108 protein-coding genes, 2 tRNA genes, 1 pseudogene and 1 riboswitch (2 of these 112 only partly in view) are annotated in these 112,163 nt (G+C 62.1%); of the genes and pseudogenes, 51 read left to right on the forward strand and 60 right to left on the reverse strand.

Annotated features, from left to right (window positions below; genetic code table 11):
* Both J7U39_RS17230 and J7U39_RS17235 read right to left on the reverse strand, forming a co-directional pair.
* Nucleotides 1–505 carry the start of an acetyl-CoA C-acetyltransferase gene (locus J7U39_RS17230; protein WP_210629294.1) on the reverse strand. Its footprint begins 704 nt before the window's first position, so the window shows 505 of its 1,209 coding nt (coding positions 1–505); its start codon is at nt 503–505; its stop codon lies beyond the left edge, outside the window.
* A 171-nt stretch (nt 506–676) separates the two neighbouring features.
* A complete protein-coding gene (locus J7U39_RS17235) occupies nt 677–2,473 on the reverse strand; it encodes an acyl-CoA dehydrogenase C-terminal domain-containing protein (protein ID WP_210629295.1) in 1,797 nt (598 codons plus the stop codon).
* Nucleotides 2,474–2,713: 240 nt separating this feature from the next.
* Here J7U39_RS17235 and J7U39_RS17240 point away from each other — a divergent pair, with 240 nt between their 5' ends.
* From J7U39_RS17240 to J7U39_RS17255, 4 genes are all read left to right on the forward strand, one after another.
* The gene (locus J7U39_RS17240; RefSeq protein ID WP_210629296.1) at nt 2,714–3,397 is read left to right on the forward strand and encodes a DNA-3-methyladenine glycosylase I; all 684 of its coding nucleotides are present in this window, start codon (nt 2,714–2,716) and stop codon (nt 3,395–3,397) included.
* A gap of 338 nt (nt 3,398–3,735) precedes the next feature.
* Nucleotides 3,736–7,488 (forward strand): peptidoglycan-binding protein, encoded by a 3,753-nt coding sequence (locus J7U39_RS17245; RefSeq protein WP_210629297.1) that lies wholly within the window; start codon nt 3,736–3,738, stop codon nt 7,486–7,488.
* Between the two features lie 314 nt (nt 7,489–7,802).
* Nucleotides 7,803–8,726, forward strand: a complete 924-nt coding sequence (locus J7U39_RS17250) for a sulfite exporter TauE/SafE family protein (RefSeq protein WP_210629298.1) — start codon at nt 7,803–7,805, stop codon at nt 8,724–8,726.
* Nucleotides 8,726–9,526 carry a TIGR02186 family protein gene (locus tag J7U39_RS17255; RefSeq protein ID WP_210629299.1) on the forward strand — a complete coding sequence of 267 codons (801 nt, stop codon included), beginning with the start codon at nt 8,726–8,728 and terminating at the stop codon, nt 9,524–9,526. Before J7U39_RS17250 ends, J7U39_RS17255 begins: the two co-directional genes overlap by 1 nt.
* 35 nt (nt 9,527–9,561) lie before the next feature.
* Here the strand turns inward: J7U39_RS17255 and J7U39_RS17260 are convergent, their stop codons facing one another.
* Entirely contained in the window at nt 9,562–9,849 is a 288-nt protein-coding gene (locus tag J7U39_RS17260) for a YciI family protein (protein ID WP_210629300.1), read from the reverse strand.
* A gap of 12 nt (nt 9,850–9,861) precedes the next feature.
* Nucleotides 9,862–10,470 carry a TetR/AcrR family transcriptional regulator gene (locus tag J7U39_RS17265; RefSeq protein WP_210629301.1) on the reverse strand — a complete coding sequence of 203 codons (609 nt, stop codon included), beginning with the start codon at nt 10,468–10,470 and terminating at the stop codon, nt 9,862–9,864.
* Between the two features lie 194 nt (nt 10,471–10,664).
* On the opposite strand from J7U39_RS17265, the gene J7U39_RS17270 reads away from it, so the two are divergent.
* The gene (locus J7U39_RS17270; protein WP_210629302.1) at nt 10,665–11,222 is read left to right on the forward strand and encodes a dihydrofolate reductase family protein; all 558 of its coding nucleotides are present in this window, start codon (nt 10,665–10,667) and stop codon (nt 11,220–11,222) included.
* A 287-nt stretch (nt 11,223–11,509) separates the two neighbouring features.
* On the forward strand, nt 11,510–12,091 hold the full coding sequence (locus J7U39_RS17275) for a transglycosylase SLT domain-containing protein (protein ID WP_210629303.1): 582 nt from the start codon (nt 11,510–11,512) through the stop codon (nt 12,089–12,091).
* A 38-nt stretch (nt 12,092–12,129) separates the two neighbouring features.
* Here the strand turns inward: J7U39_RS17275 and pdeM are convergent, their stop codons facing one another.
* From pdeM to J7U39_RS17290, 3 genes are read right to left on the reverse strand one after another with little or no spacing between them, the layout of a single operon-like run.
* Nucleotides 12,130–12,855, reverse strand: a complete 726-nt coding sequence (gene pdeM / locus J7U39_RS17280) for a ligase-associated DNA damage response endonuclease PdeM (protein WP_210631697.1) — start codon at nt 12,853–12,855, stop codon at nt 12,130–12,132.
* A gap of 23 nt (nt 12,856–12,878) precedes the next feature.
* Complete coding sequence (locus J7U39_RS17285) at nt 12,879–15,398, reverse strand: ligase-associated DNA damage response DEXH box helicase (protein WP_210629304.1); 2,520 nt, start codon at nt 15,396–15,398, stop codon at nt 12,879–12,881.
* Between the two features lie 49 nt (nt 15,399–15,447).
* On the reverse strand, nt 15,448–16,080 hold the full coding sequence (locus J7U39_RS17290) for a YitT family protein (protein ID WP_210629305.1): 633 nt from the start codon (nt 16,078–16,080) through the stop codon (nt 15,448–15,450).
* 126 nt (nt 16,081–16,206) lie between these two features.
* Here J7U39_RS17290 and J7U39_RS17295 point away from each other — a divergent pair, with 126 nt between their 5' ends.
* Both J7U39_RS17295 and J7U39_RS17300 read left to right on the forward strand, forming a co-directional pair.
* Nucleotides 16,207–16,707, forward strand: coding sequence for an Rrf2 family transcriptional regulator (locus J7U39_RS17295; RefSeq protein WP_210629306.1), 501 nt, complete (start codon nt 16,207–16,209; stop codon nt 16,705–16,707).
* A 21-nt stretch (nt 16,708–16,728) separates the two neighbouring features.
* Nucleotides 16,729–17,190 (forward strand): carboxymuconolactone decarboxylase family protein, encoded by a 462-nt coding sequence (locus tag J7U39_RS17300; RefSeq protein WP_210629307.1) that lies wholly within the window; start codon nt 16,729–16,731, stop codon nt 17,188–17,190.
* A gap of 51 nt (nt 17,191–17,241) precedes the next feature.
* On the opposite strand, the gene J7U39_RS17305 is transcribed toward J7U39_RS17300, so the two are convergent.
* The 3 genes from J7U39_RS17305 to J7U39_RS17315 form a co-directional block, all read right to left on the reverse strand.
* Nucleotides 17,242–17,409 (reverse strand): hypothetical protein, encoded by a 168-nt coding sequence (locus J7U39_RS17305; RefSeq protein WP_210631717.1) that lies wholly within the window; start codon nt 17,407–17,409, stop codon nt 17,242–17,244.
* A 305-nt stretch (nt 17,410–17,714) separates the two neighbouring features.
* A complete protein-coding gene (locus J7U39_RS17310; protein WP_210629308.1) occupies nt 17,715–18,350 on the reverse strand; it encodes a YitT family protein in 636 nt (211 codons plus the stop codon).
* A gap of 210 nt (nt 18,351–18,560) precedes the next feature.
* Nucleotides 18,561–19,493: a methyltransferase gene (locus tag J7U39_RS17315; RefSeq protein WP_210629309.1), complete on the reverse strand. Its 933-nt coding sequence runs from the start codon at nt 19,491–19,493 to the stop codon at nt 18,561–18,563.
* Between the two features lie 143 nt (nt 19,494–19,636).
* Between J7U39_RS17315 and J7U39_RS17320 the strand changes: the two genes are divergently transcribed.
* From J7U39_RS17320 to J7U39_RS17330, 3 genes are read left to right on the forward strand one after another with little or no spacing between them, the layout of a single operon-like run.
* Nucleotides 19,637–19,903 carry a DUF6460 domain-containing protein gene (locus J7U39_RS17320; RefSeq protein ID WP_064800579.1) on the forward strand — a complete coding sequence of 89 codons (267 nt, stop codon included), beginning with the start codon at nt 19,637–19,639 and terminating at the stop codon, nt 19,901–19,903.
* 2 nt (nt 19,904–19,905) lie between these two features.
* Nucleotides 19,906–20,421, forward strand: a complete 516-nt coding sequence (locus J7U39_RS17325; protein ID WP_210629310.1) for a CAP domain-containing protein — start codon at nt 19,906–19,908, stop codon at nt 20,419–20,421.
* 8 nt (nt 20,422–20,429) lie between these two features.
* Nucleotides 20,430–21,773, forward strand: coding sequence for an MATE family efflux transporter (locus tag J7U39_RS17330; RefSeq protein ID WP_210629311.1), 1,344 nt, complete (start codon nt 20,430–20,432; stop codon nt 21,771–21,773).
* Here J7U39_RS17330 and J7U39_RS17335 read toward each other — a convergent pair.
* Nucleotides 21,749–22,837: a quinone-dependent dihydroorotate dehydrogenase gene (locus tag J7U39_RS17335; RefSeq protein ID WP_210629312.1), complete on the reverse strand. Its 1,089-nt coding sequence runs from the start codon at nt 22,835–22,837 to the stop codon at nt 21,749–21,751. The genes J7U39_RS17330 and J7U39_RS17335 overlap by 25 nt on opposite strands.
* On the reverse strand, nt 22,834–23,187 hold the full coding sequence (locus J7U39_RS17340; RefSeq protein ID WP_210629313.1) for a DUF952 domain-containing protein: 354 nt from the start codon (nt 23,185–23,187) through the stop codon (nt 22,834–22,836). The genes J7U39_RS17335 and J7U39_RS17340 overlap by 4 nt, the downstream gene beginning before the upstream one ends.
* Before the next feature lie 120 nt (nt 23,188–23,307).
* Here J7U39_RS17340 and J7U39_RS17345 point away from each other — a divergent pair, with 120 nt between their 5' ends.
* The 5 genes from J7U39_RS17345 to J7U39_RS17365 all read left to right on the forward strand — a co-directional run bounded on the left by J7U39_RS17345 (nt 23,308) and on the right by J7U39_RS17365 (nt 26,660).
* Nucleotides 23,308–23,706, forward strand: a complete 399-nt coding sequence (locus J7U39_RS17345; RefSeq protein ID WP_210629314.1) for a hypothetical protein — start codon at nt 23,308–23,310, stop codon at nt 23,704–23,706.
* 89 nt (nt 23,707–23,795) lie between these two features.
* Nucleotides 23,796–24,443: a response regulator transcription factor gene (locus J7U39_RS17350; RefSeq protein ID WP_210629315.1), complete on the forward strand. Its 648-nt coding sequence runs from the start codon at nt 23,796–23,798 to the stop codon at nt 24,441–24,443.
* Between the two features lie 327 nt (nt 24,444–24,770).
* Nucleotides 24,771–25,442, forward strand: a complete 672-nt coding sequence (locus J7U39_RS17355) for a helix-turn-helix transcriptional regulator (protein WP_210629316.1) — start codon at nt 24,771–24,773, stop codon at nt 25,440–25,442.
* An 11-nt stretch (nt 25,443–25,453) separates the two neighbouring features.
* Nucleotides 25,454–26,158 carry a thermonuclease family protein gene (locus J7U39_RS17360; RefSeq protein WP_210629317.1) on the forward strand — a complete coding sequence of 235 codons (705 nt, stop codon included), beginning with the start codon at nt 25,454–25,456 and terminating at the stop codon, nt 26,156–26,158.
* 88 nt (nt 26,159–26,246) lie between these two features.
* Complete coding sequence (locus tag J7U39_RS17365; protein WP_210629318.1) at nt 26,247–26,660, forward strand: tellurite resistance TerB family protein; 414 nt, start codon at nt 26,247–26,249, stop codon at nt 26,658–26,660.
* Between the two features lie 9 nt (nt 26,661–26,669).
* Here the strand turns inward: J7U39_RS17365 and J7U39_RS17370 are convergent, their stop codons facing one another.
* Nucleotides 26,670–27,545, reverse strand: coding sequence for a transporter substrate-binding domain-containing protein (locus tag J7U39_RS17370; protein ID WP_210629319.1), 876 nt, complete (start codon nt 27,543–27,545; stop codon nt 26,670–26,672).
* Nucleotides 27,546–27,880: 335 nt separating this feature from the next.
* On the opposite strand from J7U39_RS17370, the gene J7U39_RS17375 reads away from it, so the two are divergent.
* Nucleotides 27,881–29,899: a methyl-accepting chemotaxis protein gene (locus J7U39_RS17375; protein WP_210629320.1), complete on the forward strand. Its 2,019-nt coding sequence runs from the start codon at nt 27,881–27,883 to the stop codon at nt 29,897–29,899.
* Between the two features lie 206 nt (nt 29,900–30,105).
* On the opposite strand, the pseudogene J7U39_RS17380 reads toward J7U39_RS17375, so the two are convergent.
* Nucleotides 30,106–30,177, reverse strand: a pseudogene (locus J7U39_RS17380) (VOC family protein); the annotation flags it as partial.
* Between the two features lie 69 nt (nt 30,178–30,246).
* Here J7U39_RS17380 and J7U39_RS17385 point away from each other — a divergent pair.
* A complete protein-coding gene (locus J7U39_RS17385; protein ID WP_210629321.1) occupies nt 30,247–30,525 on the forward strand; it encodes a hypothetical protein in 279 nt (92 codons plus the stop codon).
* Nucleotides 30,526–30,549: 24 nt separating this feature from the next.
* Here the strand turns inward: J7U39_RS17385 and J7U39_RS17390 are convergent.
* Both J7U39_RS17390 and J7U39_RS17395 read right to left on the reverse strand, forming a co-directional pair.
* Nucleotides 30,550–30,623, reverse strand: a tRNA-Gly gene (locus tag J7U39_RS17390).
* Nucleotides 30,624–30,684: 61 nt separating this feature from the next.
* On the reverse strand, nt 30,685–31,776 hold the full coding sequence (locus J7U39_RS17395; RefSeq protein ID WP_020920313.1) for a 2'-deoxycytidine 5'-triphosphate deaminase: 1,092 nt from the start codon (nt 31,774–31,776) through the stop codon (nt 30,685–30,687).
* A 77-nt stretch (nt 31,777–31,853) separates the two neighbouring features.
* Nucleotides 31,854–31,932, forward strand: a riboswitch (SAM riboswitch).
* A gap of 44 nt (nt 31,933–31,976) precedes the next feature.
* Between J7U39_RS17395 and J7U39_RS17400 the strand changes: the two genes are divergently transcribed.
* Both J7U39_RS17400 and apaG read left to right on the forward strand, forming a co-directional pair.
* Entirely contained in the window at nt 31,977–33,161 is a 1,185-nt protein-coding gene (locus tag J7U39_RS17400; RefSeq protein WP_210629322.1) for an O-succinylhomoserine sulfhydrylase, read from the forward strand.
* A gap of 223 nt (nt 33,162–33,384) precedes the next feature.
* Complete coding sequence (apaG, locus tag J7U39_RS17405; RefSeq protein WP_009988717.1) at nt 33,385–33,777, forward strand: Co2+/Mg2+ efflux protein ApaG; 393 nt, start codon at nt 33,385–33,387, stop codon at nt 33,775–33,777.
* Between the two features lie 184 nt (nt 33,778–33,961).
* Here apaG and J7U39_RS17410 read toward each other — a convergent pair whose 3' ends face one another.
* From J7U39_RS17410 to J7U39_RS17420, 3 genes are all read right to left on the reverse strand, one after another.
* Nucleotides 33,962–34,954, reverse strand: a complete 993-nt coding sequence (locus tag J7U39_RS17410) for an Hsp33 family molecular chaperone (RefSeq protein ID WP_210629323.1) — start codon at nt 34,952–34,954, stop codon at nt 33,962–33,964.
* Between the two features lie 93 nt (nt 34,955–35,047).
* Nucleotides 35,048–35,962, reverse strand: a complete 915-nt coding sequence (gene argF / locus J7U39_RS17415) for an ornithine carbamoyltransferase (RefSeq protein ID WP_210629324.1) — start codon at nt 35,960–35,962, stop codon at nt 35,048–35,050.
* Between the two features lie 37 nt (nt 35,963–35,999).
* Nucleotides 36,000–37,199, reverse strand: coding sequence for an aspartate aminotransferase family protein (locus J7U39_RS17420; protein ID WP_210629325.1), 1,200 nt, complete (start codon nt 37,197–37,199; stop codon nt 36,000–36,002).
* Between the two features lie 423 nt (nt 37,200–37,622).
* On the opposite strand from J7U39_RS17420, the gene J7U39_RS17425 reads away from it, so the two are divergent.
* A complete protein-coding gene (locus J7U39_RS17425; RefSeq protein WP_210629326.1) occupies nt 37,623–38,156 on the forward strand; it encodes a GcrA family cell cycle regulator in 534 nt (177 codons plus the stop codon).
* A gap of 291 nt (nt 38,157–38,447) precedes the next feature.
* Here J7U39_RS17425 and phoB read toward each other — a convergent pair whose 3' ends face one another.
* The 7 genes from phoB to phoR form a co-directional block, all read right to left on the reverse strand.
* The gene (gene phoB, locus J7U39_RS17430) at nt 38,448–39,131 is read right to left on the reverse strand and encodes a phosphate regulon transcriptional regulator PhoB (RefSeq protein ID WP_004672768.1); all 684 of its coding nucleotides are present in this window, start codon (nt 39,129–39,131) and stop codon (nt 38,448–38,450) included.
* Between the two features lie 160 nt (nt 39,132–39,291).
* Nucleotides 39,292–40,005, reverse strand: coding sequence for a phosphate signaling complex protein PhoU (phoU, locus tag J7U39_RS17435; RefSeq protein WP_004672769.1), 714 nt, complete (start codon nt 40,003–40,005; stop codon nt 39,292–39,294).
* A gap of 42 nt (nt 40,006–40,047) precedes the next feature.
* The gene (gene pstB, locus J7U39_RS17440; protein ID WP_085776826.1) at nt 40,048–40,863 is read right to left on the reverse strand and encodes a phosphate ABC transporter ATP-binding protein PstB; all 816 of its coding nucleotides are present in this window, start codon (nt 40,861–40,863) and stop codon (nt 40,048–40,050) included.
* Nucleotides 40,864–40,878: 15 nt separating this feature from the next.
* Nucleotides 40,879–42,201: a phosphate ABC transporter permease PstA gene (gene pstA, locus J7U39_RS17445; RefSeq protein WP_210629327.1), complete on the reverse strand. Its 1,323-nt coding sequence runs from the start codon at nt 42,199–42,201 to the stop codon at nt 40,879–40,881.
* Nucleotides 42,198–43,679 (reverse strand): phosphate ABC transporter permease subunit PstC, encoded by a 1,482-nt coding sequence (gene pstC / locus J7U39_RS17450; RefSeq protein WP_210629328.1) that lies wholly within the window; start codon nt 43,677–43,679, stop codon nt 42,198–42,200. The genes pstA and pstC overlap by 4 nt, the downstream gene beginning before the upstream one ends.
* Before the next feature lie 167 nt (nt 43,680–43,846).
* Nucleotides 43,847–44,881, reverse strand: coding sequence for a substrate-binding domain-containing protein (locus J7U39_RS17455; protein ID WP_210629329.1), 1,035 nt, complete (start codon nt 44,879–44,881; stop codon nt 43,847–43,849).
* A gap of 346 nt (nt 44,882–45,227) precedes the next feature.
* The gene (gene phoR / locus J7U39_RS17460; protein WP_210631698.1) at nt 45,228–46,448 is read right to left on the reverse strand and encodes a phosphate regulon sensor histidine kinase PhoR; all 1,221 of its coding nucleotides are present in this window, start codon (nt 46,446–46,448) and stop codon (nt 45,228–45,230) included.
* Nucleotides 46,449–46,686: 238 nt separating this feature from the next.
* Between phoR and ppk2 the strand changes: the two genes are divergently transcribed.
* The gene (ppk2, locus tag J7U39_RS17465; protein WP_210629330.1) at nt 46,687–47,568 is read left to right on the forward strand and encodes a polyphosphate kinase 2; all 882 of its coding nucleotides are present in this window, start codon (nt 46,687–46,689) and stop codon (nt 47,566–47,568) included.
* 13 nt (nt 47,569–47,581) lie between these two features.
* On the opposite strand, the gene J7U39_RS17470 is transcribed toward ppk2, so the two are convergent.
* Entirely contained in the window at nt 47,582–48,781 is a 1,200-nt protein-coding gene (locus J7U39_RS17470) for a regulator (RefSeq protein ID WP_210629331.1), read from the reverse strand.
* Between the two features lie 283 nt (nt 48,782–49,064).
* On the opposite strand from J7U39_RS17470, the gene J7U39_RS17475 reads away from it, so the two are divergent.
* A complete protein-coding gene (locus tag J7U39_RS17475; protein ID WP_210629332.1) occupies nt 49,065–50,024 on the forward strand; it encodes a nitronate monooxygenase family protein in 960 nt (319 codons plus the stop codon).
* A 118-nt stretch (nt 50,025–50,142) separates the two neighbouring features.
* Nucleotides 50,143–50,218: transfer RNA gene (locus J7U39_RS17480), tRNA-Thr, on the forward strand.
* Between the two features lie 91 nt (nt 50,219–50,309).
* Here the strand turns inward: J7U39_RS17480 and J7U39_RS17485 are convergent.
* The 9 genes from J7U39_RS17485 to J7U39_RS17525 all read right to left on the reverse strand — a co-directional run bounded on the left by J7U39_RS17485 (nt 50,310) and on the right by J7U39_RS17525 (nt 55,712).
* On the reverse strand, nt 50,310–50,648 hold the full coding sequence (locus J7U39_RS17485; RefSeq protein ID WP_210629333.1) for a hypothetical protein: 339 nt from the start codon (nt 50,646–50,648) through the stop codon (nt 50,310–50,312).
* A 261-nt stretch (nt 50,649–50,909) separates the two neighbouring features.
* Entirely contained in the window at nt 50,910–52,019 is a 1,110-nt protein-coding gene (locus J7U39_RS17490; protein WP_210629334.1) for a hypothetical protein, read from the reverse strand.
* A gap of 48 nt (nt 52,020–52,067) precedes the next feature.
* Complete coding sequence (locus J7U39_RS17495; RefSeq protein ID WP_210629335.1) at nt 52,068–52,262, reverse strand: hypothetical protein; 195 nt, start codon at nt 52,260–52,262, stop codon at nt 52,068–52,070.
* Nucleotides 52,255–52,539 (reverse strand): hypothetical protein, encoded by a 285-nt coding sequence (locus tag J7U39_RS17500; protein WP_210629336.1) that lies wholly within the window; start codon nt 52,537–52,539, stop codon nt 52,255–52,257. The genes J7U39_RS17495 and J7U39_RS17500 overlap by 8 nt, the downstream gene beginning before the upstream one ends.
* 172 nt (nt 52,540–52,711) lie before the next feature.
* On the reverse strand, nt 52,712–52,990 hold the full coding sequence (locus J7U39_RS17505; protein ID WP_210629337.1) for a hypothetical protein: 279 nt from the start codon (nt 52,988–52,990) through the stop codon (nt 52,712–52,714).
* A 27-nt stretch (nt 52,991–53,017) separates the two neighbouring features.
* Complete coding sequence (locus J7U39_RS17510; protein ID WP_210629338.1) at nt 53,018–53,314, reverse strand: hypothetical protein; 297 nt, start codon at nt 53,312–53,314, stop codon at nt 53,018–53,020.
* Nucleotides 53,314–54,936, reverse strand: coding sequence for an IS66 family transposase (locus J7U39_RS17515; RefSeq protein WP_210629339.1), 1,623 nt, complete (start codon nt 54,934–54,936; stop codon nt 53,314–53,316). The genes J7U39_RS17510 and J7U39_RS17515 overlap by 1 nt, the downstream gene beginning before the upstream one ends.
* A gap of 63 nt (nt 54,937–54,999) precedes the next feature.
* Nucleotides 55,000–55,347 (reverse strand): IS66 family insertion sequence element accessory protein TnpB, encoded by a 348-nt coding sequence (gene tnpB, locus J7U39_RS17520; RefSeq protein ID WP_164050677.1) that lies wholly within the window; start codon nt 55,345–55,347, stop codon nt 55,000–55,002.
* Nucleotides 55,344–55,712: a transposase gene (locus J7U39_RS17525; RefSeq protein WP_105746072.1), complete on the reverse strand. Its 369-nt coding sequence runs from the start codon at nt 55,710–55,712 to the stop codon at nt 55,344–55,346. Before J7U39_RS17525 ends, tnpB begins: the two co-directional genes overlap by 4 nt.
* Nucleotides 55,713–56,391: 679 nt before the next feature.
* On the opposite strand from J7U39_RS17525, the gene J7U39_RS17530 reads away from it, so the two are divergent.
* Nucleotides 56,392–57,375, forward strand: a complete 984-nt coding sequence (locus tag J7U39_RS17530; RefSeq protein WP_210629340.1) for a hypothetical protein — start codon at nt 56,392–56,394, stop codon at nt 57,373–57,375.
* An 81-nt stretch (nt 57,376–57,456) separates the two neighbouring features.
* Here J7U39_RS17530 and J7U39_RS17535 read toward each other — a convergent pair whose 3' ends face one another.
* The 5 genes from J7U39_RS17535 to J7U39_RS17555 all read right to left on the reverse strand — a co-directional run bounded on the left by J7U39_RS17535 (nt 57,457) and on the right by J7U39_RS17555 (nt 61,280).
* Nucleotides 57,457–57,747 carry a hypothetical protein gene (locus tag J7U39_RS17535; RefSeq protein WP_247241690.1) on the reverse strand — a complete coding sequence of 97 codons (291 nt, stop codon included), beginning with the start codon at nt 57,745–57,747 and terminating at the stop codon, nt 57,457–57,459.
* Nucleotides 57,744–58,202, reverse strand: a complete 459-nt coding sequence (locus J7U39_RS17540; RefSeq protein WP_210629342.1) for a hypothetical protein — start codon at nt 58,200–58,202, stop codon at nt 57,744–57,746. Before J7U39_RS17540 ends, J7U39_RS17535 begins: the two co-directional genes overlap by 4 nt.
* A 693-nt stretch (nt 58,203–58,895) precedes the next feature.
* Complete coding sequence (locus J7U39_RS17545; RefSeq protein WP_210629343.1) at nt 58,896–59,093, reverse strand: DNA-binding protein; 198 nt, start codon at nt 59,091–59,093, stop codon at nt 58,896–58,898.
* Between the two features lie 34 nt (nt 59,094–59,127).
* Nucleotides 59,128–59,913 (reverse strand): hypothetical protein, encoded by a 786-nt coding sequence (locus J7U39_RS17550; RefSeq protein ID WP_210629344.1) that lies wholly within the window; start codon nt 59,911–59,913, stop codon nt 59,128–59,130.
* Nucleotides 59,910–61,280 (reverse strand): integrase arm-type DNA-binding domain-containing protein, encoded by a 1,371-nt coding sequence (locus J7U39_RS17555; RefSeq protein WP_311043529.1) that lies wholly within the window; start codon nt 61,278–61,280, stop codon nt 59,910–59,912. Before J7U39_RS17555 ends, J7U39_RS17550 begins: the two co-directional genes overlap by 4 nt.
* A 332-nt stretch (nt 61,281–61,612) precedes the next feature.
* On the opposite strand from J7U39_RS17555, the gene J7U39_RS17560 reads away from it, so the two are divergent.
* Both J7U39_RS17560 and J7U39_RS17565 read left to right on the forward strand, forming a co-directional pair.
* Nucleotides 61,613–62,086 (forward strand): hypothetical protein, encoded by a 474-nt coding sequence (locus J7U39_RS17560; protein ID WP_210629345.1) that lies wholly within the window; start codon nt 61,613–61,615, stop codon nt 62,084–62,086.
* Between the two features lie 710 nt (nt 62,087–62,796).
* Nucleotides 62,797–62,991, forward strand: a complete 195-nt coding sequence (locus tag J7U39_RS17565; RefSeq protein WP_210629346.1) for a hypothetical protein — start codon at nt 62,797–62,799, stop codon at nt 62,989–62,991.
* Nucleotides 62,992–63,087: 96 nt separating this feature from the next.
* On the opposite strand, the gene J7U39_RS17570 is transcribed toward J7U39_RS17565, so the two are convergent.
* The gene (locus J7U39_RS17570) at nt 63,088–64,224 is read right to left on the reverse strand and encodes an acyltransferase (RefSeq protein ID WP_210629347.1); all 1,137 of its coding nucleotides are present in this window, start codon (nt 64,222–64,224) and stop codon (nt 63,088–63,090) included.
* A 230-nt stretch (nt 64,225–64,454) separates the two neighbouring features.
* Here J7U39_RS17570 and J7U39_RS17575 point away from each other — a divergent pair, with 230 nt between their 5' ends.
* Both J7U39_RS17575 and J7U39_RS17580 read left to right on the forward strand, forming a co-directional pair.
* Complete coding sequence (locus J7U39_RS17575) at nt 64,455–64,811, forward strand: hypothetical protein (protein ID WP_247241691.1); 357 nt, start codon at nt 64,455–64,457, stop codon at nt 64,809–64,811.
* Nucleotides 64,812–65,041: 230 nt separating this feature from the next.
* Complete coding sequence (locus J7U39_RS17580; RefSeq protein ID WP_210629349.1) at nt 65,042–66,532, forward strand: MDR family MFS transporter; 1,491 nt, start codon at nt 65,042–65,044, stop codon at nt 66,530–66,532.
* Between the two features lie 229 nt (nt 66,533–66,761).
* Here the strand turns inward: J7U39_RS17580 and J7U39_RS17585 are convergent, their stop codons facing one another.
* From J7U39_RS17585 to J7U39_RS17595, 3 genes are all read right to left on the reverse strand, one after another.
* Nucleotides 66,762–68,711: an ABC transporter ATP-binding protein/permease gene (locus tag J7U39_RS17585; RefSeq protein ID WP_210629350.1), complete on the reverse strand. Its 1,950-nt coding sequence runs from the start codon at nt 68,709–68,711 to the stop codon at nt 66,762–66,764.
* A 92-nt stretch (nt 68,712–68,803) separates the two neighbouring features.
* Nucleotides 68,804–69,928 carry a hypothetical protein gene (locus J7U39_RS17590; protein ID WP_210629351.1) on the reverse strand — a complete coding sequence of 375 codons (1,125 nt, stop codon included), beginning with the start codon at nt 69,926–69,928 and terminating at the stop codon, nt 68,804–68,806.
* Nucleotides 69,929–70,090: 162 nt separating this feature from the next.
* Nucleotides 70,091–70,990 (reverse strand): GntR family transcriptional regulator, encoded by a 900-nt coding sequence (locus J7U39_RS17595; RefSeq protein ID WP_210629352.1) that lies wholly within the window; start codon nt 70,988–70,990, stop codon nt 70,091–70,093.
* A gap of 236 nt (nt 70,991–71,226) precedes the next feature.
* Between J7U39_RS17595 and J7U39_RS17600 the strand changes: the two genes are divergently transcribed.
* The 7 genes from J7U39_RS17600 to J7U39_RS17630 all read left to right on the forward strand — a co-directional run bounded on the left by J7U39_RS17600 (nt 71,227) and on the right by J7U39_RS17630 (nt 79,442).
* The gene (locus J7U39_RS17600; protein ID WP_210629353.1) at nt 71,227–72,729 is read left to right on the forward strand and encodes an altronate dehydratase family protein; all 1,503 of its coding nucleotides are present in this window, start codon (nt 71,227–71,229) and stop codon (nt 72,727–72,729) included.
* Nucleotides 72,730–72,776: 47 nt separating this feature from the next.
* Nucleotides 72,777–73,796 (forward strand): aldo/keto reductase, encoded by a 1,020-nt coding sequence (locus J7U39_RS17605; RefSeq protein WP_210629354.1) that lies wholly within the window; start codon nt 72,777–72,779, stop codon nt 73,794–73,796.
* A gap of 10 nt (nt 73,797–73,806) precedes the next feature.
* Nucleotides 73,807–74,253, forward strand: coding sequence for an RbsD/FucU domain-containing protein (locus J7U39_RS17610; RefSeq protein ID WP_210629355.1), 447 nt, complete (start codon nt 73,807–73,809; stop codon nt 74,251–74,253).
* Between the two features lie 208 nt (nt 74,254–74,461).
* Nucleotides 74,462–75,451 (forward strand): ABC transporter substrate-binding protein, encoded by a 990-nt coding sequence (locus J7U39_RS17615; RefSeq protein WP_210629356.1) that lies wholly within the window; start codon nt 74,462–74,464, stop codon nt 75,449–75,451.
* 103 nt (nt 75,452–75,554) lie between these two features.
* On the forward strand, nt 75,555–77,108 hold the full coding sequence (locus tag J7U39_RS17620) for a sugar ABC transporter ATP-binding protein (RefSeq protein WP_210629357.1): 1,554 nt from the start codon (nt 75,555–75,557) through the stop codon (nt 77,106–77,108).
* 75 nt (nt 77,109–77,183) lie between these two features.
* Nucleotides 77,184–78,158: an ABC transporter permease gene (locus tag J7U39_RS17625; RefSeq protein WP_210629358.1), complete on the forward strand. Its 975-nt coding sequence runs from the start codon at nt 77,184–77,186 to the stop codon at nt 78,156–78,158.
* 264 nt (nt 78,159–78,422) lie between these two features.
* Nucleotides 78,423–79,442, forward strand: coding sequence for a zinc-binding alcohol dehydrogenase family protein (locus J7U39_RS17630; protein ID WP_210629359.1), 1,020 nt, complete (start codon nt 78,423–78,425; stop codon nt 79,440–79,442).
* Between the two features lie 308 nt (nt 79,443–79,750).
* On the opposite strand, the gene J7U39_RS17635 is transcribed toward J7U39_RS17630, so the two are convergent.
* The gene (locus tag J7U39_RS17635; protein WP_210629360.1) at nt 79,751–80,476 is read right to left on the reverse strand and encodes a copper homeostasis protein CutC; all 726 of its coding nucleotides are present in this window, start codon (nt 80,474–80,476) and stop codon (nt 79,751–79,753) included.
* On the reverse strand, nt 80,473–81,711 hold the full coding sequence (locus tag J7U39_RS17640) for a LysR family transcriptional regulator (protein ID WP_210629361.1): 1,239 nt from the start codon (nt 81,709–81,711) through the stop codon (nt 80,473–80,475). The genes J7U39_RS17635 and J7U39_RS17640 overlap by 4 nt, the downstream gene beginning before the upstream one ends.
* Nucleotides 81,712–82,123: 412 nt before the next feature.
* On the opposite strand from J7U39_RS17640, the gene J7U39_RS17645 reads away from it, so the two are divergent.
* The 6 genes from J7U39_RS17645 to J7U39_RS17670 all read left to right on the forward strand — a co-directional run bounded on the left by J7U39_RS17645 (nt 82,124) and on the right by J7U39_RS17670 (nt 88,919).
* On the forward strand, nt 82,124–83,032 hold the full coding sequence (locus J7U39_RS17645; protein WP_210629362.1) for an ABC transporter substrate-binding protein: 909 nt from the start codon (nt 82,124–82,126) through the stop codon (nt 83,030–83,032).
* A gap of 71 nt (nt 83,033–83,103) precedes the next feature.
* Nucleotides 83,104–84,270, forward strand: coding sequence for an ABC transporter permease (locus tag J7U39_RS17650; protein ID WP_210629363.1), 1,167 nt, complete (start codon nt 83,104–83,106; stop codon nt 84,268–84,270).
* Nucleotides 84,267–85,211 carry an ABC transporter ATP-binding protein gene (locus tag J7U39_RS17655; protein WP_210629364.1) on the forward strand — a complete coding sequence of 315 codons (945 nt, stop codon included), beginning with the start codon at nt 84,267–84,269 and terminating at the stop codon, nt 85,209–85,211. The genes J7U39_RS17650 and J7U39_RS17655 overlap by 4 nt, the downstream gene beginning before the upstream one ends.
* A complete protein-coding gene (locus J7U39_RS17660) occupies nt 85,208–85,957 on the forward strand; it encodes an ABC transporter permease (RefSeq protein WP_210629365.1) in 750 nt (249 codons plus the stop codon). The genes J7U39_RS17655 and J7U39_RS17660 overlap by 4 nt, the downstream gene beginning before the upstream one ends.
* A 47-nt stretch (nt 85,958–86,004) precedes the next feature.
* Nucleotides 86,005–86,400, forward strand: a complete 396-nt coding sequence (locus tag J7U39_RS17665; protein WP_210629366.1) for a VOC family protein — start codon at nt 86,005–86,007, stop codon at nt 86,398–86,400.
* Nucleotides 86,401–86,465: 65 nt separating this feature from the next.
* Entirely contained in the window at nt 86,466–88,919 is a 2,454-nt protein-coding gene (locus tag J7U39_RS17670; protein WP_210629367.1) for a glycoside hydrolase family 2 protein, read from the forward strand.
* A gap of 149 nt (nt 88,920–89,068) precedes the next feature.
* On the opposite strand, the gene J7U39_RS17675 is transcribed toward J7U39_RS17670, so the two are convergent.
* Entirely contained in the window at nt 89,069–89,461 is a 393-nt protein-coding gene (locus J7U39_RS17675; protein WP_037143114.1) for a PRC-barrel domain-containing protein, read from the reverse strand.
* Between the two features lie 259 nt (nt 89,462–89,720).
* Here J7U39_RS17675 and J7U39_RS17680 point away from each other — a divergent pair, with 259 nt between their 5' ends.
* From J7U39_RS17680 to otsA, 3 genes are all read left to right on the forward strand, one after another.
* Entirely contained in the window at nt 89,721–91,421 is a 1,701-nt protein-coding gene (locus tag J7U39_RS17680; RefSeq protein ID WP_210629368.1) for a long-chain fatty acid--CoA ligase, read from the forward strand.
* Between the two features lie 136 nt (nt 91,422–91,557).
* Entirely contained in the window at nt 91,558–93,183 is a 1,626-nt protein-coding gene (gene pgi, locus J7U39_RS17685) for a glucose-6-phosphate isomerase (protein WP_210629369.1), read from the forward strand.
* 647 nt (nt 93,184–93,830) lie between these two features.
* A complete protein-coding gene (gene otsA / locus J7U39_RS17690) occupies nt 93,831–95,246 on the forward strand; it encodes an alpha,alpha-trehalose-phosphate synthase (UDP-forming) (protein WP_210629370.1) in 1,416 nt (471 codons plus the stop codon).
* Between the two features lie 178 nt (nt 95,247–95,424).
* On the opposite strand, the gene J7U39_RS17695 is transcribed toward otsA, so the two are convergent.
* The 3 genes from J7U39_RS17695 to J7U39_RS17705 form a co-directional block, all read right to left on the reverse strand.
* Nucleotides 95,425–96,351 carry a carbohydrate kinase gene (locus tag J7U39_RS17695; protein ID WP_210629371.1) on the reverse strand — a complete coding sequence of 309 codons (927 nt, stop codon included), beginning with the start codon at nt 96,349–96,351 and terminating at the stop codon, nt 95,425–95,427.
* 62 nt (nt 96,352–96,413) lie between these two features.
* Nucleotides 96,414–97,103, reverse strand: coding sequence for an orotate phosphoribosyltransferase (locus J7U39_RS17700; RefSeq protein WP_210629372.1), 690 nt, complete (start codon nt 97,101–97,103; stop codon nt 96,414–96,416).
* A 69-nt stretch (nt 97,104–97,172) separates the two neighbouring features.
* On the reverse strand, nt 97,173–97,829 hold the full coding sequence (locus J7U39_RS17705) for a TetR/AcrR family transcriptional regulator (protein WP_210629373.1): 657 nt from the start codon (nt 97,827–97,829) through the stop codon (nt 97,173–97,175).
* A 96-nt stretch (nt 97,830–97,925) separates the two neighbouring features.
* Here J7U39_RS17705 and J7U39_RS17710 point away from each other — a divergent pair, with 96 nt between their 5' ends.
* A complete protein-coding gene (locus tag J7U39_RS17710) occupies nt 97,926–98,408 on the forward strand; it encodes an anthrone oxygenase family protein (RefSeq protein ID WP_210629374.1) in 483 nt (160 codons plus the stop codon).
* A gap of 269 nt (nt 98,409–98,677) precedes the next feature.
* On the opposite strand, the gene J7U39_RS17715 is transcribed toward J7U39_RS17710, so the two are convergent.
* From J7U39_RS17715 to J7U39_RS17745, 7 genes are all read right to left on the reverse strand, one after another.
* Nucleotides 98,678–99,214, reverse strand: a complete 537-nt coding sequence (locus J7U39_RS17715) for a glyoxalase superfamily protein (RefSeq protein ID WP_210629375.1) — start codon at nt 99,212–99,214, stop codon at nt 98,678–98,680.
* Between the two features lie 187 nt (nt 99,215–99,401).
* Complete coding sequence (locus J7U39_RS17720; RefSeq protein WP_210629376.1) at nt 99,402–100,580, reverse strand: GGDEF domain-containing protein; 1,179 nt, start codon at nt 100,578–100,580, stop codon at nt 99,402–99,404.
* Nucleotides 100,581–100,763: 183 nt separating this feature from the next.
* On the reverse strand, nt 100,764–101,804 hold the full coding sequence (gene pyrC, locus J7U39_RS17725) for a dihydroorotase (RefSeq protein ID WP_210629377.1): 1,041 nt from the start codon (nt 101,802–101,804) through the stop codon (nt 100,764–100,766).
* A 159-nt stretch (nt 101,805–101,963) separates the two neighbouring features.
* Nucleotides 101,964–102,596: a nucleoside triphosphate hydrolase gene (locus J7U39_RS17730; protein ID WP_210629378.1), complete on the reverse strand. Its 633-nt coding sequence runs from the start codon at nt 102,594–102,596 to the stop codon at nt 101,964–101,966.
* Nucleotides 102,593–103,375 (reverse strand): ATP-binding cassette domain-containing protein, encoded by a 783-nt coding sequence (locus J7U39_RS17735; RefSeq protein ID WP_210631700.1) that lies wholly within the window; start codon nt 103,373–103,375, stop codon nt 102,593–102,595. The genes J7U39_RS17730 and J7U39_RS17735 overlap by 4 nt, the downstream gene beginning before the upstream one ends.
* 2 nt (nt 103,376–103,377) lie before the next feature.
* Nucleotides 103,378–104,442 carry an ABC transporter permease gene (locus J7U39_RS17740; RefSeq protein WP_210629379.1) on the reverse strand — a complete coding sequence of 355 codons (1,065 nt, stop codon included), beginning with the start codon at nt 104,440–104,442 and terminating at the stop codon, nt 103,378–103,380.
* Between the two features lie 151 nt (nt 104,443–104,593).
* Nucleotides 104,594–105,613 (reverse strand): sugar ABC transporter substrate-binding protein, encoded by a 1,020-nt coding sequence (locus J7U39_RS17745; RefSeq protein ID WP_184460047.1) that lies wholly within the window; start codon nt 105,611–105,613, stop codon nt 104,594–104,596.
* Between the two features lie 312 nt (nt 105,614–105,925).
* On the opposite strand from J7U39_RS17745, the gene J7U39_RS17750 reads away from it, so the two are divergent.
* Together J7U39_RS17750 and J7U39_RS17755 are read left to right on the forward strand one after the other, a co-directional pair.
* On the forward strand, nt 105,926–107,173 hold the full coding sequence (locus tag J7U39_RS17750) for an ROK family transcriptional regulator (protein WP_210629380.1): 1,248 nt from the start codon (nt 105,926–105,928) through the stop codon (nt 107,171–107,173).
* Nucleotides 107,157–107,630 (forward strand): RbsD/FucU domain-containing protein, encoded by a 474-nt coding sequence (locus J7U39_RS17755; protein ID WP_210629381.1) that lies wholly within the window; start codon nt 107,157–107,159, stop codon nt 107,628–107,630. The genes J7U39_RS17750 and J7U39_RS17755 overlap by 17 nt, the downstream gene beginning before the upstream one ends.
* Before the next feature lie 18 nt (nt 107,631–107,648).
* Here the strand turns inward: J7U39_RS17755 and J7U39_RS17760 are convergent, their stop codons facing one another.
* Together J7U39_RS17760 and J7U39_RS17765 are read right to left on the reverse strand one after the other, a co-directional pair.
* The gene (locus J7U39_RS17760; RefSeq protein WP_210629382.1) at nt 107,649–108,131 is read right to left on the reverse strand and encodes a RidA family protein; all 483 of its coding nucleotides are present in this window, start codon (nt 108,129–108,131) and stop codon (nt 107,649–107,651) included.
* A 92-nt stretch (nt 108,132–108,223) separates the two neighbouring features.
* Nucleotides 108,224–108,658 carry a cupin domain-containing protein gene (locus J7U39_RS17765; RefSeq protein ID WP_210629383.1) on the reverse strand — a complete coding sequence of 145 codons (435 nt, stop codon included), beginning with the start codon at nt 108,656–108,658 and terminating at the stop codon, nt 108,224–108,226.
* Between the two features lie 116 nt (nt 108,659–108,774).
* Here J7U39_RS17765 and J7U39_RS17770 point away from each other — a divergent pair, with 116 nt between their 5' ends.
* The 3 genes from J7U39_RS17770 to J7U39_RS17780 form a co-directional block, all read left to right on the forward strand.
* Nucleotides 108,775–110,307, forward strand: a complete 1,533-nt coding sequence (locus J7U39_RS17770) for a winged helix-turn-helix domain-containing protein (protein ID WP_210629384.1) — start codon at nt 108,775–108,777, stop codon at nt 110,305–110,307.
* A 90-nt stretch (nt 110,308–110,397) separates the two neighbouring features.
* On the forward strand, nt 110,398–110,754 hold the full coding sequence (locus tag J7U39_RS17775; RefSeq protein ID WP_210629385.1) for a nuclear transport factor 2 family protein: 357 nt from the start codon (nt 110,398–110,400) through the stop codon (nt 110,752–110,754).
* A gap of 384 nt (nt 110,755–111,138) precedes the next feature.
* Nucleotides 111,139–112,163, forward strand: the 5' portion of a protein-coding gene (locus J7U39_RS17780) for an EAL domain-containing protein (RefSeq protein ID WP_210629386.1). The gene runs 523 nt beyond the window's last position; 1,025 of the gene's 1,548 nt are visible here — the first part of the coding sequence; its start codon is at nt 111,139–111,141; the stop codon falls past the right edge of the window.

Here is a 112,163-nt window from a genome sequence, read left to right on the forward strand (position 1 = left end):
AGGCGTCGACATCGATCCGGCTGAAGCCATATTTGGTGGCGATGAGATCGGCCGAAACGCCCTGCGGCATGAAATAGGCCGGGAAGTTCACCGAAGGGTCCATGAACCAAGCGCCGCCGGACATGCCCAGGCCGACGCGCGACATGCTTTCGACACCGCCCGCGATGACGATGTCGTCGGCGCCCTGGGCGATCTTGCCGGCGGCGAAATTGACGGCATCGAGGCCGGAGGCGCAGAAGCGGGAGATCTGCATGCCGGGCGCGCGGGTGGAATAGCCGGCTTCGAAGGCGGCAGCCTTGGGGATGACGGCGCCGGCATCCATGACCGGATCGACGCAGCCCATGATGATGTCGTCGACGGTTGTCGTATCGAGCCCGTTGCGGTCGCGGATCGCTTCCAGCGTCTTGGCCGCGAGGCGGACGGAAGGCACCTCATGCAGGGCGCCGTCCTTCTTGCCGCGGCCGCGCGGCGTGCGGACGTGATCGTAAATGAAAACCTCGGTCATTGTCTCGTCTCCCTGGCGGCGCCGACGCGCCTTCAAAATCTGCGAAGACCAAATAGCCCTTCGTATAAACTCAGGGCGTTCGGCGCTCGAAACGATTCACCGGATCGTTTCGTCGGCTGCGCCGACCGCTTCTCACCCCAACCCTCCCCACAAGGGGGAGGGAGAACCGGCTCAAAACGCTTCCGCGGCCAACTCCATCATCGTATCGGCGCCGGCTTCGATGCGGGCCTTGCGCAGGGCGGTTTCCGGCATGATGCGTTCCATGAAGAAGCGGGCGGTCACCAGCTTGTTCTTCAGGAAATCCTCGCGGCTCGCATCGCCTGACACAAGGCCCTCCTCAGCGGCTTTCGCCATCTTCGCCCACATATAGCCGAGAACGACGAGGCCGAAGAGATGCATGTAATCGGTCGAGCCGGCGCCGGCATTGTCGGGCTTGGCCATGGCGTTCTGCATGAACCACATGGTCGCGCCCTGGACGTCGTTCAAGCCTTTCTTCAGGTGCTTGGTGAAGAACGAGAGCTTCTCGTCGCTGCGGTTCGCCTCGCAGAAATCGCCGATCTCCTTGAACAGCGCCATGGCGGCGCGGCCGCCGTTCAGAGCGAGCTTGCGGCCGACGAGATCGAGCGCCTGGATGCCGTTGGCGCCTTCGTAGATCATCGCGATGCGGGCATCGCGCACATATTGGCTCATGCCGTGTTCTTCGATATAGCCGTGGCCGCCGAACACCTGCTGGGCCATGACGGCGTGGTCGAATCCCCTGTCGGTCATCACGCCCTTGAGGATCGGGGTGACGAGGCCGAGAATGTCGTCCGCCGTCTGTCGCTCCCTCTCGTCGGTGGCGCGGTGGGCGATATCGGATTTTAGCGCGGTCCAGAGCAGGAAGGCGCGGCCAGCCTCGTTGAAAGCGCGAATGGTCATCAACGTCCGGCGGATGTCGGGATGGACGATGATCGGGTCGGCCTTCTTATCAGGCGCCTTGACGCCGGACAGCGAGCGGCCCTGGATGCGGTCACGGGCGTAGTTCGCCGCATTCTGATAGGCGATCTCCGAAATGGCGATGCCCTGCAGGCCGACCATCAGCCGGGCCTCGTTCATCATCACGAACATGGCGTTGAGGCCGCGGTTTTCGGCGCCGATCAGGAAACCGGTCGCCTCGTCGTAGTTCATGACGCAGGTGGCATTGCCGTGAATGCCCATCTTGTGCTCGATCGCGCCGCAGGTGACGGGGTTGCGGTCGCCGAGGGCGCCGTTCTTGCCGACCAGGTATTTCGGGACGATGAACAGCGAGATGCCCTTGGTGCCCTCCGGTGCGCCCTCGATGCGGGCCAGAACCAGGTGGACGATGTTGTCGGTCAGGTCGTGCTCGCCGGCGGAGATGAAGATCTTCTGGCCAGATATCTTGTAACTACCGTCCGCCTGCGCCACCGCACGGGTGCGCAGCATGCCGAGATCGGTGCCGCAATGCGGCTCGGTGAGGTTCATCGTGCCGGACCAGGAACCGTCGACCATCTTCGGCAGATATGTTTCCTTCTGTTCCTGCGTGCCATGGACGAGGATCGCGGCGATCGCCCCCTGGGTCAGGCCGGGATACATCATCAGCGACATGTTGGCGGCGGAGGTATATTCGCCGACGGCGGCATGCAGCGTATAGGGAAGCCCCTGCCCGCCGAATTCCTCCGGCACCGCAAGGCCGATCCAGCCGCCTTCACGATAGGCCTTATAGGCTTCCTTGAAGCCTTTCGGCGTCGAGACACTGGCGTCGTCCTGGCGTCTGCAGCCTTCCTGGTCGCCGGAATAATTGACCGGAAAAAGAACTTCCTCGGCCACCTTGGCCGCCTCGCCGAGGATCGCCTCGATCATATCGGGCGTCGCATCGGCAAAACCGGGAAGATTGTTGTAGCGTTCGAGGCCCAGCACGTCGTTCAGAACGAAAAGCGTATCGTTCACCGGGGCCTTGTAGACTGGCATCTCTCAAATTCCTCCCATTCAAATAACCGGATCGCGCCGGCCTTGGTCATCGTCTTACAAAATATTGACGTTTGCGTAAACGTCAAATCCTGCCTCTCGATCGCCTTTTCATGAAAAAATTGAGAGCGCGAATCCGCAAGCCGTTGATGCGGAGGCAGGAGACGTCATCTCATCTTCCTTGTCCATTGGGGAATGGCTTATAAGCGCAAGCGTCTTTCACTATGCATCAGGTGGGTCGGCATGATCAGTTTCGAGGCGATAAGGCAGCGCGCGGAAGAACGAAAAGGCGGAGCGGCAGGCCTCCAGGCCCTGCTGCAGAATTACCGGCCGGATCACGACCGGCTGCGCGCGATGCCGGACGACCGCATCCTGGCCGACATGACCCGCCGAATCTTCTACAGCGGCTTCGTGCAGAAGGTGATCGATGCGAAATGGCCAGGCTTTGAGGCGGCGTTTTGCGGCTTCGATCCTGCGGCGCTGAATATCGCGCCCGACGATTACTGGCATGAGCTGACATCGGACGCGCGGATCATCCGCAATGGCGCGAAGATCATGTCGGTTCGCGCCAATGCCGCCTTCGTCAGAGAGCTGGCGAGGGAACATGGCAGCGCCGGCGCCTTCTTCGCCGACTGGCCGCGGGAGGACCAGATCGGCCTTCTCGAGCTGTTGAGCAAACGCGGCAGCCGGCTCGGCGGCATGACCGGCCAGTATTTCCTGCGCGGCATCGGCCGCGACGGCTTCGTCGCCACGCTCGACGTGCTCGCCTGCCTGAGATCGGCCGGCGTGCCGCTCTCCTCCTCCGGCACTGCGAAGAAGGACCAGCAACTGATCCAGCAGGCCTTCAACGACTGGGCCGAGGAGACCGGGCTTTCCTTCATCCATCTCTCGCGCATCAGCGCCTATTCGATCGACGCGGCGCGCTGAAATTCCGATCGGATGATGTCCATTCGATCCGGCGAATTTCACGGCAATTGCCGTCTAAAATGGCCTTTCGGATGCAAACGTTAAAAAATTCTCATCGATCTTAACGGCTTGTTTACCACGTTTCGTGAAAGGTGCGGATTGAGCCGTAGTGATCCGCATTCCTTTTCCCCGTCTCGCGTTTCCCAAGGATGCCGCTACATCGTTCAGCGCGAGGAAAGTCTAATTGACTATCTTCTCATGGATGAAGGCGCTCCGGTCCGTGACAGGCGCGGGCCATAGACGGAAAAGCCACGGATCGAGCTCTGACGAGAGGTCGAACAGTCGAAGCGAGCAAGAAGATGAACGGATCGCGATCAAATCCTTCCCGACAGTCCGACAGGACCTCGCTCGATGCGCTGAACCGCACGATCGAAGGGCTGGAGGCGCGCATCGAAGGGCTGATGGGCAGCGGACGCGATCAGCGGCCGCGCACGCCAACGGCCGAGCGCGATCCTTATGCGGCCCCCCATGCGCCGCGGCCGGCAAGGGCGCCGCTCGAGCCGCGGCCGGATCCGCTGGCGGAAATTCGCCAGCGCCAGCGCGCATTGGAAGCGGGCCGCGAACGCTCCTATGGGCGCGAGCAGGCCGCTCAGCTGCGCGACCCCGCACCCCGCGCCGCGGCGCCACTCGCCGCCCCTGCCTTGCGCGCCGGCGACGACACGATGACCGAGATCGCCCAGGCGCTCGTCAACCTGCGCCAAGACCTGAAGCGCGACATTTCCGAGGGCGTGTCCCGCGAGATGAGCGCGCTGCGCGCCGAACTCCGCGAGATCAAGGCTACTGCCGGAGACAGCCGCTTCGCCGACGACATCCGCGCCGACATGGGCCGTCTTGCCCAGAGCATCAGCCAGTTGACCGGCCGCTCGAGCGGCCCCGAGGCCGCCGGCCTGCGGGAGGAGTTCGAGGAGCTGCGCTCGCTGATGGACGGACTGGCGCGCGAGGATTCGCTGCGCCACATGGAAAACCGCTGGGACGGCGTCGAGAGCCGGCTTGCCGCACTCGATACCGAGGGGCTGCAGGAAGAGCTCGTTTCGCTGGCCTACCGGCTCGACGATATCAAGCGCCATATCGGCGGCATGGGCGAAAGCCCGGCGGTGCGGGCACTGGAAGACAAGCTGATCGCCATCGCCACGGCGATGGAGCAGTTCGGCAACATGATCCAGCCGCATGACCGGGTCATGTCCGAGCAGTTCGCGGCCATGGACACGCGGCTCGATGAGATCAGCCGGGCGATCGCCGCCAGCGGACGCGCGGCCGCCGGCAACGATCCGACGCTGATGCAGCGGCTGGAAAGCCGCCTCTCGTCGCTCGCCGACCAGATCGACTTGATGAGCCATGACGCGGCCAGCCGCGCAAACCCGGCCGACGAGCTGGCGATGCGGCTTGAGGCGCTGACGGAGCGTGTCGAGGAGCTGACCAAGGCGGAAGCGACGTCGCGGCTCGACGAGCGCCTGGAACATCTTTCCTACCTGCTGGAGCGCACCCAGATGGCGGCCGCGCAACCCGACCTCACCGGACCGCTTTCCGACATCTCCCGCAAGATCGACGCGCTCGAGAACGGCGCCGTCAACGACGTGCTGGCTCAGCGGCTCGATTATCTCGCCCGGCGGATCGACGAGATGGCCCATCAGCAACCCGCACCTGCCGCGGCGATCGATGACAGAGTCTTCCAGCGTCTCGAAGGCCGGCTGAGCGACATCGCCGCCCGGCTGGAAGAGACCACAGCGGCGCCGCCAACCGATCCGCGGGCGCTGAAGAACCTCGAAGACCAGATCGCCAATCTTTCGGCGCTGATGAGCGAGCCGCGCGAAGGCGCCGCAATTCCGGCCGATCTCGACCGGCGCATGGGCGCGATCGAAGACTATATGGCGACAAGCGACGAATATATCATCGAGGCGGCGCGCCAGGCGGCGGAAGCCGTCGTCGAGGCCTATTCGCGCAATGGCGGCCTGCAGGGCGGCGTGCCCGCCGCCGACCTGTCGGCGCTGACGGCGCTGGCCGAGGATCTGCGCCATCTCGAGGATATCAGCCGCGACAGCGAGGAGCGCACGCACAAGACCTTCAAGGCGCTGCACGAGACGCTGGTCCATATCGCCGAGCGCCTCGACAGCATGGAAGAGCGCGGACGGCCGATCGCTCAGATGCCGGTGGCCGACGTCGATTTCGATGTCGACCCCTACGCGCTGTTGGTGACCGAAGCCGCCCAGACACCGGAGGCGGTCCTGGCGGCGAAGGCCTCTCCGGTCATCCGCACGGCAGAGGTCGCAGCCGAACCGGTCGCCCAGGCTACGGCGATGAGCGCGACGAGCGCAATCGCCATCGAAGCCGCAACGCGGCCGCCGGAGGCCCCGACGCCGGCACCGGTAAGAACCAGCCTGCTCGCCAGCCTTGGCAAGCGGCTGCGGCCCGCCAAGAAAGCCGAGACGCAGGCGAACGAGCGACCGGTGATCGACCCGGCGCCGTCGATCGATCCCGCCGACGTGGTTCCAACGGATGCCGCGAACGAACTGCTCGAGCCGGGTTCGGGCGCGCCCGACGTCAAGAAGATTCTCGAGCGGGTGCGCGCCAGCCAGAATGCCCAACGCGGCAAACCTGCCGTCGAGACCGATCGCGCCGATTACATCGCCGCTGCGCGCCGGGCGGCGCAGGCAGCCGCAATGGAAGTGGACGCCAATCCGAAGCAGGCGGCAGTCAAGGCCGAGAAGAAGGCCGCGAATGCCGACAAGGCCGGCAAGGCGGGCAAAACCAGCGCCTTTTCGCGCTACCGCCGGCCAATTCTTCTCGCCGTCGGCGCCGTGCTGCTCGCCATCATGGCCTTTCCGCTGGCCCGGACGCTGACGAGCGGCGAACCCGCACCGCAGCCGCCGGCGGAGGTCTCGGCACTGACGGGGGTGACGGACAACCCGCAGCCGGTCCTGCCTGAGGCAACACCCGCCAAGCCGGACACCGGCTCTGCCGATATGAACGCCCCTGCGACGGAGCGCGCGCCGGCCATCGATCAGGCGCAGCCGGAAAAAGCCCCGGCTGCCGCCGGCGATCATCTGACCGATGCAACCCCGCTCGACGGCGAAGGGGCTGCAACCTTGGCCCCCGCCGGCTCGTCCGCGGCTACGCAGGAAACCTCGAGCTTCACTCCGAACAGCCCGACCGCAGCGGCGGCCGCGCCGCAGGCAGCGATCGCCATCCCCGACAGCGTGCAGCCGAAATCACTTGCCGATGCGGCGCAGGGCGGCGACGCCCTGGCGCTGTTCGAGATCGGTGCGCGCTATTCGGACGGCCGCAACGGCATGGGTGTCGATCAGAAACAGGCCGCAGGCTGGTACCAGCTTTCGGCCGACAAGGGTTTTGCACCGGCGCAATACCGGCTCGGCAGCATGTATGAGAAGGGCAACGGCGTCGAACGCGACATCGCCAAGGCGAAGGGCTTCTACGAGCAGGCGGCGACCCAGGGCAATGCCAGCGCCATGCACAATCTCGCCGTTCTCTACGCCTCCGGCGCACTCGGCCAGCAGGATTATGCGACGGCGGCGTCGTGGTTCACCAAGGCCGCCAATCTCGGCATCACCGATAGCCAGTTCAACCTGGCAATCCTCTGCGCGAGGGGCAACGGCGTTCCGGCGGATCTGGAAGAATCCTACAAGTGGTTCGCGATCGCCGCCAAGGCCGGCGACAAGGATGCAGCGCAGAAGCGCGACGAAGTGGCCAACGCCATGAAGGCCGACCAGCTCGAACGGGCGCGCGCCAAGGCCGATCTCTGGAAGCCGGAACCGCTCGACCATCGCGCCAACGGCATCGACATTCCCGACGAATGGGCGGGCACGGGCATGAAGACGGCAACCGTCGACATGAAGAAGGCGATCCGCAACATCCAGGCGATCCTCAACAATAACGGCTTCGACGCCGGCGTGCCGGACGGCGAAATGGGGGCGAAAACCGTCGCCGCGATCAAGAGCTTCCAGAAGTCGATCGGCCAGGAGCCGGACGGCAAGGTGAGCGACGCGACCGTCAAGGCGCTGCTCGAACGCAACAAGCAGGTCGCCAAGGCGATCTGAGGCGCGTCGACGAAGGCCGAGCCTAAGACCCCTCGCCAGCCCCTCCCCACAAGGGGGTTAGGGAGGGTCTTCGCCGGCCCCGCGGCGCTTTGCCGCAAGCTTTTCCGAATTTTTCCAACGGTCGTCACAAAACCTGAAAAAAGCCCGATTATGGCGGACATATCGATCCGCGCATCGCCGAATCTCCTGCCATCGATCTCCATCCATCAGGGCCGATCGAAAGCCTCTGGCAACGATTTCACAGTATGGTGTGCATTCGAACGGGGACATGACAGGAACCGCCCGGCAGGAGCGGTCATCATTCGGGGTCGGTTGTGACAATCTATCTGCCAATCGCAGAATTGTCGGTGAACATCTTCATCATTCTCGGCATGGGGGCGGCCGTCGGATTCCTGTCTGGAATGTTCGGCGTCGGCGGCGGTTTTCTCATCACCCCGCTATTGATCTTCTACAACATCCCGCCTGTCGTCGCCGTCGCCACCGGTGCCAACCAGGTCGTGGCGTCGTCGATTTCGGGTGCGATCACCCATTTCCGACGCGGCACGCTCGACGTCAAGCTCGGCACGGTGCTTCTGGTCGGCGGTCTTTCAGGGGCGACCGTCGGCATCTGGATCTTCTCGCTGCTGCGCGCCATCGGCCAGCTCGATCTGATCATCTCGCTGATGTATGTCGTCTTCCTCGGCACGGTCGGCGGGTTGATGCTGCTCGAAAGCATCAATGCCATGCGCCGGGCGGCACGCAATGAGCCGCCTGTACCGCGCAAGCCGGGCCACCAGCACTGGGTGCACAAGCTGCCGCTCAAGGTGCGCTTCAAGAAATCGAAGATTTTCCTCAGCGTCATTCCGATCATTGCGCTCGGCTTTGCGATCGGTATCCTCACCTCGATCATGGGTGTCGGCGGCGGCTTCATCATGGTGCCGGCAATGATCTACCTGCTGCGCATCCCAACCAATGTCGTGGTGGGCACCTCGCTCTATCAGATCATCTTCGTGACCGCCTATACGACGATCGTGCAGGCGGCGACGAACTTCTCCGTCGACATCGTGCTTGCCTTCATCCTGATGGTGGCGGGTGTCGTCGGGGCGCAATACGGCGTGCGCGTCGGCCAGAAGCTGCGCGGCGAACAGCTGCGCGCCCTGCTCGGCCTGCTGGTGCTGGCCGTCGGCCTGCGTCTGGCGATCGCGCTGGTGGTCACGCCGGCGGACGTCTATTCGGTGGTGATGGGGACCGGCAACTGATGCGCCTGCTTGCCTCGATCCTCCTGCTCCTGTGTCTGCTGCCGGCGGTTGCCGGAGCGCAGTGGCTGCCGGGGCAGGCAACGGAAGCGGTGCGCGAGGGGCTCGAGATCGGCACATCGACCAGCGAAATCGCCATCACTTCGGATTTCCATGGCGCGGATCTGACGATCTTCGGGGCGCTCTCGAACACCGACCAGCTGCTGCTCGCCATTGGCCAGTATGACGTGGTGGTGGTGCTGGAAGGCCCGCGCGAGGACGCAACGGTGCGCAAGAAGGAACGCGTCTTCGGCATCTGGGTGAACAGGCGCTCGATGACTTTCGAGGCGGTGCCGCATTCCTATTCGATGTCGAGCTCGCGCATGATCGACGATCTGACGACGCCGCTCGAACTCACCGATCAGGGGATCGGCATCGACCACATTCCGCTGACGCCGGTCGGCTTCGTCGGCGACGGCAGCAATCTCGGCGAATTCCGTCAGGCTTTCCTCCGACTGCAGCAGGGCGGCGCGCTTTATGACCGCAACCCGAGCGGCGTGCGGTTCGTTTCATCGAACCTCTTCAAGGCGAGCCTGCGCCTGCCGGCAAATATTCCGAACGGGGTGCATACGGTGCGTGCCTATCTCTTCAAGAGCGGCAATCTCATCACCGATAAATCGCTGCCGCTGCGCGTCATCAAGACGGGCATCGAGCAGACGATCACCGATGCGGCCCATGATCAGCCGATCCTCTACGGCTTTGCGGCCGTGGCGCTCGCCGTCGTCACCGGCTGGGGGGCCAGCCTGATCTTCCGCAAGGAATGATCCGGCGCCGACGGCGAAATCATCGCGCCCTTGTCTCATGTCTTCAGGAAGGCGAGCCGCTCATCGACGCGGGCGGGGGCAATTTCCAGAATATCGGCGCTGACGACGCCTTCCGCTACAAAAGGATCCTGCCGGATCCGGGTTTCGAGTTCAGCGCGCGAGGTGTTGTGGGCGACGACCGCTCCACCTGCGTTCGGCTGAAGGCCGCCGGCGAGAAAAAAAATCCCATCGTCGAAGCCGCGTTTGAGCCAGGCATTGTGCGCCTCCATCAGAACGGGCGCTTTGGCCTTGCCATCAGAAAACTTCAGCGTAATGAAAAACATCCAAGGGCTCCTTTAGCAATGCTGTCGGGAATAGGTTTCGGGAAAGACGGGTGTTCCGGGCCGCTGCGCAGACAGCCAGGCGCGCATGTTTTCCACCTCGTTTCGAACAAAGATTTCGTCGTGATAGGCGGCCGCGAGCGTCGCAACACCTTGGCTTCGCATCAGAATGTGCATGGCAAGCGCATCGGCTTCAGCCTCGCGGCCGAATGCGCTGAATTGACGTGAGAGCCAATGGCGAAACAGATCGAAAAGTTCGGCAGCGCGGCCCTTGGCAATGTGATCGAGCTTGGCGAGTTCGCCGCAAAGCGTGCCGACCGGACAGCCATAGGCCATGATCTTCGCCTGATTGACGATGAGGAGATTGACGAAGCTGAGAATGCGCTCCTCAGGGGTCTCGGCTTTCGCTTCCCACCCATCGAGCATTGACCTGGTCTTGCGGAGGCGATGGGTGATCACCGCATCGAGAAGCTCGTCCTTCGTCTTGAAGTGATAATAAAAATTGCCTCGCGAGAGTCCGACTACTCCCGCAATGTCGGCAAAGGACGTTGCTTCGAAGCCTCTTTCATAGAAAAGCCAGTCGGCGGCTTCCACTATCTGCTGTCGGGTGGCCGCAGCGACCATTATATTCTCCCTCTATCCGCGAAGGCTACGACTCGTAGGTCATTTGACCTAGACGGTATTTGGACAATCGACCTAGAAGAGTCAAGCGCCGAGACCCTTGTCGATGGAGCCTTTCGAACCACTTGCCTTTCGCAATCAGTTGTACTATCGTGAACCAGTTGCTTATTGAAACTGGTTTTTCGAGGAGGATAAAAATGCGGAAGCTTGTCGTGTGGAACCTGATGACGCTCGATGGCTATTTCGAGGGAACGAAACCGTGGGACATCGACTTCCACAATCTCGCCTGGGGACCGGAGCTCAAGCGCTATGCCGAGCAGTTCGGCGAGGAAGGTGATCTTCTGGTCTTCGGCCGCAAGACCTATGAAGGCATGGCCGCCTACTGGCCGACCGCGGAGGACGAAGACAAGATCAAGGCCTATATGAACGGCACTCCCAAGATCGCCGTCTCTCGAACGATGACCGATCCCGGCTGGAACAATGCGCGTGTCGTCAGCGATCCTATCCCCGAGTTGAGGAGGCTGAAGCAGGAAGACGGCAAGACCATCTTCATCTTCGGCAGCGCCGTGCTTGCCGACAGCCTGCTGAAGGCCGGCCTCATCGATGAGATCAGGGTCTGCGTGGTGCCGGTCATTCTCGGCGGCGGCGATCCCCTTTTCAAAGCGAACGAGGCCCAAGTGCCGTTGAAGCTCATCGAATCCTCGACCACGCAAAGTGGCGCGGTGATCCTGCGCTACGAGCCGGTCGAGGCGTAGCGGCCCGTGGGTCTTGGCTGTCTAGTTCCTGAAAAAGACCCTTCCCCAACCCTCCCCACAAGGGGGAGGGGCTTATATGCCGCCCCCGCTGCTCTCCATATCACCCTTGCATCTGCGGAAAGGCTGACGTCTGCCCAGTTGGCGCAGCGCCTTAGCCCCTCCCCTTGTGCGGAGGGATTGGGGAGGAGTCTTCATAATGGCATCCCTTCGGAAAAGCTCGTATTCGACTAAAAACCGGTTTTTAACATTTACGAGTTAGTAATCTCTCGGAAACGAGAGGTTCTGTTATGCGTACTCGTATCGTTCTGACCGCCGTGGGTCTCGCGCTGCTTGCCGGCTGCGCGACGGCGCCGAAGCAGACGAGGAACATCTGCGCCGTCTTCGACGAGCGTGAAGGACTTTTCTCCAGCTGGCAGAGGGCGGCCGAGCGGACGGAGAAGAAATACGGCGTGCCCGTACCGATCCTGATGGCGACGATGTACACCGAATCCGGCTTCCAGCCCTATGCGCGGCCGCCGCGCACCAAGCTCTTCGGCTTCATTCCCTGGACCCGGCCGTCGACGGCCTACGGCTATTCGCAAGCGCTCGACGGGACATGGGATCACTATCAGTCGCAGACGGGGAACTGGGCGGCGCGGCGGACGAATTTTACCGACGCGATCGATTTCATCGGCTGGTATCATTACCAGAACAGCGTGGTCACCGGCATTCCACTGAACGATGCCTATAACCTCTATCTCGCCTATTATTCCGGTCCGACCGGATATAAGCGCGGTGACTGGCGCTCGAACGGGCAATTGCAGCAGACAGCGCAGAAGTTCGCACGCATGGCCGGGATGTATCAGCAACAGTTGCACGGGTGTGATTGAGTTCAAAGGCGTGCCGTGTGGCACCCTATCGACAGGCGCTACCCCCGCAAATTCCCGTAGCGGACCGAATAGATCCTGTCGCGTCCCAACAGGTGCGCGATCAGCGAAGCTTTGTCGAACAGGCCCTTCATCGCCTGATGGCCGAGGTCGAGACCACCGCTCATCACCCCGAAGGCCGGCATCAGGAGGCGGGCGCCATCGGCGGCAAAACAGGGGCGGCGGATCGATCTTTCGCGTCGGCGCACGGTCGCCGAAGGATGCAGATGGCCGGCGATCTCGCCGCTCTGTAAGCCGTTTCTCGGCTCGTGGCGGAAGGTCAGGCCGGCATAGTGCACCTCGTCGACGCAGGCGCCCGGGAGATCGACGACGCCATCGGGATCGTGATTGCCGTTGACCCAGATCCATTCGCGGCCACGCGCCATGCCGACGATCAAAGCGCGGAAATTGTCCGGCAGATGCTTCGAGCCGATGCGGTCGTGAAAATTGTCGCCGAGCGAGACGACGAGCTTCGGGTCGTAACGCGAGATGACGGCGGAAAGCACGGTCAGCGTCGCCAGCGTGTCATAGGGCGGCAGCATCATGCCGCGGCGGGCGAAGGCGGCACCCTTTTCCAGATGCAGGTCGGAGACGACAAGCAGGCCGGCATCCGGCAGATAGAGGGCGCCGAGCGGATCGCAAACGGCGGCAATACCGTTCACCGATGTCTCGATGCCCGGTATTGCGGCCAGTCCCGATATGTCGCGCGCGAGCGCCAAGCGGTTCATCACTGTCGTCGTTTCCAAATTCGTCAAGCCAGAGCTTCGGCGATCAGATCGTCGGCCGCTTCGGCGAGCAGCGCATCATGGGCCTCGCCCGGCACCGCCTCCCGTCCGATCTCCAGCATCACCGGCACGGCGAGCGGGGAAATATGGTCGAGCGGCCGGTGGGTGATGTGGCCCCTGATTCGCATCAGCATATCGCCAAGACGACTTATGTCCAAAAGTCCCGTCGCCGCATCCTGGCGCGTCGCCTGCAGCAGGATGTGATCCGGCTCATGGCTGCGCAGCACGTCGTAGATCAGATCGGCCGAGACGGTGATCTGGCGGCCGCTCTTCTCCTTGCCCGGATGGCGGCGCTCGATCAAGCCTGCAATCACGGCGCAATTGCGGAAGGTGCGCTTCAGCAGGAAGGATTCGGCGAGCCAGGCTTCGAGATCGTCGCCGAGCATATCCGCATCGAAGAGGTCGGAGAGGCTGAGCCGGCCATTGCCGATCATCAGCCCCATATCCTCCAGGCCCCAGACGGCCAGCGAATAATCGGTGGCGACGAAACCGAGCGGCTTGGCGCCCGCCCGCTCCAGCCGGCGGGTGAGCAGCATGCCGAGCGTCTGATGGGCGAGACGGCCCTCGAAGGGATAGGCGACCATATAGCCGCGGCTGCCGCGCGGAAAGGTTTCGATCAGGAACTCGTCGCGTTTCGGCAGCATCGACTTGTCGGTTTGCAGCGCCAGCCAGTCGCGCACCTGATCCGGCAGGTGGCGCCAGCGATCGGGATCGGCGATCATCGCCCGCACCTGCTCGGCGAGATAGGTCGACAGCGGAAACTTGCCGCCATTATAGGCGGGGATCTTCGGATCGAGCGAAAAGGCCTGCGAGGCCAGGCATTCGTTTTCCCGGATGCCTTCGAAACGCAGCACCTTGCCGGAGAAGACGAAGGTGTCGCCCGGCGACAATTGCTCGAGGAAATATTCCTCGACCTTGCCCAGCGTGGCGCCGCCGCGGCCGATCCGGCTGCCCTCGCCGCGCTTGACCATGCGGATGTTCAGCATCGGGCTTTCGACGATGGTGCCGAGGTTGAGGCGGTACTGCTGGGCGACGGCCGGATTGGAGACGCGCCAGCGCCCCTCCTTGGTTTTGCGGATGCGGGCGTAACGCTCGTAGGTCCGAAGCGCATAACCGCCGGTCGCGACGAAATCGACGACGCGCTCGAAGGTCTCCCAGCTGAGATCGGCATAGGGCGAGGCGCTGATGATTTCATCGTAGAGTTCCAGCATGTCGAAAGGTTCGGCGCAGGCCATGCCGAGCACGTGCTGGGCGAGCACGTCGAGCGCGCCGCGGCCGACGGGCGGCGTGTCCTGGGCGCCGATATAATTGGCGTCGAGGGCGGCCTGGCACTCCATCACCTCGAAACGGTTGGCCGGCACGAGGATCGCCTTCGAAGGCTCGTCCATGCGGTGATTGGCGCGGCCGATGCGCTGAGCAAGACGCGAGGCGCCCTTCGGCGCGCCGACATGGATGACGAGATCGACATCGCCCCAGTCGATGCCGAGATCGAGAGTTGAGGTGGCGACGACGGCGCGCAGCCGGTTTTCGGCCATCGCCGCCTCGACCTTGCGGCGCTGGGCGACATCGAGCGAGCCGTGGTGGAGGGCGATCGGCAGATTGTCGTCATTGATCGTCCAGAGTTCCTGGAACAGCATCTCGGCCTGGCTGCGGGTATTGACGAACAGCAGCGTCGTCTTGTGTTCGAGCAGCTGCTTGTAGACATCGGGAATGGCGTAACGGGCGGCATGACCGGCCCAGGGAATGCGCTCCTCGGTCGACAGGATCGAGATATCGGGTTTGGCGCCGCCTTCGACGACGACGAGACCGGCATGATGCTCCCTGCCCTCCTGCCCCCCGCCCTCCCTTTGGGCGACCAGCCATTTCTGCAGGTCCATCGGCTCGGCAACCGTCGCCGAAAGCCCGATCGTCTTCAGGTCGGGGGCAAGCCGGCGCAGGCGGGCAAGGCCGAGCGACAGCATATGGCCGCGCTTGGAGGTGACGAGCGAGTGCAGCTCGTCGAGCACGACATATTTCAGGTCCTTGAAGAAACGCTCAGCCTCGCGGTTCGCCAGAAGCAGGGCGACCTGCTCCGGCGTCGTCAGCAGAATATCCGGTGGATTGAGCTTCTGGCGCTGGCGCTTGGCAATCGGCGTATCGCCGGTGCGATTTTCTATCGTGACGGGCAGACCCATCTCTTCGACCGGCTTCATCAGGTTGCGCTCGATATCGATCGCCAGCGCCTTCAGCGGCGAGACGTAGAGCGTATGGATACCGGTGAAGGCGGAGCCGGGCGGAATTTTGCCGCGGCGGGTGAGATCGGTGAGCGAGGGCAGGAAACCGGCCAGCGTCTTGCCGGCGCCGGTCGGCGCGATCAGCAGCGTGCTCTGACCGGCCTCGGCGCGGGCGAGCAGCTCCAGCTGATGGGCGCGCGGGCGCCAGCCCTTTTCCGCAAACCAGCGGGTAAAGGCGGCAGGAAGCAAGGTGTCGGAATCGATCTGGTCCACGCCCTGAAGGTAGTGAAAATCGGGCGAAAAAGAAGAGCAGGGCCGCCGCCTACATCGCGATATAGCGGTCCTTGCGGTGATTGATGGCGAGCGTCAGGTTGAGCACGACGGCGCCCAGCACCGAGCAGGCGATGATGAAGGGGCTGGCGACGAAGAAGGAGAGCGCCAGCACGATGCCGTCGAAGCCGAGCTGGACGAGGCCAGCGCGCCAGCCGAAGCGATCCTGGATATAGAGGGCGAGAATGCCGATGCCGCCGAGGCTGGCGCGGTGGCGGAAGAGCGCCAGCATGCCGGCGGCAATGACGAGGCCGCCGAACAGCGCTCCGGCAACCGGATGGACATGCGTCACGCCGATGAATCCAGGCGCGAACTCGGACAGGACCGAGGTCAGTCCGATTGCGATGAAGGTCTTGATGGTGAAGGCCGGGCCCAGACGGCGGAAAGCGAGATAATAGAAGGGCAGGTTTACGGCAAAGAAGCAGAGACCGAAACTGATCCCGGTGGCGTAATGGGCCAGGAAGGCAAGCCCCGCGGTGCCGCCGGCCAGCAGACCGGCGCCGGAAAGCAGCGAGACGCCGAGCACGGCGAGCATGCTGCCGGCGACGATACCCTGCGCGTCGTCGAACAGCGAATGGCGATCGGCGCTGGAATTCAGAAGGCCCGTGAAGGCATTGGAGGCCATGATGTTCCCCTATCGGCTTTGCCGTTTTCTATCCGGCGCAGGGATAAAGACAAGTGCCCAGCGACGCCGTTGACAGCGCACATAATCATAGATATATTTTATCCATGATTAGTGGAGATGGCATCGATGAAAATGAGCGATGGAGTCGAGCAGGCCATTCACAGCGTCGCCATGCTCTCCGGCCTCTCCGAAGGCGGTGTGCTTTCGGCGGCTGCCCTGGCGGAATTCCACGGTGTTTCGACGAGCTACCTGCTCAAACACCTGCAAGCACTGTCGGGCGCGGGCATCCTCGATACCGTGCCGGGGCCGAAGGGCGGCTATCGGCTGGCGAAGGCGCCAGCGGACATTTCGCTGCTCGACATATTGCTTGCGGTCGAAGGGCCGGCGCCAGCCTTCCGCTGTGCCGAAATCCGCCAGCGCGGACCGAACCCGGTTTCCGAGCGCTTCTTCGCCAAGCCCTGCAACATAAGCGCCGCGATGCTCCGGGCCGAGCGGGTCTACCGGGCCGAACTCGCCAAGACCAGCATTGCCGATCTCGGCATCGAACTTGCCGCCCTCGACGACGGATCGATCGCAGCCCGGGGCTGCGCCTTCCTTGAAATCCATGAACGCAAGACGGCTCGTTGAGCCATAACATAGGAGAAAGACATGCAACCGCGTTTCAACTTCGCCAAAGCCGCTCCCGATGCTTACAAAGCAGTGGTCGCACTCGAACAACATGTCCAGTCTTCCGGGCTGGAGCGCCGCTTCATCCACCTGATCAAGCTACGCGCCTCGCAGATCAACGGCTGCGCCTACTGCGTCGACATGCATGTGAAGGAAGCCCGCCATGATGGGCTCAGCGAACAATGGATCAACCTGATGTGCGTCTGGCGGGAATCGCCGATCTATGACGCGCGCGAAAGGGCGCTGCTCGGCTGGGTCGACGCGGTGACCAATGTCGCCAAGACAGGCGCGCCGGACGCAGATTACGGGGCATTGAAGGCGCATTTCTCCGAAAAGGAGATGACCGAGATCACGGTGGCGATCGGTGCGATCAATATCTGGAACCGCCTTGCCGTCGGCTTCCGCTCGCAGCATCCCATCGACCAGGTGACGAAAGCCGCGTAAGCGATATTCACGGGAACCGACCCGAATATCTCGGGTCGGTCGATTATCTCATCATTGGTGATCGGCAGCGGCCCGCGCGACAACGGCGTCAGCGCCGTTGCCGGAGAGGTCTATGCTGTTGAATATGTCGCGGACAACCTTGGTAATTTCCTCTGCGGAAGCGCCCTTGGCGTATTCTTCCTGCATGCGGCGTCTTACGAGTTTTTCCAGATCTGACATGGTTCACCTCATCAATCCGGCGCGACAGGAGTGTCGCGCCGGGGCTGATCTGAGGCAAGTTACGATTTGTTTAGAGTGGGTTACCGATTTGTAAGGTTTGACTTTGGCCGTGGGCGCCAGGAAAGAGACCCCTCCCCAACCCCTACCACAAGGGGGAGGGGCTAAGGCGTTGCACCAACTGAGACAAACGTCAGGCTTCTGCGGCTGCAAGAGTGAAATAGAAAGCAACGAGAGCGGCATATAAGCCCCTCCCCTTGTGGGGAGGGGTTGGGGAGGGGACTTCTCTTAGGATGAGGCAGCCACCCTTACAGCGCAATATAACGATCAGCGCGGTGGTTGATGGCGACGAAGAGGTTGAGGACGATGGCGCCGAGGACCGAATAGAAGACGACGGGCGGCGTGGTGACGAAGAAGGCGGCGGCGAGCACGCACATGTCGATGGCGAGCTGGACGAGACCGGCGCGGATGCCGAAGCGTTCCTGCAGGTAGATGCCGAGAATGCCGACGCCGCCGAGGCTGGCGCGGTGGCGATAAAGCGCCAGCAGGCCGAAGCCGAGCAGCAGGCCGCCGAGAAGGGCAGCCCAGGCAGGGTGGATGCTCGAAATCGAGAGGAAGCGCGACTGCACCTCAGCCAGCACCGAGGTCAGACCGATGGCGATAAAGGTCTTGAGGGTGAAGACCAGGCCGAGGCGCTTCCAGGAGAGATAGAAGAACGGCAGGTTGAGCAGGAAGAAGGCGAGGCCAAAATTGACGCCGAAGGCATAGTGCAGGAGGAAGGCGACACCGGCGGTGCTGCCGGTGAGAAGGCCGGCGCTGGCGAGCACATAAAGGCCGAGGGCGGCAACCAGGCTGCCGGAGAAGATACCCTGCACGTCTTCGATCGGTGTATGGCGCGTCGCGCTGGTGTTCCAGACGCCAAGGGCATTGATGCGCTGTGTCATATCCCAGTCTCCATGGCAGACGAGTTCGCGAACGCCTCGGAGGAACTCCTGAAGGCGGTGAGTCTTTTCCAATGTGAAATGAGCCGGTAGGCCCTGCCTGTATCGCCGCGCTTCTGGCGGATATCATTGCAATATCAGCCTTCTGCCATTGCCATCAAGCGAAATAGGTAAGCAATGCTGACCTATCAAAAAATAGCAAGAAATGTTCGCTCACACTGCCCTGCGCGTAAGGAACAGAATGCCGGAAACCGGTTTTCCGCCATCTTTGCGAACGACCGTCCTGACGATCTTGAGGATTTCGAAGCCGTGGCGGGCAAGCAGCTGCCTCACATAGGCTTCCGAATGGGCATAACGCAGCGACGGGGCAAGATGGAAGCCGTCGCGGTCGCCCGCATCCTCGACGGAAAAGGCGAAGTCCGCACCGGCGGCGGCGAGTTCGCCGACGATCGCAAAGACGCTCTCGAGGTTGCCGAGATACATCAGCACGTCGGCTGCGGTCACGAGGTCGGCCCGCCGGCGCCCGGCATCGTCGAACAGGCAGGAGCGATCGGGCGCAAGCGACAGATCGGCCTGGGCGAGGTGATCATAGACCCGTTTGTCGGAAGCCTTGGCCAGCATGTTCTGCGACAGGTCGAAGCCTTCGAGGCGGCCGGCGAGAGCGCGGATCTCCTGGCCGAGCAGACCGGTGCCGCAACCGAGATCGACGGCGCATTCGTAACGCCTGTCGGTGGAAGAAACGAGGGCCGCCAGCTTCTGCGGGACGCTGTAATCGAGTTTGTCGACCAGGGCGGTGTCGAATCGGTCGGCATAATCGTCGAACAGGCGCTCGACATAGCGGCTCGGCGGCCGGTCAGGGATCACAGCGTCGCCGAGAAGGGCAAGCTTGAGGGTGGCGCCGAATATATCCTCGGGATCGAGGGCGAGCGTCCGGCGATAGGGCTCGATCGCGGCTGCCCCCCTGCCCGCCTTTTCCAGATAGGTGGCGAGCCGATACCAGCCGGCGGCCCAGGCAGGCGCGAGTTCGAGCGCCTGTTCCATCAGTTCGGCCGCTGCCTCCGCCTCGCCGCCTTCTTCGAGCATCCTGGCATAATCGGCGCGGCGGTCGGCGATGACATCGCCTGAGGAAAGCTGGTGGGACTGCATGACGGACCTATCGTTTCGCTGGCATTTGGCGGCGGCCACAAAAAAACTCAAGTCCTAATTCAGAGGCGAAGCGGCCAATTCCGGAAAGGGCTTGCGGGCGTTGCGCCGCGACCTTATTCCATGGGGCAAACAGGAGATGGCGCATGTCCGATCAGGTGAACAGGTTCCTCGGCGATTCGCTCGGCCGCACATTGATTAAACTCGTCGTCGTGTCGCTGATCGTCGGATTCGTCATGACTGTGTTCGGGCTGACGCCGTGGAACATCATCTATGGATTCCGCGACTTCATCCTGGAACTCTGGCACCGGGGCTTTGCAGCGCTCGGACGCGTCGGCGACTATCTCCTCCTCGGGGCAACGATCGTCATCCCGCTCTTCGTCATCCTTCGCCTTTTCAGCTATCGCCGGTAAACATGACATCGATCGATCTTTCCAGGCGCAGCCTGCTCTGCCTTTCCGGACTTGCACTCGCCGCGGTCGCCGGCTGCACCACGACGCCGAAAATTGCCGACACGCCCTCGAACGGCGAGGATGAGACGGCGAGCGTATTGCCGCTGGTCAACCAGCTGAGAGCCAAGAACGGCCTGCCACCGCTTGAGGTCGATCCGGCGGCGCAGACGGCCGCCCTTTTTCAGGCCAAGCGCATGGCGAGCGCCGGCAAGATGGCGCATCTCATGGGCATGACCGACAGTTTCGGCGCCCGCGTCAAGGCGAGCGGCGTGCGGCTGCCGGCGGCCGAGAATATCGCGTCCGGCCAGCAGAGCGTCGAAGCCGTGGTGACGGCCTGGATCAATTCGCCGCATCACCTGGAAAACATGCTCGGTCGTTATGACGGCCTCGGCGTCGCCGTCGCCCATAATACGGCTTCCAGGAACCTCCCCTATTGGGCCATGGTGCTTTCCAGCCGAGGCGATTCTGCCTCGATATGAGGCAGGTCATGGATACGTGCAGCAACAACGCCCTCGCTTTCGACGTGACGCATCGGCTGGTGCTGTCGATCGCCGTTCCGATGACACTCGGCTTCATGACGACACCGCTGCTCGGGCTGACGAGCACTGCCGTCGTTGGCCATATGGGTAACGCGGAAGCGCTGGCGGGGCTGGCGATCGGCGCGATGCTCTTCGACCTGATCCTCGGCAGTTTCAACTTTCTGCGTGCCTCGACGACGGGGCTGACGGCACAGGCCTATGGCCGGCGCGACCGGCATGAGCAGCAGGCTGTCTTCTGGCGAGCGCTTATTTCAGCCCTCGGCTGCGGGCTGGCGCTGCTCCTTCTTTCGCCGCTGCTCGAGACGGCGGGATTGCGGTTGATGGGCGCGGAAGGAGCGATCGCCGAGACGACCGGCACCTATTTTTCGATCCGCATGCTGGCGGCGCCGGCCGCACTCGCGAATTACGCCATCCTCGGCTTCGTCCTCGGGCGCGGACAGGGCAGCGTCGGGCTGGTGCTGCAGGCACTGATCAACGGCATCAATATCCTGCTTTCCATCTATCTCGGCCTGTCGCTCGGCTGGGGCGTGGCCGGGGTCGCCTGGGCAACCATGGCCGGTGAGACGGCCGGCGCGCTCGCCGGGCTTTTTATCGTGCTCCGCGGCTTTGCCAAGGCGGAGCGGCCGGCCTGGGCAGAGATCTTTTCCCGGCATCGGCTGGCGGAGCTTTTCGCCCTCAACCGCGACATCTTGATCCGCACCTTCGTGCTGATCGGCGCCTTCACGATCATGACGCGGATCGGCACCGGCTTCGGGGCGGTGACGCTGGCCGCCAATGCCGTGCTGATGAATTTCTTCCTGCTGTCCGGCTATTATCTCGACGGGCTTGCCAACGCCGCCGAGCAGATCACCGGCCGGGCCGTCGGCGCGCGCTATCGGCCGGCCTTCGAGCGCGGGCTGAAGCTCACCACCTTCTGGTCGTTCGGATTGGCGGCCCTCGTTTCCGGCTTCTTCTTTCTCGCCGGCCCCTGGCTGATCTCGGTACTGACCACCTCGCCGGAGGTGCGGCAGGCGGCCGAAACCTATCTGCCCTGGGCTGCCATTACCGGACTGACGGGGGCGCTCGCCTTCCTGATGGACGGCGTCTTCATCGGTGCGACTTGGTCGGTCGACATGCGCAACCGGATGCTGATGTCCTTTGCCGGCTACCTCGTCATGCTCGCCGTCTTCGTGCCGCTCTTCGGCAATCACGGCCTGTGGCTTGGTATGAACGCCTTCCTGCTGTTTCGTGGCTTCTTCCTCGCCATGCTGGTCAGGCCGCGGGCCGATCAGACCTTCCGCGCCGCCCAGTAATCCAGCCTGCTGTCACGCAATGTGCGGATCGAGCCCACCTTTTCGCGGTCGAGCAGCGCCGAAAGACCGCGGACGATATCGCCGGGAAGACCAGGGCCCTCATAGACCATGCAGGAATAGAGCTGGACAAGATCGGCGCCCGCCCTGATTTTCTCCAGCGCGGTTTCGGCCGAGGAGACGCCGCCGACGCCGATGATCGGCAGATCAGGGCCGACGCGCTTGCGCATTCGGGCAAGCACCGCCGTCGATTTTTCGAACAGCGGCGCGCCGGAAAGACCGCCCGCCTCCTTCGCCTGGCGCTGATCCTTGAGACCGTCGCGAGACAGCGTGGTGTTGGAGACGATCAGTCCGTCCAGCGGATGCGCGAGCGCTTCCGCCGCGATATCGTCCATGCCTTCCTCGGTCAGGTCAGGGGCGATCTTCAGGAAGACCGGGATCTTCCGGCCGGATTTCTGCGCCATTTCGTCGCGCGCCGCCAGCACGGCCGACAGCAGCGCCGCCAGGCTTTCGCGTGCCTGCAGGTCGCGCAGCCCGGGCGTATTCGGCGAGGAGATATTGGCGGTGAAATAACGCGCGACGGAATAGAAGCGGCGGATGCCGGCGACATAATCGGCGATGCGATCATCGCTGTCCTTGTTGGCGCCGATATTGACGCCGATCATGCCGCCACCCGTCAGTGCCGAGAGGCGTTCGAAAGCGGCATCATGGCCTTCATTGTTGAAGCCGAGGCGGTTGATGACGGCTTCATCCTCGACAAGGCGGAAAATGCGCGGACGCGGATTGCCGCCCTGCGGCTTCGGCGTCACCGTGCCGATCTCGGTAAAGCCGAAGCCAAGCTTCAAGAGCGCTTCGGGCACCTCGGCATTCTTGTCGTAACCGGCCGCCATGCCGAGCGGGTTTTCGAAGATGAGGCCGGCGACGGTCTGGCGCAGGCGCGGATCGGGAGCGATCCGGCAGGCGGGCACGAGACCGGACTTCAGCGCGGCGATCGACATGCCGTGCGCCGTTTCCGGGTCGAACAGGAAGAGACCCTTGCGGGCGAGGCGCTTGAAGGGATCGATCATGGCTGCAGCTCCGGGAAGATATGAACGCCGTTCTCATCGAGCGGCAGCGGCGCCTCCCAGAGCACGGCCGCCAGCGGCAGATCGGCGTAGAGATGCGGGAAGAGATCGCCGCCGCGGGAGGGTTCGAAGAGGAGCTTGTCACTGAAAGCGCGGCCATCGACGGCGACCAGCACCAGGCCGGGCTGGCCGGCAAAATGCAGGGACGCGGTCTGTTTCACCTGGTCCGCCGTAGAGAAATGGATGAAGCCGTCCTTGAGATCGACGCCGGCGCCATGAAAAACACCGCTTTGTCTGGCTTGCTGCCAAAGCGTTTCCGTCACGATCTTGTAAAGGGTCGGTGGCACGGTCATCATGGCCTCGCGATTGCTGATCCTTGGGTCATGAGCGCTTTGCCGGAAAGAGGCGGCGATGTCCACGCCCCGGCACTCAAAAAGCGGGGCCAGCCCAGGCAAAATCCGGAGGATGAGACGATGAAGATTTTGGTTCTCGCACTTGGCGCTGTTCTGCTGCCGCTCGCGGCCGCGGCGGCCGAGGCAGATGCGGGCCGGTTCCAGTTGGAGAAGAGCGGCGACCATTTCGTCCGGCTCGACCGCCAGACTGGCGCCATGTCGATCTGCCAGGACAAGGACGGCGCCCTGGTCTGCCGTATGGCGGCCGATGAGCGGGCGGCCTATGAGGATGAGCTCGACCGGCTTTCAGAACGGGTGGCCAAGCTGGAACAAAGCGGCCTCATCCAGCGGGCTTTGCCGAGCGATGCGGAAATCGACCGCTCGATCAGCATCATGGAGCGGATGATGAAGAGTTTCATGGGGATGGTGAAGGAGTTCCAGGCTGACGAAAAAGCCAATCCCCTTCCGCAGAAGACATGATCTGATATAGTCATTTCAGAATGCCTGCATGCAACGCCGAGGGGACGGCGCGCATGCGGCATGATCGGACTCTTGGGAGGGAGTTTTCGATGCAGGAACAGACCATCATCATTGCGGACGATCATCCGCTGTTTCGCGATGCGCTGCGCCAGGCGGTGATCGGCATGGAGGGACGCCAGTCGATCGTCGAAGCCGGCGATTTCGCAGCCGCACGCACCGCCGCCGGCACCCATCCAGACGCCGACCTGATGCTGCTCGATCTCGCCATGCCCGGCGTCAGCGGCTTTTCCGGCCTAATGGCGCTGCGCGCCGAATTCGCCAGCCTGCCGATCATCATCGTTTCGGCGAGCGACGACGCCACGACGATCCGCCGGGCGCTGGAACTCGGCGCTTCCGGCTTCATTTCCAAATCCTCGGGCATCGAAGACATTCGCCGCGGCATCCAGACGGTGCTTGCCGGCGATATCGCCACACCGGAAAGCTATCTCGACGGCCAGGAGCAGGATCCTGACGTCGCCGACCTGATCCGCCGCCTGCACACGCTGACGCCGCAGCAGAGCCGGGTGCTGACCATGCTGGCCGAAGGCCTGTTGAACAAGCAGATCGCCTATGAACTCGGCGTCTCCGAAGCGACGATCAAGGCGCATGTATCGGCAATCCTGCTGAAACTCGATGTCGACAGCCGCACACAGGCGGTCATCCAGCTCGGCAAGATCAATATGGCGATGGTAGCCTGAGGGTCGACCGAAACCGTCGACAGCAGGATTTTATTCCTCCTTTACCTTTACGGGCGCCGGACGGTCGGTTACTATTCCGTCCGGCTACGCTTCGGCCCGAAAATCGGAATCGATTTTCGGGCCGAAGCGTAGATTTGAAGGGTCAGAGCGTCCTTTGTGCGTCCGAACGGACGCCCGGCGCGCGCTGGAGCGGTTCAGCTTTTCACGGAAAGGCAGAGCCGCTCTAGCTTTTTGGATTTACGCAATTCCGGACGGAAAACGCTTCGCACTTTTCCTGGAATTGCTCTAAAGCGCGGCCTCTAACAGGCCGCACGGAATCGGGCGCATATGCTGTCACACAAGCAGATCTGGGAGGCGATCGACAGGCTTGCCGAACGGCACGAGCTGACGCCATCCGGTCTTGCGCGCCGCGCCGGGCTCGACCCCACCTCGTTCAACAAGTCGAAACGGCTTTCGGCCGATGGGCGGCTGCGCTGGCCGTCGACGGAATCGATCGCCAAGGTGCTCGACGCGACAGGGGCGAGCATGGAGCAGTTTTTCGCCTTCATGCAACCGGCCGCCAGTTCCGCCGGAGAGCGGATCGGCGAGCGTGCCGCCCCCCCGCCGGGCAGCGCCATTCCTCTGCTCGGCTTCGCCCAGGCCGGCGCCGGCGGCTTCTTCGACGATAGCGGCTTTCCGGCCGGTCATGGCTGGGACGTGGTGGAGTTTCCGACGAACCCGTCGCAGCGATCCGGCGTCTATGCGCTTGAGGTGCAGGGTGAAAGCATGATGCCGCTTTATCGCGACGGCGATGTGCTGATCGTCGAGCCCGGGGCGCAGGTGCGCCGCAATGACCGCGTCGTCGTGCGCACATGCGCGGGCGAGGTGATGGCCAAGGTGCTGCTGCGCCGAAGCCCGCGGTCGATCGAGCTGATGTCGCTCAATCCCGAACATCCCAACCGCACGATCGATCTCGCCGATGTCGATTGGATCGCCCGCATCATCTGGGCCAGTCAGTAGGAAGATATTCCATGCGCCCTGCCGCCGTCGTTACAGGTATCACGGGGATGGCGGTGGTGGTCGGCCTGCTGATGGCAGGCGAAGCGAGGCTTCGCGGCGGCACGGCAGGGGAAGAAACCGCAGCCGCAGAGGAAACGGCGGTCGCAGCGCCCGATGTTGCCCCCGAGACCGCCGGACCTGCGACGATATCCGACGAACGCGCCGAAATGATCGCCCGCTCGGCGGAGCCGGCGGCTCCGCCGCCTGCGGCTGATGGCGCGGCGCCCAAACCAGCCACCATCGCGCAGCAAGCGGCGCCAGTCGGCGGCGAAACGGCAGGTCCCGCCGGCAAAAAGGCGCTGGAGCTGCCGCGGCCGCTGGTCGAGAACGCGGGCAGTCTTTCCTTCGGGGAGCGACGGCTCCAGCTTGCCGGCATCGTCCCCACGCCGGCCGACAGGATATGCGGGCCGGCAGGCCGGCAATGGCCCTGCGGCATGCTGGCAAAGACGGCGCTGCGCCAGCTGTTGCGCAACCGCAGCATCACCTGCGATCTCGACACGGCCGAATGGAAGGGAACAGCGATCGCCGCCTGCCGGCTCGGCACGCAGGATCTCGGTGCATGGCTTGCCGAAACCGGCTGGGCGGAGGCAGAGGCGGGTTCGTCGCTTGCAGCCGTCGCCGAGAAGGCGAAGCAGGCGCAGAAAGGTATTTACGGCGGCGATCCGCGCCGCAAGTGACAAGCCGACCGCCGGGGCGAGATGCTGCCGATCTCTTGTAATGCCCGCCGCCAGTTCCTAATCTGGGCTGATCAACAAGGAATCAGAGATGAACAAGCCGCTTTCCGCCCATGATGCGCTGATCTACGTGATGGTGATGGCGTCGGCCGTCGACAGCACCATGAACGACAGGGAGATGGAAAGGATCGGCCAGTTGATCGGCTTCCTGCCGGTTTTCAAGGATTTCGATGACGACAAGCTCATTCCGATAGCACGCGACTGCGCCGCGCTGCTGGCCGGGCCCGAGGGCCTCGATGTCGTTCTCGAAACCGTACGAGACACCCTGCCGGCAAAACTCTACGACACGGCCTATGCGCTTGCCGTCGAAGTGGCCTCCGCCGATCTCTCGGTCAAGGCGGAGGAACTGCGGCTGCTCAGCCTGCTGCGGGACCGGCTCGGCCTCGACAAGCTCACCTGCGCGGCGATCGAGCGCAGCGCGATCGCCCGCTTCCGCAAGGGCTGAGCCCAAGTTTCAATAGAGCCCGTAAGGAAAATAGCGTAGATAGATTTCCTGAAGACGGCCGTTGCGCGACAGCGTCGCAAGCGCATGGTCGATGGCCGAAGTCAGCACACTGTCCTTCTGCCGCAGCATGATCGTCATGCCCTCGCCGAGGAATTGTTCGGAGAGGTAGGGGCCGTCGAACAGCGCGCAGCATTTGTCGGAGGCCGCCGAAGAGACCCAGAAGGAAAGCTGCAGCGCATCGGCGAAGGCGGCATCGACCTTTCGCTCCTTCAGCGCCGCAAGCAGGGCGTCCTTCGTGTCGAAAGCCTGCGCTTTCAGCGCCGGGAAAAAGGCTGCCAGCATCGCCTCGTGCACCGTGTCTTTGACGACGCCGACCGGATGGTTCGAGAGCGCGGCGGCGGTCTTTCCATCGAGCGGGGCGCCAAGATTGCGCACGAAGCGCGCCGGCAGCATCAGATATGGCCGGGAGAAGAGAAATTGCCGGCGCAGCTCCGGGGTGACCGCAAGGCCGGCGATGACGGCATCGCCCTGCGAGGCGGCGAGCGCATCCTTGAGATCGGCAAAAGGCATTGCCTGGATCTGGCACTTGTCGGAAATCTCCAGCTCGCTGCAGATTTCGCGGGCGAGATCGACGTTGAAACCGGAAAGCTTGCCGTTCTGATCGGTGAAATTAAACGGCGGGAAATCGACCGACGTCAGAAAGCGCAGGCGGACCAGCGAGGAGAGATCCGGCCTGGCGAGACGCTCGCGGGCATCGAAGAGCAACGGCAGCGAGGGCGCAGCTTGCTGGGCGAATGCCTCAAAGCTCGAAAACAGCGCTGCCAGAAACAGGCCGATCGCCAGAAAAGCCCTGAGAGTCGGGGATGCCTGCTGGAATTCAATCATGGTGATCCAGTTTCGGGGTTGGGGTCGCCGAGATGTAACAGAGTCATGGCCGGCGGGGAATATCCATGGGAGTGAGGGGAGCGGATGAGGCTCTCTTGAGCGATAGCGCGCACCTCCTGCCCTCAAAATTAGGAGTGCGCCTGCGCCTGCGCGTTAGCGCGGAATTAAAGAATATCGCCTCTATTTGTCGCGACGATACGGACCCCGCCAGCCGATTGCATGATGCATGCGTCAGTTTCCTTTCCGGCGCCGCGACACTCAGGCAGCGCTCTTTACAAATTCAATTTTCAAACACCGGACGCGCGGCGCGCCCGGCCAGATCGGGTGACATTTCCATGTTGAAGCATTTGAAAATCCGCACCAAAATCATATCGGTCGTGGCGCTGCTCGGGCTTATCACGATGGCGGGGCTTGTCTATGTCATCTCCGAATTCCGCCAGGCCGACGCCGCCTATAGTGCCTTTATCGATCATGAGGCGCAGGCATCGATGCTGAGCGCGCGCGCCAGCGCATCGGTGGTGGCCTCGGTGCTGCAGGTCACCCTGCTGGCTGACATGAAACCCGATACGCCGGCTTTCCAGACGGCGCTTGCCACACCGAGCAAGCTGCCACAGGCCCGCGACCGGATGAAACAGGCCCTCGCACTGGTCCCGAGCCGCAAGGCAGCGATCGACGAGATCGAGGCCGGCATCGATGAAATCGAAGCTCTGGCGAACAAGATCATCGAACAGAGCAGGGCCGGGGACAGCGCCGGTGCGCTCGCGAATGTCGCGCTGATCAATGCCAAGCTCGATGCGCTGACGCCGAAGATGATCGCCAACAACGATGCGATGATGGCATTGCTCAACGACGGCGGCGGCGCGCTTTCGGCGTCCGTCAACGGCCGGATCACCTTCTGTTTCGTCCTGATCGGCATCGCTGTTCTCACCGCGATCGGCTTCGCCGTCGCCGTGGCGCAAAAAGGCATTGCCGGCCCGATGACGAATCTCAGCCTGCGCATGACGCGGCTTGCCGAGGGCGACACCAACAGCGATATCAGCGGTCTCGATCGCCGCGACGAAGTCGGCCACATGGCAAAGGCGGTTTCGATCTTCCGCGACAACGCGATCGAGCGTCGTCAAATCCAGGCGCGCGCCGAGGCAGACCGCAGCGTCAGCGACGGCGAGCGCCGCGAACGCGAGGCCCAGAAAGCCCGCGAGGCAGCCGAACTCGAACGCGCCGTCGCAGCTCTTGGCGATGGCCTGCGCCGCCTTGCCGCCGGCGATCTCGCCTCTGATATCGGCGAGCCCTTCGTCGCCCATCTCGATGCGCTGCGCCAGGATTTCAACCACTCGATCGAGAAGCTCAACGAGACCATGCAGGCGGTCGGGGCCAATGCCCGGGCGATCGGCGCCGGCGCCAACGAGATTCGTTCCTCCGCCGACGAGCTTTCCCGGCGAACGGAACAGCAATCGGCCTCGGTCGAAGAAACCGCCGCGGCGCTGGAAGAGATCACCACGACGGTGCGCGACGCCGCCAAGCGCGCCGAGGAGGCGAGCCAGCTCGTCACCCGCACGCGCCTCGGCGCCGAAAGATCCGGCGAGATCGTCCGCAAGGCCGTCTCCGCCATGCATGAGATCGAAAAGTCCTCTGGCGAAATTTCCAACATCATCGGCGTCATCGACGACATCGCCTTCCAGACCAACCTCTTGGCGCTGAATGCAGGCGTCGAGGCGGCACGCGCCGGTGAGGCGGGCAAGGGTTTTGCCGTCGTCGCTCAGGAAGTGCGCGAGCTCGCCCAGCGCTCGGCCAATGCCGCCAAGGAGATCAAGTCGCTGATCACCAATTCCGGCATGCATGTGCAGACCGGCGTCACGCTGGTCGGCGAGACCGGCAAGGCGCTCGACGTGATCGTCACCGAAGTGCAGGAAATCAACCAGCACGTCCACGCGATCGCCGAAGCCTCGCGCGAGCAGTCGATCGGGCTGCAGGAGATCAATACCGCCGTCAATACCATGGATCAGGGCACGCAGCAGAATGCGGCAATGGTCGAGCAATCGACGGCCGCCAGCCACAGCCTCGCCAGCGAAGCATCGGCGCTCAACATGCTGCTCGGCCAGTTCCGTCTGACCGGCACCGGCGCCTTTGCCGCAGCAGCACCGATGACATCGTCCCGACCACCGACTGCAGCACCGCACTCCGCTGCACCGCGAGCCACGGTACGCACGGCAGCCAAGACATCGATCCGCATCGCTGGCGAAGGCACCGCCCGGCCGGCCGCCTCACCGGCGCGCGCGCTCGGCCAGACACTCGCCAACGCCTTCGGCGCAGGCAGCACGCCGAAGAGCCAGGATGGCGATTGGACGGAATTCTAAGCAGAAGCTCCGCGACCTCTAGCAAGACTGACGCCTGTGGAACTGACGCCTGCCACTCATCCGATCCCTCTCCCGCTCGCGGGGAACGTGTCCTGCGATGAGGGACGGAGAGGGTGCGGCACCTCCCCTTCTCCGCTCAGAACGCGGAGATGACCGGCAGGCGGGTAGAGGCAAGCAGCGGCCATCCTTACTTTTTGCGGGGCCGTCTAGTCCGGCCGCCAGCCGGCCTCGACAAGAATGTTTCCAGGCGCCGTGCAATAAAACGACCAGCCGCCGCGCGTTTGCGCAATGAGTTGGAGCCAATCCAGAGTAAGATTGGAACGTTCGGAGCTTTGGAGGGGATAGACATGAAATCCGCGATCATCGGCCTCATCGGCACTCTCGCTCTTGGGGGGTGCAACACCACGACATACACCGGCCCGGGGCTGGAGCCCATCCCGGGCAGCATCACCTATACCGGCCAGCCGCGCACCAAGCTCACCAAATCCCCGCCCGGATCGAGCTTCCCGCATGATTTCATCGACCAGTATGGCCAGCAGGTGGAGGAGACCTACATCATCCAGCCTGACCGAAGCCTGATCATCGCGCACCGGCGATACAAGCCGATCCGGTTTTTCCGGGACTAAGTTTCACAGCGCCACTGAGGGAAGTGGAGCGGGTGAAGGGAATCGAACCCTCGTATTCAGCTTGGGAAGCTGCTGCTCTACCATTGAGCTACACCCGCGATGCGCTGAGATTTCCAACAGATGGGGGCCGCTGTCAAGTCGCCGCCCGTCAGGCCGGCGTCAGATGCGGAAATGTTTGGAAAGCTTGAGGCCCTGGGCCTGGTAGTTGGAGCCGAGGCCGGAGCCGTAGAGGCTGGCCGGTTTTTCCTGCATGTGCTCGTAGACCAGGCGGCCAACGATCTGGCCGTCTTCGAGGATGAAGGGCACTTCGTGGCTGCGCACTTCGAGTACGGCGCGGCTGCCGCGCCCGCCTGCCGGCGCATGGCCGAAGCCCGGATCGAAGAAGCCGGCATAGTGGACACGGAATTCGCCGACCAGCGGATCGAAGGGAGTCATTTCGGCGGCATAATCCGGCGGCACATGCACGGCCTCACGCGAGACAAGGATATAGAATTCGTCGGGATCAAGGATCAGCTCGTTGCGGCCGCGGCTATAGAGCGGCTCCCAGAAATCGAAGATGTCGTGCTGATCCTTCTCGTCGACATCGACGACGGCGGTGTGGTGTTTGCCGCGATAGCCGATCAGGCCGTCCTTGTCGCCGGTGAGATCGATCGACAGCGCGATGCCGCCGCCCGACACGTTCGGCTGCTTGCTGGCAACCAGCGTCTCGCTTTCATGCAGCTTCAAAAGTTCCGGCTCGCCGAGCACGGACTGGCCGACGCGGAAGCGGATCTGCGACAGACGCGAGCCGCGGCGCACGACGATCGGGAAGGTGCGCGGGCTGATTTCGAGATAGAGCGGGCCGGAATAACCTGCCGGGATCTTGTCGAATTCCTGGGCGTAGTCGGTGATGACGCGGGTGAATATATCGAGCCTGCCGGTCGAGCTCTTCGGATTGGCCGAGGCCGACATGTCGGCCGGCAGCGCCAGGCTTTCCATCAGCGGCACGATATAGACGCAGCCGGTTTCGAGCACCGCGCCTTGGGACAGGTCGATCACGTGCAGGCTCAGCCGATCGAGCTTGTCCGAGACCAGATGCGAGGGACCGGGCATGAAGGAGGCACGCACACGAAACGCCTTGCTTCCCAAGCGCAGGTCGAGACTTGCCGGCTGGATCTGATCGCGGTCGAGCTCCCGCTCGGAGTTCAGTCGCCCCGTTTCGAACAGCGCCGCAATCGCGCGATCCGCCAGAATTCCAGTTTCGCGAGCCATCGTGCCCCATCCATCATTTTGCCGCCGACAAAACCAAACTCGGGGAATTGACGCAAGCCGCCAACAGCAGTATTGCAGAATTATCCCGTGGTGATTTGGCCGGTCGGCTTGCAGCCACGTTAAACAAGTGGCTAAAAAGACCGGGTTATGAAACCGGTCTGCTTTTGCGGCCGGTTTTTTTGTTATGTGAAGGTGATGGCATGAGCAAGACCTGGCGCCCGGCAACCCAACTCGTCCATGGCGGCACGCTGCGTTCGCAATATGGTGAAACGTCGGAAGCAATCTATCTCACCCAGGGTTTCGTCTATGACACGTCGGAAGCGGCCGAAGCCCGCTTCAAGGGCGAAACGGACGGCTTCATCTACGCCCGCTACGGCAGCCCGACGAACGACATGTTCGAAAAGCGCATGTGCGCATTGGAAGGCGCCGAAGATGCCCGCGCCACCGCCTCCGGCATGGCGGCCGTCACTGCCGCCGTCCTCTGCCAGGTCAAGGCAGGCGACCATATCGTCGCCGCCCGCGCCCTGTTCGGCTCCTGCCGCTGGGTCGTAGAAACGCTGGCGCCGAAATACGGCGTCGAGTGCACGCTGGTCGACGGCCGAGATCTCGCCAACTGGGAAAAGGCGATCCGCCCGAACACCAAGGTGTTCTTCCTGGAAAGCCCGACCAATCCGACGCTCGAAGTGGTCGATATTGCAGGCGTCGCCAGGCTCGCCAACCAGGTCGGCGCCAAGCTGATCGTCGACAACGTCTTTGCGACCCCGCTCTTCCAGAAGCCCTTGGAGCTCGGCGCCCATATCGTCGTCTATTCCGCCACCAAGCATATTGACGGCCAGGGCCGCTGTCTCGGCGGCGTGGTGCTCGCCGACAAGGCATGGATCGACGAGAACCTGCACGACTATTTCCGCCATACCGGCCCGGCCATGTCGCCGTTCAATGCCTGGACGCTCCTGAAGGGGATCGAGACGCTGCCGCTGCGCGTGCGCCAGCAGACCGAGAATGCGGCGAAGATCTCCGATTTCCTGGCCGAGCAAGGCAAGGTCGCCAAGGTGATCTATCCCGGCCGCAAGGATCATCCGCAGGCCGACATCATCGCCAAGCAGATGACCGGCGGCTCGACGCTCGTCTGCTTCGAGCTGAAGGGCGGCAAGGAGGCGGCCTTCGCATTGCAGAATGCGCTTGAGATCATCAAGATCTCCAACAATCTCGGCGACAGCAAAAGCCTGATCACCCATCCGGCAACGACCACGCACAAGAACCTGACGGAAGAGGCGCGCGCCGAACTCGGCATTTCTCCGGGTACGGTGCGGCTTTCAGCCGGCATCGAGGACACGGACGACCTGATCGAGGATTTCGCGCAGGCGCTTTCCAAGGTATCGGCTTGATCGACTGGAATAGCGGCCGGATTTCAATGTGGAGCCGGCCGCCGATCCGCGGGAACAAGGTCAGCCGCGCCGGCGTTGCGAAGTAAAATTAAGGCTGACGATTAGGCTTAATGATCGAAAACCATATGATCATCACTATTTGACCGCTGATCAACGTTCCGTTTCTTGACGGACCGGGCCTCTTATAAGATACGGGTAACATATCTTGACTATGGTGCAAGGCATGTATCGCGCCCTCACAAGAGATATCGAAGTCGTGGTCGAACCGTTCTATCTGGAGGAGCAATCCGATCCGGAGGACGACCGCTATGTCTGGGGTTACCGGATTGTCATCAGCAACAATTCCGGCGTCGCCGTTCGCCTCATCAACCGCTACTGGAACATCACCGATCAGAACGGACAGGTGGACGAAGTGACCGGCCCCGGCGTCGTCGGCGAGCAGCCGCGGCTCAGCCCCGGCGACACCTACGAATATTCCTCCGGCTGCCCGCTCGACACGCCCTCAGGCCTGATGTTCGGCCACTATCAAATGGAAACGGATGAAGGCGAGCTGTTCGACGTCGACATCCCCGCCTTCTCGCTTGACTCGCCGGGGCTGCTGCGCGTGCTGAATTGAGGGCAAGTTCCTCCCGCTCAAGAGATTGCCGAGACCCCGCCCCTCATTCGCCTGCCGGCACCTTCTCCCCGTAAACGGGGCGAAGGGACCATGCCGCGATCGATCTATCCCCACCGACCTCTCGCAGGGCACGTCCCCTCTCCCCGCGAGCGGGGAGAGGGGCAGCTCTCAATGCTAACTGAGCCTATTCCGCCAGCTGAAGCTCGGCTGCTTGGAAGCGGTAGGTGGTCGAGCAGAATTCGCAGGTGACGGATATCTCGCCGTTTTCCTGGCTGGCCTCGATCTCCTCGGCGGTGAAACCCTTCAGCACGTTGCCGATCTTTTCCCGCGAACAGCTGCAGCGGTCGAAGACGGCGCGGGGCTCGAAGACGCGCACGCCGCGCTCGTGGAACAGGCGGAACAAGAGGCGTTCGGTGCCGACCTGCGGATCGGTCAACTCGTCGGCATCGATGGTCTCGACCAGCGAGCGGGCTTCGGTCCAGGCGTCATCCTCGCCATGCGGACGGTCGCCGTTATCGCCGTCGCCGCCGTGGAGATCGGGCTGGCGCATGCGCTCCGGCGCCTCCGGCAGGAACTGGGCGACGAGGCCGCCTGCCCGCCAGCGGTGGCGCGGCTTGCCGGCATCGTCACGGTCGAAGAGTTCGGCCGCAGCCAGGCGCACCCGCGTCGGGATCTGCTCCGACTGGCGGAAATAGACGCCGGCGATCTCCTCGAGCGAGGTGCCGTCGAGCGCGACAATACCCTGATAGGGCTGGGCGAACTTGCCCTGATCGATGGTGAAGGCGAGCACGCCCTTGCCGAGCAGTTGCTCCGGCTCGGTCTCGCCTGAGGCAATCGCCTGGTCGAGCAGCGCCCGATCGAAACGGGCGTAGGCGCGCACGTTCTCCGGCGTCGAGAAATCGGCGACGAGCAGATCGACCGGGCCGTCGCCCTTGGTCTGCACGGTGAACTTGCCGTCGAACTTCAGCGAGGTGCCGAGCAGCACCGTCAGCACGACGACTTCGGCAAGCAGCCGGGCAACAGGCGCGGGATAATGATGGCGCTCGAGGATGGCATCGAGCATGGGGCCGAGCTGGACGGCGCGGCCGCGCACATCCAGACCCTCCACCTGAAAGGGGACGACATGATCATCGCCGGCGAAATCGAACTGGCCGAGGGCGGCTGCAGCTTCTGCCATGGCTTTACTCCTAGTTTCGGGAGCGGCGGCCAAAGTGTCCGGCGCTCGCGCAGTCGGGCCGCAAGCTTATGACTCGCAACATCCGATTATGGTTCAGATCGCGCCCAGGCACCAAGCAAGAATCGATTTCTGCGCATGAAGACGGTTTTCCGCTTCATCGAAGACCACGGATTGCGGGCCGTCGATCACCTCGTCCGTCACTTCCTCACCGCGATGCGCGGGCAGGCAATGCATGAACAATGCATCGCTGCCGGCCTTGGCCATCAAGGCCGCATTGACCTGATAAGGCTGGAAGACGTTGTGACCCCGGGCCCGATGTTCCTGATTCATGGAGACCCAGGTATCGGTCACCACGCAATCGACGCCTTCGACCGCACGGTCGGCATCATGGCAGAGCATGATTTCGGCGCCCTCATTGCGGGCCCAGTTCAGATAGTGATCCTTGGGCTCCGAACCAAGGGGGACGGCCATGTTCATGCGGTAGCCGAAGCGCGCCGCCCCTTCGACCAGCGAATGCAGCACATTGTTGCCGTCGCCGGTCCAGGCGATGGTCTTGCCCTTGATCGGGCCGCGATGCTCCTCGAAGGTCATGATATCGGCCATGATCTGGCAGGGATGGGTATCGTCCGTCAGCGCGTTGATGACAGGCACGGTCGCATGTTCGGCAAGCTCCAGCAGGCGCGAGTGCTCGGTGGTGCGGATCATGATCGCATCGACATAACGCGACAGCACCTTGGCGGTGTCGCCGATCGTCTCGGCGCGGCCGAGCTGCATTTCGGTGCCGGAGAGGAACAGCGTTTCGCCGCCGAGCTGGCGCATGCCCACGTCGAAAGAGACGCGGGTGCGCGTCGACGGCTTCTCGAAGATCATCGCCAGCATCTTGCCGGCGAGCGGCTTGTCGCCCTTGCCGGCCTTGAAGGCCTGCTTGCGGGCGAGCGCGTCGTTCATGATGGTTCTGAGGTCGGCCGATGTGACGGCCGAAAGATCGAGGAAATGTTTAGGAGCCATGTTCTTACCTGTCGTGCGCCCGAAGGCGGCGATCCCTTCAAGCCGTCTTCTTGATCTTGGCGGCGCGGATGCTCTCGGCGGCGCGCTCGAGGCGCACAAGCCCTTCGCGGGCTTCCTCGGCAGTGACCACCAGCGGCGGAAGAAGGCGGATGACGTTGTCGCCGGCCGGCACGCCGAGCAGATGCGCGGCGCGGATCGCCTGCAGCAATTCGGCCGAGGGAACCGCAGCCTTGACGCCGAGAAGAAGCCCTTCGCCTCGGATATCCTCGATCACATCGGGATAACGATCCTTGAGCGAGGCCAGTCCCTGGCGGAAGACGAGCGCGACGTCGCGCACATGCTCAAGGAAGCCATCGGCGAGGATGACGTCGAGCACGGCGCTGCCGACCGCCATGGCCAGCGGATTGCCGCCATAGGTCGAACCATGCGTGCCGGCCTTCATGCCGGAAGCGGCCTCGGCGGTTGCAAGGCAGGCGCCGAGCGGGAAACCGCCGCCGATGCCCTTGGCGACGGCCATGATATCAGGCGTGATGCCGGACCATTCATGGGCAAACAGCTTGCCGGTACGGCCGACGCCCGTCTGCACCTCGTCGAGGATCAGCAGCAGGCCATTTTCGTCGCAGATCCGGCGCAGCGCCTTCATGAATTCGCTGGTGGCGGCACGCACGCCGCCCTCGCCCTGCACCGGCTCGATCAGGATTGCGGCCGTCGCATCGGTAATGGCGGCACGCACGGCATCGATGTCGCCGAACGGCACCTGATCGAAACCCGGCGCCTTGGGGCCGAAACCTTCGAGATATTTCTCCTGGCCGCCGGCGGCGATCGTCGCCAGCGTGCGGCCGTGGAAAGCGCCTTCGAAGGTGATGATATGGAACCTCTCGGGATGGCCCTTGGAAAACTGATAGCGGCGCGCCGTCTTGATGGCGCATTCGAGCGCCTCGGCGCCCGAATTGGTGAAGAACACCTTGTCGGCGAAGGTGGCGTCGGTCAGGCGTTTGGCCAGGCGCTCCTGGCCGGGAATTTCATAGATATTGGAGAGGTGCCAGACCTTGTCGGCCTGCTCCTTCAGCGCCGCGACCACATGCGGGTTGCCGTGGCCGACGGAGGTGACGGCGACCCCGGCGCCGAAATCGAGATAACGCTCGCCGCTCTCGGCGATCAGCCATACGCCCTCGCCTCGCTCGAACCGCAGCGGGGCACGAGAATAGGTGTCGTAAAGCGGCGCGGCTTCAGCCATCGCGGGTCTCCCGTTCAATGTTGTCATGCGCGGATTCCGGCTAACAAAACCAGGTCCGAAAAATCAAAAATGCCGCCTTTCGGCGGCGAGCGGTACTATTTCCTTTTCGCGCTGCAATGTCAACAAAACTGCGGCCTTAGCGTATGCCGCAAGCTTGTACAGGGGCACTTTCGGCCTTCAACAGGCATTATTGCAGAAATGACACGCAGAGGCAGCAAGTTGGGGAAAAACTTGAAATTCGATTCATCCGGATTCCCGCGACTCTTGTCACGGAGTCAGCCTCACACTAGGTTAAAGTTCAATTACTAGACTGCATGCGGCGGAACTAGTCACCAAAATTGATCAAGCGTTTCTTGTTTCGGAGGCTTCCGGGACAACGGTGAGGGATTCTGCCATCACCAACGCAAAAGGTGGAGACAGGGCATGAACTGGACAGACGAGCGGGTCGAGAAACTCAAGAAGCTTTGGGCCGAAGGACTGAGCGCCAGCCAGATTGCTGCGCAGCTTGGCGGGGTCAGCCGAAACGCCGTTATCGGCAAGGTGCACAGGCTCAGCCTTCCCGGCCGCGCCAAGGCCGGCGGCACGGCCACCGCGGCGCGCACGCCGAAGCGCCAGACATCCGCGCCGCGCGCGCCGAACTACGCCTCCCGGATCGCCACCCGCACCGTGACCCGCCAGCAGGGCGCAACCCTGCTGAAGGAAGAGATCGAGATCGATACAGTCGAGGAAATGGAATATGTGCCGAAGGGCAACGTGGTGGTGCCGATTTCCCGCCGCCTCGGCCTGACGGAGCTCACCGAACGCACCTGCAAGTGGCCGGTCGGCGATCCGCTCAAGGAAGATTTCCATTTCTGCGGCTGCGAATCCCCGGACAATTCGCCCTATTGCAGCTATCATCAGAAGCTTGCCTATCAGCCGATCAACGAACGCCGCCGGGCGGCGGCGCGGGTCAGCTGAGCGGACCGGTATAGCCAGACATAAAAAACGGGCCGCCGTTTCTTATTCGAGTGGGAAGTGACCTTTGCGTTTAGCAACCCCCACACTCCGTCATGCCAGGGCTTGACGGAGGAGGTGGCGCCGGGACAAGTCGGCTTTGCAGGCGCGATGGAAAGGTGGTGCCGAGACGCATAAGCCTCGCCGGCGCAACGACGCTGGCTCCGCAGCGGCGACGATGGACGACAAGGCGGGCCTCACAAGCCGTACTGCCGTGCGTTTGGCGGGAACGCCAACCCCACACTCCCTCAGCCTTCAGGCCTCCATCGAATAACCGGCGCCGCGGACGGTGCGGATGACGTCCTGCATGTTGGAGAAATTCAGCGCCTTGCGCAGGCGGCCGACATGGACGTCGACGGTGCGTTCGTCGACATAGATGTCGTGGCCCCAGACGCCGTCCAGCAGCTGCGAACGGGAAAAGACCCGGCCCGGCGACGACATCAGGAATTCCAGCAGCCGGAATTCGGTCGGGCCGAGGCGGACTTCGCGGCTCTTGCGGTGGACACGATGGGTTTCGCGGTCGAGCTCGATATCGCCGCATTTCAGCACCGAGGACAGCACCTCGGGACGGGCCCGACGCAGCATCGCCTTGACGCGGGCGACGAGCTCGGGGGTCGAGAAGGGCTTGACGACGTAATCGTCGGCGCCGGTGGACAGTCCGCGCACACGCTCGCTCTCCTCGCCGCGCGCCGTCAGCATGATGATCGGCAGCCGCTCGGTTTCCGGCCGCATGCGCAGGCGCCGGCAGAGTTCGATGCCGGAGACGCCGGGCAGCATCCAGTCGAGGATGAGAAGGTCGGGCGTGCGCTCCTGAAGCCTGATCTCGGCCTCGTCGCCGCGCAGGATGGTATCGACCTCAAAGCCTTCCGCCTCAAGATTATAGCGAAGAAGCACGCTCAGCGCTTCCTCGTCTTCAACAACTGCCACTCTCGGGATCATGCGTGTCCGTCTCCTCGCGCACAAGCCTTAAACCGGGACGATTTAAGCAGGCGTCCTGCGCAAATTCAGAAATTGGCTGCGACCTCTTTGCGCGCCCCGAACGGGCGCGCACGCAAGTGACTGGTCCGGGCGGCTGACCCGGGCGGCTCGTTCGGAACCATTATTCCGTCGCGGCGCCGACGGTGTTGGCACTGTCATCCTTCGGACGATCGCCTTCCGGCTGGGCGCCCGTCGCCATGTAGTAAATCGTCTCGGCGATGTTGGTGGCATGGTCGCCGATGCGCTCGATGTTCTTGGCGCAAAAGAGCAGATGCGTGCAGCTCGTGATGTTGCGCGGATCTTCCATCATGTAGGTCAAGAGCTCGCGGAACAGCGAGGTGTACATCGCGTCGATCTCGTTGTCGCGTTCGCGGATGGCGGTCGCCTTGTCGGCGGCGCGTGTCGTATAGACGTCGAGCACTTCCTTGAGCTGGACGAGCGCCAGCTCGGAGAGGTGCTCGAGGCCGCGGGCGAGCTTGCGCGGCACGCCTGTGCTCTGCACGGCGATGACGCGCTTGGCGGTGTTCTTGCCGAGGTCGCCGACGCGTTCGAGATCGGCGGCGATGCGGATCGAACCCATGATCTCGCGCAGGTCCGCGGCCATCGGCTGACGGCGGGCGATGGTGACGATCGCCTTGTCGCCAATCTCGCGTTCGGTGTGATCGAGGATCACATCATCGGAAATGACCTTCTGCGCCAGCGCCGTATCGCCGTTGACCAGCGCCCGGACGGATTCCGCGACCATCTGTTCGGCCAGGCCGCCCATTTCGGAAATCCGCCTGGAGAGGAACTTCAGATCATCATCATAGGCGGAATAAATATGTGTCGATGCCATGGGCTTTGTCCTCGAATAACGGAAAGCTTCGTGTCGCCGGGATCAGCCGAAGCGACCCATGATGTAATCCTGGGTGCGCGGATCGTCGGGGTTGGTGAACATCTTGTCGGTGTCGTTCTCCTCGACGAGGTTGCCGAGGTGGAACATGGCGGTGCGCTGCGAAACACGCGCGGCCTGCTGCATGGAGTGGGTGACGATGACGATCGTGTAGTTCTCGCGCAACTCGTGGATCAGCTCCTCGACCTTGGCGGTGGCAATCGGATCAAGGGCCGAGCAGGGTTCGTCCATCAGGATGACCTCCGGGCTGACGGCGACGGCGCGGGCAATGCACAGGCGCTGCTGCTGACCGCCGGAGAGGCCGGTGCCGGATTCGTGCACGCGGTCCTTGACCTCGTTCCACAGGCCGGCGCGCTGCAGGCTGCTCTCGACGATCTGGTCGAGATCGGCCTTCGACTTGGCGAGACCGTGGATGCGCGGGCCGTAGGAGACGTTTTCGTAGATCGACTTCGGGAACGGGTTCGGCTTCTGGAAAACCATGCCGACGCGGGCGCGAAGTTCGACCACGTCGATATCCGGATCATAGATGTCGTCGCTGTCGAGCGTGATCTTGCCGGTGACGCGGCAGCCTTCGATCGTGTCGTTCATGCGGTTGAGGCTTCGCAGGAAGGTCGACTTGCCGCAGCCCGAGGGGCCGATCAGGGCGGTTACGGTGTTTTCGCGGATGTTCAGGTTCACGTCGAAAAGCGCGCGCTTCTCGCCGTAATATACGGAGACATCCTGTCCAATCATTTTATACGGGACGTTGCTCATCTTCTGATCCAGCGCCTTTTCAACTGCAGCTTCCGTCAGCATGTTCATGATGTTTAACTCCGTTTACCAGCGGCGCTCGAAGCGACGACGCAAAAGGATGGCGCCCATGTTCATGACGATCAGGAACAGGAGCAGGACGATGATGGCACCCGAAGTACGCTCCACGAAGGCACGTTCGGCCTCGTTCGCCCACATATAGACCTGCACGGGCAAGGCCGTCGAGGGCTCGAGCGGTGTCGTGGGCGCATTGGCGACGAAGGCGACCATGCCGATCAAGAGCAGCGGCGCGGTTTCGCCAAGCGCGTGCGCCAGGCCGATGATCGTGCCGGTGAGGATGCCGGGCATGGCAAGCGGCAGGACATGGTGGAACACCATCTGCATCTTCGAGGCGCCGAGGCCGAGCGCTGCGGCGCGGATCGAAGGCGGCACGGCGCGCAGAGCCGCGCGGGTGGCGATGATGATCGTCGGCAGGGTCATCAGCGTCAGCACCAGGCCACCGACCAGCGAAGCCGAGCGCGGCAGGCCGATGAAGTTGATGAAGACGGAAAGGCCGAGCAGACCGTAGACGATCGACGGGACGGCGGCGAGATTGTTGATGTTGACCTCGATCAGGTCCGTCAGCCTGTTCTTCGGCGCAAACTCCTCGAGATAGATCGAGGCGGCGACGCCGATCGGCAGCGACAGAACGAGCACGATCAGCATCAAGTAAAGCGAGCCGATGAGGGCAACGCCGAGGCCGGCGGCCTCCGGGCGGCTGGAATTGCCGTTGACGAAGAGGCCGCTGTTGAATTGCTTCTGGAGAACGCCGCCCGCCTTCATCTGGTTCATCCAGTTGACCTGCTTGTCGTTGACCTTGCGGTTCTTCTCATCGACGGAAAGATCGATCTGGCCCTTGTTGGCACTGTCAATATTGGCATCAGCGAGCAGGGTGACATTGACCGTCTTGCCGATGATCGAGGGATCGGCGACGACCAGATCGCGCAGCTGGATCGGCGCGCTCTTGGAGAGCATGGCGGTTGCATCGCGCACATCCGGACGGCTCGATGCATTGATGTTCAGCTGCTTGACGATCGCGTCGCGCAGCAGAACCGGATAGTTGGCGGCGATCAGCACCGAAGGATCGGTCGCCCGCTTGCCGTTCGGATCGATCGTCTTTTCGGCGAATTCGATCGGCAGGGTGATCGTCGTCTGCTGGAAGGCGGTGTAGCCTTTGCCGATCACCGTCCACAGCAGGACGAAGAGAAAGATGAGGCCGAAGGCAATGGCGGCGATGCCGTAGGCCTGGAACCGGCGCTCGGCGGCATAGCGGCGCTTGATGCCGATGTCACGGCGGGCAGGCGCCTTGGAAACGGTGACACCGACGGCGGGAGAAACAATGTTCGTCATTCGTACTGCTCCCGATATTTGCGCACGATGTAGAGCGCATAGATGTTGAGGCTAAGCGTGATGCAGAACAGCGTGATGCCAAGCGCAAAGGCGACCAGCGTCTGCGGCGAGGTGAACTCGAGGTCGCCTGTCAGCTGATTGACGATCTTGACGGTCACCGTGGTCATCGGCTCGAAGGGGTTGATCTGAATGCGGGCGGCAACACCTGCGGCCAGCACGACGATCATGGTTTCGCCGATGGCGCGCGAGGCGGTCATCAGCAGCGCGCCGACGATGCCGGGAAGTGCCGCCGGCAGGACCACCTTCTTGATGGTTTCGGAGCGTGTGGCGCCGAGACCGAGCGAACCGTCGCGCAGCGCCCGCGGTACGGCGGTGATGATGTCGTCCGACAGCGAGGAAACGTAGGGGATCAGCATGATGCCCATGACGATACCGGCGGTCAGAACGCTCTGTGCCTGGATGAAGTTCGAATAGTTGCCGGAGAGCAGGCCGCTGATCTGCGCGGAGAAATCGCGCAGGAAGGGGCCGACGGTGACGAGGGCGAAGAAGCCGTAGACAATCGTCGGGATGCCGGCGAGCACTTCGAGCAGCGGCTTGGAGACGCCGCGCACCTTCGGCGAGGCGTATTCGGCCATGTAGATGGCGGCGAAGAGACCGACCGGCACGGCTACCAGCATGGCGACCAGGCCGATATAAAGCGTGCCGAGCAGGAGCGGGATCAGGCCGAACTGGCCGAAGGACGAGCTGCCGGCGCCGGCAAAGCGCGGATCCCAGACAGTGCCGAAAAAGAAATCGCCGGCGGGAACGACGGCAAAGAAGCGAACCGCTTCCGACAGCATCGACAGCACGATGCCGACCGTCGTCAGGATGGCGATCGAGGAGGCGAGCAGCAGGCCCCAGAGCATGACGCGCTCGACGCGGTTGCGGGCGCGGAAGCGCGGCGCGATGGCGCGCAGCGCATAAAAGGCGCCGGCAACGGCCAGAATGAAGACGATCGCGGTCATGGCGAGGCGGCTCGTCATGCTCATGGAATTGAGCGTCTTGGCGGCCTCGACCATGTATGGCTGCGGCTGGCCGGCGAGCGGCACGCCCTTTTCGCTGAGCTTGGCCTGCAGGGCGGCCGGATCGTTTGCCACCGCGGCGGCTTCGTCCGATGTCAGCATCGTCAGGCCGCGCGCGACCGTCGCCACCATCGAATAGCTCAGATCCTGTTCGACCGCGGCCTGCGCCTTGACCTCGGCAGGGAAAGTGCCGCGCACCGAGGACTGGATGACGCCGGGGCTGACGGAGAGCCAGACGCAGAGGACGACGAGGGCGGGAAGAACCGTCCAGATCGCGGCATAGGCGCCGTAATAGGCCGGCCGGGAATGCAGTGCGGAGGACCTGCCTCCGGCAAGGGCTGCGGCACGGCCGCGCGCGACCAGATAGGCGACGGCGCCGATCGCCACAAGGCACAGAAGTATGACGGATGTGCTCATTCGTTACGTCCCCAGGCCCGTGGCCCCCAAAAAGCGCGGGCGGCTTCATCAGCCTGCCTTCGGCTTCCAATCATGGAGAAGGAATTCAACCCTGCCGCGGAAAGACCGGGACACAGGGCCATAAACGATGCCGGCGCGGGCTTTGAAGCACCGCGCCGGCAAAGTCATTACATGGACTTACCAGCTTCGACGTCCTTGCGGATCGCGTCGCGCTCGGCATCCGGAGCGGCAACGAGGCCGTATTCAGCCAGCGGGCCGTCAGGGCCGATCATCTGGTCGGATACGAAGAAGCTGACGTATTCCTTCAGGCCCGGAACGGCGCCGAGATGTGCCTTCTTGACATAGAAGAACAGCGGGCGGGAAACCGGGTAGGTGCCGTTGGCGATCGTTTCGGTGGACGGAACGATACCGTTCACGCTGGCGACCTTCAGCTTGTCGGCGTTGTTTTCATAGAAGGAAAGGCCGAATACGCCGACGCCGGTCTTGTTGGCCGCGATGCGTGCGAGGGTTTCCGGATAGTCGCCGTCGATGTCGACCGCAGCGCCGTCCTTGCGGACCGCGACGCAAGCCTTGGTCTGGGCGGCCTTGTCGGAGATTTCCTTGGCGATGACGTCGAGAGCGCCCGAAGCCTTGCAGCCGGCGGCAAGAACGTTCTGTTCGAAGACTTCGCGCGTGCCGTGCTTTTCGCCCGGGATATAGGCGGCGATGTCAACGGCCGGGAGCTTCGGATTGACTTCCGACCACTTCTTGTAGGGGTTGGCGACGAGCTTGCCGTCGACGACGACCTGGGCAGCGAGTGCCTTGTAGATGTCGGCCGGAACGTAAGCGACATCAGGGTTGGACGAGTCGGTTGCGAAGACGATGCCGTCATAACCGATCTTGACTTCCTGGACGTCGGTTACGCCGGCGGCCTTGCAGGCTTCGGCCTCGTTCTTGTTGATCGGACGCGAAGCGTTGGCGATGTCGATGGTGTCTTCGCCGACGCCCTTGCAGAATTCCTTCAGGCCAGCGCCCGTGCCGCCGGATTCGACGACCGGCGTCTTGAAGTTGGTGAAGGTCTCGCCGAAGGATTCGGCAACGATCTTGGCGTAAGGCAGGACGGTGGACGAACCAGCGATCTGGATCTGGTCGCGAGCGACGGCTGCGCCAGCGAAGGCGGCAGTTGCAGCGAGCGCGGCAACGGTGAGCTTGAAGGTGTTCATTAGAAATCTCCCGCATTGGGCTTGTGTGAGTGCGGCCTGAGAGGCCCTCGCAGTGCCTTTTTTCATCGGCGGGACTCTCTTAACGCTGTAAGCACCGTCCTTTTATGTCAAACCCGTGAAACATTTGTGACAGGTTAAATCGCTGTTTTACAACGATAAAATTTATGGATCCCGCCTGAACGTGTCGACGGATGGCAAAGTTTGGATCGCGGTTCGACCATGCATTGTAAGTTTACAACACGTGATCCGGCGGTTGCGGAAAGGCATCCTGTCTCCGTCCCACCCTCGACAGGGCACGTCCCCTCTCCCGTCATTGCGGGGAGAGGGGACCACGAGAGATTGCGCCTTAGAAGCGCACCGTAAAATCGGTGCCTTTGCCAACCTCGGACTTGACGATCAGCCGGGCGCGGTGGCGGGTGAGGATATGTTTGACGATGGCAAGGCCAAGGCCGGTGCCTTTCTTCGAGCGGCTGTCCTCGATGCTGACGCGATAGAAGCGTTCCGTCAGACGCGGCACGTGCTCGGCCGGGATGCCCGGCCCCTTGTCGACGATGCTGACCTCCACGGGGCCACCGGCGCCGTTCTTCAGCCAGACATCGACGATCTTGCCTTCCTGGCCATATTTGCAGGCATTCTCCATCAGGTTCTCGAAGACCTGGACAAGCTCGTCACGGTCCCCCAGCACCTCCACCTTGCCGTCGGGCAGATGCAGGTCGATCTCGACGCCGACATCCCTGGCGAGCGGCACCAGCGAGTCGCGGACATGGCCGAGCAGCGGCACCAGGTCGACCTTCTCATCCGGCGCGAGGTGCGATTTCAGCTCCAGGCGGGAGAGCGACAGCAGGTCATCGACCAGTCGGCTCATGCGGGTGGTCTGATCGAGCATAATGCCCAGAAACTGCGCCTGCGCCTTCTGGTCGTTCTTCGCCGGGCCCTGGATCGTCTCGATGAAGCCGCGCAGCGAGGCAAGCGGCGTGCGCAGCTCGTGGCTGGCATTGGCGACGAAATCCGATCGCATGCGGTCGATGCGGCGGACCTCCGATATATCGCGGAAGGACAGGATGAAAAACCGCTCCCGCTCTCCGTCGGCCTGGAACTCGACGGGCGCGCTGCGGACGATATAGACGCGCTCGGACGGCAGCCGCTCGGCATGCTCGATCTGGTTCGGCGCATTGGTGGCGATGGTTTCGCGCACCATGTCGAGCACGCCGGGCGAGCGCAGCCGGGCCGATATATGGGCGCCGAGCGCCACCTCGCCGAAGGCCTTTTCGGCGGCGCGGTTCTGGAACAGCACCGAGGCGTCGTGCGACAGCACCATGGCGGGAATATCGAGCCCGGCAAGCGTGGCAGCAACATCAGGCAGGCGGCTTGGCGGCGCTTGCGGCTCCGCCTCCATCGGCTCGACGGATTCCGCCTTGAGGACTGGCGCCTCGTTGAACAGCGCGGTCAAGATCATGACGAGCAGGAGAACGAGCACGACCCATTTGTTCATCCCGGCGGCAAGGGCGGCGAGCGCGCTGAGGATGGCCGCGAGCAGCACCGGCCGTTCGCGCCGGATGCGCGCCAGCAGGCTTTTTCTCCAGGGGGTTTCGTCTTGCAACTGGGCCTCGCGGCGTCGATTCGTTTCTTTATATTGAACTCTGCCTGATAGCGGCAATTCATGACAGAAGTTTTCGGCTGGCGCCGCTCAAGCGAATGACTGCCGGGCAAACGCGGGAAAAATCACCGGCCAAAAGCGAAAGATTTGATTTTCAACGGCAAATATGTTCGCCTACGGCAAGAGGACACCAGCCCAGGAGGGGCGTATGAGCGAGACTGTCGGAAGCAGGGCGGTGGAGCTTGATATCCACGGCAGGAAGTGCGTCTTCGACGTCGACGATCCGGTCCTGCCGGACTGGGTGGAGGAACACGCGCTGGAGTCCGGCGGGTTTCCCTATAAGAAGAAGCTCAACGAGGAGGACTATCTGGAGCAGCTTACAAAGCTGCAGGTGGAACTCGTCAAGGTGCAGTTCTGGCTGCAGGCGACCGGCAAACGGGTGATGGCGCTGTTCGAGGGGCGCGACGCGGCCGGTAAGGGCGGCGCCATTTCGGCCTCCTCGGCGCATATGAACCCGCGCCTTGCGCGCGCCGTCGCGCTCGCCAAGCCAACCGAGCGCGAGCAGGGGCAATGGTATTTCCAGCGTTATGTCGCGCAGTTCCCGACCGCAGGCGAATTCGTGCTGTTCGACCGCTCCTGGTACAACCGCGCCGGCGTCGAACCGGTCATGGGCTTCTGCACGCCGCAGCAATATGAAGCTTTCCTCAACCAGGCGCCGCAGCTCGAAAAGATCATTGCCCATGAGGGCATCTTCTTCTTCAAATTCTATCTCGATATCGGCCGCGAGATGCAGCTCAAGCGTTTCCACGATCGCAGGCACGATCCGCTGAAAGTCTGGAAGCTTTCATCGATGGATATCGCGGCCCTGACCAAATGGGGCGATTACAGCGAAAAGCGCGACCGCATGCTGAAGGAAACCCATACGGAATTCGCGCCATGGACCGTCATCCGCGCCAATGATAAGCGGCGTGCGCATCTGCAGCTTATCCGGCACATGCTCCACAGGATGGACTATGACGGCAAGGACAAAGCGGCGCTCGGCGAGCGCGACGAGCAGATCATCGGCTCGGGGCCCGGCTTCCTGAAATAGGTCAGTTGCCGCCTCACTGCCCCGGCAGGATGCGGATTGCGAACAGGTTGATGCCGCGCGCCTTGCCGTCGAGATCGCTGTTGATGACAAGCGTGCCGGGCGAATTCGGCGCCAGCGAGCGGTCGAATCTCACCTGCAGCAGCGCATCCGACTTTTCGCGGGTGACGCTGAAGCGATGGCGGGCGCAGTTGCCGAGCGATTGGAAATTGCATTCGACCGTAACCTGCGTCGGCTCGTCGGTGGTCGATTGCAGCGTCAGCGCGATGGTCGAGGATTTGCCGGCAAGCTGCTGCAGCGCCGAGGCGGGAACACTGACCGAGATATTGCCGTCAGCCGCACCGCTTTCGGAAATCAGCCGCACTGCCGGGCCGTCATTCTCGGTGATGTTTTCGGTGCGCGCCCGCGGGCCGCTTGTGATCTTGTCGGCCTCGTCGGGCTTGAACACCGGGATCCAATCGGCCGAAAAACTGTTCTGCGGATCGATGGTCACCGGCTGATCGGTGTGGCTGGCGGCATTGCCGGCGCTGTCGTCATTGCCGGTGAAATCCTCCGGCTGGGTGCTGGCCGGCGGATTGGCGACGCTGGTGTCGCGCTCGGCCGCCGTCAGGAGCAGGCCCGACGTATAGGCCCACCAGGCGCCGATGCCGATGAAGGCGAGCAGCACACACCAGACGAGAAGCCTCGAAAAGAACTTGCGCGGTTTGCGGCGGCCGGCCGCCCGCTCCGGACGGAAATCCATGTTGGCGGCGCGCTGGCCGCGCTGCAGCCGCTCCTCGCCGAGCGGGGCGGCGGAGAGATGATCGGCGGTGCTCGCATGCACGTCGTCAAGGCGCGACTCGTCGCCGCGGTGCATGATCACGTCCGGGCCACGGGTCTCGCCCGCCGCCACCGGGCTGTCGATCAGGCTGTCGATATCGGCCACATCCCCTCGATGAGCCGGCGGCGCCGGCATGTCGACGACCGGTGGCACCGGCACTTCAGGCGGCCGTTGACGCGGGTGAAGACGGTCGCGCTCCTCGCTTTCGATGGCGTGGATGGTGGTTTCCAGGCGATGGCGATGATGGGCGACGGCATCGGCATCGGTGATATCCTGCTTGCGCAGGCCGGCTTCCAACGCCTGGCGGGCCGACTGGTAGATCCTCGCTCGAACCTCCGGATTGTCGCGATCGGCATTTTCGAGCGCTGTTCTGATGGCCGTTTCTAATCCGCTCACGTCAAGTCCTTCACTTCGAACCCGGCATCGGACTGCCGTCCCTGCCGTTCTCTATCAAAATTCGGTAGCGGCAAGCGCGGCAAACCGCAAGCCTTGCAGCCCCGCCGGCCGCTGATCGGCGGCGATATCGCCAGCTTTCGCGGCTCCCGGGCCTTGCCCTCTTCTTTATGCGCGCCTGATATATCCGCCTGAAATCGACGAAGGCGTGGCGGCCGCTCTTTTATCAGCCTTTCTTCTCTGTTATGAGATTGACGTTTTCGTAAACGTCAATGCGCGGTGAATCATGGCCCTGCCCCCCATCCTCAAGGACAAACTCAGACTGCCGGTGATCGGCTCGCCGCTCTTCATCATCTCGCATCCGGCGCTGACCCTGGCGCAATGCAAGGCGGGCGTCGTCGGCGCCTTTCCGGCGCTGAACGCCCGGCCGGAGAGCCAGCTCGACGAATGGCTGGCCGAGATCACCGAGGAACTCGCCCGCCACGACGCCGCCCATCCGGAGCGGCCGGCCGCGCCCTTTGCCGTCAACCAGATCGTCCACATGTCGAACAAGCGGCTGGAGCACGACCTGTCGCTCTGCGTCAAATACAAGGTGCCGATCGTGATCTCCTCGCTCGGCGCCGTGCCCGAGGTCAATGCCGCCGTGCATTCCTATGGCGGCATCGTGCTGCACGACATTATCAACAACCGCCACGCCCATTCGGCGATCCGCAAGGGTGCGGACGGGCTGATCGCCGTGGCATCAGGCGCCGGCGGCCATGCCGGCACGCTGTCGCCCTTCGCCCTTGTCCAGGAAATCCGCGAGTGGTTCGACGGGCCGCTGCTGCTTGCCGGCGCGATCGCGACCGGCGGCGCGATCCTGGCCGCCGAAGCGATGGGCGCCGACATGGCCTATATCGGCTCGCCCTTCATCGCAACGCAAGAGGCGCGCGCTAGCGAGGCTTACAAGCAGGCGATCGTCGACGGCGCGGCAGCCGACATCGTCTACTCCAACTATTTCACCGGCGTGCACGGCAACTATCTCAAACCGTCGATCATCGCCGCCGGCATGGACCCCGACAACCTGCCCGTCGCCGACCCCTCGAAGATGGATTTCGAGCAGGCGACCGGCGGCGCCAAGGCCTGGAAGGACATATGGGGCAGCGGCCAGGGCATCGGCGCCGTCAAGGCGGTGGAGCCGGTGGCAGATCTCGTCGACCGGCTGGAGGCCGAATACAAGGCCGCCCGCAGGCGGCTGGCGCTCTGAGGGTCTTCCACACCCTCCTCTCTTTTTTGCCAAAGGCATGACAGGGTGCTTGAAATCTTCAGACAATGCCTGTATCAGCGCCATGCAAATCGCAGGCCGCACGCTTCGGCCGCCAAATGCCGCTTTAGCTCAGTCGGTAGAGCACATCATTCGTAATGATGGGGTCACGTGTTCGAGTCACGTAAGCGGCACCATATTTTTCAGAGGCTTAATCGCTCTTTCCCCGTTACCCGGCCACTGATCGTTCCAGCGGGGTAACACTGGGGTAACACACGGCGGGTTTTGCTACTTCTTCAAGATCCCCAGTTCTTTCACTGCGGCCGGCCCGATGGTCTCAAGATAGGTGGGAGCCATGGCACAGAACAGTTCCTTGTCCTCCCCAAAGCGGGCTTGGTTGGTCTGGTATGCGTTCGCCCACTCGTCAGCAGCCTTGTCGTCAGACCATCCCATCCTTATGGCCGCGATCTGGGCGAGAAGCTGCACCCGCGAGGCCTCGTAGCTTTGACCAATGCACACTTCGTTTGAGACATAGAGCAATGACATCCAGTCGAAGAGCTGCTGGTCCGTAGCTCTGGCCGGCAGGGCGGATGCCAGAAGTGAGCAGGCGATAAAAGCAGTGCGCATGGCGTTCTCCGAATGGATGGATGATATAAAGCCGCAGGAATGCGTGACGCTGTCGCCCGATACCGGGCGTCAACTTGGTGCCTGCGCGTGTCAGCGCTGATGTACGGGCGTTTTCTGGACGTTTAGGGACCGTATGAGGGCAATGCCGGTCGCAGGGCGCAGCACTCCGGCATATGACGCAAGTTTCTCGCGTGGAACAGAGGTCATCTCCCTTAAGGCGGAGAACGATGGGGGCGGCTTTTCCGCCCCTCACAACCGCGGTCATCCAATCACTCGGTCAACTTCGGCCATCTCGTCTGCATGCGTTCGTAGGCCCATCACGTCGCCCAGTGCAACGCAGTCCTCATGCCGGACACTGGGGTCACCGTATCCCCGGATGAGCTCACGGCGGCGCCTCTCCTCCTCGGCCGCGGCTACACCCTCAGGCGAGGACATGCGGAATGCCAAGCCCTCCTCAACTGCCCGATCGACAACGGGCTTTGGAAGAAAGTGGGCGCGTCCGCGACCGATGATCTGAGCCGGCCCGGAAGGTGAGGAAATAAAGCTCAGCGGCTTCACCACAAATGCCTCTTCCTCCGGAGGGCGGGAGTCGGAGAAAGGTGCATCCGGGAGCCTGATAATCTCGGCACCGCCCGGCATGGCCTCTGAGGCTAGGTTCTCCGCAAGTTCTTTCAACGGCCGCGAGATAAGCAACTCCGCAGCTTCGACCGCGGACAGCGGCGACGTGCGGGTGTCTGAAACCCAATCCTTTCGCACCCCCATCGCAGTGATCCGAGATAGCGCGCAGCGGTAGCCGTAGAGATCCATGGAGGTATCGAATAGGTCGGGCACCGCTTTAGCCAAGGCGTCTGCTACTACGCCAGCGACAACCTCGCGCGGGGATGCTGTGGCACGGCCTGCATCGACGCTCCCCGGCGGCCGGGTTGCGTTGTGCGCCGGCCAAAGCTTGATGTCTTCCGGCAAGACGGCGCGAAGGGCAGTAACCGTTTTCGCCAGTGCGGAGACCGCGCTGTCAATATCGTGAGCAAATTTAGTCGTCGTGATCCCGATCTTTTCGAGTTCCTGGGCACGCTTAAGCCGATCGTGCTTGTGGCGCTCGAAAGCGAGTCGTTCAGTGGCCGTGGAAATCTGCAAGTCGAGATCCTCAACCAGATCGCTGAGATCCGAGACTGAATTTTTCAGATCGCGGATCTCAACGCTTGCAGTGTCGATATCACCGCTCCGACCAAGGTTTTCCCTACGGTCAATACGCGCCTTCTCGAGCTTTGCTCCCGCGGAGGTGTGACGATCGAGAATTTCCCCGCGGCGCCCGACCAGATTGGCGATCTCAGTTTCGATGCCGGCGATAACTGTTTCCGGAGTCTTTTTCATTCTAGTCTCCTTGATGGTTAGTGGATGTGTCGCTGGCGCACGCCAGAGTTAGCGCTTGGCTACAGCAGCCTGGAAATCGGTGATCGCCGCTTTCAACACCTTGATACAGGCCTTTGCGCTTTCATCTGTTTCGAAAGCCAAATATTCTGCGAGCTTGGGCAGTTGCTTTGATTCCGGGGATTTGAGGATCTTGCGAAGGCGTTCTGCCTCAACCTTCCAGATGGCAGCTTTTACCTCAGACATCTGCGCCACCCGCCCGCTTAATCTCCGGCACAGTCGATCGCAGCTTTCCGCGGTTGGCCTTTTCTGCCGACGAAGATTTGTCGGCGGTAAACACTCCGGGGAAGTCCCGACCTAATGACGCCAGTTTGTCACCAGCCGCCAGCAGTACGAACTCGTTAACCGAGATTCCGGCCCGAGCTGCTCCATCGAACAGCGCGTCTCGAAAACCTTTCGTCACACGGCCGCCTGTCAACGACAGAGCAACGATCGTATTCTCGGATATCATGTCAGTCGTCATGGTTCCTTCCCCGCTAAGTGCAAGGGCAGGAAATCATGAATCACTGCGCAGGAGGATTGGAAACGTGCGGGGTTTTGTGACCCTGCAGAGCTGCCGGCCTGTGCGGCCGATCTCTCATGCCTACCAAGCTTGCCTTGAGGAGCATGGAAGGATCTAACTCCGACGCCCCTGGCTAGGCCGCTTGCCAGATCGCATTTATGGCGTCGATCGGCGGGTGGTCCCAGTTCGTGACCAGGCCACCATCAGCAATGATGACCGCGAGACGGTCATTTTGATCCATTGCAGACCTCACATGAGCATACACTTCTTGCGGGGTGTAGTCGGTATGGAGGTAAAATAGCGAAAACTGGAACTTATGATGTGGTCCGAGTTCCGCTATTCGGGCTTGGACGATACCGTAGTTCTGTCCCGGCGACATCAGGTCATAAGCAACAAAGAGATTGTATGCCATTTGAGATTTTCCGTAACCGCCCGATTGCTACCGCCGAGATTTTGCTTTGATGCGAGCGACGAGCAGCTCGTCGTCAACAAAGCTGTCGAGGAAGTCGTCCCATTCTTGGGGTGAGCGGCGGGCGTCTTTGAGCATCTGCTCCAATTCGTCCATGCCGTCGTCTGTCAGTGCGGTCACGGATTCGTCGTCTCCGGTGTACACGGAGATGATGCTGCCGTAGCTCAGATTATCATCGTTGGAGACGATTGCCTGAAGAAGCTCCGGGTCCTCTTCGAGAATTTCGGCAACAAATTTGATCGTACGGACGTAGGTGACTGCCGCCATCAGGCTGCCTTTGCGTCGACTGTGGTGATCGCCGACCAGTTCCACGGAAGCAGTTCGTCTAACCGATTGATCTTGTGATCGTGGATGCGATCGAGCACGTCAGCCAGATAGGCCTGCGGATCAAGTCCATTCATCTTTGCCGTCTCGATGATCGTCATGGCGCGTGCCAAGGTCTCCGCTCCCGTATCGGCTCCCGCGAAGAGCCAGTTCCGTCTTCCCACGCCTATCGGACGTAGTGCCCGCTCGGCGGCATTGTTGTCGATCGCGACGCGGCCGTCTTCGAGGAACAGACAGAGCGAAGACCATCGGCTCAATCCGTAGCGGAAAGCTGTCGCCAGATCGCTTTTGCCCGGAATGCGCGTGAGTTGAGCTTCAGCCCAGTGGCGGAATGCATCGACCTTAGGCTTGCTCTGCTTTTGACGCGCAGCAAGACGGATCTCAGCAGGCTGCCCGTTGATGCCACGCTCGATGTCGTAAAGCGCTCCGATGCGATCGAGAGCCTCTCGCGCAATCTCCGACTTGTTTGATGTCCAGATGTCGTGGAAGTCTCGTCGCCAATGAGCCCAGCAGGCGGCTTCCTTGAAGCGAGATCCTCCCTTTTCTCCAAGCGAGTATAGCTTGCCATATCCTTTGTAGCCGTCAGCCTGAAGGATGCAGCTTGATTGCTTGAGGTGGCGGTGCACGTGCTCTTCTTTCCAGTCAGGAGCAAAATAGTAGACTGCACCGGGCGGGGAAGTCCCCACCCATGGACGTTGATCGCGGACATACGTCCAGATCCTGCCCTTCTTCACACCCTTGCCCAACCCCTTGTCTCGCAGCGAGCGATCCAGCACTCGGATCGGGGTGTCGTCGGCATGAAGGAGGTCACTTGCCATAATCGCCGTTTCGATCCGCTCGATGAGAGGCTGAAGCACCTGCATGGCGCGACCACACCAATCAACCATCGTGCTGTCGGGAATGTCGGCGCCCATGCGGGCGAAGTTCTCGTTCAGCCGGTACAGTGGCAAATGGTCGTCAAACTTCGAGACCAGAATATAAGCAAGAAGGCCGGCGCCCGCCATGCTGCCCGGTATCGGGCGGCTGGGTGCTGCCACCTGTACCATTTTCTCGCAGCAGCGGCAGGACTTCTTCAGTCGAGCAACCTCGATGACTTTCATCTGCGCGGCGATCATGTCGAGGATTTCGCTGACGTCCTCACCGACAAGACGCAATTCACCTCCGCATTCCGGGCAGCAGGAGCCAGGATCGAGCTCTCGGCGCTCGCGAACCGCCTTGTCCGAGACGCGTGGGCGCCGGCGCATGATCTTTTCAGACGTATCCGCCAAGGGAACAACAGACGCCGCCTCATCAGGTTCATCGATTGGCGCCATACTGCCTTCAGCGGCGGCGATCAACAGATCCTCAAGCGCCAGTTCCAGCTGCTCGATTTCACGCTCAATCTTTTCGGAGGACTTGCCGAAGACCTGTTTCTTCAGCTTGGCAATGCGCAGCCGCAGCGTTTGGATTAACTGGTCATGCGCCTGCAATGTGGCCGACATCTTCGCGTTTTCCGCCTGCAAAGCGGCAATCATTGCCTTGAGAAAGGCTGGATCGTCCGGAAGATTTGTCGTCGCGCTAGACATGATCCTGACTACCACGAGTCAGGATAAATTTCCATAAAAACCAGTGGTTTCAGTGGGATAAAATCACCCGACACGGGCCGGTGGCGCACCCCAATCAGGACGACGCCAATCGATCCCTTCCCACAACATCGCCAGTTGGGCCGACGTCAGCCGGGCAGTCCCGTCGGATGCCGAAGGCCAAGGAAACCGCCCCTTCTGCAAGATCTTGTAATACAGGCAGAAGCCCTGGCCATCAAAATAGAGCAGCTTCAAACGATCGCCACGCTTGCCGCGAAAAGCAAAGACCGCGCCGCCAGTCGGCTTCTGACGCAAAACATTCTGCGCAAGCGCGGCAAGGCCTTCTACTCCCTTGCGCATGTCCGTGATCCCGCACGCAAGATACACCCGAACGCCGGTCCCAGGTCCAATCATGCTGCTTCCACTGCCCGGATAACCTGCGTCAGGGTGCCGGGCGCCACCGAACTCTCGAAGCGAAGTGTGCGGCCGCAGCTCAATCGTAGCTCGATCATCCCGCAGCAGCTCTCCCTGAGTTCAGGGACATCGGTCTGCACGGCATTCATATCGACTGGAATGAACAATGCATTCGCAGATGCCGACAAAAGCCCCTTCTTTTTGAGCTCGCTACGCCAGGCGTATATCTGCTGCCGCGTTAAATCGTGACGATGAGCAACCTCTGTGATCGTGGCTCCAGCAACCCCAACCGACATGACAATCGCAAGCTTGTCTTCTTCGCGCCACCGCCGTCGACGTTCCTGCCCAAGAATTTCAACGCGCATCGCAATCCTCGCCTAAGACACGTCGCTAACGACGTCGTTAAACACGTCTCTTAGGCCATCAGGGCGCTAGGCGGCAGGCGGTGCCAATCGGGCGGTTACGATTTTCCTGTACTGAGCCTTTGGACGGGTTGACGGGTCTCCACGTGCGATTAAAGTCTTAAATGCCTTCATGCTTAGCCGTCCTTGTGGCTTGGTTTGAGTTGGGGTGATGGTGCTGCAACACCATCACCCCGTAGCCTCCACGGGATTGCTGAGTCGGGCAAGCGGCATGAGCCGCAGTCCCCACAAATCACAGATTTTCCGGCGGCTTTCTACGAATCCTGAGAGTAGTTCCCAACACAGTTTCGAAAGACAACGATGAGCGAAGACCGAGTACTCGTCACTGATAGCCAAGGGAATGAAACGGTTATAGTAATCGTGGATCTGGCGAGCCGGCCTGACGTGAGTGGGGAAGGTGGGAAAACGCCGCCTGTTCCATTAACCCGGTACTTCTTAGAAGGCTTCCGCGGAACGTATGGTGAAGAACTTTTTTTGATGGATGACGGACGCCTTCGATCACAAGCATCTAGTCAAACTTATGTGTTTAAAAACGTCGGCTTTTAACACTGGGGAGCCACGACGTTTACGCTTTGCGCAGTGATCTATTGTAGTTTGAGAGCTTCTCAACCGGATTTTCACGATGTCCCTCTTAGAAGCAATCTCAAAGAACAAGGTCGCACCTATCGCAGGAATGGGTGCGCTATTATTGTTCATCTCTCTGTCTCCGCTAATGGATGAGACCATAAACGGTTTCAGAACCATCGCCGGATTTGCCGGCTTCGTTATCATCATCTCAGCCACAGCACTGGAGATGTGGTCGTATCTGGCTGGAATTAACAACAGCAAATTCTCTCGACTAGAGTTGATTCGTCTCGCACGAAAGGCAGCAAGAACCGAGTTGAGTGACCTCAGAGAGGAGGTTGAAGAAAAAGTCCAAGAACTAACCTCTCCGTTTGGTCCGGATGAACTCGAAAAGCTTAAGAATTCGGTAATCGAGAACCTCTCGGAACAAACACTCAGCAAGATTGAGGCTCACGTATCAAAAAAAGAGGCGCAGCAGGAAGTAGAAGGGCGGGACCTCCTTCTCAAGAGAGCAAAAATGTCTCTGAGAACGCGCATAAAGACAGAAATTGAGGATCTAGGCCGCAGAGCAAATCTAAATCTGATCATTGGGTCTTCGATATCATTGATAGGCATGGGCATACTGGCTTATTTTATTTACGTAACGAATGATGAGCTAAAAAGCAGCAGTGAGCTGAACGTACTTATACGCTTCCTCGCGAGACTGTCGCTTGTGATTGTCATGCAGGTATTCGCCTATTTCTTCCTGCGCTTGTATAGATATAGCATTTTCGAGATTAAATATTTCCAAAATGAATTGACGAACATTGAGCTATGGGTGCTCGCAGTTCAAGTCGCCGCTTCTGGTCAAGATAAGAAAACAAATTCCGACATTCTGAAGGACCTCACGAGAGTTGAAAGAAATTTTCGCCTAAAAAAGGGAGAGACAACGGTCGCGTTACAGCGCGAGGAATTCGAAGCGAGGTACGAGTCAGCCGTCATTGGGCAAGCCGAAAGGCTGATAGAGAAAACTGCAGCCATCTTCCGCGCTAAAGATAAATGAGTAAGTGCTAGGGTGACTTTACCGAAGTTCCAATTGTCGACCGTTTCGCTTGCTTTCACATCAGAACTCCTTGTGCCCATCTCAATACGGTGGCAGCCCTAAAAATTCGAAGTATCGCGACACGCGTGGATCCGTCCGTTTTCCATCTCGCAGCAGCTTCAACGCTACCATGTCACCGTGAACCACCATCTCAAGCGCTGGTGCTGAGATGCCCAGTGGAGACCCTGGCTTCGCTTGCCGGCCGATCCCAAACTCCTTACACCAACCGCGGAGCGTTTTCTCGTCCAGGCCAGTGTAATAAACTGCCAATTTCAGGTTGATGACCTCATCCCTTCTCATCAGGATGGGCCAATGCTCCGGATCATCATTCACGCGGTGCCTCCTTCGCGCTCGCACGCGGCGTCATAGTCCACTTGTTTATGGGCTCCGCCCAAACCCGCAAGGAGCTTAGCCCCTTGACCCATACCCTCGGCTCCGCCGACGGTGGGCACGTGCTCGCGGAGACGGACCGCTAGAGAAACAATCGATGTCCCGCCGTTACTTTGCTTTGGAAGAGGGGGATTGAGATTTTCATGATATGCGATCTGGATGCGGATCACGCGGATGAGGCTATCGGCGATCGCCTCTGCCTGATCGGCGCCAAAGAGTGGCTCCATGCGCTTCCGCGTCTGTGCCCGCAAGCTGTTGAGTCGAGCCGTGCGCTTCGGTGCATCAAGGCGCATAACCGCCCTCGCTACACCAGCCGTTGCGCCATGCGATCTGTGAAATGGAAAGGGCAAAACTTCCGCGGAAGATTTCCAATCCAGCAAAGAGAGCTGCTCAGACATTTCGGCGTTCTCCCTTAATCAAGAGGATCAACGTATGTGGGATGCGTTGAGACGACCACAGTTGCCTCCGGCTCAGGGATACGTTGAGACGACCTCGGGCGATCCGGAAGGGCCATTTTCAATACTCTAACCCGCTCTTGCCGCCGGTCGCCCCGCTCGTAATCGGCCACGACCAGGCCCAATTTCTTGAGCCTCTGAATGTCCCGTTTGGTTGATGAAATCGACCTACCGGTCCGAGATGATAGGGCGTGGTCTGTTAGTCGGCAGGTGCCATCGCGTCTTGATGTGTGAGACGCGATGCACCTCATGGTATCGTTCGACAGCTTATGGCGTGCAAGCTCCTCCCCCGCGATGTCGGTCCAGGTTGATATGTACTCCTTGGCGACTGCAGCTTTGGTAGGCCAGCGAAATGGAATAGCCCTTACATAAGGTAGTTTCCTCGGCCGGCCGGAAAAAACGAAGTGCCGTTCTGGTTCGCAGGAAACGACGAAATGCTGATGGGCCATCGCGCTCATTGAGCCTCCCTCCAGACCTTCAGCCCCCGTGACAAGGCAACCGCCTCGCAAGCCTCGACTGTCGTCAGTACGAACCTCTTCCTGGCGGCATCAACTGCGCTGCCGCCAGGGGGTCTCTGGGATTTCAACCATTTGGCCGCGGCGACAACTGCGGCAGAGTTAGCATTCGGTCCCTTGCTCATACGGCCCGCCCCGCAGCGCGATTCCGCTCCCATGCAATCAAATCATCCTCAAGAAAGAACTTTCGGCGGTTGATTTTCATCGGCTGAGGAAATGCAAGAACCTCGTTCTTCTGCCACCTGTGCAGTGTCATCTCGCTGATTTGATAGCGAGCAAGGACTTGGGGCCCGGTCAGATATTTTCGGTTGGTAGTCATCGATGCCTCCTGTGGTTCGACAAAGGCATCATTTTCATTTCGGGGAGGATTTCGACCCGCGATTGCGGTCAACTTTTGCCGCCGAACGCGGGGTTTTCTTGCGCAAAACTTTGTTTTTCTTTTGATCCCGGATTGCTGACGCGATCGTTTTCTCCGAGGCAACTTGGCCGCAGTATATTTCCCACGAGTCCCGAATTAAGCACTGAATCAGGTAGCCATCTTTGTCAGAGTGCGGGTCCGGATTATCCGACATTCGGACCGTGCGCCAATGCAAGCCAAGCGCCTCACAGCAGATCTTGAAGATGTCAAACCACAACAGGTTTCTGGCAAGCGTATCGCCCTCGGAAGTCGCCGGTCTTGTAATAGCAATACGATGCCTCAAGCCGTGAGCAATCAGCCGATGTTGCTCTTGGTAGCGCTCGAGCACCGCGATCGCATTAAGGATATCGCGCTCCTCTCGCTCAACCTCGGACAAACCGTCATCATAAATAGAAGAGGCATTGCCATCCAATGGCTCGGCGTCAGATCCGATCTGCGGGGCAACATGCTCAAGAGCCTCTAACAATATCCCTTTCGCGTCGGAAAGGATTTGTGCTCGCTTTCGCTGCATTCCTTCGGCTGCTTCGGTGATGGCGCGAACATCCTGCCGGTCCAGGGATTCAAACCGCCACAATGCGCTATCAAACCTGTTTCGAAAGAATTCGAGATCGTCATCGCGTCCTTGGCTGCGCGTCCGGAGCCCCTGGAGGATGCAATTCACCGCAATTTGGCTCCTTCCTTCCGTGTCGAGCATTTCAGTCCGCTGAGCCTGTCCCGTCATCGGCCCTTACCCTCGAATAGTGAGATGACATTGTCCGCGGGAGCATCGACAAGAGAGGCCACGTGAGCTGCCCAAGTAAACAATGCGCGCCGTTTCTCCTCTGCGTATTCGTAGCGATTATAGACTGCGGCAACACCCTTAATGGAGCCGCTCTTGTGGTTGAGAACGGCTTCTACAACATGTACGGGTTGGCCCAGTTCCGCCATGCCAGATGCGCAAGTGCGCCGGAGATCATGGAGACGCCAAGGAGCTATCTGCAGTTCGAAATCCGTCTCTCCCCGCCCCTCGGCTTCATCCCTGGCAATATCGGCCATCTTGGCATCAAGTAGCGCCTTGGATCGTGAAAACCCGCTGACGCCGGTTTTGCCTGTAGTGGTCAACACGAAATCCGCTTCACCCTTTACCCTTGGCAGGCCCTTGAGGATTTCGACCACCGCCGGCGAAAGCGGAACGACATGCGCCTTTCCATTCTTCGCCCGCTCCTTCGGGATCGTCCATGTCGACGCATCTCCACTGAGATCAAATTCTGACCACCGAGCGGACGCGACTTCATCTCTGCGCTGCCCGGTCAGGAGCAACAGTTTCACCATGGGACCGAAGGGCCAGCCGATCTTTTCGGAAGCCAGCCATACCAATCGGATTTCATCCCGGGTGAGGGTACGGTCACGGGAAACGACCTCCCCCGGAGCGGCGACATTCGCCACCGGCGAAACCGCGATGGCGTCGCGCTCAATGCACCAGTTGAAGAAGCGCCGCAGAATTGCATGGACGCGATTTGCGGAGATCGGGTGGCTTTCAGCAATCTCATCGAGGAGGTCGATGATCTCCCGCCGCGTGATGTCGGCAAGAAGTTTGTGCTGCCACCGCTTCCGCAGATAGAGATTGACGAAGCGTTCCGTTTCACGGGCCGTGGATTCACGGTTTCGCTGCTTCACATACCTCGTCAGAAATTGATCGAGTTGGACAAGTACGAGATTGGAAGGGTTTGATCGTGCTGCGGCCTCCGACAGCTTCACAGCCCCCGGATCCTTCCCCTCAGCAACGGATCGGAGCGCTGCACCGGCAAGCTCCCGCGCCTTCGCGAGCCCGAAGAGCGGATAAGTGCCGACCGTCATCTTTCGCGGGCGTCCACCAAATCGATACCTGATCGCCCACGACATCGAGCCGGATGGCTGAACGACCAAGTAGAGGCCGGGAAGCCCGCCGTCAGCGATTTCCTTGCGGGTGGCGCCGGGCTTTATTGCCTCGACTGATTTGACGGTAAGCGGCTTTGCCATTTTCTCTCGGGTAACGCCTCGGGGTAACACTGGGGTAACCGAAAGCGGTGATAGAGTGTGCTTCGTGATGATGCCATCACGATATAACATTCTGCGAAAATGGCAATAAAAACATACGGAAAGAACTGCACTGATGTGATGTCGCGTTAGGAAGCGGTGGCGATGCGCACATACTTCGTAATGATGGGGTCACGTGTTCGAGTCACGTAAGCGGCACCATTTTTCTTCCACCGCATGCTAACAGTCTCCATTATAAGCCTCTTTTAATAACCTGCGTTCACCTTCAGCTTCGCCTGGACGCTCTCCAGGCAAGCTTCAGCAGGTGGTGGGCTTCTTCTCCCAAGACGGTCGGACTGCCACTTGCGCTCGCATGAGCGACCGATGTCGATCGAGCGCGAGCAGCCCAGCAATTAGGAGGATCTATGAGGATATCGCTTCTGAGTACCGTACTTTTCACCCTTACCATGTCGCCCGCCCAAGCCAAGGATTTCCCTCTGGCCTCATGTAGCGGATGGAACGGAACGCTGGTCAGCAGGACCGGGACCGATTCGAGCACTGCGGTTATGGAAGGGAACGTCAATCAGGCCAACCTCCAGGAATATTGCGAGCGAGACCCGGGAGGCGAGACGACCGCACATGGAGGGAAATTGACTGTAGAGCAGTGCGTGGCGATGTACATGAAACAAAATGGGAAGGACACTTACCGTTCCACCGCCAATTGCCGCAAGGGCACCCTGTCCTTCTTTCCTGCTGGCGGAGAACCGCTGCGCGTCACTTTCCCATTGCCAGAGGATGCAGATGTGTCGTGCGCCTCAGGCATGCCGCCGCTGATCGAGCAGTTCACGATGCTCTGCCCTCGGGCGGCGCGAAAGTTCAAAATGATCGATGGCGAATGAAACGATGGCTGTCTCGGTACTGCCGATAAACTTCCGTCGGCCTTGAAAAACACGAGGATCTGCGTCAGACCGTGAGTAACAGCGCGAGAATTCATAGGCGAACTGCTGGGCATTATACCGAAGATAGAAGTTGCAAGCTTAGGGCGTCGCCTGTCGGCATACGTCTTAAAGATTGGCGCCAACCTGGCCGAGTGTAAAATAATCTGAATGTAGCGTTTCATTCACGCTTTCCTCCGATGCCAATTGCCCCATGGGTTTATCGCGGCTTTTTACTGGCGGAATAATATTATCTGTGTACGCTACAGTACCGGAACTGCTGTGACCGGAGGGACGTTGTTCCGCCTGGATCGCGCAGAGGGAGTCTCCTGTCTCCGCGCGCACCCCTTTGTAGCCTGCGCGATCCAACTTTTTCTCTCAGCTTCAGTCAAAACTCTGTAGATGATCTTCCCTTTAGCGCCAAAAGACACGCTTTTCTTGTACAGCTGTTCAAGTCAAACTTTGTCGGGAACTTTCGCAGGACGCTGTTGTTTTCCTGGCGGGCCGCACGCGGCAGTCTTCTGCCCTGCTACACCCCTATTGGCAGTCGTCGTGCGGTCCCACCTTCGCGCTCTTGGGTGGAGCCCCGCAGCCGTGACAAATCCATAGAGCGCTGTGAAACCAACGGCGCGTTTTCTCGTTCAATGGCGGAATGGCTGTCGGGAGAATGCTGGATGAAGCTGGTGTCGTTCCACTATGCAGGGCCGAACGAGACCCTCATCTTCATCAATCCTGAGCACGTTGTTGCCGTTCGACCGTTCCCGAACACCACACACATCTATGTTTCAGCGCTCCAAAACCATGGAGGCCCCAGTTATTATCCCGTCAGAGAGACGATCGATGACGTGGTCAAGCGACTGATCAGTTAAGCGAGCGCTAGTGCCAATGCTATTCCATGAGGTCACGGCTGGAACGGCGGGTTCCGGTCACACCCGCCGTCGCATTGCAGGCAAGGTGTCGCGGGTCTAGGTCGCCACCTGCCTCGGTTGTGTCAGACGCCTGCCGACGGTCTGACCGGGCAACTCGATAAACTTGTAGCCTACGAAGGATAGGGCATAGACGGCGGGGATGGTGACAATCAGCGTCGCCAGCCAGCGAGCGGGATTGCTGAGGTCGGTATTGCCGATCAGCCAGGCGATCACCGGCTGCATGATCAGCAGGTGAATGAGATAGGCGCCGAAGGAAAGTTCCCCGAGATTTCGAAAGAAGCTGTTGCCGAGCACCGCATTGACCGCGCGCGAATAATGGCCGGCGGAACCCGGAAACCGATCGGCATGCACCAGGACAAAGAATAGCGCCACGATCCCGACGCGCACAGTTTCGTGCAGCACAGTCACGTCACCGCCGACAGGGATGAGGACCAGCAGAGCCGAAATCGCAAAAGCCAGGTAAGCTCTGCCCTGCGACATCCATAATGCACCCGCGAGAAGCATGCCGGCGGCGAAGATGTGCATTTTCATCGGCAGAAACGACGGCATCGGGAAGCGAAAGCCCAGGTGATGGATCACCCAGGCGGCAATGACCGCCAAGCCGACGGTGACGAGCATGCCCTTCAGCCAGCCGAGCCGCCCGAGGACGATCATGATGAAGGGCAAAGCCGCATAGAATTGCATTTCCAGGCCGATGCTCCAATCGGGCAGCGCCGTGCGGAAGGCATGGGCCGGCGACAAGCCGAACAGGAAGGAGAGATGCATCAGGTAGTTGGTCAGGCCATCGTCCAGATAGCGGGATGCGGCTTGCGGCGGATTGCCGTTGAACGCATCGATGACCATCCTTGCCTGATAGATCTCGGACCCGGCGATGAGAGCAATCACCAGCATGACGTAGTAGAGCGGTGCGATGCGGAAGAAGCGACGCGCCCAGAACACCGCCCACGTCTGCGGGCTCTCCCATGGCTCCCTGCCCTTCCGCCGCTGATAGTGAAACACCATCAGGAAGCCGGAGAGCATGATGAACAGGTCGACCCCGAGCTCCGGATCTCCGATAACAGGCACCTTGAACCCCGTCAGGATGTGGGCATGGCCGATCAGCACCCATAGCGCTGCCAAACCACGCAAACCATCCAGACATTCAATGCGTCTGCCGCCTTTCATCGCGTCCATGAGATACCTCTATCCATTCGTATCCGCGGGCAGGGTTAGCATCTTCGACGGCAACCGGATAGTGTTGAGTAAATTTTTATGGGCTTCGGCACAACTTGCGCGGGTTGACAGTCGATGAAGGGCTGGCGGCGTCAGGCTGCCCATTTGCGTCCATTCGACTGCGAAATATTGGAAGGAACATGCCGCTGCCGAACCGGTTTCCCCTTGAGACAACAAGGATGGAGAAGACCATGTCCTGTAAACTCATCGCAATATCCCTCCTTTCGATCGGTCTTGCCGGCTCGGCTCTGGCCCAGACAGCCGGTGGGGCGAATTCCAGCGGGCGGCTTTCGGTGGCGCCCATTATCGGCGGCTCGGGCAATACAGGCGCGGGTTCGGCTGGTACCGGCTCCGCCGGCACGGGCTCGGCGGGCACGGGGTCCGTCGGCACCGATCCCGGCACGACAGGCAGCACCACCGGCAATGGCGGCGTCGATCTCAACAGCGGCCGCAGCACGATCAATCCGGGTGGAGTCAATCCGGACCTCCAGCAGACGCCCGGCTGCACCGACGGCAGCGGCTCGCTCAGCGAGGCATGCCAGCAGTGAGAATAGCGGGCGCCAGTCTGCCGAAAGAATGAGCCCGGTCATGATGGCGCCGGGCCTTCATTTAACTGCCGCCGCTGACGTCGCGCAAAATGACGACCGCCTAAGAGAATTGCTTTACCGGCCGGCATTCCGGTCGTACAAGAACAGCATCCCTCCGCACATGGTGATCGCCGCACCCAGCCAGCCTGCCGATATTTCCGGCGTCCGCGGAGCACCCGAAGAGGACCGTCATGTCGAATGCAGCGCACCGCTCGAACCGCGTGCTTGTCGTCGCGACCATCATGGTGGCGACATTCATGGTCGCCATCGAAGCGACGATCGTGGCGACGGCAATGCCGCGCATCGTCGGGCAGCTCGGCGGCTTTTCCTATTATAGCTGGGTATTTTCGGCCTTCCTGCTGGCGCAGTCGACGACGACGGTCATCTACGGCAAGCTCTCGGATATTTTCGGACGCAAGCCGGTGCTGATCGGCGGCATCCTGATCTTCCTCGCCGGCTCTTTGCTCTGCGGCTTTGCCTGGTCGATGATGTCGCTGGTGCTGTTCCGGCTGCTGCAGGGGCTCGGCGCCGGCGCGATCCAGCCGGTGACGATGACCATCATCGGCGATCTGTTCAAGCTCGAGGAACGCGGCCGCGTGCAGGGCGCAATGGCGACCGTCTGGGCGACATCGGCCGTCGTCGGGCCGCTAGCCGGCGGCATCATCGTCGACAATATTTCATGGGCCTGGATCTTCTGGATCAACCTGCCGATCGGCATCGTCTCGATCGTCGCCTTCATGATTTTCCTGAAGGAGGACGTCGCGCACAAGCAGGCGAGGATCGATTATCTCGGATCCGTGCTGTTTTCGATTTCGATCGTCGCCCTGCTCGTCATGCTGACGGAAACCGAAGCGAGCGCTTGGATCCTGGTGTCGCTCTTCGCCGTCTTCGTCGTCGCGGGGCTCTTCTTCCTCGCCCAGGAGAGGCGGGCGCCGGAGCCGATCATTTCGATCGCGCTCTGGAGCCGCCGGCTGATCGCGACCAGCAATGCGGCGACGCTGCTTGCCGGCATGGCGCTGATCGGGCTTTCCACTATCCTGCCGATCTACGTGCAGGGCGTGCTAGGACGCACCCCGATCGTCGCCGGCTTCACGCTGACAATGCTCATCGTCGGCTGGCCCTTGGCGGTGATGCTCTCCAGCCGCTTTTACCGGGCCTTCGGCATTCGCCGCACACTGCGCGTCGGCAGCCTGATGTTTCCGTTCGGCGCCTGCTTCCTGTTGTTCCTGACGCCCCAAAGCTCGCCGGTTCTGGCCGGCGCCGGCTCCTTCTTCATGGGCTTCGGCATGGGGCTGATCAGCCTGACGAGCATCGTGCTGGTGCAGGACAGCGTCGAATGGTCGATGCGCGGCAGCGCCACGGCCTCGATCATCTTCGCCCGCAGCCTTGGCAATACGCTCGGCGCCACCGTGCTCGGCGCCATCCTCAATGCCGGCATCAGCCATTATGCGAGCGGCGAAACGGCGGCCTCCCTTCACAAGGCACTGAACCAGCCGACCGGGCTCTCGGCGCTCGCCGACGATCCGGCGATCCGCAGCATCTTCGACGCGGCCCTGCACTGGAGCTTCTTGGGCGTGGTCGTCGTCGCGGTGCTGACCTTCTTCACCACCTGGCTGATCCCCGTCGGCCACCGCCAGGCACGCGAAGAGCCGGCGGCGGCAAGCGAGGCGGCCTCGCATTGACACGGTTGCTCCTCACGGGGAGCGCCTGGCAGTTTGTTGACAACGTTTCCTCCGTCATGCTCGGCCTTGTGCTGCCTTGTGCCGAGCATCTGAGCACCGCGATTTCACGAGAACCATTTATTGTCAGGTACTTGTTCGACGTGCTCAGATCCTCGGCACAAGGCCGAGGATGACGTCGCCGGTATCCACGTAACTACGGAAACCGCTTCGTCCTTCTCCTGAAATAGCTTTAGCGGCGGTTGTCCAAAACCCGCAGGATCAGGTTTCGTCTTCCCTTGCGCGGGACGAGATCAATATCGCTGACGAGCTTTGCGCCGCCCTCGCGCCGTTCCAAGGTGATCTTGCGGCTGTGGAAGGCTTCCAGCTCGGCGCGATGCGCAACGCTGATGATGGTTGCCGCCGGCAATTCATCGATCACCATCTCCATCATCCTGTCCTGGCTCTTCTCGTCGAGTGCCGAGGTCGCTTCGTCGAGCACGATGATATCGGGGGTATGCAGCAGCAGCCGTGCGAAGGCGAGCCGCTGCTTTTCGCCGCCGGACAGGATCTGGTCCCAGGGCGCGTCTTCCTCGATCTTCTCGCTCAGATAATCCAGCCCCACCTTGGCAAGGGCCGCCTTGATTTCCTCCGGCGTCCAGCTGTCGGCGGCGCGGGGGTAGGCCACCGCGCGGCGAAGCGTCCCGGACGGGATATAAGGCCGCTGCGGCAACATGAACAAGCGCCGGTCGCCGTGGAAATCGACGCTGCCGTGACCCCAGGGCCAAAGACCGGCAATGGCGCGCACCAGCGTACTCTTGCCCGAGCCGGATTCGCCTGCCACGAGCACCCGCTCGCCCGGTGCGATCTCGACCTGGGCTTCCTTGACCACCGCGGTGCCGTCGTCGAGAGACACCGCGAGATCGTTCAAGTTCAGGATCGCATTGCCCTTGGTTTCACCGTGCCTGATGCGTCCCAGAACGTCGCTCTGTTCGGCGCGCTCGAGGCCGTCGAGCGACATCATCAGCGAGGCGACGCGTCGGGCGCAGGCATTCCAGTCGGCAAGGCGCGGGTAGTTATCGACCAGCCAGCCGAAGGCCGTCTGAACGATGGCGAAGGCGGAGGCCGCCTGCATGACCTCGCCAAGCGTCATGCCGCCTGCGAGAAATTTTGGCGCGCACAGCAGGAGCGGCACAACAGGAGCAATCAGCATCGACCCGTGCGAGACGAAGGTCGTTCGCATGTGCTGGCGCGCAAGCAGCGCCCATTGCTTGAGCACATTGGAAAATGTCTTGTCGAGGTCGCTACGCTCCTCTTCCTCGCCGCCGAGCAATGCGATGCTCTCGCCGTTTTCGCGCACACGGGTCAGCGTGTAGCGGAGTTCGGCCTCGACCTGGTTCTTCACCTCCGAGACCTGGACGAAATGGCGGCCGATGACCGCGATCACAGTCGAGGTAATCACGGCATAGAGGACCGCGGTGACGACGAGAAAACCGGGGATGGTGATGGTCGACCCGGCGACCGGCAGCGTGAGCGCCCCGCCGATCGTCCACAGCACGACGATGAAGGTCGAGGCCGACAGAAAGGCGGCAATGACGCCGGCGACGAAATCGACCGGTGCTTCGGTCGCGATCCGCAAATCCTCCGAGAGGCGCGCCTCGGGATTCTTGTGGTCGCCGTCGATAAGGTTCAACTGATAATAACGACCGTTGGCCAGCCAGCGCGTGATCACCGCCTTCGTCAGCCAGGAGCGCCAGCGACGCTGGATCATCATGCGAACATAGACTTGTGCGGTGACGAGGGCGACGCTTCCGAGCACAAGCGGCACGAAGACGGCGCTGAGATAATAGACGGTGCCGGCGTCGTGTCGCTCTATGGCGTCGAAGATCCCGCGGTTCCAGCGATTGATCCCATATTGGAAGCCGACATTCATGCAGATCATCGTCAACAGACCGATCGAGCACGGCCAGGCGAGCTTGTCGCCACTGCTGCCCCAGTAGCGGCGGGCGCTGATCCAGAAACGCCTCAGCAAATATCGCTTGCGCGCCTGCTCGGCCTCCTCGGGCGTGAGCTTCTGACTTGGTTCAATGACATCTTGCGGCGGCTCGACCTCGACAGTCGATGCCTTCTCCTGGCGCGTCTTTTCGGCACCGTCCTGCTCGGTGCCATCGACCGATTTCGGTTTGAGTGTAACGTCGGTCATGAGCACCATAACGGCGTACAAATCAGAAGGTTTCATGGCGGTGCGGGACACGGCGTCGGCGGCGCCGAAGGGCCACTGCCTTACTGTCGCCGTTAGGTCCTGCTTGCACCCAGGACATAGCTGTCGTTCGCCGCCTTCTGGACCATTGCGATGGCGATCGGCGGAAGGATGAAACTCCAGATGCCGAGCCAGGCAATCGAGATCGGATTTCCCTGGCCTCTGTCGCGGGCCCGCTCACTCAGCAGGTCGCCAAGGGTCATGACAAGAACCGGCAATCCGAGCGGCACGAGGATGGCGATCAGCATGGCCGCAAGCGGCGTGAGCAGGCGCTGCGACCGTGCGGCGCCCGCAAGCTCCCCGTGGATGCGATAGACCCAATAGGCAAGGTAGACGAAGGCGGCCAGCGCGATGCCGAGGACCAGAAGCGCCAAAAGCAGCGCGACCGGAGAACGGGCGACCTCGAAATCACCCGCCTGCAGCAGATTGAGCCCGAGCACCGTCAGGAAAATAAGGATCAGCGGTGCGACCAGGATGATGGCGACCAAGAGGGGTGATCGCCGCCGCGGTGCAAGCGGTTTGTGCCGAGGACGCGGCGGTTCATCGAAGGCGAGGTTTCCAGCCGGCACCAGCACTATGACGGCGAGGAGCAGGCAGGCCAGAAAAGCTGAAACAACGGGCACGGCGCCGAGATCGAACCCGTACAACCACGAGGCGACGGCCGGTGCAAAGGCTGAAATCAGGATCGTCGTCGACATCAGCGTCAGGACGCAGCCGAAGTCGATCTTGCCCGGCCGCCCACCCACCAGGAATATCGCGGCCGCCAGAGGATAGACAGCCCGCATCGCACCGACCACCAGGCCGAACAAAAACAGAAATACCGGCGATGCCCAGAGCGCAGGCGTCGGCAGCAAACAGACGGCTACGACCGCGCAGACGAGAACTGGCGAAATCAAAGCCGACCGACCATGGCGGCTCGCAACGACAAAGGCCAGGAAGGCGCCGACCACCCAGCCAAGGGTGGAGCCGAAATAGAAAATGCCGATTGTCTGCGCGCTGCTTCCCGCCATCTGCGAGATCACGGGGAAGACCGTGCTCAACCCTTGTCCGGCCATCGCCACAAGAAGCGACGACAAAAAGACCGCCCAATAGCGATAGGTGCTCAAGAATTCGGCCAGCTTCCATTCGGCAGCGGTGGAGGGTGCAGAGGTGTTTTCCATTGGTGAAACTTGCTCTCCATTCATGACCATCGCTCATCGCCGACGGCGGAGATCGACCATGCGCATCAAAGAGCTATTTCAATAGCTGTAACGGAGCATTCGCATCAACCCAGACGTTTGCCGACTTGGCTGCGGCACGGCACCGGAGCAGCCCTCCTCGGCTCAGGCGTTTTCGCTCACATTCTGCGGCAGAGATTGCAGCAGGGTCTGACGGGCGGAGCGCAGGTGGACGCGGCAGGCTTTTCCGATCGCTGCCTGGTCGCCGGATTCCAGTGCGGCGATATAATCCAGATGTTCGTGGATGGCGCGTTCGTTGCGCTCGCGGGCGGCCGTCTTGTTCCACTGGTAGTGATAGTGGAAGATGATGGCGATCGCATCGTAGAAATCGGCAATGAAGCGGTTCTTCGAGGCGCGGTGGATCAACAGGTGGAAGCGCTCGTCGAGGACCGAGAAGTCCTTGAAGCGCTGGTTGATGTCGGCAAGCATGGAAAGATGCTCCTCGCGCATGGCGGCCAGATCGATCCAGGCCTGATTTTCGCGCGAAAGCCTGCCGAATTCGGCGGCGGAGTGCAGCTCGAACATTTCGCGGACATCGGCAAGCTCGAGCGCGAATTCGCGGGTGAAGCCCTTCAGCGTCCAATGGCTGTTCGGCCGCTTTTCGATCAGTCCGAAGCGGGAGAAGCGGATCAGGAATTCACGCACGCTCGTTGTGCCGGTGCCGATCTCGCGGGCAAGCTCCAGCTCGTTGATCTGCATGCCGGGTGCGGCATCGTCGGCCAGGATGCGCCGCATGAAGCTGCGCTCGATGATGTCGTGCAGCGAATCCGTCTCTTCGGAAGGAAAGAGGTCGCGGTCGGTGGGCTCGCGCAGCACGATCTTCTGACGTTTGTTCCAGCGGATGATGCCTTCATCGCTGAGGCGGGTGAGGATGGCGCGCGCGGTTGAACGGCTGACGCCGAGCTGGGCTGCGATCTCCGGTTCCGACGGCAGCGCCGTATCCGTGCGCAGGGCCGCGGCATACCTGTTGTAGGCTTCCTTGAAGACCGTATTCTGCCTTGCCATCAGATCCCCCGCTTTCCGCCCGCGTGCCGGGATTGCCGTTCCGCTTCAACAGCGAAACGGCGCCCGACCGGAGCTTGTTGAAAAAACCATTAGCGTATTTCCGATCGTCTGCGGCGCATTGCCTCCCTCGTCCACAGGATCAATATTCCCGTTGACTTGAAAATGTTTATTGTAGATAAAAAACAAAATCAATCGCATTCGCCGATGCAGCGAGCGTTTCCTTCAGGGAGAAGAGATTGGACAAACAGCCTTGGATCATCCTGTCGGCCGGCGACAATGTCGCGGTCGCAACGGCCGCCATCGCCGAAGGTTCGACGGTTGCCGGCATTGCAGCCCGCCAGAAGATCGAGCCGGGCCACAAGGTGGCGATCGCGGATATTCCGCTTGGCTCCGCCGTGGTGAAATACGGGCAGGCGATCGGCCGCACCACCGCCGAGGTCAAGGCCGGTGACCATGTGCACAGCCATAATCTGCATTTTGAAAACGACCGTCTGGCCGCCACCGCCAATTCGGCGCCGGCAGAAGCAACCGCAGAGGACAAGGCGCGCACCTTCATGGGCTATCGCCGCGCCGATGGGCGGGCGGCGACGCGCAACTATATCGGCATCATCGCCAGCGTGAACTGTTCCACCACCGTCTGCCGGGCAATCGCCGACGAGGCGAACCGGACGATCCTGCCGCATTACGACGGCATCGACGGTTTCGTGCCGATCGTGCACGACCAGGGCTGCGGCATGAGCTCGACCGGCGACGGCATGAACGTGCTGCACCGCACACTTGCCGGCTATACCAGGCATGTCAATTTCGGCGGCGTGTTGATGATCGGCCTCGGCTGTGAGGTCAACCAGCTGACGCTTTACGGCCAGAGCGGTGCGGGCGCCTCGAAGCGCCACTTCAACATTCAGGATGCCGGCGGTTCGCGCCGCGCGGTCGAGCGCGCCATGGGCGTGCTGCGCGAGATCGCCGCCGATGTCGGCAGGGAGAAGCGCATGCCGATTTCGATCGGCGAGATCATCATCGGCCTGCAATGCGGCGGCTCGGATGGCTTTTCCGGCATCACCGCCAATCCGGCGCTCGGTGTCGCCGCCGATCTGCTGGCGGCGGCCGGCGGCACGGCGATCCTGTCGGAGACCTCGGAAATCTATGGCGCCGAACATCTGCTGCGCAGCCGCGCCGTCAGCGACGAGGTGGCGCGAAAACTCGACGAGAAAATCGCCTGGTGGGAAGATTACGTCGCGCTGCACGGCGCCTCGCTCGACAACAATCCGTCGCCCGGCAACAAGCGCGGCGGGCTCACCACCATCCTGGAAAAGTCGCTCGGCGCCGTGGCCAAGGGCGGCCGCTCGCCGCTGACGGCGGTCTATGGCTATGCCGAGCGGGTGACCGCGCCCGGCCTCGTCTTCATGGACACACCCGGCTACGATCCGGTTTCAGCGACCGGACAGGTGGCGGGCGGGGCAAATATGATCGCCTTTACCACCGGCCGCGGCAGCTGCTTCGGCTGCCGGCCGGCGCCGTCGCTGAAGCTGTCCAGCAATTCGGCGCTCTATGCCTCGATGGAAGAGGACATGGACATCGATTGCGGCACGATCGCCACCGGCGACGCGACGATCAGCGGCAAGGGCCGCGAGATCTTCGATCTGATCGTCGACACGGCCTCCGGCAAGAAGACCAAGAGCGAGATCTTCGGTTACGGCGATAACGAATTCGTGCCTTGGCATCTCGGCGCTACGCTCTAGATTGCGATGCTAAGCTGTTGTTTTTAGGCAATTCCCGGGGGGGCATGATGAAGACGAGACGGATCGGCAAGACCGGGCTTGAGGTGACCGAGATCAGCTACGGTGCAGCTCCCCTGGGTGGTCTCTACCGCGACTGCCCGCGCGATCAGGCGATGGAGACGCTGCAGGCAGCCTGGGACAGCGGCATCCGCTATTTCGATGTCGCTCCCTGGTACGGCCTCGGCCTTGCGGAACGGCGCGTTGGCGATTTCCTGCGCGATCAGCCGGATGGCGCCTATGTGCTTTCCACCAAGGTCGGCCGGCTGCTGAGGCCGGTGCCGACGGGTACCGTTCCCGACTATAGCTATGTCAATCCGCTCTCCTTCGACGCCGATTACGACTATTCCTATGACGGCATCATGCGCTCGGTCGAGTTCAGCTATGCGCGCCTCGGCCTCAACCGCATCGACATTCTCTACGTGCATGATATCGGCGTCTATACGCATGGCGCGGCGAAGAACGCGGTCTACCAGAAGCAGCTTCTCGATTCCGGCATCAAGGCGCTGGACGCGCTCAAGTCATCGGGCGCCATCTCTGCCTTCGGCCTCGGCGTCAACGAGGTGCCGGTCTGCCTCGACGTCATGCGCCATGCCGATCTCGACTGCATCCTGCTTGCCGGCCGTTATACGCTGCTCGACCGTTCGGCGGTCGCCGAACTTCTGCCGCTCTGCCGGCAGAAGGGCACATCGCTCGTCGTCGGCGGCGTCTTCAACTCCGGCATCCTCGCTACAGGCCCGGTGCCGGGCTCACATTTCGACTATATGCCGGCCGATGCGGACGTTCTTGCCAAGGTCGGCGCCATGGAGGCAATCGCCAAGCGTCACGGCGTGCCGCTCGCGGCCGCCGCCATGCAATTTCCACTGCGCGACCCGATCGTCGCCTCGGTGCTGATCGGCACGGCAAAACCGTCGAGCCTGACGCGCAACATGGAGACAGTCGAGCCGCCGCTAGCCGACGAGATCTACGACGAATTCGAACCCTATACGCTCACTGCGCCGCCGCTCGGCGCCGAAGCGGTCCGGGTCTGAGGGAGACAACATGCTGAGAGGTATTCATCCGCTGCTCGGGCCCGATCTGCTTCATGCGCTGAAGACGATGGGGCATGGCGACGACATCGTCATCGCAGACGCCAATTTCCCCGCGGGCTCGATGGGCCCACCGGTCATCCGCGCCGACGGCGTCAGCGCCACCGCGATGGCCGAGGCGATCCTGACACATATGCCGCTCGACACTTTCGTACCCGAGACTGCCTGGCGGATGGAGGTAGTCGGCGACCCGCAGGCCGTGCCCGAGGTCTGCGCCGAATTTCAGGAAATCGTCGCCCAGCGCGCCGGCGAGTTTTCGATCGTGCCGGTGGAGCGTTTCGCCTTTTATGCGATGGCGCGCAAGGCCGCCTATATCGTGGCGACAACCGAATTCCGGCTGTATGGCAACCTGATTTTGAAAAAGGGCGTCGTGCATCCGCACGAGGTCGATTTCACCTGATAGCTATTTTAGGTTATCGTAGTATTGGAATAAAATCAGATGCTTGGAAGGAGTTTTCCGTAGCAAAAAAGCTGGATTGACGCCCTTGCAATTTGATTGCGCCTCGGCTAGCTTCTGTCTGCAAATGTTTTTTATCGATAAAAACCCTCCGCCAGCGTTCAGCGGTCCGGTTTATTGGAGGAGAACGCATCCTGAGAGGAGAACTTTTATGAGCATCGTGAAATCCCTGCTGTCCCGCCGCGCCTTTACCGCGCTCGCGGGTGCCGCCGTCATCGCCACAGCGATGCCGGTCACGTCCTTTGCCGCCGACGTGACGATCCCGATCATCGTCAAGGACACGACGTCCTTCTACTGGCAGATCGTTCTGGCCGGCGCCCGCAAGGCCGGCAAGGATCTCGGCGTCAACGTGCCGGAACTCGGCGCCCAGGCAGAATCCGACATCAACGGCCAGATCAGCATTCTGGAGAATGCCGTTGCCGGCAAGCCGGCCGCCATCGTCATCTCGCCGACCGAATTCAAGGCGCTCGGCAAGCCGATCGACGAAGCCGCCAAGTCGGTTCCGATCATCGGCATCGACTCCGGTGCCGACTCCAAGGCGTTCAGCTCGTTCCTGACGACCGACAACGTCCAGGGCGGCCGCATCGCCGCCGACGGTCTTGCCGCCGCCATCAAGGAGATGACCGGCAAGGAAGAAGGCGACATCGTCATCCTGACCAATCTTCCCGGCGTCGGCTCACTGGAACAGCGCCGCGAAGGCTTCCTCGATCAGATCAAGACCAAGCATCCGGGTCTGAAGGTCATCGCCGACAAGTATGGTGACGGCCAAGCAACCACCGGCCTCAACATGATGACCGACCTGATCACGGCCAACCCGAAGCTCGTCGGCGTCTTCGCCTCGAACCTAATCCTGGCGCAGGGCGTCGGCCAGGCGATCGCCGAAAACAAGCTCGGCGACAAGATCAAGGTCATCGGCTTCGACAGTGACGACAAGACGGTCGGTTTCCTCAAGGACGGTGCGATTGCCGGCCTCGTCGTTCAGGACCCCTATCGCATGGGCTATGACGGCATCAAGACCGCGCTTGCCGTCTCCAAGGGCGAAAAGGTTCCTGAGAATGTCGACACCGGCGCAAACCTCGTCACCAAGGCGAACATGGCCGATCCGAAGATCGACGCGCTCCTGAACCCGAAGATCAAGTAAGACGACAGACGGGCCGCGCCGGCTCAAAAACCGGCGCGGCCTTTTCCATCCATGGTATGGTTCAGCAGGGATGGAGCAGACGCGACAAGAGGAGGAGAGGTCCATGATCGGACTGGAAGAGGTCAGTCATCGCCACGATGACAGCGCCACGCTGAAAGAAGCCAATCGCATTCCCGCCGGATCGCCTATCCTCGAACTCAAGGGCCTGCAGAAGAATTACGGTCATGTGCAGGCGCTGAAACCGGCGACGCTGACCTTCCTGGCCGGAGAGATCCACGCCATCGTCGGCGAAAACGGCGCCGGCAAATCCACCCTGATCAAATTGCTCACCGGCGTCATCACCCGCACGGCCGGCGAGGTGCTGTGGTGCGGCCATCCCGTCGGGCTGTCGACGCCGAACGAGGCGATCGCCCGCGGCATCAATGCCGTCCACCAGGAAGTGGTGCTCTGCCCGCACCTGACGGTCGCCGCCAACCTCTTCCTCGGCGACGAGGTCAACCGCTATGGCCTGATGCGCAAGAAGCAGATGGAAAAGATGGCGCAGGCGGTACTCGACGATCTTGGCTTCGGCCTGCCGGCCGGCGCGCTTCTAAGTTCGCTGACGATCGGCCAGCAGCAGCTGGTGGCAACGGCGCGCGCGGCGATGCGCGGCACGCAATTCCTGATCTTCGACGAACCCACCGCCTATCTGACACGCCAGGAATCGGCGCAGCTGTTCAAGCTGATCCGCCGCCTGCAGGGCGAAGGCGTGACCATCGTCTATATCAGCCACCGCATGGAGGAGGTCTTCGAACTGGCCGACCGGGTCTCGGTGCTGCGCGACGGCACGCATGTCGGCACGCGGCTGATCGGCGAGACCAATGATGCCGAGCTGATCGCTTTGATGATCAACCGCTCGATCGAGCAGATCTACCACAAGGAAGAGATCGCCTTCGGCGAGACGATCGTCGAGGTCAAAGGGCTTTCGGGTCCGGGCTTCGAGGACGTGTCGCTCAGCGTCAAATCAGGACAGATCGTCGGCCTCTATGGCCTGATCGGCGCCGGACGCAGCGAATTCGCGCTGGGCCTTTATGGGCGCCAGCCGAAAAGCGCCGGCGAAATCCACTGGATGGGCAAGCGCGTCGACATCCGGAACGAACGCACGGCCATGGAGCTCGGCATTGCGCTGGCGCCGGAAAGCCGGCGCGACCAGGGGCTCTGCCTCAATCAGTCGATCGGCCTCAATATCAACCTGCCGGTCTTCGGGCGCCTCAGCCACGGGCCGGTCATCAACCATGCGCGGGAATCGGCGAATGCCGACAATCAGATCCGCAATCTCAGCATCAAGACGCCGAGCCGGCGCGTTCCGGCCTCCAGCATGTCGGGCGGTAACCAGCAGAAGATCGTCATCGGCAAGTGGCTGAGCCACGGCGCCAGGCTGTTCATCTTCGACGAACCAACCGTCGGCGTCGACGTCGGCACCAAGGCGGAAATCTACCGGCTGTTCGCCAAGCTTCTGAAGGAGGGGGCGGGCATCATCCTGATCTCCTCCTATCTGCCAGAGGTCTACGAACTGGCCGACCGGCTGCACGTCTTCCGCGGCGGCAGGATCGTCGCCAGCCATGATTTCCACGCGGCGACGCATGAAGAAGTGCTCAGCGAAGCGATCGGCGTCTGAGCACGAGACAACAAAGAGATAGAGCATTTCCGCGGTTCGGAGAAAAACGGAAAGGCTCTAAGAGGGAGAAAATTCATGACTGCCACCCCCACCGAAATCGTCGCGCCGCCGCCGCGCCGGAAAATGAATATCCTGTTCGGCCTGACGCTGATCGGGCTCTTGATCTTCCTCTGGGTCGTGCTCGGCTTCGTCACCGCCAGCTTCTGGACGCCGCTCAACATCTCGAACCTGCTGCGTCAGGGGGCGATGACGGCGATTCTGGCGCTCGGCCAGACCTTCGTCATTATCACCGCCGGCATCGACCTGTCGGTCGGCGCCATCGTCGGCTTCTGCACGGTCATCATCGCCTGGCTGCTGCAGGCCGGCGTGCCGCTCTGGGCGGCGATCGTGCTGACGCTCGCCATCGGTGTGGCGATCGGCGCCTTCCACGGCTTCGGCATCGTCCATATGGGCCTGCCGCCGTTCATCATCACGCTGGCAACGCTGACATCGCTGCGCGGCATCGGCCTGCTGATCACCAACGGTTCGACGATCAGCATCACCGACGAGAGCTTCAGCAATTTCGCCCGTGCCGATTTCCTCGGCATTCCCAGTCTGTTCTGGATGGTCATCCTGGTGGCGGTGCCTTCCTTCGTCTTCCTGCATCTCAGCCGCTGGGGCCGCTATCTCTTCGCGGTCGGCTCGAATGCGGAAGCCGCGCGCCTTTCCGGCGTCAACGTCAAGGGCATGATCTATCTCGCCTATATCCTCTCGGCCGGCTTTGCCGCCTTCGTCGGCGTGCTGCTCGCCTCGCGCATCGCGATCGGCAATGCGACGCAAGCCGACGGCTGGGAACTGCAGGCGATCGCATCCTCGGTCATCGGCGGCACCAGCCTGTTCGGCGCGGTCGGCTCCGTGCACGGCCCGCTGATCGGCGCCTTCATTCTCGCCACCATCAACAACGGCGCCAACCTTCTGAACGTCAACTCCTTCTGGCAGCGCATCATCACCGGACTGCTGATCATCGTGATCGTGTTCTTCGACCAGTTGCGCCGCCGCAAGAGCAGCTGAGCAGCGAGAGAGAGCGGCCTGCCCCTCATCCGGCTGCCGCCACCTTCTCCCCGCTCGCGGGGAGAAGGGACCAGGCCGCAACCTCTCGGTCCCTCGCCAATGTCTCGCTGGGCACGTCCCCTCGCCCCGCAAGCGGGGGTCCGCAGGACGGGTCGAGACGAGTGGCTCGACCCTGGTAAGGCTAGGGTGAGGGGCAGCTATCCGCCCGAACCGAACAGCAGTTGGCACGACACAGAGTAAAGAACGAAGAATGCGAGACCCGTCATGAAAGCAGTTGTTTGCCGCGAACCCGGCGTACTCGACATCGTCGAACGCCCATCACCTTCCGCACCGGCGCCCGGATGGGTGCGGCTGGCCGTCAGCCATGTCGGCATCTGCGGCACGGATTATCACATCTACGAGGGCAAGCACCCTTTCCTCGAATATCCCCGGGTGATGGGGCATGAGATCTCGGCGACGGTGATCGAGGCCGGCGACGGCGTGGCGCTTACGGCCGGCACGCCTGTCATCGTCAACCCCTATCTCTCCTGCGGTCAATGTGTCGCCTGCATCAAGGGCAAGCCGAACTGCTGCACCAACATCAAGGTCCTCGGCGTCCATACCGATGGCGCCTTCTGCGAGGAGATCTCCGTTCCGGCAGGCAATCTCTATCCCGCCAAGGGCCTCAGCCTCGAAGCGGCGGCGACGACGGAATTTCTGGCGATCGGCGCCCATGCGGTGCGCCGCTCGCTCGCCGGCGCCGGCGCGCGCTCGCTCGTCATCGGCGCCGGGCCGATCGGGCTCGGCGCTGCGATCTTCTCGCGCATCGCCGGCCATGACGTGACGCTGCTCGATACCAGCGCCGAACGGCTGCAGATGGCCGCCGAACGCTTCGGCTTCACCTCCGGCATCGTCGCCAACGAGGCGACGGCCGAGGCCGTCAAGGAAAAGACCAATGGCGACGGCTTCGACGTGGTCTTCGACGCCACAGGTTACGGCCCGTCGATGGAGAAAGCCTTCTCCTTCGTCGCCCACGGCGGCGCGCTGGTGCTGGTCAGCGTCGTCAAGGACGACATCCGCTTCTCCGATCCGGAGTTCCACAAGCGCGAGATGATGCTGATCGGTAGCCGCAATGCCACTCGCGCCGATTTCGAGCACGTGGCGGATTCGATCGCCAAAGGGCTGGTGCCGGTCGACAAGCTGATCACCCACCGCACGACACTCGCCGACGCGCCGCGCGATGTGGCCCGCTGGGCGCATGAGAAGAGCGGGCTGATCAAGGCGGTGATCAGGGTTGGTGGGTAGGTAGGACGTGTATCATGCGCGCGGAGTGCTGCGCGTGGATACTCGGGTCAAGCCCGAGTAGGACGGAGTATGAGGCGGCTGCAGCGAGAGGCGGGACGTCCGGAGGAATTCCAGCAAAATGCGAGCGGTTTTGGGTGGAACTCGCCTAGGCAAACACGGTAACTGCAAAAGCCACTGGGTTTGCGGTACCTGCCGCACAGGCTCCCCCACTCTCCATCGTGCTCGGGCTTGACCCGAGGACCCATGGCCGCAGGCGCTCCATTCGCGTTCCAAACTGCAACCGTTTGTCGTCAACAGTGCAGAAACCGCTAACACACCGCCGCAATCGCCCTGCTCATCTCCCTAACCGCCGCGGCATCCGTCCGGTTCGCACTTTTCGCCTCGAAACCAAAAGCCACCGCACGCGGATCGCGGCTTTCGACCGGCGAGCTGCAGGAGCCGTGGACCTCTCGGGCTCCGGTCGCACGGAGAATTTCGCCGACATTGGCAGGGCGGACGCCGCTGCCAGGCATGATCGAGATGCGGCCGGCCGCTTTCTCTGAAAGACGCTTCAGCGTATCGAGGCCGTCGGCCGCCTTCGGCGCGCAGCCGGAGGTCAGGATGCGCTCAACGCCGAGTTCGATCGCCTGTTCCAGCGCCTGATCGGCATCCGGCACCAGGTCGAAAGCGCGGTGCAGCGTCGAGCCTAGGCCGGCGGCATGCGCCTTCAGACGGTGGAGCAGCGGCAGGTCGAGCGTGCCGTCCGGGCGGTTGGCGCCGATGACGACGCCGGCGAGGCCGGCTGCGCGCACCGCGTCGATATCGAGCATCATCGCCTCCTCGTCGACGCTGTCGAAAATGAAGGGGCCGGCGTGCGGGCGGATCATGGCATAGACCGGAATCGGCGCCCGGGCGGCGATCCGCATCAGGCTCGGCAGCGGCGTCAGACCGCCGAGCTCCAGCGCCGAGCACAGCTCGATGCGGCCGGCGCCGCCTTCGATTGCGGCGGCAAGGCCCGCGGCGCTGTCGACGCAGACTTCCAGTAAAATCGTCACGCTGCCGTCTCCCTGGCCCCGTCGACCTGCTTTGTGATGGGCGCGGCAGATTCCGAGGTGATTTTGGCGGCCGCCGCGATGATCATCTCGCAGGCATCGGCAGCGGCTTTTCGATGGTTGAAGGCGACGTGATAGGACATCGGCAGATGCTCGTCGAGATCGACGATGCGCACCTTGTCGGCGATCGGCATGGCGCTGACACGGCCGAGGAAGGAGACGTAGCCGTGATTGGCGACGAGATCGACGATGACAGGCAGCGAATCCGCCGCGGTGATATCCCGGCTGCGCAAGCGCCGGTCGGGTGCGCTCGCTTCGCTGAAGGCCATGGCGGCGTGGCCGAGACCGGTGCGCGGGCTCGGCGTGCAGATCGCATGCGCGGCGACGAGTTCGGCGACTGTGGTTTGGGTGCTTTGCGGCGGCGCGATCGCCACCATGTCGGTCTGCAGCAATTCGCGATGCCGGAAATGTTCCAGGCCGAAGACCGAATCCAGGACGGCGACGTCGATGCGGCCGCTCTTCAGCGCCTCGAGCAGGTCGTCGGCGGTCATCGAGACCAGCGAAATCGCGTTGTTGCTGCGGCGCGCATTCCATTCGGAGACCAGCAGGCCCAGGCAGCGCGCCACCCAGCTTTCCGATCCCGTCGGGATGATCGAGCCGATGCGCAGCGACCGCGCGGTGCGGCGGTAGCGCTCGTCGGCGGCCGATTTCAGATCGTTCCATGCCTGGCTGATCGCCATGAAGATCTGGTAGGCGCGCCTGCCCTCCTCCGTCAGCACCGAGCCCTGCGCCTGCCGCTCGAACAGGCGGCGGCCGAGAAATCGCTCCAAATTGGCGAGCTGCAGCGAAAGCTGCGGTTGCCCCAAGTGAAGGCGGCGGGCAGCGCGGTTGATGCTGCCCTGGTCGGCCACCTCGAGAAAGCGCTCGATCGCAACCACCTTGACGGGGATGCGCGACGCCCAGGCCTCGGCCGTCCCGCTGGCGTCGTGGCCTGCAAATTTGCCGAGTTCGCCGATCGCGACGGTAATCGGCTGCAGGCCTTCGAGCAACCCGCCGGCGGCGATCAGCATCACCAGTTCGCCGGAAGCGCGTTCCGTCAGTTTCATCGCCAGTTCGGTCTCGGCATTACGGATTGCCGCAGACACGGTGGACGGCGACAGCTGGAAGCGGCGCGCGGTCTCGCGGACTGAACCTGAGGTCAGGACGTGGTGCGTTATGAACAGGGCGCCGAGATGCAAAAGGCGGGCTCCGGAAAGCGCTGGAAGAACCGGACGATATGACGTGTTCGCGAAAAAAGATATCCCTGCCCCGGGAGAGCGGGGCTATCGTCACCTTCATAACAAGGCGGGCGGCGGAATTCCCGCAAACGAGCACCGGACCATCGTGGGAACACGCAAGGGGACAAAAACAAATCGCGCCGGCCTTGGAAAAGGGAATGCATTTCCGCGCGCGGAAAGAGGTTCGCCGTCATAATCGTCGGCGCGACCGCAAATACTGGAGGGGGCTTGCATCGATTTTTCGGGCGGGCACGCTATTTCCATGACGCACGCAATTCGGATGATGGCGGCCTTACCGCCTTCGCCGGCGGATTTCCTGCGCGCAAGCCTTGCCGGCTTGGGCCTCATCACGGTGTTTAAAAGGGGATATTCAATGCTGAAGAAACTCGCACTTGCCGTTTCGCTCTCCGCCTTCGCAGCGGGCGCGGTTCAGGCCGCCGACGTCGTCGTCTCGTCGAAGATCGACACGGAAGGCACGCTGCTCGGCAACGTCATCGCACTGGCGCTCGAAGCCAACGGCATCAAGACGCAGGACCGTATCGCACTCGGCGCCACACCGGTGGTGCGCAAGGCGATCACCGCAGGCGAAATCGACATCTACCCAGAATATACCGGCAATGCCGGCTTCTTCTTCAACAAGGCCGATGACGCCGCCTGGAAGAACATCGACCAGGGTTACGAGCTGGCGAAGAAGCTCGACTACGAGGCCAACAAGATCGTCTGGCTGACGCCGTCGCCGGCTAATAACACCTGGGCGCTCGCCGTGCGCAATGACGTCGCCCAGCCGAACAAGCTGAAGAGCCTGACTGACTTCGGCAAATGGGTCGCCGGCGGCGGCGCTGCCAAGCTTGCGGCTTCCGCCGAATTCGTCAATTCGGCCGGCGCGCTGCCCGCCTTTCAGACCACCTATGGCTTCCAGCTGAAGCCCGACCAGATGGTCGTTCTTTCCGGCGGCGATACCGCGGCGACGATCAAGGCGGCGGCCGACCAGACGAACGGCGTCAACACCGCGATGGTCTACGGCACCGACGGCGCGATCGAAGCGGCCGAGCTCACCGTTCTCGAAGACGACAAGAACGTGCAGCAGGTCTATGCGCCGACCCCGATCATCCGCGAAGAGGTGCTGAAGGCCAATCCGAAGATCGAGGAAATCCTCTCGCCGATCTTCAAGAGCCTGAGCGCCGACGAGTTGCGCAAGCTCAATGCCAAGATCCAGGTGGACGGCGAGCCGGCAAAGTCTGTTGCCGAAGCCTATCTCAAGGAAAAAGGCTTCCTGAAGTAATCATTGCCGCTCCGCCCCGTCGCGGGCGGAGCCTCCCCTGACGACAGGGTCGGCCAGACAGGGTTGGATTGATGGAAGAAAGCTCAACGGTCCGCAGGCTGGATCGGCTCGGCGTGGTTCTGGTGGCGGGCGGCATTGCGGCGACGGCACTGATGCCCTTCATCTACGTCAAGGCGAACCGCATCGCCGCCGGCAAGCCGATGCTGCTGATGCAGCTTCTTCCCCAGCCCTCCGTCATCATCCTGACCGCCCTTCTCGTCCTGACCGCCCTCGCCACCTTGTTTCTCCGAAATGCCATGGCGCGGCTCGTCATTGCCACCCTTTGCCTTGCCGCACTGATCGCTGCGATCGGCCTGGTCTCGACCGCGGCGACGCCGCCCGGCAGCACGGTGGCGCGCATGACGCCCGGCGGCGGCTTTTGGGTGCTGTTCGCGGTGATCGGGCTCATCATATCGGACGCGCTGGTCAAGATCCGGCTGGCGCCCTGGATGCGGGTGGCAGCGCTTGGCGTCTACGCGGCGCTGCTCTTCGCCTTTCTCGCCTCCGGCCTGCTGGACAGCCTCTCGATCATGAAGGAATTCTCGACGCGGTCGGCACAGTTCGAGACCGAGGCATTCTCACATCTGCTGCTGGCGCTCGGCTCGCTCGTTATCGCCATCACTCTCGGCCTGCCGCTCGGCATTCTGTGCTTCTGGGTGCCGAAGCTCAGGGCCGTCGTGCTGCAGGGCCTAAGCCTGATCCAGACGATCCCGAGCCTGGCGCTCTTCGGCCTGTTGATGCTGCCGCTCGGCTATCTCGCCACCCATGTGCCGCTTGCTGCTGCCATCGGCATTCGCGGCATCGGCACGGCGCCTGCCTTGATTGCACTCGTGCTCTATTCGCTGCTGCCGATCGTCGCCAATACCGTCGTCGGCCTGCAGGGCGTCGACCCCTCGGTGCGCGATGCCGCCGCCGGCATGGGGCTGACGCGCCGGCAGATCCTCTTTGGCATCGACATGCCGCTTGCCTTTCCGGTCATCCTCACCGGCATCCGCATCGTACTGGTGCAGGCAATCGGCATGGTGACGATTGCCGCGCTGATCGGCGGCGGCGGTTTCGGCATCTTCATCTTCCAGGGGCTCGGCCAGACGGCGATGGACCTCGTCCTGCTCGGCGCCGTGCCGACCGTCTTCTTCGCCTTCTCATCGGCCGTCATCCTCGATGCGGTCATCGACAGCATCCGGGGACCTGCCGCATGAGCATGATCGAGATCAGGAACGTCACCAAACGCTATGGTGCTGCCACCGTCGTCGACAAGGTCTCGATGAACGTCGAAAAGGGCGAGATCACCGTCATCGTCGGCACGTCGGGCTCGGGCAAATCGACGCTGATGCGGATGATCAACCGGCTGGTGCCGATCAGCGAGGGCCAGATCTTCGTCAACGGCCAGAATGTGATGGATGTCGAGGTGACCGAGCTCCGCCGCCGGATCGGTTATGCGATCCAGGGGCACGGACTGTTTCCGCACCGGACCGTGGCGCAGAATATCGCCACAGTGCCGCGGCTGCTCGAATGGGATTCCAGGCGCATAGCCGCCCGCGTGGAGGAACTGCTCGGGCTTTTCAACCTCGATCCGGCCGAGTTCGCCGAGAAATATCCGCATCAGCTTTCCGGCGGCCAGCAGCAGCGCGTCGGCGTCGCCCGCGCCCTCGCCGCCGAACCGGAACTGCTGTTGATGGACGAGCCCTTCGGTGCGCTCGATCCCGTCATCCGCGGAAAGGCGCAGGATGATCTCCTGGCGATCCAGAAGCAGTTCGGCACGACCGTCATCCTCGTCACCCACGACATGGACGAGGCCTTCCATCTCGGCAACCAGATCGCCGTGATGAGCCAGGGCCGACTGTTGCAATGCTCGACTCCGGAAAAGATCCTCACCGAACCGGCCGATCCCTTCGTGCAGCAACTGACCGGCACCTCCGACCGGGCGCTGAAGCTGATGTCGCTGCTGCCGCTGAAGGAGAGCATGGAGCCGGCCAAGAGCGGCCTCGCCTATGCCCTGCCGCAGTCGCTCAGCCTTCGCGATGCGCTCGCCGAAATGATCTGGCAGGGGGTCGACGAGGCGGCGGTGCAGGATGGCGAAAAGGCGCCGGTGGGATCGATCTCGATGACAAGGCTGCTCGAACTGGGCCGCAAGGCATGAAACTCGTCGTCGCCAATCTCTTCCGGCTAACCGCACTCGGCTTGCTGCTGATCCTGCTTTTCAGGACCCAGTGGCTTTCCTTCCTGTTGACGCCGCTGACCAGCAACAATGCGCCCGCTGTCTATACGCAGAACAGCCTTGTCTCGCTGGCGCTCGGACATCTGCAACTGGTGATCGGATCGATCGTCTGCAGCGCCGTGCTCGCCGTTGCCGGCGGCATCTTCGTGACGCGGGAAAGCGGCGCGGATTTCCTGCCGCTGTCGCGCGCCATCGCCAATGCCGGCCAGACCTTCCCGCCGGTCGCCGTTCTGGCGCTCGCCGTGCCCGCCACCGGCTTCGGCGCCATGCCAACGCTGATCGCGCTCTTCCTCTACGGCCTGCTGCCGATCTTCGAAAACACCGTCGCCGGCCTGAAGCAGGTGTCGCCGCAGGTGCTCGACGCGGCCGACGGCATGGGCATGAACGGCACGCAGCGGCTCACGCGCGTCGAGCTGCCGCTTGCGCTGCCGCTGATCCTCGAAGGGCTGAAGGTCGCGACCGTGATCAATATCGGCACGGCGACGATCGGCTCGACGGTTGCCGCCAAGGGTCTCGGCGAGGTGATCATCGCCGGGCTGATATCGGACAATACCGCCTTCATCCTGCAGGGCGGGCTGATCGTCGGGCTGATGGCGGTACTGATCTATGACGCCATGGGCCTCGTCGAAGCGGCGATCACGCGAAGAATCGGCTTGCGCCCGGCGTAAGAGGACCGCTACCAAGGCTGCGGTGATCGATTGAACGGGAGGCCGCCTTGGCGAAGATGATCCACTCCATGATCCGCGTTCTCGACGAGGCGCGCTCGGTCGAGTTCTACGGCAAGGCCTTCGGTCTCTCGGTTGCCGACCGTGTCGATTTCGACACCTTCACGCTGATCTATCTGAGCAATGCCGAGACCGGCTTTGAGCTGGAGCTGACCGTCAACAAGGGCCGCACCGAACCCTATGATCTCGGCAAAGGCTATGGCCATCTCGCCGTCTCGGTCGAAGAAGTCGCCGTCGAGCGCGAGCGCATGGTGAAACTGGGGCTCAAGCCGGGCGAGCTGGTGGAGCTCAACCGCGACGGCAAGTTGTTCGGCCTGTTCTTCTTCGTCAGCGATCCCGACGGCTACAAGATCGAAGTGCTGCAGCGCCACGGCCGGTTTCTCTGACGGCGCGCGATCTTCCGATCCAACCATAATCCCACAGCTTCGAGCGGCATAACCAGGAGCCCGCCATGATCGAGAAAACCGCGCTCAATTCCGGCTGGACGCTCACCTGCAACGATACAGGAAGACCCGACCTGCCGGATGCGATGCCGGCGACGGTGCCCGGATGCGTCCATACCGACCTTCTCGCCAGCCGGCTGATCCCCGATCCCTATATCGATGTCAACGAGATCACCAATGACTGGATCGGCAGGGCGGACTGGACCTATCGCTGCCGCTTCGAGGCAACGCCCGACGATGGCAGAGTGCAGGAACTCGTCTTCGACGGGCTGGATACGATCGCGGTCATCAGCCTCAACGGCGAAGAGATCGGCCGGACATTCAACATGCACCGCACCTACCGTTTCGATGTTTCAGGTCTACTGAAGACCGGCGCCAACGAACTCTCCGTCACCTTCCGCTCCGCCTACGCCTATGGCGCTGAGATGGAAAAACATTACGGCTACCGGCCCAACAACTATCCGGGGCCGGGCAATCTGATGCGCAAGATGGCCTGCAATTTCGGCTGGGACTGGGGGCCGACGCTGGTGACGGCGGGCATCTGGAAGCCGGTGAGGCTGGAGAGCTGGGATGGGGCGCGGCTCGCCGAGACACGGGCGTCGGCCACGCTTGCCGGCGGCGACGGGCTGGTGACGGTGCATGCAAGACTGGCGCGCCACAGCAATTCCAGGCCGTTCCGGCTGGTCGCCGAGATCGGCGATGTGACGACGTCGGTTACGATCGCCGCCAGCGAAGACGAGGTTTCGTTCGAGATCACGCTGCCCTCGCCGCAGCTCTGGTGGCCACATCATCTCGGCGCCCAGCCGCTCTATCCGCTGACGCTTACGCTGATCGATGAGGCCAGCGGCGATCGGCTCGACAGCTTTGAGCGCGAGCTCGGTTTCCGTTCGCTCAGGCTCGATACCGCTGCAGATGCGTACGGTTCGGCCTTCACCTTCGTCATCAATGACGTGCCGTTGTTCATCGCCGGCGCCAACTGGATCCCCGACGATTGTTTTCCCTCGCGGGTGACGCGCGAGCGTTATGCTGCCCGGATCGAAGAGGCGAGGAGCGCCAATATTCATATGCTGCGCGTCTGGGGCGGCGGCATCTTCGAGCGCGACGAATTCTACGAAGCCTGCGACCGCATGGGCATGCTGGTCTGGCAGGATTTCCTCTTTGCCTGCGCCGCCTATCCGGAGGAGGAGCCGCTTCGAAGCGAGGTCGAGGCGGAGGTGCGCGACAATGTCGTGCGGCTGATGCCGCATGCTTCGCTGGTCCTCTGGAACGGCAATAACGAGAATATCTGGGGTTTCGACGAATGGGGCTGGCGGCCGATCGTCAAGGCGGGCGAGAGCTGGGGGCTCGGCTATTATCTCGACCTGCTGCCGAAGCTCTGCGACGAACTCGATCCCCGCCGGCCCTATTATCCCGGCAGCCCCTATTCCGGCTCGATGGAGATCGAGCCGAATGCCGACGGACATGGCTGCAAACATATCTGGGACGTCTGGAACGATGTCGGCTACGAGGTCTACCGCAACTACATCCCGCGTTTTTGCTCCGAATTCGGCTGGCAGGCGCCGGCCAATTGGGCGACGATCGAAGAGAGCGTCCACGATCAGCCGCTGACGCCGCAATCGAACGGCGTCTTCCACCACCAGAAGGCGACGCAGGGCAATGACAAGCTGATCCGCGGGTTGGCCGGCCATCTGCCGGTGCCAAGGACGATGGACGACTGGCACTTCGCCACCCAGCTCAACCAGGCGCGCGCCATCCGCTTCGGCATCGAGCACATGCGCTCGCACCGGGCAATCTGCAAGGGCGCGGTGGTCTGGCAGTTCAACGACTGCTGGCCGGTAACCTCCTGGGCCGCCCTCGATTCGGCCGGACGCCGCAAGCCGCTCTGGTTTGCGCTGAAGGCGGCCTTTGACCCGCGCCTGCTAACGATCCAGCCGCGCGACGGCGGACTGGCAGCGGTGGCGGTCAACGAGAGGACGCTGTTCTGGCGAGCCAAGATCAGCGGCAAACGCCTGAGGCTCGATGGCAGCGTGCTTGCGGAATTCGAATTCTGGCGGCTGCTCTGCGACCGCTTCGAGGCCAGGGAGTTTCCGCTGCCCGAGGAGGTCGTCAGGCCGGATTTACCGAAGGACGAGGTCGTTGTCGTCGACATGCTCGACCGGCGAGCGTTTCACTATTTCGTCGAGGATATCGACCTTGCCCTGCCGGCGCCGCGGCTGAGCGTCGATGTGACTGCGATAGAGGATGGTTACGCGGTCAAGGTGAAGGCCGAGAATTTTCTCAAGGATCTCTGCCTGATGGCGGATCGGCTGGATCCGGATGCGGTCGTCGATTCGATGCTGGTGACGCTGCTGCCGGGGGAGAGCCATGTGTTTGACGTGAGGACGGCGAAGGTGATTGAGGCTGTTGACATTGCTATCGGCACGGTGCTGCGATCGGCCAATGATCTACTCGCGGGTCGGTGAAAGCCCCTCATCCGTCCCCTCGCCCCGTTTTTACGGGGAGAGGGTTAGGGTGAGCGCCGACCCTGGCACAGGGGGCGTGGCGACGGTCACCACACACCAAAAGGCCCCGCTGCCAACGGGGCCCTTCCAGCTCGGTCCATCGAACGAGGTTACATCCAGTAGGGCGGCACGCCGTAATAATCATACACCCGGCGGCCATTGTCGTTGTACCAGGTGTCGTCATCGTCCGAATAGCTGGGTGCGCCTTCGATCTGCTCCTTGGTCAGGTCGATGCGGTAGCCGTCCAGCTGGGTGTCGTAATTCAGCTTTTCCCAAGGCAACGGATAGTGGTCATGACCAATGCCCAGGAAGCCGCCGAAGCTTAGCACGGCATAGGCGACGCGGCCGTCGCGCTTGCCGATGATCAGGCGTTCGATCGAGCCGATATGCCGGCCATCGGCGCCATAGACGCGGGTGCCTTCGACGCGGTCGCTGGCGATCAGCGAATGCGTTTCCTTGGCGTTCGGGTCACGGCGGCTGGCGTCGGTGTCCTGATTCAACATTTGAACCTCCTTTGGTGTTTCCTCATGGTTGGTATGAAAGGTCAACGCCAACGCGGACTCAAAGTTCCCTGCCTTTCCATGACCGCACCGGGCCTGATTGTTGACGTTTACGTCAAGGTTAGTATAGCTTCATTCGGCTTGAACCGTTCAGGCAATGGCATAAGCTGCCGGACTGGAAGATGGAGGATGCTTCCGGTCAATGAGAGCCGGTCGACCAGGGCTCGACCGGCGCGGCGGCCGCAAGGGAGAGAGAGACACGATGAGCAGCATTTCCGTCCATCCGAACGGAGCAAAAGCGGACAAGCCCTGGCTTGCCACCTATCCCGATATGGTTCCGGCCGAACTGCCGCCGCTGGAATATGCCTCGCTTGCCGAGCTTTTGGAAAAATCCTGCGCCCGTTACGCCGACCGGACGGTTTTTTCGAGCATGGGCAGGGCGATGAGCTACCGCGAGCTCGAAAGCCAGACGCGCAAGGTCGCCGCCTGGCTGCAGAGCATCGGCCTCGAGAAAGGCGACCGCGTCGCGGTGATGATGCCGAATGTCCTGCAGAACCCCGTCGCCACCTATGCGATCCTTCGGGCCGGCCTGGTGGTCGTCAACGTCAATCCGCTCTATACGCCGCGCGAACTCGAACACCAGCTGCGTGATTCCGGCGCCAAAGCGATCTTCGTGCTGGAGAATTTCGCCCGTACCGTCGAGCAGGTCCTCAACAAGACCGACCTGCGCCATGTCGTCGTCACCTCGCTCGGCGAAATGCTGGGGCCGAAGGGGCTGATGGTCAATTTCGTCGTGCGCAAGGTAAAGAAGCTCGTTCCCTCCTGGTCGATCCCTCAGCATAAGAGCTTCGGTCAGGTGCTCAGCGAAGGCGCAAGGAAAAGTCTCCGCCCGGTCACGCTTGCGGCCGGCGACATCGCCTTCCTGCAATATACCGGCGGCACAACGGGCATTGCCAAGGGCGCGGTGCTCACGCATCAGAACCTGCTCGCCAACAAGCTGCAGCTGTCGCTCTGGCTGCGATCGGCTTTCCAGCGCAAGAAACAACCGGAGGTGTTGAACTTCCTCTGCGCGCTGCCCCTCTACCACATCTTCGCGCTGACGGTGAATTCGCTGATGGGCATGTCGCTCGGCGCCCACAATATCCTGATCGCCAACCCGCGCGATATTCCCGGCCTCGTCAAGGAATTCGGAAGGTCGAACATTCATATCTTCCCCGGCCTTAACACGCTGTTCAACGCGCTGATGAACAACGCCGAATTCGCCAAGCTCGATTTCTCCTCTCTCATCATGTCGCTTGGCGGGGGCATGGCCGTCCAGCGCCCGGTTGCCGAACGCTGGTTGAAGATAACGGGCACGGCGGTGACAGAGGGCTACGGCCTTTCCGAGACGTCGCCTGTCGCCACCGCCAACCGCTTCGATTCGCCCGAGTTCACCGGCTCGATCGGCCTGCCGCTTCCCTCGACCGAACTCGATATCCGCGACGAGGAGGGCCGTTCGCTGCCAACAGGCGAAATCGGCGAGATCTGCATCCGCGGGCCGCAGGTGATGGCCGGCTATTGGCAGAAGCCGGAGGAAACGGCGCGGGTGATGACATCAGACGGCTATTTCCGCTCGGGCGACATGGGCTTCATGGACGAGCGCGGTTACACCAAGATCGTCGACCGCAAGAAGGACATGATCCTCGTTTCCGGCTTCAACGTCTATCCGAACGAGATCGAGGAAGTCGCCGCCATGCATGCCGGCATCCTGGAGGCGGCGGCGATCGGCGTGCCGGACGGGCATTCCGGCGAGGCGGTCAAGCTCTTCGTCGTCAGAAAGGATCCGACCCTGACGGAGGCGGAGGTGAGGGCCCATTGCATCGCCAATCTTACCAACTACAAGCGCCCGCGTTTCATCGAATTCCGCGCCGAACTGCCGAAGTCGCCTGTCGGCAAGATCCTGCGCAAGGACCTGCGCGGCTAAATTTGACGATCTGATGAAATTAAAGCCCTCCGCTCGCCGCGGATGATTTTTCATATTTGGAGCGGCGGCTGAACTTGATTTGCGCCTGAGAAAGCGAATAGTTTCCGCAACCTTTCCGCCTCAAAAGGAGCCTCCCATGAACGCCATCGTCGAACAGCTGAAAAGCACCGCTGATGCCACCAAGGCGACCGATCTCCGCGCCGCCTTCGCCGCCGATCCGCAGCGCTTTTCGCGCTTTTCCGTCTCGCTTGACGATCTGCTGATGGACTTTTCCAAGACGGCGGTGAACGACGAGATCCTCAAGCTTTTGGTCAGGCTTGCCGAAGAAGGCGGCGTCGAGAAGAAGCGCGAGGAGATGTTCTCCGGCAAGGCGATCAACTTCACCGAGGACCGCGCCGTCCTGCACACGGCGCTACGCAACCGGTCGAATACGCCTGTTCTGGTGGACGGCAAGGATGTCATGCCTGACGTCAACGCCGTGCTTGCCGCCATGGGCAAGTTTGCCGACGACATCCGCTCCGGCACGCTGAAGGGCGTCACCGGCAAGACGATCACCGACGTCATCAATATCGGCATCGGCGGCTCCGATCTTGGCCCCGTCATGGCGACGCTGGCGCTTGCCCCCTTCCATGACGGCCCGCGCGCCCATTTCGTCTCCAATATCGACGGTGCCCATATTGCCGACATCCTGAAGCTGGTGCAGCCGGAAACGACGCTGTTCATCGTCGCCTCGAAGACCTTCACGACCGTCGAGACGATGACCAATGCGCAGACGGCGCGCAATTTCATCGCGAAGGCGCTCGGCGAATCGGCCGTGCAGCACCACTTCGCCGCCGTCTCGACGGCGCTCGACAAGGTCGCCGCCTTCGGCATCGACAGCGCCCGCGTCTTCGGCTTCTGGGATTGGGTCGGCGGCCGCTACTCGATCTGGTCGGCGATCGGCCTGCCGCTGATGATCGCGATCGGGCCTGAGAATTTCGGCAAGTTCCTCGACGGCGCGCATGCGGTCGACAACCACTTCCGTAAGGCGCCGATTACCGAAAACCTGCCGATGCTGCTCGGCCTGATCGGCTTCTACCACCGCAATGTGCTGAACTATCCCACCCGCGCCATCCTGCCCTACGACCAGCGCCTGTCGCGTTTCCCGGCCTATCTGCAGCAGCTCGACATGGAATCGAACGGCAAGGGCGTCACCATCGACGGCACGCCGGTCGAGGGCAATTCCGGCCCGGTCGTCTGGGGCGAACCCGGCACCAATGGCCAGCACGCCTTCTACCAGCTCATCCATCAGGGCACGAGCATCATCCCGGCCGAATTCATGATCGCCGCCAATGCCTTCGAGTCGGAGTTGCGCCACCAACACCAGCTCTTGATCTCCAACGTGCTTGCCCAGTCTGAAGCACTGATGAAGGGCCGCACCTTCGCGGAAGCCAAGAAGCAGTTGACCGACAAGGGCATGGACGACAAGAAGGCCGATTTCATCGCGCCGCACCGCGTCTTCCAGGGCAACCGCCCGTCGATCACCTTCGTCTACGACAAGCTGACCCCCTATGCGCTCGGCCGTCTGATCGCGCTCTACGAACATCGCGTCTTCGTCGAAGGCGTGCTCTTCCGCATCAACTCCTTCGACCAGTGGGGCGTCGAACTCGGCAAGGAACTGGCAACGGGCCTGCTGCCCGTCGTCGAGGGCAAAGAGAGTGCGGCGAGCCACGATTCCTCCACCCAGGGGCTGGTTGCGGCGCTGGCGAAGCTTGCGAAGTAAGTTTCGAAAGCCGGGCTCGCCCCTCACCCTAACCCTCGGGGTCGAGCCACTGGTCTCGACCCGTCCTGCGGAGCCTCGTAACCGGGCGAGGGAGTAGGGGAACGGAGAGGTCGCGGCGTATCCTCCTCGCCGGTGAGAAGAGGGAGGCGCGAGGCTGCGGTATATATCCCTTCGCCCCGCAAGCGGGTCTGAAGGGCGGTGCCGGCGGCTGGCAAGGAGCGGAGGCCGGCTTCAGCATTACCAGGAAATTCACGCGCCCGGGGCGGATCGGACGACAGCGTCATGCGGCCGCAAATGATGACCTGATATCGGCCAGGCCAGCGCATCGGTGTCGATGGGCTGTTGGTGCGAAACCGGATTGAACGTTCCGCTAATAGAAAATTGTAGAAAGAATTCTTTCAATCCACCGTCGTCGCCCTAGATTCAAGCAAAATCTGTGCGCAGGGTACTTCCGACGACATGGCCTATCAAACCGGGGACGACACCCCGTTTCACCGTTTTCCGAAGCCTATACATGGGCCACTCGCGTCCGGACGTGTCCTTTCGATGGCGGCGCCAGCATCGGATCGTCCCTGCCCCGTCCATAAGGCTCTCCAAGGCGCCCGGCACAGAGCGTTTTCACGTTTCATCATCACTAAAGGAAGCTCATGAGCCGTCTTACCGTCGTTTCCAATCGTGTCCCCATGCCAGCCAAGGATGGCAGTGCCGCGGCCGGCGGCCTCGCGGTTGCGCTGCAGGCAGCCCTGCAGGCGCGCGGCGGCATCTGGATGGGATGGTCGGGAGAGTCGAGCGGAGAAAGGGAGCCTGGCCCGCTCTCGCTGCTGCAGAAGGGCAACATCACCTATGCGCTGACCGATCTCACCGACACCGATGTCGAGGAATATTATCGCGGCTTTGCAAACCGCGTTCTCTGGCCGATCTGTCACTACCGCCTCGACCTCGCCGAATATGGCCGGAAGGAAATGGCCGGCTATTTCCGCGTCAACCGTTTCTTCGCGCACCGGCTGGCGCCGATGATCGAGAAGGACGACATCATCTGGGTTCATGATTACCACCTGATTCCGCTGGCCGCCGAACTGCGGCAAATGGGGCTGAAGAACAGGATCGGCTTCTTCCTGCACATTCCCTGGCCGCCGGCCGATATTCTCGTCACCATGCCCGTTCATGAAGAGATCATGCGCGGCCTCTCCCATTACGATCTCGTCGGCTTCCAGACCGATTACGACCTCCAGAACTTCGCCGGTTACTTGAGACGGGAGGGCATCGGCGACGACCTCGGAAACGGGCTGTTCGATTCCCACGGGCGGATTTTCAAGGCCGGCGCCTATCCGATCGGGATCGAGACTGCTGGATTCGCCGAATTCGCCGAGAAAGCCGCAAACAATGTCATGGTGCAAAAGACCCGGCGCAGCATCGAAGGCCGGGATATGATCATCGGCGTCGACCGCCTCGATTATTCGAAGGGCATCATTCAGCGGCTGGAAGCGTTCGAACGCTTCCTGACCACCAATCCCGCCTACCAGAACAAGGTCACCTATCTGCAGGTCACGCCGAAATCGCGATCGGAGGTCCCCGAATACGAGCATATGCAGAAGATGGTCGCCGAACAGGCCGGCCGCGTGAACGGCGGCATCGGAACGGTCGACTGGGTACCGATCCGCTATGTCAACCGATCGATCAGCCGCAACGTGCTCGCCGGCCTCTACCGCCTGGCGAGGATCGGGCTGGTGACGCCGTTGCGCGACGGCATGAACCTCGTCGCCAAGGAATATGTCGCCGCCCAGGATCCGGATCGCCCGGGCGTTCTGGTGCTGTCGCGCTTCGCCGGTGCGGCACGGGAGTTGAGGGGCGCGCTGCTGGTCAATCCCTATGATGTCGAGGGCACCGCCAATGCGCTTGCCCGCGGCCTTGCCATGTCGCTCGAGGAGCGCCGCGACCGCTGGAGCATGATGATGGAACACCTGCTCTCGCACGATGTCTCACTGTGGTGCGAAACCTTCCTGCGGGATCTGGTGACCGCTCCAGAGCTTCAACCGGGGGGTGACTCCCGGATCGTTTCTTGATCGATCGGTGCCGACCGGTCCTTCGGATCCCCGACGGGAGAAGAGGGGATCGAAACGTTGCCGCATATCTCTTCTCCCCACGGGGAGAAGAGGAAATCGGAACGTCGCGGCACATTTCCTTCGCCCCGGAAGCGGGAGGAAGGTGCCGGCGGATGAGGGGCCGATGCTCGCTTAAGCCTTAAAGCCCGATCTCATGCGCCCATGGCGGATTGGCGCCGGCGCGGGAGACGGTGACGGCGGCCGCCTTGGCGCCGAGCGTCAGGGCGTTGCGCACCGCCTGTTCGTCGAGCGAGGCGACCTGTTCTTTGCTCAGCAGATTGTCCATCTTCAGCGAGGCCAGCACGCCGGCGTCGAAGGTATCGCCGGCGCCGACCGTGTCGACGACGGCAACGCGTTCACTCGGCACCGTCACCTTGCGATCCCTGGTATAGCCGGACGCGCCTTCGGCGCCCTTGGTGATGACGACGAGCTTGGCGCCGTGGGCGAGCCAATGGGCGGCGAGCGCGTCGTGGTCACCTTGGAGCCCGAACCAGTCGAGATCCTCGTCGGAAAATTTGACGATGTCGGCCTTTGCCGCCATGCGCCGGATGCGGGCCATATGCGCCGGCTTGTCCTTGATGAAGCCCGGGCGAATGTTGGGGTCGAGCGAAATCACGCGGCGGGCGGCTTCGCGGTCGAGCAAGGCTTCGTACGTTTCGCCGCAGGGGCTCGGGATCAGGCTGATCGCGCCGAAATGCAGTGCTTCGCAATCATCGTCAAGCGTCGGCAGGTCCGCCTCGGTGATCATCCGGCCGGCCGTGCCTTCGTCATAGAAGGCATAGGTCGCCTGGCCGTTGACGAGCTTGACGAAGGCGATCGTCGAGGGCCGCGGAGTGATGGCGCATGGGCTGTAATCGACGTTGCTCGCCTTCAGCGTCGCCAGCAAGATTTCGCCCATCATGTCGTCGGCAATGCCGGTGAAGAAGGCGGTGGGAATGCCGAGGCGGCCGAGCGCGATGGCGGTGTTGAAGATCGCGCCGCCGGCATAGGGCGCAAAGCCCTTTTCGCCAAGCGTCGTGTCCCTCGGCAGCATGTCAATCAGGGCTTCGCCGCAGCACAAAATCATCGGATTCCTCCCAACAGCATTTCTATCTTCATCAAGCGCTTAAGTGAGCTTTTGTCAACCGATTAGAGCGAAAGCTCACTGACTCCACCATTCCTCGCCGACCATGCCAGCGGCGCGTCGAGGAAGGCCTCGACCTCTGCAAGCGTCTTGTCGTCGAAAAGCTTCTCTGCCCTGGCAACCGCAAGGACGCTGCGCCAGGTGGCGATGTGATGCAGCCTGACCTTGCCGTCGGCAAAACGCTGGTCGCCGAAAATGCCGTAGAAGAACAGCGCGATGCCGTGATCGACAATGCCGCCGGCGGCGCGAATGGCGTCGATGAACTTGAACATGCTGCCGCCAGCCGTCGTCAGGTCCTCGATGACGAGCACGCGCGAACCGTCCGGCATATTGCCTTCGATCTGGGCATTGCGGCCATGGCCCTTCGGCTGCTTGCGGACATAGATCATCGGCAGGCCGAGGCGATCGGCGAGCAGGGCGGCGAAGGGAATGCCGGCGGTCTCGCCGCCGGCGATGCAATCGAACTGCTCAAAACCGGCATCGCGCAAGAGCGTGCTGGCGGCAAAATCCATCACCGTCGAACGGATGCGCGGGTAGGACAAGAGCTTGCGGCAATCGATATAGACCGGGCTCGCCATCCCGGAAGAGAGCTTGTAAGGCTGGGCCGCATTGAAATGCACCGCCTTGATCTCCCAGAGCATCTTGGCCACCAGTTCGGCCATCAGGGCGCGGTCGGGAAATGCGGTCTGGATCATCGGGCTCTCCATCGGTTTTGCGTCTCCGGCAATAGCAGCAAGCGCCCACCGTTTCCAGACGCAGGCGAGCTATTCCAGCAAGAGACGGCCGATATCGGGCCCTTGCATCGTCTTGAACAGGGCGATCGTTCGGGCCCCCTCCTCGGCATCCAGCGAAACGGCATAACGCACGGCGGCGGCAAGCAGCTGCATCGTCAGCCGGGCGATCGCCTGAAGTTCGCTGCGGTCCCGATCCGGCCAGAGGCGCACGAGCAGGGCGAGAAACGCCTGAGCATGGAATTCCATATCTTCGGCGTCGACCTGCTGCAGCAGCTTGTCGGTATGGGTCGCGTGCCAGATGTCGCGCATCACGGGCTCGCGGCGGAAGAAGGCGTAATATTCGTCGACGATCCTGGCGAGCGCGCCTGGCAGGGCCGCGGCGTCGACGACCTTCGCCAGTTCCGCCTCGACACAGCGCCGGCCCTCCTCGTTGAAGCGTTCGGCCAATGTCCGGATGATGGCGCTCTTGTCGGGGAAATACTGGTAGAGGGCGCCGAAGGAAAGGCCCGCCTTTTCGACGATCTCGCTCATCTTCAGGCCGTCGCTGCCATGACTTTCGATCAGTTCGGCGGCGACGGCGAGGATTTTTTCGAAACGCTCGCGGCCGCGCTGCTGGCGCGGGATGCGTCGCGGCTGGCCGCTATGGTCCTGGTGACGTCTGCGCGTTGCCGCCGGCTGCCCCGACATGTTCTCTCCTTTGCCTGTTGACAAAGAAAATAAGAGAGTTTATCCGATTTTACAAACAAGAGAGTTTCTCTTGTTTCATCAGGAAGGAGTTTCGACATGCAGATGGTCCTCATTCTTTCCCTCGTCGCCGCGGCGATCGGCAGCGGCTTGGTCGCCGGCATCTTCTTCGCCTTCTCCACCTTCATCATGACCGCCTTCTCGCGCATTCCGGCGGAACAGGGCATTGCCGCGATGAATTCGATCAACGTGACGATCGTCCGCTCGCCCTTCATGGCGCTGTTCGTACCGACGGCGATCCTCTGCCTGGTCATTGCTGTGCTGGCGCTGATCAACTGGCGCGGCGGGGCGTCCGCGCTGATGCTGGGGGGTGCAGCCCTCTATGTCTTTGCCTCCTTCCTCTCGACGATCATCTTCAACGTGCCGATGAACGACGCACTGGAAAAGGTCAGCGGCGGCGGCGCGGAAGCGGCGGCGCTTTGGACGGCCTATCTCCGGGACTGGACGTGGTGGAACCATGTACGCACCATCGCCTCGCTGCTTGCCTCGGTCGCTTTTGTGCGGGCGCTGATGATGATTTAGCAGGGGCGCAGGCCTCATCCGAGAGCCTCGAGGATGAGGGACGTTGGAGGGTGCTGCTGCCTTCCTTTCGCCTTGGAAACGGACGCTCACCCCATCCCCATTCCTGTGCTCGGGTCAAGCCCGAGGACAGGAATGAGGGTGCGGATATGGCATGACTTCGCGGCAACGGCATCGCGTGTGGTGACCGTCGCCACAGATACATTCTGCAACGGTCAGCCTTCAAACAGTTCGAGCATTCCGAAAGAGGAGTTGACCGACTGTCTCCTCGGTTATTTCTGCTCGCAAAAGACGATGCGATTACTAAAGGGATCGATGACGGTCATCTCCAGCCCCCAGGGCGCTTCCTCGACGCCGGGCTTCATATAGCGGTAATCCTTGCCGATGAGTTCGGCGTGATAGGCGCGCACATTGGCGACGCGGACGAAGGCCTTGGCGCCGGGGCTGGCGTCGCCGGAATGTTCGCTCAAGTGCAGCGCCATACCCTCACGCGACACCTGGCAATAGAGCGGGAAGTTTTCGCCGAAGCGATGTTCCCAGTCGAGCGTGAAGCCGAGGAAACCGCAATAGAATTCCATCGCCTTTTCGACCGAGAAGATACGGAAGATCGGCATCGGCGGCTCGATGCCGATGGCGGCGCGGCCTGAACCCGCCGCATCGATCTTGGCCGAGAGGATATTCCATTGCTCGAGCCCGAATTGCCGGGCGACGATTTCGAGCGTCTCGCTGTGGGTGAGAGAAATATTGCGGTCGGCAAGGGCTTGCCGCAATGTCTTTGCCATGAGCTTGGCATCGCGAAAATCGCGCATAGTGAATCCTTCCGTCGGCGGCAAACAGGACGATCAGTGCCCGCGTCTGCTGACCCGTTCGCCATCGATCGCCAAACGGCAAGGGATGTGAAGGATATCTCTGGATGCATTCACCATAACGCTGATGCGTCGCGGGCGGCTGGCCGCATCCGGCCAAGGGCGATCGTATGAGACGCGTCGTCCCGGATCAAGACGCCGTGCGCGATGCCTCGAGGGGCACCGCCTGCAGGTGGGCGGCAAGCTCGACGCGGTTGCGGCCGGCGCGCTTGGCGGCGTAAAGCGCCTTATCGGCGGCACTCAGCATGGTGTCGAAATCCAGTGGCTGCGAGCGGCCGGGCGCAACGCCGACGCTCACTGTGCATCTCAACACCTCACCGTCGATCGGAATCTCTCGCGCCTCGAAGGCCCTGCGGATCCGCTCAGCCGTCAGTTCGGCCCGGCCTGGCATGACCTGTTTCAGCACCAGCGCAAATTCTTCGCCCCCGAGCCTCGCGGCGGTATCGCCAGGGCGGCAATTGGCGGCGAGTTCCTCGGCGAAGACGGTGATCACGCGGTCGCCGCTCGCATGGCCATAGCGGTCGTTGACGGATTTGAAATGGTCGATATCGAAGACGATGATGGCGGTGGTCGATCCCATTGGGCGCGTGCCGTACTCGTCGAAGACGGCGCGGCGGTTGAGCAGGCCGGTCAGCGGATCGGTGATCGCCTCGAGGCGATGGCGGGCGGCGAGCCGCCATTGATGCAGCGCCAGCGACAGCGCGCCGATGCCGGTCATGCCGGCGATGCAGACGGCAAGGCTCAGATCCTCCGCCCAGTTGCTGGGCGCCTTGCCGAGCACCAGCTTGCCATCGGCAATCAGCACGGCGGCGCAGAGAACGAAGGAAATTGCCGTCAGCGTATAGAGCGCCGCGATGCCGAGCAGCGGCGCCGGGGCTTCGGCGCGGGCGAGCCAATATTGCCGGGCGGTGGCAAAGAGCAGCAGGGCGATGGCGAGATTGTCGGCGATGAAGGCTAAACCGTCATATCCGGAAACCATCGGCACGATCGAGAAGGTCATCGCCGCCAGGGCCCGGATGGCAGTGGCAACGATCGACAGGCGGCCGGTAAGGAACTGTTTGCCCGCGCCCCAGATGGTGGCGAAGCCGGCATGGAACAGCATGAAACTGCCAATGGCGAAACCTGTATCAGGCCTGCTCACATAGGCGCTGTAGACGAAAATGCCGCTGACGACCAGGACCAGACCGATGGTGGCGGTGAGCAGCACGGTTTCGGCCCGGCGCACCAGCCAGCTTCCCATCAATGTGACGGCAAGGCAGGCCGCGGAGACGCCGAGCGCCAGCAAAAGGGAGTTGTAGTCAAGCATCATGCTTCTTCAGTCTCCGCAGCGGTGGCGCGCCAGATAATTGGCAACGTGGGGTTCCGCGGAGAAAAATGTCTTATGCACCCGTTAACAAATGATGCATTGCACAATGAAAATGTTAGGCGTCTAACGTCTGCGCGCCACTTACATGAATATTCTATTTAAAATAGAAAAAGGCGGAAGCACCCCCTACGTCACTACCTGCCAATGCAGGGGAAACATCGGATCGAAGACCGTTACCGGGCCGGCGCCGGTTTCTATCTTGGCGGGAAAGACGACCGGCTCGGCCTGCTTCGACAGCGTGATCCGTTCCTCGTTCGGCTGAAGCCCGTACCAGGCCGGCCCGTTCAGCGAGGCGAAGGCTTCGAGCCTGTCGAGCGCACCCTCCTCCTCGAAGACATGGGCAAGGCAGCTCATCGTATTGATCGAGGTGTAGATGCCGGCGCAGCCGCAGGCGCATTCCTTCAGCGGATCGACATGCGGGGCGGAATCGGTGCCGAGGAAGAAGCGTTTGTCGCCGCTGACGGCGGCGGCGCGCAGCGCCAGCCGGTGGTTCTCGCGCTTGGCGACCGGCAGACAGTAATAATGCGGGCGGATGCCGCCGACGAGGATCGTGTTGCGGTTGATGATCAGATGGTGGGTGGTGATCGAGCCGGCGAGGTTTGATTTGGCCGCCTTGATGTAATCGATGCCGTCTGCGGTCGTCACATGCTCCATCGTCACCCTCAATTCGGGCAGGCGCCGGCGCAGCGGATCGAGCACGGTGTCGATGAAGACGGCCTCACGGTCGAAAATATCGACATCGGGCGTCGTCACCTCGCCATGGACGCAGAGCGGCAGACCGATCGCAGCCATGCGCTCCAGCACCGGCATCGCCTTCTCCATGTCACGCACGCCGCCATGCGAATTGGTGGTGGCGCCGGCGGGATAAAGCTTGACGGCGGTGATGAGGCCGCTCTTCGCACCCTCCGCCACATCGTCGGGGCTGGTGTGTTCGGTCAGATAAAGCGTCATCAGCGGCTGAAAGCGGTGGCCGTCCGGCAACGCCTTGAGGATGCGCTCGCGATAGGCCTTCGCATCCGCGGTGGTGACGACCGGCGGCACCAGATTGGGCATGATGATGGCGCGGGCGAAGGTGCGGCTCGTATCGGCGATCACGCCTTCCAGCATGGCGCCGTCGCGCAGATGCAGGTGCCAGTCGTCGGGACGGCGGATGGTGATCGATTGCATGGCAGGCCTCCGAAGCGATGCGTCTGCGGCCTGATAGCACTAAAGCGCGTCGCATTGAAATTGATTCATGCGAGGCGCTCCAACGCAATTTCCTGCATGTCGCCATCCCACCGCTGCACAAGTTCGGCCGGCATGGTCGTCAAGCCGATCGCCGCGACATTATGCCAGCGCGATCTCCAGCGTCACATCGGCCGGGCGGCGATTTTCGAGGATCAGCCGGCCGTTCGGTAGGTCGTTGCCGTAAACCTTGGCGCTGGCGGCCTCCTCATCGAGGTTGTAACCGCGCCAGCGTGCCCAGAGCCGCTCCTCGAGCACCGCGATCGGCGGCGCCAGCATGATCGAAAAATCGAAGATGCCGTCGAGCTCGGCCCATTTGCCCTGCGTGAAGAGCAGATAATTGCCCTCGACGATGATGAAACGGTCCTTGGGATCGATCGGCCGGGCCGAGGCGATGGCGAGTTCCCGGGAACGGTCGAAGACCGGCGCCAGAACCTCCTGGTCGGCCCGGCGGACGGCGCGGATGATATCGAGGAAGCCTCTGACATCGAAGGTCTCGGGAATGCCCTTGCGCGCCAAGAGGCCGCGCTCGATCAGGATGGCATTGTCCATGTGGAAGCCGTCCATCGGCAGGACTGCGGCGCTTTCGCCCTTGGCTTTCAGCGCCGCCGCCAGATTGTCGGCCATGGTCGATTTACCCGCCCCCGGCGGCCCGGCGACGGCGATCAGGAAACGCTTGGCATCGCCGGCGCGGGAAAGCACCTCGCCGGCGATGTCGTCGATGCGTACGCTCATGCCGCAACGGGCTCCGTCGGCACCGCCTTGGCGCCGGTCATGAAGGCGACGGCGTCGGACATGGTGTACTCCTTCGGATTGATCACCGTCAGGCGCCGGCCGAGACGGTGGATATGGATCCGGTCGGCGACCTCGAAGACATGCGGCATATTGTGCGAGATCAGCACGATCGGCAGGCCGCGGGCGCGCACGTCGAGGATCAGCTCCAGCACGCGCCGGCTTTCCTTGACGCCGAGCGCGGCCGTCGGTTCGTCCATGATGATGACCTTCGAGCCGAAGGCTGCGGCGCGGGCGACGGCGACACCCTGGCGCTGACCGCCGGACAGCGTCTCCACCGCCTGGTTGATGTTCTGGATGGTCATCAGGCCGAGTTCGGAGAGCTTGTTGCGCGCCAGCTTTTCCATGGCCGGCCGGTCGAGCATGCGGAACAGCGAGCCGAGCGGACCCTTTTTGCGGATCTCGCGGCCGAGGAACATGTTGTCGGCGATCGACAGCGCTGGCGACAGAGCAAGGTTCTGGTAGACGGTTTCGATGCCGGCTTCGCGCGCCTCCATCGGTGAGCGGAACTGCACCTGCCGGCCTTCGAGCGTAATCACGCCCTCGTCGGGGGTGACCGCACCTGAAATGGCCTTGATGAGCGACGACTTGCCGGCGCCGTTATCGCCGATGACGGCAAGGATTTCACCCGGGTAGAGGTCGAAATCGGCATTGTCGAGCGCGGTCACGCGTCCATAACGCTTGACGAGGCCGCGGGCGGTGAGAATGGGTTCGACAGCCATGGTCATACCGAAACCTTTCTGATCCACTGATCGATGGCGACGGCGGCGATGATCAGCACGCCGGTCAAAAGGACTTTCCATTGCGGATCGGCGCCGAGCATGTTGAGGCCCATCGACACGACGCCGACGATCATGGCCCCGAATAGCGTGCCGAGAATGGAACCGCGGCCGCCGAAGAGCGAGATGCCGCCGATCACGGTGGCGGTGATCGCCTGGAGGTTATAATCGGTCACCGCCGAGGACGGCGAAATCGAGCCGTTGCGGCCAATCGAGACCCAGGCGGCGAAGGCGGCGATGACGCCCGACAGTGTATAGACGGTGAGCAGCACCCTCTTCGTCTGGATACCGGAGAGCTTGGCGGCTTCCGGATCGTCGCCGACCGCATAGACATGCCGGCCCCAGGCGGTGTGGTTGAGCACATACCAGAGCAGCAGCACGAGCAGCACCATGGCAATAACGCCGAGGGTGAGCACGGCGCTGCCTACCTTGAAGCTCGCGGCGAAAAGATGCAGCAGCGGCGCCTGTTCGTCGACATCGGTGTCGCGGATCGTCTCATTGGCGGAATAGATAAAATTCGTCGCCATGACGATATTCCAGGTGCCGAGCGTGACGATGAAGGGCGGCAGCTTCATGAAGGCGACGAGGAAGCCGTTCAGCAGGCCGCACAGGCCGCCGACCAGCAGGCCTCCAATCACCGCGATCGGCGTCGGTATGCCGTAGGTGATGGCGACATTGCCCATGATGACGGCCGAGATCACCATGATGACGCCGATCGAAAGATCGATGCCGGCCGTCAGGATGACCAGCGTCTGGGCGGCGCCAAGAATGCCGACGATGGCGATCTGCTGCAGGATCAGCGTCAGCGTATAGGACGAGAAGAAACGTCCGCCGAGCGCTATCCCGAAGATGATGATCGCCAGCACCAATACGATCAGCGGCACGGCGGCCGGTGTCGAGTGCAGAAAATGCTGGGCACGCTTGATCAGCGGGACGCCCTGGTGCTCGAAGGAGGCGACGTTCTTGTCGCTGCCGTCGAGGACGCGTTCGAATTCCTGTGCTCCGGTCATGGTTCCTCCTCCGCATCCGCGCGCCGAACCCGCGCGGAGGCCGTCACCCCTGTTCATCCGTTCGTTGCTTAGCCGGTGGGCGACGGCACATCGTCCGTCCAAAACGGCCGGGGATCAAGCCCCGGCCGTCTGCTCTTTCAATAGATCGGGCTCAGCCCCAGCACTTGTCGGTGCCTTCCTTGGTGTCGATCGACTTGAGGCCGGAAACCGGCTTGTCGGTCACGAGCGAGACGCCGGTGTCGAAGAAGGACTTGCCTTCGGTCGGCTTCGGCTTTTCACCCGAGTCGGCGAACTTCTTGATCGCCTCGATGCCGAGCGATGCCATCAGCAGCGGATATTGCTGCGAGGTGGCGCCGATGACGCCTTCCTTGACCGACTTGACGCCCGGGCAGCCGCCGTCGACCGAGACGATCAGCACGTTCTTTTCCATGCCGACGGCCTTCAGCGCCTGGTAGGCGCCGACAGCGGCCGGCTCGTTGATCGTGTGGATGACGTTGATGCTCGGATCCTTCTGCAGAAGGTTTTCCATGGCCTTGCGGCCGCCTTCCTCGTTGCCGTTCGTCACGTCATGGCCGACGATGCGCTTGTCGTCTTCGTCGCCGATCTTGTCCGGGTTCTTCGGATCGATGCCGAAGCCCATCATGAAGCCCTGGTCACGCAGGACGTCGACCGTCGGCTGCGACGGCGTCAGGTCGAGGAAGCCGACCTTGGCGTCCTTGGCTTTGTCGCCGAGCGTTTCCTTGGCCCACTGGCCGATCAGCTTGCCGGCGAGCAGGTTGTCGGTGGCGAAGGTGGCGTCGGCGGCATCGGCCGGCTCGAGCGGCGTGTCGAGCGCGATCACCAGCAGGCCGGCGTCGCGGGCCTTCTTGACCGCAGGCACGATGCCCTTGGTGTCGGAGGCCGTCAGCAGAATACCCTTGGCGCCGTCGGCGATGCAGCTTTCGATCGCTGCGACCTGGCTTTCGCTGTCACCGTCGATCTTGCCGGCGTAGGACTTCAGCGAAACGCCGAGTTCCTTGGCCTTGGCCGTCGCACCTTCCTTCATCTTGACGAAAAAGGGATTGGTGTCGGTCTTGGTGATGAGGCAGGCGGAAACGTCAGCCGCCATCGCCGGAGCAGAAAAAGCGACACCGAGCGCGAGCGCGCCAAAAGCGAGAACTGATTTCTTCATGAACTCCTCCCAGAGTTTGCCGGCGCCGCCTCTGCGGGCCGGAATTTTCAAAATATGACACTTCGCTCAGTCGCTGTCGCTCCAAAGCCGCCCGTGCCCTTGACAATGGCAATTAAGAGCGAAAGAAATCCGCTTGTCAATAAATAAATCCAATTGAATTATTAATTCGATGTGGCATGCTCGACCGAATTAGGGTGCACAGCGAGCGCAGCGCGTTTCAGACGCGAAGGACGCTGTACCGCCTTGAGCTGCTGCATGTTTTTAAATCGCCTTCGATGAGGAGAAGGAGGCGAACGCTCGGGAGGAGCGGCCATGTCGTCTTTGGATGGACCGGAACACACACCGGTCCCGCCGCCAATTTTAAATCCGGCCGGTGGTGCTAACCAGGTCAGGGTGCGCGCCTATAACGAACGGCTCGTGCTGTCGCTGGTGCGCCTTTACGGCGCGCTGTCGAAGGCCGATATCGCGCGCCGCAGCGGGCTTTCGGCCCAGACCGTCTCGGTCATCATGCGGGTCCTGGAAAAGGAAGGGCTGCTGTCGCGCGGGGCGCCGGTGCGCGGCCGGGTCGGCCAGCCGTCGATCCCGATGCATCTCAATCCCGACGCCGTCTATTCCTTCGGCCTGAAGATCGGTCGGCGCAGCGCCGATCTGGTGCTGATGGATTTCGTCGGCCGCATCCGGATGCAGCTGCACCGGACCTATGCCTATCCGCTGCCGCATGAAATCCTCGCCTTCGTCACCTCGGGCATCCGCGAGATCGAAGACCAGCTCGACGAAAAGCAGCGCGGCCGCATTGCCGGCCTCGGCATCGCCGCGCCTTTCGAACTCTGGAACTGGGCCGATGAGGTCGGAGCGCCGCCGGGCGCCATGGAGGTCTGGCGGGATGTCGACCTGCAGGCCGATATCGCCGCGCGCGTCTCCCATCCCGTCTTCCTGCAGAATGATGCGACCAGCGCCTGTGGCGCCGAACTCGTCTTCGGCGTCGGCCCGTCCTATCCCGACTTCGTCTATTTCTTCATCGGCTCCTTCATCGGCGGCGGCATCGTCCTGAATTCGGCGATCTTTTCCGGCCGTACCGGCACGGCGGGCGCAATCGGGCCGCTGCCGGTGCGCGACAGGAACGGCGAAACCAAGCAATTGCTCGAAATCGCCTCGATCTTCGTGCTGGAAAACATGCTGCGTGAGCGCGGCATCGATCCCGAGCCGCTCTGGTATTCGGCCGACGACTGGGTGGATTTCGGCGAGCCGATGGAGGCATGGATCCAGGACACCGCCAAGGCGCTCGCGCAGGCGATCGTCGCCGCCGCCTCGATCGTCGATTTCAGCGCCGCCGTCATCGACGGCGGCTTTCCCCATTGGGTGCGCAGCCGCATCGTGCAGGCGACGATCGACGAAGCCGCCAAGCTCGACCTGCAGGGCGTCGTCATGCCCGAAATCATCGAGGGCGCGGTCGGCGCGCAGGCACGCGCCATCGGCGGCGCCAGCCTGCCGATCTTTGCGCGCTATCTCACCGACCAGAACGTACTCTTCAAGGAGGTAGACCATGCTGAAGGGACTTGATCCGCTCTTGAGCCCGGAATTGCTTTTCACACTTCGGGCCATGGGCCACGGCGACGAAATCGCCATCGTCGACGGCAATTATCCCGGAGTCGAAGATGCCCGCCGGCTGATCCGGCTCGACGGCCACCACCTCATCCCGGTGCTCGACGCCGTGCTCAGCGTGCTGCCGATCGACGATTTCGTGCCGGAAGCGATCTTCCGCTCGACTGTCAAGGCCGAGCGCGACAAGCTCGATCCGGTGCATGAGGAGATGATCGACTGCTGCGCCCGCCACGAGCCGCATCGCCAGGTGGTGCCGCTGGTCGGCCAGGATTTCTACGGTCGGGTGCGGGCCGCCCATGCGCTGATCCAGACCAGCGAGCCCAGGCTCTATGCCAACATCATCCTGCGCAAGGGGGTGATCTATCCGAAGGAGGCAGGCGCCCAGCCGGGCGAGGTCGATCCGTTCGTCTACTAAAGCGTCGGTGCGCTTCCGTCACCCGTCGATTTCGACTTCCGCTTCGCAGTTCACCGGCGCATTCAAGGGGATGGCCATGCCGATGGACGAGCGGGCATGGGCGCCGACATCAGGCCCGTACAGCGCCAGGATCAGATCCGAATAGCCGTTGGTGACCAGCGGCGTTTCGTTGAAGTCAGAAGCAACGTTCACCATGGCGAAGACGCGAAGCCATGCCGTGACCCGATCGAGGTCTCCGAGGACCCGCTTGAGGCTGGCGAGATGGGCGAGCGCAACGAGCCGCGCCGACGCGTAGCCCTCCTCCGGCGAAACCTCGGCGCCCACCTTGCCAAGGGGATTTGCCAGTGTTCCATCGCGGTTGCACGCGACATGACCGGAAATGTAAGCGCGCGTGCCGCGCAGGCGAACCCAGGCGAAGGGCAAACGCAGCCCCTCGCGAACCTTCAAAGGCTCGGGCAATTCCAGACCCATTTCGGCCAGACGTTGTTCGATGATGGCCATAATGCACCTCCCGGTGTGGTTGGAGCATGCCGCGCAAAAGCCTGCGGCGGTTTTGCGCCCCGGAGCCGTTGCAGGGTTCCGGGCGACATGCATCAGGGGACGATCGTGTCGAGCTCCGGCATGAGAACGACGCTCTCATTGGCTGCGGGGTCGTTGCGAGCGCCGAGAAATTCGGCGTCTTCGCTGCTGCGGTTGACGGCGACATGCGGAACGCCGGCCGGAATGAACAGGTAATCGCCGGGGCGAACCGTTTCACACCGTTCCAGCGCTGCTCCCGACCAGATCTCGATCTGCCGACCGGCGGTCATCAAAAGCGCCGTCTCGTGTCCCTCATGGCGGTGGGCGCCGGTTCGCCGCCCCGCGGGCAGCGAAATCGTCCCGAGCCACAGCATGGTTGAGCCGGTGCTTTCAGCCGAGACGCCGGAACAATAGACCGATCCCTGCCTGGCGACATGGCTGCCGCCGGCGCGCACGACGCTCGCAAGGAATGGTTCGGATTTCTTCGATTGCGTTGCCTGGTTCGTCATCGCTCTCACCACTTCGACCGCTGCGATGGCGCCACTCTGCGCGCTCAGCCGGCGCAAGTCCTGAAGCAGAGCCGAAAAATTCCGAAAAGCTGCGAAATCGGCGTATCATTGCGGCCATGAACACGCAGCCCCTTGCATTCGGTCACCTCAGGTTCATTGCCGAGAACGGATGTCTTCTCCGCGACAACAGGCCTGTCGCCATCGGCGCCCGCGGCGCCTCGCTGCTCGCCGCACTGCTTTCGGCACAGGGCGGTGTGGTCTCGAAGTCCGCCCTGATGGACGCCGTTTGGCCGGGATTGGCCGTCGAGGAAAGCAATCTTTCCGTTCAGATTGCCGCCCTTCGCAAGCTGCTCGGACCCACATCGGACGGCGGCGAATGGATCGTCACGGTCCCTCGGGTCGGCTACAGATTTTCCGGTGAGGTGGAGAGCCGCACTGACGGCGCCGATAGCGGCCGGCATGCCGAGGCCGGTCCGATCCCGGGAATTGCCGTCCTGCCGTTCGAAAATCTGGGCGGCGATGTTGAAAGACAATATCTCGCCGACGGTGTCGCCGACGACCTGATCATGGCACTTGCCCGGTTCAGATGGTTCCGCGTCGCTTCACGGGGGGCGAGTTTCAGCAGGAGGAATGGCTCGAAGGATCCGCAGTCTGTCGCGCGCGACCTCGGCGTCGATTTCCTGGTGGATGGGGCCATCCGCCAGAGCGGCAATCGGATCCGCATATCGGTGCACCTCGCCGACACCGCGAAAGGCGCCACGATCTGGTCCGAACATTACGATCTTCAGCTGGCCGAGCTCTTCGCCGTGCAGGACGCCATCGCCGAGCGGATTGCAGCGGCGGTCGAACCCGAGCTGCTGCTGCGCCACGGGCTTCCGGTTGCTCCCCATACCGGCAACATCACGGCCTGGGATCTCGTGCGGCAAGGCACGTTCAATTTTCACAAGGTCACGCAGCCCACCCACCTTCTCGCACGCCGTTTCTTCCGCGACGCGGCTGGGCTCGACCCCATGCTTCCGGAAGCGCAGATCTGGCGGGCGCGGGTGAATGCCGGCCTGATCGCCTACGGCTGGACTGATAACCCTGCGGAAGACGGCAAGGAAGGATTGGATGCGGCGCTGCGGGCCATCTACCTCGACGCGCGAAATCCGTACTCACACTATGCGCTGGCGATCGTGTCGGTTTACACGGGCAGACCCGAGCAGGCGATCCTGGCGGCGGAACGGGCGATCGAGCTCGGTTCGAGCTTCGCCCTGGGGCATCTCGTCCTCGGCATGGCTCGCCTGTTTTGCGGCGATGCGGCCGGCGCGCTGAAGCCCTTGGCGCACGGCCTCGAACTCAACCCGCACGATCCGCAGAACGGCGTCTGGTTCAGCCTGCTGATGCTCGCACGGTTCTTTTCCGGCGACGTCGACGGCGCGCTCGAGACCGGGCGCACGGCGCTGAAGGCGCGGCCTGACTGGCCGGCGCTGCTGCGCATTCAGGCGTGCTGCCACCGGGCCTTGGGAGATCGCCAGCAGGCGCACCGCTTTGCCGCCGCGGCAAGCGACCTTCCCGAACCAGCCGGCGATGCGCTCGGTCCGTTCAGAGCTGGCAACACGGAATGGGCGGTCCGCCTGAACGGGCTGCTGCGCGAGGCGGAGCTTTGAACCGGTTGACCGCTTAGAGCAAAATGAAGGAGATGGTTCGTCGCGAAGCGGGCTCGAAACGCAACCCCGCACCTCTGAAAGGAGAGAGCAATGGACGGCGATGTCAAAATTCTCCAACACATCTACGAGCGCTTCAACTCACGGGACATAGACGCCGTGCTGGCAGCGCTGGCCGAAGATGTCGTCTGGGCCAACGGCATGGATGGCGGCCACGTCCATGGGCGCGAGGCGGTGCGGGAATATTGGACGCGTCAGTGGTCGATGATCGATCCCCACGTCGAGCCCTTCGGTTTTCACCGGACAGCGGACGGCGCAATCATCGCCGACGTCCGGCAGTCGGTCCGTGACCTGCAAGGCCAACCCCTTCAAGGACAGAAGACGGTCGGGCACATGTTCCGGTTCCGGGACGGCAAGGTGACCCGCTTCGACATTCGGGATGCCGCCTGAATTCGGCGAGCCGGATCACCCCCCCTCTCCCCGACGGGCCTTTGATGGCCAAGATGTAGCACGTCGGTTTCGGCGTCGAGCGCAATGAGCCGCGTCCAATTTGCGACGAAGATATCCGTTGCGCGCAGCGAACCGTCCACGTCTCGGACCCGGAAACGCGCGGTTAACCTTCGAAGACCACACTGATATTCCGGACTTTTCGATGCCGCGCAGCTAACCGATATCGAATTGCCGACGCTTTCACTCCGCCCAAATGAGTTGTGGCGGCCTTCTATCCCGTCGATGCCGTCCTACGGCGACGGGGTTGCCGATGGAAAACTGTCGCGGACGATGCGGTCTGCTGGCTGGCCATGATGGCTCTTCACACACCAGGAGCCTGTTCATATGCCTCGCATCCGACCCACCAGACCGCAGATGGAGATATTGGCCTGGCTCCTGATCTTCCTGCTTCTCTTCTGCCTGTCCTGGCGCTTCCAATGGCATGAGGGGCTGGATGAGTTCATCGAGAAGCATGATGACTTTCCGCTGGACCACGCGCTGCTTGCCCTCAACATGTCCGGCTTTCTCGGGCTGATCTACTCGGCGCTGAGGATCCGGGATCTCTCGATAGAGGTTAACCGCAGGCTGCAGGCCGAAAAGAACGTGGACTGGATTGCCTGTCACGACACGCTGACCGAATTGCCTAACCGCAGATTTCTGGAGTCCGTCTGCGCGCAATCGATGATCGATCAACGGGCGCCCGAAAGCTATGCCGTGTTCAGCATCGATCTCGACGGCTTCAAGAAGATCAACGACCTCCTCGGGCACGATCACGGCGATGCGGTGCTGAAGGCCGTCGCTCAGCGGCTTTCTTCCCTCTTTCCGCGTGAGCGCGTTTTCCGCCTCGGTGGCGACGAGTTCGTCGTTCTGGCGCGGCGCACCGGAAATGCCGATCTCGTCGCTTTGGGGAACCGCATCGTGAACGCGATCAGCAAGCCCTTCACATTCAATGGCGTCGCCGTCGATCTCGGCGCCAGTGTCGGACTCGCGCTCCATCCTGAAAACGGCGACGATCTAAGCCAGGTCATTCGCCATTCGGACTGTGCGATGTATGTGGCGAAAAAGCAGGGGCGCAATCTGGTGAAGCCCTTCGTCCCTTCGATGCAGGAGGAGTTGGCGAAGCGGATCCGGGTGGAAGCGAATCTGCGAGCCGCCATCAGGAACGCTGAGATCGTTCCTTATTACCAACCTCTCGTCGACCTGAAGACGAAGGAAATTATCGGCTTCGAAGCGCTGGCGCGCTGGAAGACGGCATCCGGCGAATTCATCCCGCCGAACGAGTTCATTCCCGTGGCGGAAGAGGCCGGTCTGATCGTCGACCTGACGGACCAACTGCTGCGCCGTGCCTGTGGCGATGCGCTTTCCTGGCC

Origin of the sequence: Rhizobium sp. NLR16a (assembly GCF_017948245.1) — a bacterium.
GTDB lineage: Bacteria > Pseudomonadota > Alphaproteobacteria > Rhizobiales > Rhizobiaceae > Rhizobium.

Bases quoted from the DNA above. Each gene is read 5' to 3' on its own strand.
- J7U39_RS17675 (WP_037143114.1), bottom strand. From the start codon at position 89,461: ATGTTGAATCAGGACACCGACGCCAGCCGCCGTGACCCGAACGCCAAG.
- J7U39_RS17495 (WP_210629335.1), bottom strand. From the start codon at position 52,262: ATGTCTGAGGTAAAAGCTGCCATCTGGAAGGTTGAGGCAGAACGCCTT.
- J7U39_RS17530 (WP_210629340.1), top strand. From the start codon at position 56,392: ATGTCCCTCTTAGAAGCAATCTCAAAGAACAAGGTCGCACCTATCGCA.
- J7U39_RS17510 (WP_210629338.1), bottom strand. From the start codon at position 53,314: ATGGCGGCAGTCACCTACGTCCGTACGATCAAATTTGTTGCCGAAATT.
- J7U39_RS17760 (WP_210629382.1), bottom strand. From the start codon at position 108,131: ATGGCCATCATCGAACAACGTCTGGCCGAAATGGGTCTGGAATTGCCC.
- phoU (WP_004672769.1), bottom strand. From the start codon at position 40,005: ATGGCATCGACACATATTTATTCCGCCTATGATGATGATCTGAAGTTC.
- J7U39_RS17365 (WP_210629318.1), top strand. From the start codon at position 26,247: ATGAACAAGCCGCTTTCCGCCCATGATGCGCTGATCTACGTGATGGTG.
- J7U39_RS17340 (WP_210629313.1), bottom strand. From the start codon at position 23,187: ATGACCGTGCCACCGACCCTTTACAAGATCGTGACGGAAACGCTTTGG.
- J7U39_RS17750 (WP_210629380.1), top strand. From the start codon at position 105,926: ATGTCGTCTTTGGATGGACCGGAACACACACCGGTCCCGCCGCCAATT.
- J7U39_RS17370 (WP_210629319.1), bottom strand. From the start codon at position 27,545: ATGATTGAATTCCAGCAGGCATCCCCGACTCTCAGGGCTTTTCTGGCG.
- J7U39_RS17320 (WP_064800579.1), top strand. From the start codon at position 19,637: ATGTCCGATCAGGTGAACAGGTTCCTCGGCGATTCGCTCGGCCGCACA.
- J7U39_RS17295 (WP_210629306.1), top strand. From the start codon at position 16,207: ATGAAAATGAGCGATGGAGTCGAGCAGGCCATTCACAGCGTCGCCATG.
- J7U39_RS17650 (WP_210629363.1), top strand. From the start codon at position 83,104: ATGGAAGAAAGCTCAACGGTCCGCAGGCTGGATCGGCTCGGCGTGGTT.
- J7U39_RS17560 (WP_210629345.1), top strand. From the start codon at position 61,613: ATGAGGATATCGCTTCTGAGTACCGTACTTTTCACCCTTACCATGTCG.
- J7U39_RS17575 (WP_247241691.1), top strand. From the start codon at position 64,455: ATGTCCTGTAAACTCATCGCAATATCCCTCCTTTCGATCGGTCTTGCC.
- J7U39_RS17545 (WP_210629343.1), bottom strand. From the start codon at position 59,093: ATGACTACCAACCGAAAATATCTGACCGGGCCCCAAGTCCTTGCTCGC.
- J7U39_RS17375 (WP_210629320.1), top strand. From the start codon at position 27,881: ATGTTGAAGCATTTGAAAATCCGCACCAAAATCATATCGGTCGTGGCG.
- J7U39_RS17485 (WP_210629333.1), bottom strand. From the start codon at position 50,648: ATGCGCACTGCTTTTATCGCCTGCTCACTTCTGGCATCCGCCCTGCCG.
- J7U39_RS17625 (WP_210629358.1), top strand. From the start codon at position 77,184: ATGACTGCCACCCCCACCGAAATCGTCGCGCCGCCGCCGCGCCGGAAA.
- J7U39_RS17275 (WP_210629303.1), top strand. From the start codon at position 11,510: ATGCGTACTCGTATCGTTCTGACCGCCGTGGGTCTCGCGCTGCTTGCC.
- J7U39_RS17715 (WP_210629375.1), bottom strand. From the start codon at position 99,214: ATGCGCGATTTTCGCGATGCCAAGCTCATGGCAAAGACATTGCGGCAA.
- J7U39_RS17555 (WP_311043529.1), bottom strand. From the start codon at position 61,280: ATGTTATATCGTGATGGCATCATCACGAAGCACACTCTATCACCGCTT.
- J7U39_RS17620 (WP_210629357.1), top strand. From the start codon at position 75,555: ATGATCGGACTGGAAGAGGTCAGTCATCGCCACGATGACAGCGCCACG.
- J7U39_RS17695 (WP_210629371.1), bottom strand. From the start codon at position 96,351: ATGATTTTGTGCTGCGGCGAAGCCCTGATTGACATGCTGCCGAGGGAC.
- J7U39_RS17325 (WP_210629310.1), top strand. From the start codon at position 19,906: ATGACATCGATCGATCTTTCCAGGCGCAGCCTGCTCTGCCTTTCCGGA.
- J7U39_RS17300 (WP_210629307.1), top strand. From the start codon at position 16,729: ATGCAACCGCGTTTCAACTTCGCCAAAGCCGCTCCCGATGCTTACAAA.
- J7U39_RS17585 (WP_210629350.1), bottom strand. From the start codon at position 68,711: ATGACCGACGTTACACTCAAACCGAAATCGGTCGATGGCACCGAGCAG.
- J7U39_RS17360 (WP_210629317.1), top strand. From the start codon at position 25,454: ATGCGCCCTGCCGCCGTCGTTACAGGTATCACGGGGATGGCGGTGGTG.
- J7U39_RS17500 (WP_210629336.1), bottom strand. From the start codon at position 52,539: ATGACGACTGACATGATATCCGAGAATACGATCGTTGCTCTGTCGTTG.
- J7U39_RS17515 (WP_210629339.1), bottom strand. From the start codon at position 54,936: ATGTCTAGCGCGACGACAAATCTTCCGGACGATCCAGCCTTTCTCAAG.
- J7U39_RS17410 (WP_210629323.1), bottom strand. From the start codon at position 34,954: ATGGCAGAAGCTGCAGCCGCCCTCGGCCAGTTCGATTTCGCCGGCGAT.
- J7U39_RS17570 (WP_210629347.1), bottom strand. From the start codon at position 64,224: ATGGACGCGATGAAAGGCGGCAGACGCATTGAATGTCTGGATGGTTTG.
- J7U39_RS17740 (WP_210629379.1), bottom strand. From the start codon at position 104,442: ATGACCGGAGCACAGGAATTCGAACGCGTCCTCGACGGCAGCGACAAG.
- J7U39_RS17645 (WP_210629362.1), top strand. From the start codon at position 82,124: ATGCTGAAGAAACTCGCACTTGCCGTTTCGCTCTCCGCCTTCGCAGCG.
- J7U39_RS17765 (WP_210629383.1), bottom strand. From the start codon at position 108,658: ATGACGAACCAGGCAACGCAATCGAAGAAATCCGAACCATTCCTTGCG.
- J7U39_RS17580 (WP_210629349.1), top strand. From the start codon at position 65,042: ATGTCGAATGCAGCGCACCGCTCGAACCGCGTGCTTGTCGTCGCGACC.
- J7U39_RS17655 (WP_210629364.1), top strand. From the start codon at position 84,267: ATGAGCATGATCGAGATCAGGAACGTCACCAAACGCTATGGTGCTGCC.
- J7U39_RS17400 (WP_210629322.1), top strand. From the start codon at position 31,977: ATGAGCAAGACCTGGCGCCCGGCAACCCAACTCGTCCATGGCGGCACG.
- J7U39_RS17345 (WP_210629314.1), top strand. From the start codon at position 23,308: ATGAAGATTTTGGTTCTCGCACTTGGCGCTGTTCTGCTGCCGCTCGCG.
- J7U39_RS17590 (WP_210629351.1), bottom strand. From the start codon at position 69,928: ATGGAAAACACCTCTGCACCCTCCACCGCTGCCGAATGGAAGCTGGCC.
- J7U39_RS17710 (WP_210629374.1), top strand. From the start codon at position 97,926: ATGCAGATGGTCCTCATTCTTTCCCTCGTCGCCGCGGCGATCGGCAGC.
- pstA (WP_210629327.1), bottom strand. From the start codon at position 42,201: ATGACGAACATTGTTTCTCCCGCCGTCGGTGTCACCGTTTCCAAGGCG.
- J7U39_RS17755 (WP_210629381.1), top strand. From the start codon at position 107,157: ATGCTGAAGGGACTTGATCCGCTCTTGAGCCCGGAATTGCTTTTCACA.
- J7U39_RS17420 (WP_210629325.1), bottom strand. From the start codon at position 37,199: ATGGCTGAAGCCGCGCCGCTTTACGACACCTATTCTCGTGCCCCGCTG.
- J7U39_RS17700 (WP_210629372.1), bottom strand. From the start codon at position 97,103: ATGATCCAGACCGCATTTCCCGACCGCGCCCTGATGGCCGAACTGGTG.
- J7U39_RS17615 (WP_210629356.1), top strand. From the start codon at position 74,462: ATGAGCATCGTGAAATCCCTGCTGTCCCGCCGCGCCTTTACCGCGCTC.
- J7U39_RS17775 (WP_210629385.1), top strand. From the start codon at position 110,398: ATGGACGGCGATGTCAAAATTCTCCAACACATCTACGAGCGCTTCAAC.
- argF (WP_210629324.1), bottom strand. From the start codon at position 35,962: ATGGCTCCTAAACATTTCCTCGATCTTTCGGCCGTCACATCGGCCGAC.
- J7U39_RS17310 (WP_210629308.1), bottom strand. From the start codon at position 18,350: ATGACACAGCGCATCAATGCCCTTGGCGTCTGGAACACCAGCGCGACG.
- J7U39_RS17595 (WP_210629352.1), bottom strand. From the start codon at position 70,990: ATGGCAAGGCAGAATACGGTCTTCAAGGAAGCCTACAACAGGTATGCC.
- J7U39_RS17660 (WP_210629365.1), top strand. From the start codon at position 85,208: ATGAAACTCGTCGTCGCCAATCTCTTCCGGCTAACCGCACTCGGCTTG.
- ppk2 (WP_210629330.1), top strand. From the start codon at position 46,687: ATGAGCGAGACTGTCGGAAGCAGGGCGGTGGAGCTTGATATCCACGGC.
- J7U39_RS17455 (WP_210629329.1), bottom strand. From the start codon at position 44,881: ATGAACACCTTCAAGCTCACCGTTGCCGCGCTCGCTGCAACTGCCGCC.
- J7U39_RS17255 (WP_210629299.1), top strand. From the start codon at position 8,726: ATGCGCCTGCTTGCCTCGATCCTCCTGCTCCTGTGTCTGCTGCCGGCG.
- tnpB (WP_164050677.1), bottom strand. From the start codon at position 55,347: ATGATTGGACCTGGGACCGGCGTTCGGGTGTATCTTGCGTGCGGGATC.
- J7U39_RS17240 (WP_210629296.1), top strand. From the start codon at position 2,714: ATGATCAGTTTCGAGGCGATAAGGCAGCGCGCGGAAGAACGAAAAGGC.
- pdeM (WP_210631697.1), bottom strand. From the start codon at position 12,855: ATGAACCGCTTGGCGCTCGCGCGCGACATATCGGGACTGGCCGCAATA.
- J7U39_RS17565 (WP_210629346.1), top strand. From the start codon at position 62,797: ATGAAGCTGGTGTCGTTCCACTATGCAGGGCCGAACGAGACCCTCATC.
- J7U39_RS17550 (WP_210629344.1), bottom strand. From the start codon at position 59,913: ATGACGGGACAGGCTCAGCGGACTGAAATGCTCGACACGGAAGGAAGG.
- J7U39_RS17385 (WP_210629321.1), top strand. From the start codon at position 30,247: ATGAAATCCGCGATCATCGGCCTCATCGGCACTCTCGCTCTTGGGGGG.
- pstC (WP_210629328.1), bottom strand. From the start codon at position 43,679: ATGAGCACATCCGTCATACTTCTGTGCCTTGTGGCGATCGGCGCCGTC.
- J7U39_RS17770 (WP_210629384.1), top strand. From the start codon at position 108,775: ATGAACACGCAGCCCCTTGCATTCGGTCACCTCAGGTTCATTGCCGAG.
- J7U39_RS17335 (WP_210629312.1), bottom strand. From the start codon at position 22,837: ATGATCGATCCCTTCAAGCGCCTCGCCCGCAAGGGTCTCTTCCTGTTC.
- J7U39_RS17350 (WP_210629315.1), top strand. From the start codon at position 23,796: ATGCAGGAACAGACCATCATCATTGCGGACGATCATCCGCTGTTTCGC.
- J7U39_RS17630 (WP_210629359.1), top strand. From the start codon at position 78,423: ATGAAAGCAGTTGTTTGCCGCGAACCCGGCGTACTCGACATCGTCGAA.
- J7U39_RS17265 (WP_210629301.1), bottom strand. From the start codon at position 10,470: ATGGTCGCTGCGGCCACCCGACAGCAGATAGTGGAAGCCGCCGACTGG.
- pyrC (WP_210629377.1), bottom strand. From the start codon at position 101,804: ATGCAATCGATCACCATCCGCCGTCCCGACGACTGGCACCTGCATCTG.
- J7U39_RS17720 (WP_210629376.1), bottom strand. From the start codon at position 100,580: ATGATGCTTGACTACAACTCCCTTTTGCTGGCGCTCGGCGTCTCCGCG.
- J7U39_RS17670 (WP_210629367.1), top strand. From the start codon at position 86,466: ATGATCGAGAAAACCGCGCTCAATTCCGGCTGGACGCTCACCTGCAAC.
- J7U39_RS17260 (WP_210629300.1), bottom strand. From the start codon at position 9,849: ATGTTTTTCATTACGCTGAAGTTTTCTGATGGCAAGGCCAAAGCGCCC.
- pstB (WP_085776826.1), bottom strand. From the start codon at position 40,863: ATGAACATGCTGACGGAAGCTGCAGTTGAAAAGGCGCTGGATCAGAAG.
- J7U39_RS17505 (WP_210629337.1), bottom strand. From the start codon at position 52,990: ATGGCATACAATCTCTTTGTTGCTTATGACCTGATGTCGCCGGGACAG.
- J7U39_RS17425 (WP_210629326.1), top strand. From the start codon at position 37,623: ATGAACTGGACAGACGAGCGGGTCGAGAAACTCAAGAAGCTTTGGGCC.
- J7U39_RS17605 (WP_210629354.1), top strand. From the start codon at position 72,777: ATGAAGACGAGACGGATCGGCAAGACCGGGCTTGAGGTGACCGAGATC.
- J7U39_RS17315 (WP_210629309.1), bottom strand. From the start codon at position 19,493: ATGCAGTCCCACCAGCTTTCCTCAGGCGATGTCATCGCCGACCGCCGC.
- J7U39_RS17730 (WP_210629378.1), bottom strand. From the start codon at position 102,596: ATGAGCGTACGCATCGACGACATCGCCGGCGAGGTGCTTTCCCGCGCC.
- J7U39_RS17290 (WP_210629305.1), bottom strand. From the start codon at position 16,080: ATGGCCTCCAATGCCTTCACGGGCCTTCTGAATTCCAGCGCCGATCGC.
- J7U39_RS17330 (WP_210629311.1), top strand. From the start codon at position 20,430: ATGGATACGTGCAGCAACAACGCCCTCGCTTTCGACGTGACGCATCGG.
- J7U39_RS17680 (WP_210629368.1), top strand. From the start codon at position 89,721: ATGAGCAGCATTTCCGTCCATCCGAACGGAGCAAAAGCGGACAAGCCC.
- J7U39_RS17235 (WP_210629295.1), bottom strand. From the start codon at position 2,473: ATGCCAGTCTACAAGGCCCCGGTGAACGATACGCTTTTCGTTCTGAAC.
- J7U39_RS17745 (WP_184460047.1), bottom strand. From the start codon at position 105,613: ATGAAGAAATCAGTTCTCGCTTTTGGCGCGCTCGCGCTCGGTGTCGCT.
- J7U39_RS17705 (WP_210629373.1), bottom strand. From the start codon at position 97,829: ATGTCGGGGCAGCCGGCGGCAACGCGCAGACGTCACCAGGACCATAGC.
- J7U39_RS17540 (WP_210629342.1), bottom strand. From the start codon at position 58,202: ATGTCTGAGCAGCTCTCTTTGCTGGATTGGAAATCTTCCGCGGAAGTT.
- otsA (WP_210629370.1), top strand. From the start codon at position 93,831: ATGAGCCGTCTTACCGTCGTTTCCAATCGTGTCCCCATGCCAGCCAAG.
- phoB (WP_004672768.1), bottom strand. From the start codon at position 39,131: ATGATCCCGAGAGTGGCAGTTGTTGAAGACGAGGAAGCGCTGAGCGTG.
- J7U39_RS17245 (WP_210629297.1), top strand. From the start codon at position 3,736: ATGAACGGATCGCGATCAAATCCTTCCCGACAGTCCGACAGGACCTCG.
- J7U39_RS17490 (WP_210629334.1), bottom strand. From the start codon at position 52,019: ATGAAAAAGACTCCGGAAACAGTTATCGCCGGCATCGAAACTGAGATC.
- J7U39_RS17735 (WP_210631700.1), bottom strand. From the start codon at position 103,375: ATGGCTGTCGAACCCATTCTCACCGCCCGCGGCCTCGTCAAGCGTTAT.
- J7U39_RS17270 (WP_210629302.1), top strand. From the start codon at position 10,665: ATGCGGAAGCTTGTCGTGTGGAACCTGATGACGCTCGATGGCTATTTC.
- J7U39_RS17525 (WP_105746072.1), bottom strand. From the start codon at position 55,712: ATGCGCGTTGAAATTCTTGGGCAGGAACGTCGACGGCGGTGGCGCGAA.
- J7U39_RS17305 (WP_210631717.1), bottom strand. From the start codon at position 17,409: ATGTCAGATCTGGAAAAACTCGTAAGACGCCGCATGCAGGAAGAATAC.
- J7U39_RS17610 (WP_210629355.1), top strand. From the start codon at position 73,807: ATGCTGAGAGGTATTCATCCGCTGCTCGGGCCCGATCTGCTTCATGCG.
- pgi (WP_210629369.1), top strand. From the start codon at position 91,558: ATGAACGCCATCGTCGAACAGCTGAAAAGCACCGCTGATGCCACCAAG.
- J7U39_RS17355 (WP_210629316.1), top strand. From the start codon at position 24,771: ATGCTGTCACACAAGCAGATCTGGGAGGCGATCGACAGGCTTGCCGAA.
- J7U39_RS17395 (WP_020920313.1), bottom strand. From the start codon at position 31,776: ATGGCTCGCGAAACTGGAATTCTGGCGGATCGCGCGATTGCGGCGCTG.
- J7U39_RS17475 (WP_210629332.1), top strand. From the start codon at position 49,065: ATGGCCCTGCCCCCCATCCTCAAGGACAAACTCAGACTGCCGGTGATC.
- apaG (WP_009988717.1), top strand. From the start codon at position 33,385: ATGTATCGCGCCCTCACAAGAGATATCGAAGTCGTGGTCGAACCGTTC.